Source organism: Streptomyces sp. NPDC046977 (assembly GCF_040644455.1).
Lineage (GTDB): Bacteria > Actinomycetota > Actinomycetes > Streptomycetales > Streptomycetaceae > Actinacidiphila.
This window is the reverse complement of sequence record NZ_JBEYWO010000005.1, coordinates 238,214-349,658: the sequence shown is the minus strand read 5'-3', so window position 1 is coordinate 349,658 and position 111,445 is coordinate 238,214. Positions and strand designations below refer to the sequence as shown.

At 73.3% G+C, this 111,445-nt stretch carries 106 protein-coding genes, 1 pseudogene and 1 riboswitch (2 of these 108 cut by a window edge); of the genes and pseudogenes, 46 read left to right on the top strand and 61 right to left on the bottom strand.

All coding sequences use genetic code 11. The features are described from left to right. Nucleotides 1–190: the final stretch of an Ig-like domain repeat protein gene (locus ABZ883_RS10870; protein ID WP_360904945.1), read on the top strand. The gene continues 1,790 nt to the left of window position 1, outside the view; only the last 190 of its 1,980 coding nucleotides appear in the window; the start codon falls outside the window, past its left edge; it ends in the stop codon at nt 188–190. A 388-nt stretch (nt 191–578) separates the two neighbouring features. Continuing rightward, complete coding sequence (locus ABZ883_RS10865; RefSeq protein ID WP_360904942.1) at nt 579–3,203, top strand: hypothetical protein; 2,625 nt, start codon at nt 579–581, stop codon at nt 3,201–3,203. A 74-nt stretch (nt 3,204–3,277) separates the two neighbouring features. Here ABZ883_RS10865 and ppk2 read toward each other — a convergent pair whose 3' ends face one another. From ppk2 to cobN, 6 genes are all read right to left on the bottom strand, one after another. Next, nucleotides 3,278–4,174 (bottom strand): polyphosphate kinase 2, encoded by an 897-nt coding sequence (gene ppk2 / locus ABZ883_RS10860; RefSeq protein WP_360904939.1) that lies wholly within the window; start codon nt 4,172–4,174, stop codon nt 3,278–3,280. Nucleotides 4,175–4,187: 13 nt separating this feature from the next. Continuing rightward, the gene (locus tag ABZ883_RS10855) at nt 4,188–4,412 is read right to left on the bottom strand and encodes a hypothetical protein (protein WP_360904936.1); all 225 of its coding nucleotides are present in this window, start codon (nt 4,410–4,412) and stop codon (nt 4,188–4,190) included. Nucleotides 4,413–4,446: 34 nt separating this feature from the next. Next, nucleotides 4,447–5,598, bottom strand: coding sequence for an inorganic phosphate transporter (locus ABZ883_RS10850; RefSeq protein WP_360904933.1), 1,152 nt, complete (start codon nt 5,596–5,598; stop codon nt 4,447–4,449). A gap of 90 nt (nt 5,599–5,688) precedes the next feature. Further along, nucleotides 5,689–7,233: a substrate-binding domain-containing protein gene (locus ABZ883_RS10845; protein WP_360904930.1), complete on the bottom strand. Its 1,545-nt coding sequence runs from the start codon at nt 7,231–7,233 to the stop codon at nt 5,689–5,691. A 170-nt stretch (nt 7,234–7,403) separates the two neighbouring features. Next, entirely contained in the window at nt 7,404–7,871 is a 468-nt protein-coding gene (locus ABZ883_RS10840; RefSeq protein ID WP_360904927.1) for a DUF4442 domain-containing protein, read from the bottom strand. Between the two features lie 78 nt (nt 7,872–7,949). Continuing rightward, nucleotides 7,950–11,552, bottom strand: a complete 3,603-nt coding sequence (cobN, locus tag ABZ883_RS10835) for a cobaltochelatase subunit CobN (RefSeq protein ID WP_360904924.1) — start codon at nt 11,550–11,552, stop codon at nt 7,950–7,952. A gap of 52 nt (nt 11,553–11,604) precedes the next feature. Beyond that, nucleotides 11,605–11,688, bottom strand: a riboswitch (cobalamin riboswitch). A gap of 117 nt (nt 11,689–11,805) precedes the next feature. On the opposite strand from cobN, the gene cobG reads away from it, so the two are divergent. Genes cobG through ABZ883_RS10820 form a run of 3 tightly spaced genes read left to right on the top strand, consistent with a single transcriptional unit; the run spans nt 11,806 to nt 15,256 of the window. Further along, nucleotides 11,806–13,140 carry a precorrin-3B synthase gene (gene cobG / locus ABZ883_RS10830; protein WP_360904921.1) on the top strand — a complete coding sequence of 445 codons (1,335 nt, stop codon included), beginning with the start codon at nt 11,806–11,808 and terminating at the stop codon, nt 13,138–13,140. Further along, on the top strand, nt 13,137–13,769 hold the full coding sequence (locus ABZ883_RS10825) for a precorrin-8X methylmutase (protein ID WP_360904918.1): 633 nt from the start codon (nt 13,137–13,139) through the stop codon (nt 13,767–13,769). The genes cobG and ABZ883_RS10825 overlap by 4 nt, the downstream gene beginning before the upstream one ends. Further along, nucleotides 13,766–15,256, top strand: coding sequence for a precorrin-2 C(20)-methyltransferase (locus tag ABZ883_RS10820; protein WP_360904915.1), 1,491 nt, complete (start codon nt 13,766–13,768; stop codon nt 15,254–15,256). The genes ABZ883_RS10825 and ABZ883_RS10820 overlap by 4 nt, the downstream gene beginning before the upstream one ends. On the opposite strand, the gene ABZ883_RS10815 is transcribed toward ABZ883_RS10820, so the two are convergent. Further along, complete coding sequence (locus ABZ883_RS10815) at nt 15,244–16,008, bottom strand: cobalt-precorrin-6A reductase (RefSeq protein WP_360904912.1); 765 nt, start codon at nt 16,006–16,008, stop codon at nt 15,244–15,246. The genes ABZ883_RS10820 and ABZ883_RS10815 overlap by 13 nt on opposite strands. 317 nt (nt 16,009–16,325) lie before the next feature. Here ABZ883_RS10815 and ABZ883_RS10810 point away from each other — a divergent pair, with 317 nt between their 5' ends. Further along, the gene (locus tag ABZ883_RS10810; protein WP_360904909.1) at nt 16,326–16,736 is read left to right on the top strand and encodes a DUF3224 domain-containing protein; all 411 of its coding nucleotides are present in this window, start codon (nt 16,326–16,328) and stop codon (nt 16,734–16,736) included. On the opposite strand, the gene cobM is transcribed toward ABZ883_RS10810, so the two are convergent. Beyond that, entirely contained in the window at nt 16,718–17,497 is a 780-nt protein-coding gene (gene cobM, locus ABZ883_RS10805; protein ID WP_360904906.1) for a precorrin-4 C(11)-methyltransferase, read from the bottom strand. The genes ABZ883_RS10810 and cobM overlap by 19 nt on opposite strands. Next, nucleotides 17,494–18,732, bottom strand: a complete 1,239-nt coding sequence (gene cbiE, locus ABZ883_RS10800) for a precorrin-6y C5,15-methyltransferase (decarboxylating) subunit CbiE (RefSeq protein ID WP_360904903.1) — start codon at nt 18,730–18,732, stop codon at nt 17,494–17,496. The genes cobM and cbiE overlap by 4 nt, the downstream gene beginning before the upstream one ends. A gap of 286 nt (nt 18,733–19,018) precedes the next feature. Here cbiE and ABZ883_RS10795 point away from each other — a divergent pair, with 286 nt between their 5' ends. Beyond that, the gene (locus tag ABZ883_RS10795; RefSeq protein ID WP_360904900.1) at nt 19,019–19,963 is read left to right on the top strand and encodes a ribose-phosphate pyrophosphokinase; all 945 of its coding nucleotides are present in this window, start codon (nt 19,019–19,021) and stop codon (nt 19,961–19,963) included. On the opposite strand, the gene ABZ883_RS10790 is transcribed toward ABZ883_RS10795, so the two are convergent. The 6 genes from ABZ883_RS10790 to ABZ883_RS10765 form a co-directional block, all read right to left on the bottom strand. Then, nucleotides 19,964–20,176 carry a hypothetical protein gene (locus tag ABZ883_RS10790; RefSeq protein ID WP_360904897.1) on the bottom strand — a complete coding sequence of 71 codons (213 nt, stop codon included), beginning with the start codon at nt 20,174–20,176 and terminating at the stop codon, nt 19,964–19,966. After that, nucleotides 20,173–20,556, bottom strand: coding sequence for a hypothetical protein (locus tag ABZ883_RS10785; protein WP_360904894.1), 384 nt, complete (start codon nt 20,554–20,556; stop codon nt 20,173–20,175). The genes ABZ883_RS10790 and ABZ883_RS10785 overlap by 4 nt, the downstream gene beginning before the upstream one ends. Before the next feature lie 53 nt (nt 20,557–20,609). Beyond that, the gene (locus tag ABZ883_RS10780; RefSeq protein ID WP_360904891.1) at nt 20,610–22,109 is read right to left on the bottom strand and encodes a HAMP domain-containing sensor histidine kinase; all 1,500 of its coding nucleotides are present in this window, start codon (nt 22,107–22,109) and stop codon (nt 20,610–20,612) included. Then, a complete protein-coding gene (locus ABZ883_RS10775) occupies nt 22,106–22,819 on the bottom strand; it encodes a response regulator transcription factor (protein WP_360904888.1) in 714 nt (237 codons plus the stop codon). The genes ABZ883_RS10780 and ABZ883_RS10775 overlap by 4 nt, the downstream gene beginning before the upstream one ends. 241 nt (nt 22,820–23,060) lie before the next feature. Then, nucleotides 23,061–24,875: an APC family permease gene (locus ABZ883_RS10770; RefSeq protein WP_360904885.1), complete on the bottom strand. Its 1,815-nt coding sequence runs from the start codon at nt 24,873–24,875 to the stop codon at nt 23,061–23,063. Further along, the gene (locus ABZ883_RS10765; protein WP_360904883.1) at nt 24,872–26,152 is read right to left on the bottom strand and encodes a hypothetical protein; all 1,281 of its coding nucleotides are present in this window, start codon (nt 26,150–26,152) and stop codon (nt 24,872–24,874) included. The genes ABZ883_RS10770 and ABZ883_RS10765 overlap by 4 nt, the downstream gene beginning before the upstream one ends. Nucleotides 26,153–26,250: 98 nt before the next feature. Here ABZ883_RS10765 and ABZ883_RS10760 point away from each other — a divergent pair, with 98 nt between their 5' ends. Next, entirely contained in the window at nt 26,251–26,742 is a 492-nt protein-coding gene (locus ABZ883_RS10760; RefSeq protein ID WP_360904880.1) for a hypothetical protein, read from the top strand. Here ABZ883_RS10760 and ABZ883_RS10755 read toward each other — a convergent pair. After that, a complete protein-coding gene (locus ABZ883_RS10755; protein WP_360904877.1) occupies nt 26,708–27,601 on the bottom strand; it encodes a YhjD/YihY/BrkB family envelope integrity protein in 894 nt (297 codons plus the stop codon). The genes ABZ883_RS10760 and ABZ883_RS10755 overlap by 35 nt on opposite strands. Nucleotides 27,602–28,660: 1,059 nt before the next feature. Between ABZ883_RS10755 and ABZ883_RS10750 the strand changes: the two genes are divergently transcribed. Continuing rightward, entirely contained in the window at nt 28,661–29,098 is a 438-nt protein-coding gene (locus ABZ883_RS10750; protein WP_360904874.1) for a glyoxalase superfamily protein, read from the top strand. Nucleotides 29,099–29,104: 6 nt separating this feature from the next. On the opposite strand, the gene ABZ883_RS10745 is transcribed toward ABZ883_RS10750, so the two are convergent. The 4 genes from ABZ883_RS10745 to ABZ883_RS10730 all read right to left on the bottom strand — a co-directional run bounded on the left by ABZ883_RS10745 (nt 29,105) and on the right by ABZ883_RS10730 (nt 31,373). After that, a complete protein-coding gene (locus ABZ883_RS10745) occupies nt 29,105–29,506 on the bottom strand; it encodes a DUF1992 domain-containing protein (RefSeq protein ID WP_360904871.1) in 402 nt (133 codons plus the stop codon). Between the two features lie 26 nt (nt 29,507–29,532). After that, entirely contained in the window at nt 29,533–30,333 is an 801-nt protein-coding gene (locus ABZ883_RS10740) for a VOC family protein (RefSeq protein WP_360904868.1), read from the bottom strand. A gap of 103 nt (nt 30,334–30,436) precedes the next feature. Continuing rightward, entirely contained in the window at nt 30,437–30,868 is a 432-nt protein-coding gene (locus tag ABZ883_RS10735; protein ID WP_360904865.1) for a MazG nucleotide pyrophosphohydrolase domain-containing protein, read from the bottom strand. A gap of 19 nt (nt 30,869–30,887) precedes the next feature. Further along, nucleotides 30,888–31,373 (bottom strand): molybdopterin-dependent oxidoreductase, encoded by a 486-nt coding sequence (locus ABZ883_RS10730; protein WP_360904862.1) that lies wholly within the window; start codon nt 31,371–31,373, stop codon nt 30,888–30,890. A gap of 168 nt (nt 31,374–31,541) precedes the next feature. Between ABZ883_RS10730 and modA the strand changes: the two genes are divergently transcribed. From modA to ABZ883_RS10715, 3 genes are read left to right on the top strand one after another with little or no spacing between them, the layout of a single operon-like run. Further along, nucleotides 31,542–32,402 (top strand): molybdate ABC transporter substrate-binding protein, encoded by an 861-nt coding sequence (gene modA, locus ABZ883_RS10725; RefSeq protein WP_360904859.1) that lies wholly within the window; start codon nt 31,542–31,544, stop codon nt 32,400–32,402. Nucleotides 32,403–32,451: 49 nt separating this feature from the next. Then, nucleotides 32,452–33,255, top strand: a complete 804-nt coding sequence (locus tag ABZ883_RS10720; RefSeq protein WP_360905143.1) for an ABC transporter permease — start codon at nt 32,452–32,454, stop codon at nt 33,253–33,255. Beyond that, the gene (locus ABZ883_RS10715; protein WP_360904856.1) at nt 33,252–34,301 is read left to right on the top strand and encodes an ABC transporter ATP-binding protein; all 1,050 of its coding nucleotides are present in this window, start codon (nt 33,252–33,254) and stop codon (nt 34,299–34,301) included. The genes ABZ883_RS10720 and ABZ883_RS10715 overlap by 4 nt, the downstream gene beginning before the upstream one ends. 56 nt (nt 34,302–34,357) lie before the next feature. Here ABZ883_RS10715 and lysA read toward each other — a convergent pair whose 3' ends face one another. Together lysA and ABZ883_RS10705 are read right to left on the bottom strand one after the other, a co-directional pair. Next, nucleotides 34,358–35,716, bottom strand: a complete 1,359-nt coding sequence (lysA, locus tag ABZ883_RS10710) for a diaminopimelate decarboxylase (protein ID WP_360904853.1) — start codon at nt 35,714–35,716, stop codon at nt 34,358–34,360. A 13-nt stretch (nt 35,717–35,729) separates the two neighbouring features. Next, nucleotides 35,730–36,101, bottom strand: coding sequence for an SAV_915 family protein (locus ABZ883_RS10705; protein WP_360904850.1), 372 nt, complete (start codon nt 36,099–36,101; stop codon nt 35,730–35,732). A gap of 247 nt (nt 36,102–36,348) precedes the next feature. Here ABZ883_RS10705 and ABZ883_RS10700 point away from each other — a divergent pair, with 247 nt between their 5' ends. The 8 genes and pseudogenes from ABZ883_RS10700 (at nt 36,349) to ABZ883_RS10665 (ending at nt 45,019) form a co-directional block, all read left to right on the top strand. Beyond that, nucleotides 36,349–36,873 (top strand): universal stress protein, encoded by a 525-nt coding sequence (locus ABZ883_RS10700; protein WP_360904847.1) that lies wholly within the window; start codon nt 36,349–36,351, stop codon nt 36,871–36,873. 63 nt (nt 36,874–36,936) lie between these two features. Further along, complete coding sequence (locus ABZ883_RS10695; RefSeq protein ID WP_360904843.1) at nt 36,937–37,707, top strand: DUF4118 domain-containing protein; 771 nt, start codon at nt 36,937–36,939, stop codon at nt 37,705–37,707. Nucleotides 37,708–37,783: 76 nt separating this feature from the next. After that, nucleotides 37,784–39,934: a SpoIIE family protein phosphatase gene (locus ABZ883_RS10690; protein WP_360904840.1), complete on the top strand. Its 2,151-nt coding sequence runs from the start codon at nt 37,784–37,786 to the stop codon at nt 39,932–39,934. A gap of 40 nt (nt 39,935–39,974) precedes the next feature. Then, nucleotides 39,975–41,222, top strand: a complete 1,248-nt coding sequence (locus ABZ883_RS10685; RefSeq protein WP_360904837.1) for a Tm-1-like ATP-binding domain-containing protein — start codon at nt 39,975–39,977, stop codon at nt 41,220–41,222. A gap of 554 nt (nt 41,223–41,776) precedes the next feature. Beyond that, nucleotides 41,777–42,340: a histidine phosphatase family protein gene (locus tag ABZ883_RS10680; RefSeq protein ID WP_360904834.1), complete on the top strand. Its 564-nt coding sequence runs from the start codon at nt 41,777–41,779 to the stop codon at nt 42,338–42,340. 149 nt (nt 42,341–42,489) lie between these two features. After that, a pseudogene (locus tag ABZ883_RS10675) lies at nt 42,490–43,505 on the top strand (energy-coupling factor ABC transporter permease). A 3-nt stretch (nt 43,506–43,508) separates the two neighbouring features. Continuing rightward, nucleotides 43,509–44,270, top strand: coding sequence for a cobalt ECF transporter T component CbiQ (cbiQ, locus tag ABZ883_RS10670; protein WP_360904831.1), 762 nt, complete (start codon nt 43,509–43,511; stop codon nt 44,268–44,270). Beyond that, the gene (locus ABZ883_RS10665) at nt 44,258–45,019 is read left to right on the top strand and encodes an ABC transporter ATP-binding protein (protein WP_360904828.1); all 762 of its coding nucleotides are present in this window, start codon (nt 44,258–44,260) and stop codon (nt 45,017–45,019) included. The genes cbiQ and ABZ883_RS10665 overlap by 13 nt, the downstream gene beginning before the upstream one ends. Before the next feature lie 10 nt (nt 45,020–45,029). On the opposite strand, the gene ABZ883_RS10660 is transcribed toward ABZ883_RS10665, so the two are convergent. Next, nucleotides 45,030–45,542, bottom strand: a complete 513-nt coding sequence (locus ABZ883_RS10660; protein WP_360904825.1) for a MarR family transcriptional regulator — start codon at nt 45,540–45,542, stop codon at nt 45,030–45,032. A 79-nt stretch (nt 45,543–45,621) separates the two neighbouring features. On the opposite strand from ABZ883_RS10660, the gene ABZ883_RS10655 reads away from it, so the two are divergent. Then, nucleotides 45,622–46,152: a YceI family protein gene (locus tag ABZ883_RS10655; protein ID WP_360904822.1), complete on the top strand. Its 531-nt coding sequence runs from the start codon at nt 45,622–45,624 to the stop codon at nt 46,150–46,152. A 9-nt stretch (nt 46,153–46,161) separates the two neighbouring features. Here the strand turns inward: ABZ883_RS10655 and ABZ883_RS10650 are convergent, their stop codons facing one another. After that, the gene (locus tag ABZ883_RS10650) at nt 46,162–46,926 is read right to left on the bottom strand and encodes a hypothetical protein (protein ID WP_360904819.1); all 765 of its coding nucleotides are present in this window, start codon (nt 46,924–46,926) and stop codon (nt 46,162–46,164) included. A gap of 145 nt (nt 46,927–47,071) precedes the next feature. On the opposite strand from ABZ883_RS10650, the gene ABZ883_RS10645 reads away from it, so the two are divergent. From ABZ883_RS10645 to ABZ883_RS10635, 3 genes are all read left to right on the top strand, one after another. Next, nucleotides 47,072–48,319: an MFS transporter gene (locus tag ABZ883_RS10645; protein ID WP_360904816.1), complete on the top strand. Its 1,248-nt coding sequence runs from the start codon at nt 47,072–47,074 to the stop codon at nt 48,317–48,319. Nucleotides 48,320–48,338: 19 nt separating this feature from the next. After that, nucleotides 48,339–49,445: a hypothetical protein gene (locus ABZ883_RS10640; RefSeq protein ID WP_360905141.1), complete on the top strand. Its 1,107-nt coding sequence runs from the start codon at nt 48,339–48,341 to the stop codon at nt 49,443–49,445. Between the two features lie 212 nt (nt 49,446–49,657). Further along, nucleotides 49,658–51,148 (top strand): cellulose binding domain-containing protein, encoded by a 1,491-nt coding sequence (locus tag ABZ883_RS10635; protein ID WP_360904813.1) that lies wholly within the window; start codon nt 49,658–49,660, stop codon nt 51,146–51,148. Nucleotides 51,149–51,204: 56 nt separating this feature from the next. On the opposite strand, the gene ABZ883_RS10630 is transcribed toward ABZ883_RS10635, so the two are convergent. The 3 genes from ABZ883_RS10630 to ABZ883_RS10620 all read right to left on the bottom strand — a co-directional run bounded on the left by ABZ883_RS10630 (nt 51,205) and on the right by ABZ883_RS10620 (nt 56,155). Further along, nucleotides 51,205–52,842 carry a glycosyl hydrolase family 18 protein gene (locus tag ABZ883_RS10630; protein WP_360904810.1) on the bottom strand — a complete coding sequence of 546 codons (1,638 nt, stop codon included), beginning with the start codon at nt 52,840–52,842 and terminating at the stop codon, nt 51,205–51,207. Between the two features lie 150 nt (nt 52,843–52,992). Beyond that, nucleotides 52,993–55,515, bottom strand: coding sequence for a SpoIIE family protein phosphatase (locus ABZ883_RS10625; RefSeq protein WP_360904807.1), 2,523 nt, complete (start codon nt 55,513–55,515; stop codon nt 52,993–52,995). A 376-nt stretch (nt 55,516–55,891) separates the two neighbouring features. Continuing rightward, entirely contained in the window at nt 55,892–56,155 is a 264-nt protein-coding gene (locus tag ABZ883_RS10620) for a chaplin (protein ID WP_360904804.1), read from the bottom strand. A 205-nt stretch (nt 56,156–56,360) separates the two neighbouring features. Here ABZ883_RS10620 and ABZ883_RS10615 point away from each other — a divergent pair, with 205 nt between their 5' ends. After that, nucleotides 56,361–57,551: a magnesium and cobalt transport protein CorA gene (locus ABZ883_RS10615; protein WP_360904801.1), complete on the top strand. Its 1,191-nt coding sequence runs from the start codon at nt 56,361–56,363 to the stop codon at nt 57,549–57,551. Nucleotides 57,552–57,593: 42 nt separating this feature from the next. On the opposite strand, the gene ABZ883_RS10610 is transcribed toward ABZ883_RS10615, so the two are convergent. Then, entirely contained in the window at nt 57,594–57,863 is a 270-nt protein-coding gene (locus tag ABZ883_RS10610; protein ID WP_360904798.1) for a DUF1876 domain-containing protein, read from the bottom strand. A gap of 121 nt (nt 57,864–57,984) precedes the next feature. Between ABZ883_RS10610 and ABZ883_RS10605 the strand changes: the two genes are divergently transcribed. Then, nucleotides 57,985–58,407: a CBS domain-containing protein gene (locus ABZ883_RS10605; RefSeq protein WP_360904795.1), complete on the top strand. Its 423-nt coding sequence runs from the start codon at nt 57,985–57,987 to the stop codon at nt 58,405–58,407. Here ABZ883_RS10605 and ABZ883_RS10600 read toward each other — a convergent pair. Continuing rightward, nucleotides 58,404–58,790, bottom strand: coding sequence for an STAS domain-containing protein (locus tag ABZ883_RS10600; protein ID WP_360904791.1), 387 nt, complete (start codon nt 58,788–58,790; stop codon nt 58,404–58,406). The two genes, ABZ883_RS10605 and ABZ883_RS10600, sit on opposite strands and share 4 nt — an antisense overlap. 121 nt (nt 58,791–58,911) lie before the next feature. Next, entirely contained in the window at nt 58,912–59,781 is an 870-nt protein-coding gene (locus ABZ883_RS10595; protein WP_360904788.1) for a helix-turn-helix transcriptional regulator, read from the bottom strand. A 193-nt stretch (nt 59,782–59,974) separates the two neighbouring features. Here ABZ883_RS10595 and ABZ883_RS10590 point away from each other — a divergent pair, with 193 nt between their 5' ends. Further along, nucleotides 59,975–60,466: an ATP-binding protein gene (locus ABZ883_RS10590; RefSeq protein WP_360904785.1), complete on the top strand. Its 492-nt coding sequence runs from the start codon at nt 59,975–59,977 to the stop codon at nt 60,464–60,466. A 13-nt stretch (nt 60,467–60,479) separates the two neighbouring features. On the opposite strand, the gene ABZ883_RS10585 is transcribed toward ABZ883_RS10590, so the two are convergent. The 4 genes from ABZ883_RS10585 to ABZ883_RS10570 form a co-directional block, all read right to left on the bottom strand. Then, nucleotides 60,480–60,719 (bottom strand): DUF397 domain-containing protein, encoded by a 240-nt coding sequence (locus ABZ883_RS10585; RefSeq protein ID WP_360904782.1) that lies wholly within the window; start codon nt 60,717–60,719, stop codon nt 60,480–60,482. A 235-nt stretch (nt 60,720–60,954) separates the two neighbouring features. After that, a complete protein-coding gene (locus ABZ883_RS10580; RefSeq protein ID WP_360904779.1) occupies nt 60,955–61,908 on the bottom strand; it encodes a pirin family protein in 954 nt (317 codons plus the stop codon). A gap of 146 nt (nt 61,909–62,054) precedes the next feature. Continuing rightward, a complete protein-coding gene (locus tag ABZ883_RS10575; RefSeq protein WP_360905139.1) occupies nt 62,055–62,468 on the bottom strand; it encodes an SseB family protein in 414 nt (137 codons plus the stop codon). A gap of 66 nt (nt 62,469–62,534) precedes the next feature. After that, nucleotides 62,535–64,637 carry a SpoIIE family protein phosphatase gene (locus tag ABZ883_RS10570; RefSeq protein ID WP_360905137.1) on the bottom strand — a complete coding sequence of 701 codons (2,103 nt, stop codon included), beginning with the start codon at nt 64,635–64,637 and terminating at the stop codon, nt 62,535–62,537. Nucleotides 64,638–64,754: 117 nt separating this feature from the next. On the opposite strand from ABZ883_RS10570, the gene aspS reads away from it, so the two are divergent. Then, entirely contained in the window at nt 64,755–66,533 is a 1,779-nt protein-coding gene (aspS, locus tag ABZ883_RS10565; protein WP_360904776.1) for an aspartate--tRNA ligase, read from the top strand. A 91-nt stretch (nt 66,534–66,624) separates the two neighbouring features. On the opposite strand, the gene ABZ883_RS10560 is transcribed toward aspS, so the two are convergent. The 4 genes from ABZ883_RS10560 to metG all read right to left on the bottom strand — a co-directional run bounded on the left by ABZ883_RS10560 (nt 66,625) and on the right by metG (nt 69,639). Beyond that, nucleotides 66,625–67,020 carry a type II toxin-antitoxin system VapC family toxin gene (locus ABZ883_RS10560; protein WP_360904773.1) on the bottom strand — a complete coding sequence of 132 codons (396 nt, stop codon included), beginning with the start codon at nt 67,018–67,020 and terminating at the stop codon, nt 66,625–66,627. After that, nucleotides 67,017–67,283 (bottom strand): hypothetical protein, encoded by a 267-nt coding sequence (locus ABZ883_RS10555; RefSeq protein ID WP_360904770.1) that lies wholly within the window; start codon nt 67,281–67,283, stop codon nt 67,017–67,019. The genes ABZ883_RS10560 and ABZ883_RS10555 overlap by 4 nt, the downstream gene beginning before the upstream one ends. 68 nt (nt 67,284–67,351) lie before the next feature. After that, nucleotides 67,352–67,912 (bottom strand): hypothetical protein, encoded by a 561-nt coding sequence (locus ABZ883_RS10550; protein WP_360904767.1) that lies wholly within the window; start codon nt 67,910–67,912, stop codon nt 67,352–67,354. Continuing rightward, entirely contained in the window at nt 67,912–69,639 is a 1,728-nt protein-coding gene (gene metG / locus ABZ883_RS10545; RefSeq protein WP_360904764.1) for a methionine--tRNA ligase, read from the bottom strand. The genes ABZ883_RS10550 and metG overlap by 1 nt, the downstream gene beginning before the upstream one ends. A 135-nt stretch (nt 69,640–69,774) precedes the next feature. Here metG and ABZ883_RS10540 point away from each other — a divergent pair, with 135 nt between their 5' ends. The 4 genes from ABZ883_RS10540 (at nt 69,775) to ABZ883_RS10525 (ending at nt 74,484) form a co-directional block, all read left to right on the top strand. Further along, nucleotides 69,775–70,851: an AI-2E family transporter gene (locus tag ABZ883_RS10540; RefSeq protein WP_360904759.1), complete on the top strand. Its 1,077-nt coding sequence runs from the start codon at nt 69,775–69,777 to the stop codon at nt 70,849–70,851. Nucleotides 70,852–70,960: 109 nt separating this feature from the next. Beyond that, nucleotides 70,961–72,790: an acyl-CoA dehydrogenase gene (locus tag ABZ883_RS10535; protein WP_360904756.1), complete on the top strand. Its 1,830-nt coding sequence runs from the start codon at nt 70,961–70,963 to the stop codon at nt 72,788–72,790. 96 nt (nt 72,791–72,886) lie between these two features. After that, a complete protein-coding gene (locus ABZ883_RS10530) occupies nt 72,887–74,176 on the top strand; it encodes a M18 family aminopeptidase (protein WP_360904753.1) in 1,290 nt (429 codons plus the stop codon). A gap of 86 nt (nt 74,177–74,262) precedes the next feature. Further along, a complete protein-coding gene (locus tag ABZ883_RS10525; RefSeq protein ID WP_360904750.1) occupies nt 74,263–74,484 on the top strand; it encodes a hypothetical protein in 222 nt (73 codons plus the stop codon). Between the two features lie 16 nt (nt 74,485–74,500). Here the strand turns inward: ABZ883_RS10525 and ABZ883_RS10520 are convergent, their stop codons facing one another. From ABZ883_RS10520 to pdhA (ABZ883_RS10495), 6 genes are all read right to left on the bottom strand, one after another. Continuing rightward, nucleotides 74,501–76,318 carry an NHL domain-containing thioredoxin family protein gene (locus tag ABZ883_RS10520; RefSeq protein WP_360904747.1) on the bottom strand — a complete coding sequence of 606 codons (1,818 nt, stop codon included), beginning with the start codon at nt 76,316–76,318 and terminating at the stop codon, nt 74,501–74,503. Between the two features lie 29 nt (nt 76,319–76,347). Then, entirely contained in the window at nt 76,348–76,878 is a 531-nt protein-coding gene (locus tag ABZ883_RS10515; RefSeq protein WP_360904744.1) for a DUF4240 domain-containing protein, read from the bottom strand. Between the two features lie 40 nt (nt 76,879–76,918). Beyond that, on the bottom strand, nt 76,919–77,113 hold the full coding sequence (locus ABZ883_RS10510) for a hypothetical protein (protein WP_360904741.1): 195 nt from the start codon (nt 77,111–77,113) through the stop codon (nt 76,919–76,921). Nucleotides 77,114–77,217: 104 nt separating this feature from the next. Further along, nucleotides 77,218–78,666: a dihydrolipoamide acetyltransferase family protein gene (locus tag ABZ883_RS10505; RefSeq protein ID WP_360905135.1), complete on the bottom strand. Its 1,449-nt coding sequence runs from the start codon at nt 78,664–78,666 to the stop codon at nt 77,218–77,220. A 52-nt stretch (nt 78,667–78,718) separates the two neighbouring features. Next, nucleotides 78,719–79,693 (bottom strand): alpha-ketoacid dehydrogenase subunit beta, encoded by a 975-nt coding sequence (locus tag ABZ883_RS10500; protein ID WP_360904738.1) that lies wholly within the window; start codon nt 79,691–79,693, stop codon nt 78,719–78,721. A 1-nt stretch (nt 79,694) separates the two neighbouring features. Continuing rightward, nucleotides 79,695–80,837 (bottom strand): pyruvate dehydrogenase (acetyl-transferring) E1 component subunit alpha, encoded by a 1,143-nt coding sequence (gene pdhA, locus ABZ883_RS10495; protein ID WP_360904735.1) that lies wholly within the window; start codon nt 80,835–80,837, stop codon nt 79,695–79,697. A 310-nt stretch (nt 80,838–81,147) separates the two neighbouring features. Here pdhA (ABZ883_RS10495) and ABZ883_RS10490 point away from each other — a divergent pair, with 310 nt between their 5' ends. The 3 genes from ABZ883_RS10490 to ABZ883_RS10480 all read left to right on the top strand — a co-directional run bounded on the left by ABZ883_RS10490 (nt 81,148) and on the right by ABZ883_RS10480 (nt 83,927). Then, the gene (locus ABZ883_RS10490; protein ID WP_360904732.1) at nt 81,148–81,867 is read left to right on the top strand and encodes a response regulator transcription factor; all 720 of its coding nucleotides are present in this window, start codon (nt 81,148–81,150) and stop codon (nt 81,865–81,867) included. A 78-nt stretch (nt 81,868–81,945) separates the two neighbouring features. Beyond that, a complete protein-coding gene (locus tag ABZ883_RS10485; RefSeq protein ID WP_360904729.1) occupies nt 81,946–82,623 on the top strand; it encodes a GntR family transcriptional regulator in 678 nt (225 codons plus the stop codon). Continuing rightward, nucleotides 82,623–83,927 carry an MFS transporter gene (locus tag ABZ883_RS10480; protein ID WP_360904726.1) on the top strand — a complete coding sequence of 435 codons (1,305 nt, stop codon included), beginning with the start codon at nt 82,623–82,625 and terminating at the stop codon, nt 83,925–83,927. Before ABZ883_RS10485 ends, ABZ883_RS10480 begins: the two co-directional genes overlap by 1 nt. Before the next feature lie 15 nt (nt 83,928–83,942). Here ABZ883_RS10480 and ABZ883_RS10475 read toward each other — a convergent pair whose 3' ends face one another. Then, nucleotides 83,943–84,737, bottom strand: a complete 795-nt coding sequence (locus ABZ883_RS10475; protein WP_360905133.1) for a maleylpyruvate isomerase family mycothiol-dependent enzyme — start codon at nt 84,735–84,737, stop codon at nt 83,943–83,945. Between ABZ883_RS10475 and ABZ883_RS10470 the strand changes: the two genes are divergently transcribed. The 4 genes from ABZ883_RS10470 (at nt 84,706) to ABZ883_RS10455 (ending at nt 87,223) form a co-directional block, all read left to right on the top strand. Further along, nucleotides 84,706–84,834 (top strand): hypothetical protein, encoded by a 129-nt coding sequence (locus ABZ883_RS10470; protein ID WP_360905154.1) that lies wholly within the window; start codon nt 84,706–84,708, stop codon nt 84,832–84,834. The genes ABZ883_RS10475 and ABZ883_RS10470 overlap by 32 nt on opposite strands. A gap of 70 nt (nt 84,835–84,904) precedes the next feature. Next, nucleotides 84,905–85,732 carry a carbon-nitrogen family hydrolase gene (locus ABZ883_RS10465; RefSeq protein WP_360905131.1) on the top strand — a complete coding sequence of 276 codons (828 nt, stop codon included), beginning with the start codon at nt 84,905–84,907 and terminating at the stop codon, nt 85,730–85,732. 73 nt (nt 85,733–85,805) lie between these two features. Then, nucleotides 85,806–86,174 (top strand): pyridoxamine 5'-phosphate oxidase family protein, encoded by a 369-nt coding sequence (locus ABZ883_RS10460; protein ID WP_360904723.1) that lies wholly within the window; start codon nt 85,806–85,808, stop codon nt 86,172–86,174. Next, nucleotides 86,171–87,223 (top strand): phosphotransferase, encoded by a 1,053-nt coding sequence (locus ABZ883_RS10455; RefSeq protein ID WP_360904719.1) that lies wholly within the window; start codon nt 86,171–86,173, stop codon nt 87,221–87,223. The genes ABZ883_RS10460 and ABZ883_RS10455 overlap by 4 nt, the downstream gene beginning before the upstream one ends. On the opposite strand, the gene ABZ883_RS10450 is transcribed toward ABZ883_RS10455, so the two are convergent. Beyond that, nucleotides 87,213–88,850, bottom strand: coding sequence for a protein kinase (locus tag ABZ883_RS10450; RefSeq protein ID WP_360904716.1), 1,638 nt, complete (start codon nt 88,848–88,850; stop codon nt 87,213–87,215). The two genes, ABZ883_RS10455 and ABZ883_RS10450, sit on opposite strands and share 11 nt — an antisense overlap. Before the next feature lie 233 nt (nt 88,851–89,083). On the opposite strand from ABZ883_RS10450, the gene ABZ883_RS10445 reads away from it, so the two are divergent. Continuing rightward, the gene (locus ABZ883_RS10445; protein ID WP_360904713.1) at nt 89,084–90,868 is read left to right on the top strand and encodes a protein kinase; all 1,785 of its coding nucleotides are present in this window, start codon (nt 89,084–89,086) and stop codon (nt 90,866–90,868) included. Between the two features lie 106 nt (nt 90,869–90,974). Here the strand turns inward: ABZ883_RS10445 and ABZ883_RS10440 are convergent, their stop codons facing one another. The 9 genes from ABZ883_RS10440 to pdhA (ABZ883_RS10400) form a co-directional block, all read right to left on the bottom strand. Continuing rightward, nucleotides 90,975–91,535: a bacterial proteasome activator family protein gene (locus ABZ883_RS10440; protein ID WP_319660067.1), complete on the bottom strand. Its 561-nt coding sequence runs from the start codon at nt 91,533–91,535 to the stop codon at nt 90,975–90,977. A gap of 114 nt (nt 91,536–91,649) precedes the next feature. Then, entirely contained in the window at nt 91,650–92,006 is a 357-nt protein-coding gene (locus ABZ883_RS10435; protein ID WP_360904710.1) for a hypothetical protein, read from the bottom strand. A 51-nt stretch (nt 92,007–92,057) separates the two neighbouring features. Next, the gene (locus ABZ883_RS10430; RefSeq protein ID WP_360904707.1) at nt 92,058–93,029 is read right to left on the bottom strand and encodes an NAD(P)H-quinone oxidoreductase; all 972 of its coding nucleotides are present in this window, start codon (nt 93,027–93,029) and stop codon (nt 92,058–92,060) included. Nucleotides 93,030–93,039: 10 nt separating this feature from the next. Beyond that, complete coding sequence (locus tag ABZ883_RS10425; RefSeq protein WP_360905130.1) at nt 93,040–94,059, bottom strand: potassium channel family protein; 1,020 nt, start codon at nt 94,057–94,059, stop codon at nt 93,040–93,042. 35 nt (nt 94,060–94,094) lie between these two features. Then, nucleotides 94,095–95,549 (bottom strand): molybdopterin molybdotransferase MoeA, encoded by a 1,455-nt coding sequence (locus tag ABZ883_RS10420; protein ID WP_360904704.1) that lies wholly within the window; start codon nt 95,547–95,549, stop codon nt 94,095–94,097. Then, entirely contained in the window at nt 95,546–96,457 is a 912-nt protein-coding gene (locus ABZ883_RS10415; protein WP_360904701.1) for an NTP transferase domain-containing protein, read from the bottom strand. Before ABZ883_RS10415 ends, ABZ883_RS10420 begins: the two co-directional genes overlap by 4 nt. A 28-nt stretch (nt 96,458–96,485) precedes the next feature. Continuing rightward, nucleotides 96,486–97,808 carry a dihydrolipoamide acetyltransferase family protein gene (locus ABZ883_RS10410; protein ID WP_360904698.1) on the bottom strand — a complete coding sequence of 441 codons (1,323 nt, stop codon included), beginning with the start codon at nt 97,806–97,808 and terminating at the stop codon, nt 96,486–96,488. Further along, nucleotides 97,808–98,830, bottom strand: coding sequence for an alpha-ketoacid dehydrogenase subunit beta (locus ABZ883_RS10405; protein ID WP_360904695.1), 1,023 nt, complete (start codon nt 98,828–98,830; stop codon nt 97,808–97,810). The genes ABZ883_RS10410 and ABZ883_RS10405 overlap by 1 nt, the downstream gene beginning before the upstream one ends. Further along, nucleotides 98,827–99,927: a pyruvate dehydrogenase (acetyl-transferring) E1 component subunit alpha gene (pdhA, locus tag ABZ883_RS10400; RefSeq protein WP_360904692.1), complete on the bottom strand. Its 1,101-nt coding sequence runs from the start codon at nt 99,925–99,927 to the stop codon at nt 98,827–98,829. Before pdhA (ABZ883_RS10400) ends, ABZ883_RS10405 begins: the two co-directional genes overlap by 4 nt. Nucleotides 99,928–100,078: 151 nt before the next feature. Here pdhA (ABZ883_RS10400) and ABZ883_RS10395 point away from each other — a divergent pair, with 151 nt between their 5' ends. Beyond that, a complete protein-coding gene (locus ABZ883_RS10395) occupies nt 100,079–100,621 on the top strand; it encodes an Lrp/AsnC family transcriptional regulator (RefSeq protein WP_360904689.1) in 543 nt (180 codons plus the stop codon). Here the strand turns inward: ABZ883_RS10395 and ABZ883_RS10390 are convergent. From ABZ883_RS10390 to ABZ883_RS10380, 3 genes are read right to left on the bottom strand one after another with little or no spacing between them, the layout of a single operon-like run. After that, entirely contained in the window at nt 100,618–101,379 is a 762-nt protein-coding gene (locus tag ABZ883_RS10390; RefSeq protein ID WP_360904686.1) for a hypothetical protein, read from the bottom strand. The genes ABZ883_RS10395 and ABZ883_RS10390 overlap by 4 nt on opposite strands. 32 nt (nt 101,380–101,411) lie before the next feature. Continuing rightward, complete coding sequence (locus tag ABZ883_RS10385) at nt 101,412–102,056, bottom strand: TetR/AcrR family transcriptional regulator (RefSeq protein WP_360904683.1); 645 nt, start codon at nt 102,054–102,056, stop codon at nt 101,412–101,414. Between the two features lie 2 nt (nt 102,057–102,058). Further along, on the bottom strand, nt 102,059–103,594 hold the full coding sequence (locus ABZ883_RS10380) for a 3-hydroxyacyl-CoA dehydrogenase (RefSeq protein WP_360904680.1): 1,536 nt from the start codon (nt 103,592–103,594) through the stop codon (nt 102,059–102,061). 135 nt (nt 103,595–103,729) lie between these two features. On the opposite strand from ABZ883_RS10380, the gene paaN reads away from it, so the two are divergent. Beyond that, nucleotides 103,730–105,406 carry a phenylacetic acid degradation protein PaaN gene (gene paaN, locus ABZ883_RS10375; RefSeq protein ID WP_360904677.1) on the top strand — a complete coding sequence of 559 codons (1,677 nt, stop codon included), beginning with the start codon at nt 103,730–103,732 and terminating at the stop codon, nt 105,404–105,406. A 42-nt stretch (nt 105,407–105,448) separates the two neighbouring features. On the opposite strand, the gene ABZ883_RS10370 is transcribed toward paaN, so the two are convergent. Beyond that, nucleotides 105,449–106,015 (bottom strand): CGNR zinc finger domain-containing protein, encoded by a 567-nt coding sequence (locus ABZ883_RS10370; protein WP_360904674.1) that lies wholly within the window; start codon nt 106,013–106,015, stop codon nt 105,449–105,451. Between the two features lie 125 nt (nt 106,016–106,140). On the opposite strand from ABZ883_RS10370, the gene ABZ883_RS10365 reads away from it, so the two are divergent. Genes ABZ883_RS10365 through ABZ883_RS10355 form a run of 3 tightly spaced genes read left to right on the top strand, consistent with a single transcriptional unit; the run spans nt 106,141 to nt 108,383 of the window. Beyond that, nucleotides 106,141–106,602, top strand: a complete 462-nt coding sequence (locus tag ABZ883_RS10365; RefSeq protein ID WP_360904672.1) for a VOC family protein — start codon at nt 106,141–106,143, stop codon at nt 106,600–106,602. 55 nt (nt 106,603–106,657) lie between these two features. Further along, nucleotides 106,658–107,575, top strand: a complete 918-nt coding sequence (locus ABZ883_RS10360) for a pyridoxamine 5'-phosphate oxidase family protein (RefSeq protein ID WP_360904669.1) — start codon at nt 106,658–106,660, stop codon at nt 107,573–107,575. Nucleotides 107,576–107,597: 22 nt separating this feature from the next. After that, nucleotides 107,598–108,383 (top strand): TrmH family RNA methyltransferase, encoded by a 786-nt coding sequence (locus tag ABZ883_RS10355; protein ID WP_360904667.1) that lies wholly within the window; start codon nt 107,598–107,600, stop codon nt 108,381–108,383. On the opposite strand, the gene ABZ883_RS10350 is transcribed toward ABZ883_RS10355, so the two are convergent. Together ABZ883_RS10350 and ABZ883_RS10345 are read right to left on the bottom strand one after the other, a co-directional pair. Next, the gene (locus tag ABZ883_RS10350) at nt 108,364–109,593 is read right to left on the bottom strand and encodes an HTTM domain-containing protein (protein ID WP_360905128.1); all 1,230 of its coding nucleotides are present in this window, start codon (nt 109,591–109,593) and stop codon (nt 108,364–108,366) included. The two genes, ABZ883_RS10355 and ABZ883_RS10350, sit on opposite strands and share 20 nt — an antisense overlap. A gap of 95 nt (nt 109,594–109,688) precedes the next feature. Next, complete coding sequence (locus tag ABZ883_RS10345; protein ID WP_360904664.1) at nt 109,689–110,369, bottom strand: DUF5819 family protein; 681 nt, start codon at nt 110,367–110,369, stop codon at nt 109,689–109,691. A gap of 297 nt (nt 110,370–110,666) precedes the next feature. Here ABZ883_RS10345 and paaA point away from each other — a divergent pair, with 297 nt between their 5' ends. After that, nucleotides 110,667–111,445, top strand: partial view of a 1,2-phenylacetyl-CoA epoxidase subunit PaaA gene (paaA, locus tag ABZ883_RS10340; RefSeq protein ID WP_360904661.1) — the 5' portion only. 226 nt of this gene lie beyond the right edge of the window; the window shows 779 of its 1,005 coding nt (coding positions 1–779); the start codon lies at nt 110,667–110,669; its stop codon lies beyond the right edge, outside the window.

Below are 111,445 nucleotides of genomic sequence, written 5' to 3'. Positions count from 1 at the left end.
CACGTGGCACGCGCTCGACTCGGAGTACTTCCGGATCGGGACCGCCGGCAAGGCCCAGGTCACGCTGCCGGGGCCGGGCGAGGCCGGCATCCAGGCCCGGGTGCGCATCTCGTACGTCAAGGGCGGTTCGGGCGACATCCTGAACTCCACGACGTACGGCGACTGGAAGTACCTGTACTTCACCAACTGAGGCCCTCCCGAGAGGCACAGGTTCGAGGCCGTCCCGACCAGTTCGGGGCGGCCTCGTCCGCTTGGCTGCAGGCTCCGGGCCGGACGCCCGGAGCGTGGGGGCGGGCCGCCACCGTGCGGCTCCCAGGGCCGAACACACCGGCCCCGCAAAATGGTTGTACGTATCCCTGCATCGAATCGGGCACAGTACTGCCAGCAGCGATGAAAACCTCGGTGACGGATCGGCAGGGGCCGACAATGCGGTGGTCCACTGTCATAGGCATGTCGTAGCGTTCCTCTTTGCGGCCGAGGAAGGCGCGCCGGGCACGTCCATGGACGCCCGCGCCCTGCGGCGCACCCATAGCCCGGACCGTTTCCCGGTCCATCACGCCTGCCTGGGGGGAACCAGCTTGCGCACCCGTCACCTCGCGGGCGGGACGGCCCTGTCCGTCCTGCTCGCCACCGCTTCCCTGCTCGGCGTCACGGCCACGCCCGCCGCCGCCGACAGCGTGACCGCTCTGCCCGTCGCCTCGTACTCGGACATGGTCGTCGACGGACTCCACCAGCGGGTCTTCATCAGTAGCAGCAGCAACAGCAAGATCGTCGTGACCGACTACGACGGCAAGGTGGTCGGCCAGATCGTGTCGGAGCCCGGCGCGGCCGGGCTCGTGCTGTCGCCGGACTCCACGACGCTCTTCGTTGCCGTCCCCAACGCCGACGCGATCTCCGCGATCGACACGGCCACGCTCCGCGAGACCGCCCGGTACTCGATCGGCGCGGGCAGCGCCCCCCGGTACCTCGCCATGAACGGGGACACGGTCTGGTTCGGGTACGGGGGCGCCACGCAGGGCAACATCGGTTCCCTGGACCTCGACCCCGCCGGAGACCCGCCCCCGACCGGCACCGTGACCACCGGCGGCGCCGTGCTCACGCTCAACCAGGCCGAGCGGAGCACGTGGTACTCCGCCCCGATGGTCGCCTCGTCCCCCGGGGCTCCCGACATGCTGGCGGTCGGGGCACCGGGTCAGAGCCCGACCGAACTCGCGGTCTACGACGTCTCCTCGGGACACGCCGAGTCCAAGGCGTACCGCTTCGACCCCAACGGCGCCTCGAACCTGCAGGACCTGACCGTCACCCCGGACGGAAAGCAGATCCTCGCCGCCAGCGGCGCCCCGTACTTCCACCAGGTCTACCGCACCTCCGACCTGTCCAGTGACGGCCGCTACACGACCGACGCGTACCCGAACGCGGTGGCCGTGGCCGCCGACGGCACCGTCGCCGCGGGCATCGACGGCGCGTACGAGCCGGACGTGTACATCTTCGCGTCGCAGGTGGACGAGCCGGTCCGCACCTACGACCTCCCCAGCACCGGCCACAGCAGCGGCTCCGACCTCCTGGCCTCGGGCGGTCTGGCCTGGACACCGGACGGCAGCCGGCTGTTCGCCGTGTCCTCGAACGACGCCGACGTGTACTCCCTGCGCGTGCTGCAGGACCCGACCAAGGCCGCCACCACGCTCACGGTGAACGCCCCGGCCACCGCGCTGCCCGGCCGCGACGTCACGGTCACCGGCACCCTCGGCTCCGCCGTGCCCTTCGCGGACGGCACCACGGTCACCGTGACCCGCAGCGATTCCGCCACGACCGACGCGCCGCTGGGCACCGCGACCGTCGCCGCCGACGGCACGTTCTCGCTCAAGGACACCCCGTCCACCCTGGGCACCACCACCTACACGGTCAGCTACGCCGGCGACGCCAAGCACGGTGCGGCCACCACCAAGCGCAACATCACCATCGCCCGGGCCACCACCAGCCTCACGGTGAACGCCCCGGCCACCGCGCTGCCCGGCCGCGACGTCACCGTCACCGGCACCCTCGGCTCGACCCTGCCCCTGCCCGCCGGCACCCAGGTCACCGTGACCCGCACCGACAGCGCCCACCAGAACGGCACCCCCCTGGGCACCGCGGCCGTCGCCGCCGACGGCACCTTCACCCTCAAGGACACCCCGTCCACCCTGGGCACCGCCACCTACACGGTCAGCTACGCCGGCGACGCCGACCACGCCCCCGCCACCACCAAGCGCAACATCACCATCGCCCGGGCCACCACCACCCTCACCGTGAACGCCCCGGCCACGGCGAAGCGGGCGGCGAAGATCACGGTCACCGGAAAGCTCACCTCGGGCACGGCCCTCCCCGCCGGTGCGAAGGTCACGGTGACGCGCACCGACCTCACCGACCCGAAGGGCAAGTCGCTCGGCACCAAGACCGTCGCCTCCAACGGCACGTTCAGCTTCACCGACGTCCCGTACACCGGCGGCAACGTCACCTACACCGCCACCTACGCGGGCGACGCCACACACAACTCCGGCACCGGCAAGGACACCGTCGCGGTCTCCCGCGCGGCCACGTCGGTCGGCATCAAGACCAACCTCTCGGTCTACTCCTACGGGGCCACGGCCACCGTCACCGGCCACCTCGGCAAGACGGGCAAGAGCCGCGTGGTGTCGATCTGGGCGCAGCCGGCGGGCGGCACGAAGCAGCTGGTCAAGACCGGCACGGTCAACTCCGCGGGCGACCTGAAGGTGACCTACAAGGTCAGCCGCAACACCAACTTCTGGGCGACGTTCGACGGTGACTTCTACTCGGCGCCGAAGTCGGTGTCGCGCTACGCCGGTACGCAGGTCAACGTCTCCACCTCCGTCTCCCGGTACTACAAGACGGGCAAGGTCGGATCGGGCAACTACTACTGGTTCCACAAGAACACCAGCCCGCTGTTCACCACGACCATGACCTTCCAGCCGGGCCGGGCCCAGCGGTTCGAGGTCGAGGTCTACATCCGGGGCCGCTGGATCCCGGCCGGCGACCCGGAGTTCTTCGGGATCGCGTCCAACGGCAAGTCCCTGGTCGAGCTGGGGGCGCCGGGCGAGTCCGGCATCCAGGCCCGTGTCCGCTCGTCGTACATCAGGGGCGCCTCGGGCGACACCCTGAACACCGGCACCTACGGTCCCTGGAAGTACGTCTACTTCACCAAGTAACCCCCGCGCACGACGCGACGAGGCCGCCCCGGATTCCCGGGGCGGCCTCGGCCGTGTTCGGTGCGGGCGGGAGGTCAGGCCTCGCCCGCCTCCAGCAGGTTGGCGGCGGCACCGACGATCCGCGGATCGGGGACGCCGACGACCTCCTCGTCCTTGTCCGGGTAGTCGAAGCGGGCGAGCACGCTGCGCATGGCCTCGACGCGGGCGCGCTTCTTGTCGTTGCTCTTCACGACCGTCCAGGGCGCCTGCTCGGTGTCCGTCTCGCGGAACATCGCGACCTTGGCCTCGGTGTAGTCGTCCCAGCGGTCCAGGGACGCCAGGTCCATGGGGCTGAGCTTCCACTGCCGCACCGGGTCGACCTGGCGGATGGTGAAGCGGGTGCGCTGCTCCTCGCGGGACACCGAGAACCAGAACTTCACCAGGTCGATGCCGTCGTCCACGAGCATCCGCTCGAAGGCGGGCGCCTGGCGCATGAAGCGCTGGTACTCGTCGTCCGTGCAGAAGCCCATGACCCGCTCGACACCGGCCCGGTTGTACCAGGAGCGGTCGAACATGACGATCTCGCCGGCCGTCGGCAGGTGGTCGACGTACCGCTGGAAGTACCACTGGCCGCGCTCGCGCTCGGTCGGCTTGACCAGGGCGACGACCCGGGCGCCACGCGGGTTCAGGTGCTCGGTGAACCGCTTGATGGTGCCGCCCTTGCCGGCCGCGTCACGTCCCTCGAAGACGATCACCAGCCGGCGCCCGGTCTCCTTGATCCAGCTCTGCAGTTTCAGCAACTCGATCTGCTGGAGCCGCTTGTGCCACTCGTACTCCTTGCGCTCCATGCGCTGGTCGTACGGGTAGTTCTCGCGCCAGGTCTCGACGGGGGTGCCGTCGGGACGGATGAGCACGGGCTCGTCCTGGTCGGTGTAGTCGACCTGCATACCGGCCAGCAGGTCCGGATCGGCGGGGTGCGGGAGCGTCGTCATGTCGCCTCGCCTCTCAGGAGTGGAACTGGGGAACGATCAGATAGATGCCGTACGCCACCACCGCGGCACAGGCCAGGAAGCACAGGCCCGCGGTCGCGTACGACAGGGTCGCGCCGTCGCGGGAGGCCTCGGCCCGGGAGAGGCCGAGGACACCGAGTGCGAAGACGACAACCACACCCACCGTAACGCCAGTGCTGACGGCGGCCACTTCGCCGAGGGCACTCCAGTCCAGGTGCATCGCATTTCTCCTTGTCTGACGCGGTCGGACGCGCTCAGGCGGCCGACGGGGCGGAGGTCGCGGAGGGGCGCAGCGCCACGGTATGCGTGTCGTTCACATTGTGGGCGTGCACCGGGTTGCGGCGCGAGAGCACGACGATGAACGCCGCCACGGCGACCGCCACCACGGCGATCACCACGGTGCCCGCGGTACCGCCGTGCTGTACGACGCTCGCCGAGATCCCGCCGACCAGCGCGGCCGCGGGAAGCGTCACCAGCCAGGCGATCACCATGCGGCCCGCGGTCCCCCAGCGGACCTCGGCCAGCCGGCGGCCCAGCCCCGCGCCCAGGATGCCGCCCGAGCACACCTGCGTCGTGGACAGCGCGAAGCCCAGGTGCGCGGAGGTCAGGATGACGGTGGTGGAGGCCGCCTCCGCCGCGAAGCCCTGCGGCGACTGGATGTCGGTGAGGCCCTTGCCCATGGTGCGGATGATCCGCCAGCCGCCCAGGTACGTGCCGAGCCCGATGGCCAGGCCCGCCGCCGCGATCACCCACACCGGCGGCCCCGCGTCGTGCCCGAGGGCACCGGCGGAGATCAGCGTGAGGGTGATCACGCCCATCGTCTTCTGGGCGTCGTTCGTACCGTGCGCCAGCGACACCAGCGACGCCGACGCGATCTGCCCGAGCCGGAAGCCGCGGGTCACCGACTGCTGCCGTGCCCGCGCGGTGATCCGGTACGCCAGGTACGTCGCGAGCAGTGCCGCGATCCCCGCCACCAGGGGGGACGCCACCGCGGGGATCAGTACCTTCTCGACCACCTTGTCGAAGTGCACGCCCTTGCTGCCGGCGCCCACCCACACGGCGCCGATCAGGCCGCCGAACAGGGCGTGCGAGCTGCTCGACGGCAGTCCCAGCAGCCAGGTCATGAGGTTCCACAGCACCGCGCCGACCAGCCCCGCGAAGATCATGCCGGGGGTGACCAGGGTGTCGTCGACGATCCCGCCGGAGATCGTCTTCGCGACCTCCGTCGACAGGAAGGCGCCGACGATGTTCAGCACGCCGCTGATGAGGACCGCGGTGCGCGGTCGCAGGGCTCCCGTGGCGATGGACGTCGCCATCGCATTCGCGGTGTCGTGGAAGCCGTTGGTGAAGTCGAAGGCCAGCGCGGTCACGATCACGACCGCCACGAGAAACGTGATGTGGTCCATGCCCCTTGAGGAAAAGGGCTCCACGCGTACGCCGGGCGACAACCGTGTGACGCCGGTCCGCACTTCTTGTCATGGGCAGGCAAAGGGCGGTCAGCGGGCGCAGCGCAGGAAGCCCGCGGGGGTGTCGCAGGGCAGGTGCCCGTGGGAGGCGACGATGGCCTGGCCCGGCCCGAGGCGCAGGTAGTGGAGGAAGCTGGCGGTGAGGGAGTCGGCGTCGGGGGTGCCGTAGGTGTAGGCGTACTCGATCTCGTTGAAGGGGTAGCGGGTGTCGCCGTCGGCGCCGGTCGAGGGGGCCCGGCCGTTGATCGCCAGGATGTGCACGTGCGGGGAGGCCTTGGCGGCGCCCAGTTCGGCGTAGCCGATGGCGCCGGGGACCTGGCCGACCTCGGACAGGACGTCCTCGGTGCTGTCGAGTTCGCAGCGGATCACCGGGTCGGCGCCGAAGTTCTTGGTCACGCAGTCCCGCGAGGTGAACCCGGGCTCGCTCGCGCCGCCGAGGACCCGTCTGCGGAAGATGTCGCGGGTGCCGGACTCGGAGTTGCGGCTGACCAGCGAGATCGGGCGGTCCGGGCCCCCGACGTCCTTCCAGTTGACGACGGAGCCGCGGAAGATGTCACGGATCTGATCGACCGTCAGATCGCGGACCGGTATGGCCTCGTTCACGACGAGCGCGAAGGCCGACACCGCGATCCGGTTCTCCCGGAGCTTCGACGGGCCCGACTCGGGCCGCGGGCCGTCGGACATCGCCACCACCGCGGAGCCGTGGCCCGCCTCGCCGGCCTTCGCCAGGTCGCGGACGCCCCGGTCGCTGGAGTCCGCCTCGACCTTGATCTCGGAACCGGAGCAGTCCGCGGCGTAGTGGCGGGCGATCTCCTTCATGACCGGCGCGAAGGCCGTGGACCCGGTGACGGTCAGCCGGCCGGTGGCGCAGTCGAGGGGCGGGGGCGCGTCCTCGCGGACGACGATGATGGTGGCGAGCACCGTGACGCAGACGGTCAGCAGGATCGTGATCCACCGGGTCGCCCGGCTGAACAGCGGGGGCGCCGCGTCGACGGGCATCGCCTTGTTGGGGACGACCACGCCGTCGCGGATGCCGCCCGTGATCCGGACGCCGCCCCCGACGTGGCCGCCGGTGAGCAGCACCAGCAGCTTGTAGTGCTGGCCCCGGTTGAGCGGCACGCGGGGCAGGTGGATGACATTGCCCTCGTGGCGGACCCCGCCCTCGCCGCCGACCGGGGCGAAGTGGTCCATCAGCGAGCCGGTGTCGGCCTGGGTGACGGCCACGCCCCGGACCAGGCGGCCGGCGAAGACCACGTTCAGGGCCCGGTGCGGGTCGCGGTTGGTGTAGTCGCTGTCGGCGATGCTCTCGCCGCCGTCGTTCTCGATGCGCAGCAGGACGAGGGTGGCGTCCACCATGTCCGGCAGGTCGTTGAAGAGACCGAGCCGCACATTGGTCGTGCCGGTCTCGCCGTCCGGGTCGTCGCTGCCGATCGGCGTGTCCATCTGGACGCGGTAGCCGATGCGCTTGCGGCGCAGTACCCGGCGCTCGTACCAGACCACCCCGACGGAAACCACCAGACCGACGATGGCGGTCAGCACCGCCACGATGTTGTCGGCACTCAGCCAGTCGTCCATGCGCGTTCTCGCATCCCCCGTGCAGCAGCCGTGTCCGTGGTGCTCGTAGTGCCCGGTCAGGTCCGATCAGGTCCGGTCACCGTACGAGCGGGAACGGGCCCGGGCGGCCCATGTCCTGTCCCGCCGTCGGATGTTCGCCGGGCGTTTCCCCGGTGCGCGCGGAACCCGCGCTACCGGGCACCGGGCAGCCGGCGCACGCTCCAGTCGAAACCGCCCCGGCACACCACCTCGCCCGCCGCGTCCCTGACCTCGGCGACCGTGGCGATCCGCGTGCGATCGCTCTCCCCCGCCAGCAGGGGCCGCAGCGCGGCGCGTTCGTCCGCCCCGAGCACGCACGACGCCACCAGCCGCCCCCGGGCCGGCGCCAGGAACTCCATCGTGGCCGCCGCGCCCAGCGGCACGACGCCCTCGAACTGGGCGGGCTCCTCGCAGGCCGCGACGAGCGCGGCGAGCCCTGCGGCGTCGATCAGCGTGACAAGCCCGCTGGCGTGCAGGCTCCCGATGACGTTCCGCAGCGCGTCCGGCGTCTCCAGTGCCACTTCCGCGGCACCGTCCTCGGCGCGGACCACCTCGATCCCCGCGGTCCTGTTGGCCGGTACGGGTTCCAGCAACGTACGTGCGAGCGCGGTGGCGTCCATACCGTCAGGATGGCAGCGCCGTCCGACGGGGGCGTTACGCCCAGTCGACCACCGCGCCACAAGCCGGCGTGCGCCCCCCTACTCGCCGCCCTCCAGGTCGCCCTCGGTCTCCAGGAACGCCTCCCGCAGGGCCGCCACGACCTCCGGGTCGGGCTCCGCCCACATCCCCCGGGACTCGGCCTCCAGCAGCCGCTCCGCCATGCCGTGCAGGGCCCACGGGTTGGCCTCCTGGAGGAAGGCGCGGTTCTCCGGATCCATGACATAGGTGCGGGCCAGCTTGTCGTACATCCAGTCGGCGACGACACCGGTGGTCGCGTCGTAGCCGAAGAGGTAGTCGACGGTCGCGGCCAGTTCGAACGCGCCCTTGTAGCCGTGCCGCCGCATCGCCTCGATCCAGCGGGGGTTGACCACGCGGGCGCGGAACACCCGGGAGGTCTCCTCCACCAGGGAGCGGGTGCGGACGGTCTCGGGGCGGGTGGAGTCACCGATGTAGGCCTCCGGCGAACGGCCGGTCAGCGCGCGGACAGTGGCGACCATGCCGCCGTGGTACTGGTAGTAGTCGTCGGAGTCGGCGATGTCGTGCTCGCGGGTGTCGGTGTTCTTCGCCGCCACCGCGATCCGCCGGTAGGCCGTCTCCATCTCCTCGCGCGCCGGGCGCCCGTCGAGGCCGCGGCCGTACGCGTAGCCGCCCCAGACGGTGTACACCTCGGCGAGGTCGGCGTCGCTGCGCCAGTCGCGGCTGTCGATGAGCTGGAGCAGGCCCGCGCCGTAGGTGCCGGGACGGGAGCCGAAGATCCGCGTGGTGGCGCGGCGTTCGTCGCCGTGCGCGGCGAGGTCCGCGCGGGTGTGGGCGCGCACGAAGTTGGCCCCGTCCGGCTCGTCCAGGCCCGCGACCAGCCGCACGGCGTCGTCCAGCAGGCCCACCACGTGCGGGAAGGCGTCGCGGAAGAAGCCGCTGATGCGCAGCGTGACATCGACCCGCGGACGGCCCAGCTCCGCGGCGGGCACCGCCTCCACGCCGGTGACGCGGCGGGACGCGTCGTCCCACACCGGGCGCACGCCCAGCAGCGCCAGCGCCTCGGCAACGTCGTCGCCGGAGGTGCGCATCGCGCTGGTCCCCCACAGCGACAGCCCCACCGACTGCGGCCAGGTGCCGTCGTTGTCCTCGCGGTAACGGGTGAGCAGCGAGTCCGCCAGCGCCTGCCCGGTCTCCCAGGCGAGCCGACTGGGCACGGCCTTGGGGTCGACGGAGTAGAAGTTGCGACCGGTCGGCAGGACGTTGACCAGACCGCGCAGCGGGGATCCCGAGGGTCCGGCCGGCACGAAGCCGCCGTCCAGCGCGTGCACCACGGCGTCGATCTCGTCCGTCGTCCGGGCCAGCCGCGGCACGACCTGCCGGGCCGCGAAGTCCAGCACCCGGGCGACGTCGCCGGGCAGTCCCTCGGCGACCCCGGCGACGGCCTCCGGCACCCAGCCGGCGTCCTCCATCGCCTGCACCAGCGCGCGGGCCTGCTCCTCGGCGGCGTCGGCCGACAGGCGCGTGGCCTTCGACTCGTCCAGGCCCAGGGCCTCGCGCAGCCCCGGCAGGGCGGCGGTGCCGCCCCAGATCTGCCGGGCGCGCAGGATCGCCAGCACCAGGTTGACCCGCTCGGCGCCGGCGGGCGCCTGGCCGAGCACATGCAGGCCGTCGCGGATCTGGGCGTCCTTGATCTCGCAGAGCCAGCCGTCGACATGGAGCAGGAAGTCGTCGAACTCGGCGTCGTGCGGCCGGTCCTCCAGACCCAGGTCGTGGTCGAGCTTGGCCGCCTGGATCAGCGTCCAGATCTGGGCGCGGACGGCGGGCAGCTTCGCCGGGTCCATGGACGCGATCGCCGCGTGCTCGTCCAGCAGCTGCTCCAGGCGCGCGATGTCGCCGTAGGAGTCGGCGCGGGCCATCGGCGGCACCAGGTGGTCCACGAGCGTGGCGTGGGCGCGGCGCTTGGCCTGGGTGCCCTCGCCCGGGTCGTTGACGAGGAACGGGTAGATCAGCGGCAGGTCGCCGAGGGCGGCGTCGGGGCCGCAGGCGGCGGACAGGGCCGCGTTCTTGCCGGGCAGCCACTCCAGGTTGCCGTGCTTGCCCAGGTGGATCATCGCGTCGGCGCCGAAGCCGCCGTCGGCCCGCGCCGTGGCGATCCAGCGGTAGGCGGCGAGGTAGTGGTGGGAGGGCGGCAGATCCGGGTCGTGGTAGATCGCGATCGGGTTCTCGCCGAAGCCGCGCGGCGGCTGGATGACGACCAGCAGATTGCCGCGGCGCAGCGCGGCCAGCACGATGTCGCCCTCGGGATTGGCGCTGGTGTCCACGAACATCGAGCCGGGCGGCGGCCCCCAGTGCTCCGTCACCGCGTCCCGCAGCTCCCGCGGCAGCTCGGCGAACCAGCGCCGGTAGTCCGCGGCCGGGACCCGCACCGGGTTCCGGGCCAGCTGCTCCTCGGTCAGCCAGTCCTGGTCGTGGCCGCCCGCCTCGATCAGGGCGCGGATCAGTTCGTCGCCGTCGCCCGAGGACAGGCCCGGGATCTCCTCGGCGGGCCCGAAGTCGTAGCCCTCCGCGCGCAGTCGGCGCAGCAGCGCGACCGCGCTGGCCGGGGTGTCCAGGCCCACCGCGTTGCCGATGCGGGCGTGTTTGGTCGGGTACGCGGACAGCACCAGCGCGAGCCGGCGCTCCGCGGGCGGTATGTGCCGCAGCCGCGCGTGGCGCACGGCGATCCCGGCGACGCGGGCGGCCCGCTCGGGGTCGGGGGTGTAGACCGGCAGGCCGTCCTCGTCGACCTCCTTGAAGGAGAACGGGACGGTGATCAGCCGGCCGTCGAACTCGGGCACGGCGACCTGCGTCGCGGCGTCCATCGGGGACAGCCCCTCGTCGCTCTCCTCCCACACCGCCCGCGACGAGGTCAGGCACAGCGCCTGGAGCACCGGCACGTCGAGCGAGGTCAGCGCGCCCGCGTCCCAGGCCTCCTCGTCGCCGCCCGCGGAAGCCTCGGCGGGGCGGGTGCCTCCCGCGGCCAGCACGGTGGTGACGATCGCGTCCACACCGGTCAGCGCGGCCAGCAACTCCGGCTCGGGGGCGCGCAGCGAGGCCACGTACAGCGGCAGCGCCCGGCCCCCGGCCCCCTCGATCGCGGCGCACAGCGCCTCCACGAAGGCGGTGTTGCCGCTCATGTGGTGGGCGCGGTAGTAGAGGACGGCGACCAGCGGGCCCTCGGTGACGGCTTCGGCACGCTCCAGGCGGCCCCAGGACGGGGCGGGGGCCGGGGGCTCGAAGCCGTGGCCGGACAGCAGCACGGTGTCGGAGAGGAAGCGGGCCAGCTGGGCGAGGTTGGCGGGACCGCCGTGCGCGAGGTAGGCGTGGGCCTCGGCGGCGATGCCGACCGGGACGGTGGACAGCTCCATCAGCTGGGCGTCGGGGGCCTGTTCACCGGTGAGCACGACCACGGGGCGCGGCCCGGCGAGCAGCGCGTCCAGGCCCTCCTCCCAGGCCCGGCGCCCGCCGAGCAGACGGACCACGACCAGGTCGGTGCCGTCGAGGAGCGCGGGCAGTTCCGCCGCGGTGAGCCGGGCCGGGTTGGCGAGGCGGTAGGGGACCGGGCCCTGCGCCGCGCGGGCGCTGAGCAGATCGGTGTCGGACGTCGAGAGCAGCAGGATCACGTCGGGCGTGCCTTCCTCGGGGTCCGCGCCCCGGGCCGGTGGGTGACGGCGGGAGTTCCTGGCTCCCGCGGCCCGGCATTACCCGTGGGCCGCGATGACAGTGGCGGGACCGCACCGGATTCGCACCGGTTTCCTCCCCTGGCGCCGTCGATGGCGTGGGCGCGGCCTGACGGCCGTCCCACCGGCATAGTAAGGGCTGGTGACGTTGCATGGGCCGTACACCTCCCGGGAGCCCACAGGTATGCTCGCGGCCATGCCCGCAGCCCCGGAATCCCCCGTGAACGGCGCCTTCGCCGTACCCGCGGCAGGGCGCACGGCCCGCGACGACGCGTGCCCGGGAGCGCTGCGGCTGCACACCGCCGACGACGGCCCGCTCGCCCGGATCCGCATACCCGGCGGAATACTGACGGTCCGTCAGGCACAGGCGCTGGCGGACGCCGCCGACGACCTCGGCGACGGCAACCTCGACCTCACCTCCCGGGGCAATCTCCAACTGCGCGGCCTGCGCGCCCCCGACGCCGCCACCGCCCTCGCGGACCGGCTGTCCGCCGCCGGACTGCTCCCCTCGTACGCCCACGAACGGGCCCGCAATGTCGTCGCCTCCCCCCTGGGCGGGCTCGACGGCACCGGCCACGCCGACGTGGCCCGCTGGGTACGGGAACTGGACGCCCTGCTCTGCGCGAGCCCCGCGGCCGCCGGGCTGTCCGGACGCTTCCTCTTCGCCCTCGACGACGGCCGCGGCGACGTCGCCGCGCTCGGCGCCGATGTGACGGTGATCGCACAGCCCGACCGAGCCACCGCCGAACTCCGCCTCGCGGGCACACCCGTCGCCCACGTCCCCGCCGCCGACGCCCCCCGCTGGGCGCTGCTCGCCGCCGAGGCCTTCCTCACCCTCGCCGCCGGCCACACCGCCCGCGCCTGGCGCCTCGCCGACGTCGACCCCACGGGCGCCCGCGTCGCGGGCCTGCTGCCCGGAACGAATGCCCTCCCGGCTCCGCAGGAGCCGCACGGCGGACCGGCCGGGCCGCGACTCGGTGCCGTCCCCCAACCCGGCGGCGCGGCATGGGCGCTGTCGGCCGGGGTGCGGCTGGGCCGCGCGACCAGCGGAGCCTGGCGGGTCCTGACGCGGGCCGCCGCCGCGGCCGGCGGGCAGGTACGGGTGACACCGTGGCGCGGCGTGGTCGTCCCCGGCGTCCCGGCGGCAGAGGCGCCCGAGGTGCTGCGGCGCCTGGCGGACGCGGGCTTCCTGACCGGCGAGGACTCGCCGTGGCACGGGGTCACCGCGTGCGCGGGACGGCCCGGCTGCGCCAAGTCGCTGGCGGACGTGCGGACGGACGCCGCCGCCGCGGTGCGCGAGGCGGCCGACGGCCCCGGACTGCCCCTGCTGCCCGTCCACTTCTCGGGCTGCGACCGGCACTGCGGCCGGCCCGACGGCGCCCGGGTCGACGTCACGGCCACCGCCGGCGACCGCTACCGCGTCACCGTGCCCGGCACCCCCGCAGCCACCACCGCTACCGCCCGGGACCTGCCCGCCGCCGTCGCCGCCGCCCGCCGTACGACCCCACCACCACCGAGGACCACGACGTGACCGAGTACGAGAAGGACGGCCCGGAGATCTACCGCCGGTCCTTTGCCATCATCCGCGCCGAGGCGGAACTCGACGCCCTGCCGCCGGACATGGCACAGGTCGCCGTCCGCATGATCCACGCGTGCGGCATGACCGACCTCGTCCGCGACCTGGCCTTCAGCCCGTCCGTCGTCGCGGACGCGCGCGCCGCGCTGCGCGCCGGGGCGCCGATCCTCTGCGACGTGCAGATGGTCGCCAGTGGCGTCACCCGCAAGCGGCTGCCCGCGGACAACGAGGTCGTCTGCACCCTGTCCGACCCCGCCGTCCCGGCGCTCGCGGCCGAGCTCGGCACCACCCGCAGCGCCGCCGCGATGGAGCTGTGGCGGGACCGCCTGGAGGGCGCCGTCGTCGCCGTCGGCAACGCCCCCACCTCGCTCTTCCGGCTGCTGGAGATGATCGAGGCCGGCGCCCCGCGCCCGGCCGCCGTCATCGGTGTGCCGGTCGGTTTCGTCGGCGCCGCCGAGTCCAAGGACGCCCTCGCCGCACACCCCTCCGGCCTGGAGCACCTGATCGTGCGCGGCCGGCGCGGCGGCAGCGCGATCGCGGCCGCCGCCCTCAACGCCCTCGCCACGGAAAGCGACATCGTATGACCACCGGCCGTCTGTACGGAGTGGGCCTCGGCCCCGGCGACCCCTCCCTGATGACCGTGCGGGCCGTGGACGTCATCCGCTCCGCCGACGTCATCGCGTACCACTGCGCCCGGCACGGCCGCAGCATCGCCCGCTCGATCGCCGCGGCGCACATCCGCCCCGAGCAGATCGAGGAGCGGCTGATGTACCCCGTGACGACGGAGACCACCGACCACCCCGGCGGCTACCGCGGCGCCCTCGACGACTTCTACGCCGAGTCCGCAGAACTGCTCGCCGCGCACCTCGACGCGGGCCGCACCGTCGCCGTGCTCGCCGAGGGCGATCCGCTCTTCTACGGCTCGTACATGCACATGCACAAGCGGCTCGCCGACCGCTACCCGGCCGAGGTGATCCCCGGCGTCACCTCCGTGAGCGCCGCCGCCGCACGCATCGGGCGGCCGCTGGTGGAGGGCGAGGAGGTGCTGACCATCCTGCCCGGCACGCTCCCTGAGGAAGAGCTCGCGGCCCGGCTCGCGGCCACCGACGCGGCGGCCGTGATGAAGCTCGGCCGCACCTTCCCCGCCGTGCGCCGGGCGCTCGGGACAGCGGGGCGGCTGGCGGACGCGCACTACGTCGAGCGCGCCACGATGGACGCCGAACGCCTCGGGATGCTGGCCGACGTCGACCCGGGGACGGTGCCGTACTTCGCCGTCGCGGTGCTGCCCAGCCGGATCGACGAGCGCCCCGCCCCGCAGGCGCCGTCCGGCGAGGTCGTGGTCGTCGGCCTCGGCCCGGCCGGCCCGATGTGGCTGACCGCAGAGGCGCGCTCCGCGCTCGCCGAGGCCGACGAACTCGTCGGCTACACCACGTACATGGACCGCGTCCCGGTCCGCCCCGGGCAGCTCCGGCACGCCTCCGACAACCGCGTCGAGGCCGAACGCGCCGAGTTCGCCCTCGATCTCGCCCGGCGCGGGCGGCGGGTGGCCGTCGTGTCCTCCGGCGACCCCGGCGTCTTCGCGATGGCAACCGCCGTGCTGGAGGCCGCCTCCGCCGAGCCCTACCTCGACGTGCCGGTGCGCGTCGTACCCGGCATCACCGCCGCCCAGTCCGCGGCGGCACTCGCGGGCGCGCCCCTGGGACACGACTACGCGGTGGTGTCGCTGTCCGACCGGCTCAAGCCCTGGACGGTCATCGAGGAGCGGCTGCGCGCCACGACCGCCGCCGATCTGGTGCTCGCGCTCTACAACCCGGCGTCCCGCAGCCGCCGGGAGCAACTGGAACAGGCGCTGAAGGTGCTGCGGGAAGGCCGCGCGCCCGGCACCCCGGTGGTCGTCGCGCGCGACGTCGGCGGCCCGGAGCAGGCCGTGCGGATCACCACGCTGGAGGACCTGGACCCGGCGACCGTGGACATGCGCTGCATCCTGCTCGTCGGCTCCTCGCAGACCCGCGCCGTGCGCCGCGGCGACGGCACCACGGTGGTCTGGACGCCGCGCCGCTACCCGGCCTGATCCCCGCCGCGCAGCCACTCCAAGGCGCCCGCCACGTCCGGGACGGCCGGGACGCCCGGCGGGGCGGGAGGACGGCGCACGACCACCACGGGCAGCCCGAGGTCGCGGGCGACGGCGAGCTTCGGGGCCGTCGCCGCGCCCCCGCTGTCCTTGGTCACCAGGACGTCGACGCGGTGGCGGGTCATCAGCGCCCGCTCCCCGTCGTAGGTGAACGGCCCCCGGTCCAGGACGACTTCCGTACGCGGCGGGTACGGCGGTTCCGGGGGGTCGACGGACCGCACCAGGAACCAGCGGGCGGCGTCCCCGGCGAAGGCCGCCAGGTCCGTGCGGCCCGTGGTCAGGAACACCCGCCCGCCGAGCGCGGGCAGCAGGGCCGCGGCCCCGGCCGCCGAGTCCACCGGGTGCCAGCGGTCGCCCGGCACGGGCGTCCAGCCGGGGCGGCGCAGCCCCAGCAGCGGAACGCCGGCCGCCGCGGCGGCCGCGGCGGCGTGGGCACTCATCGTGCCGGCGAAGGGATGCGTGGCGTCGACCAGCGCGTCGACGGCGTGCTCCCGCAGCCACCGCGCCAGCCCCTCGGTGCCGCCGAACCCCCCCGTCCGCACGTCGCCCGGCGGCAGCCGGGGCGCCGCCACCCGCCCCGCGAGCGAACTGGTCACCCGCCAGGCCGCGGGGTCGCCAGCCAGCGCCTCCGCGAGGCCGCGGCCCTCCGTGGTGCCGCCGAGGATCAGGACGTGCTGCCGTGTGCCGTTCACGGGCGCACTGTACGGGGCACGCCCAGCGGGTCGTGACGCCCGGCCGCGGCGAGCGACCCGCGCAAGGGTGCGGCGGCGTGGGCACTCATCGTGCCGGCGAAAGGCTCCCGCAGCCACCGCGCCAGGCCGCGGGATCGCCGGGCGGCGCTCCGCGGGGCCGCCGCGCCCGCACGCGGGCGCGGCGGCGCGGAGGTGTCCCCGGGCTGCGTTGCCGCATCGTCCGGGCGGCCGGACCACGCCGGCCGCGGGACGACTCCCCGCCATGCGATGCACCGCGCCGGCGGTGCCCCCGTGGCGACACGCCCTACGCTCGGGCCATGAGAGCCGAGGGAACGTTCACCGTCAAAGCCTTCGTGCCGGCCGCGCTCGTGCCGGAGCCCGCCGTCACGACCGGGACGCCCGTCGGCGTCGCCACCATCGAGAAGACCTTCGAGGGCGAGGTCGCCGGCCGCTCGGCGACCCTGTTCACCGCCGCGTACGACCAGGGCACCGGCATCGGCACCTACGTCGCGATGGAATCCTTCGAGGGCGCGCTGAACGGCCGCGAGGGCACCTTCAACTTCGCGCACTCGGCGACCACATCGGGCGAGGACCGCACGGCGGAGTTCTTCACCGTCGTGCCGGGCAGCGGCACCGGCGCGCTGGCCGGGATCACCGGCAGTGGCGGGCTGGCCGTCGACAGCGACGGCACGCACCGCATCTGGTTCGACTACGCGCTCGGCGGCTGAGCCGCGCACTCCGCCGCGTGCCGGTGGACGCGCTCCGCCGAGTACAGATGGCTGTCGCGGAACTGCTCCGCGCCCAGGGTGCGCCCGACGATGATCACGGCCGTACGGACCACGCCCGCCTCCTCCACCCGCTCCGCGATGTCGCCGAGCGTCCCGCGCAGCACCAGCTCGTCGGGGCGCGAGGCCATCGCGACGACGGCCGCCGGGCAGTCGGCGCCGTAGTTCGGGGTGAGTTCGGCGACCACCCGGTCGATGTGGCGGGCGGCCAGGTGCAGCACGATCAGCGCGCCCCCGCGGCCGAGCGTCGCCAGGTCCTCGCCCTCCGGCATGGGCGTGGCCTGCTGGGCGATCCGCGTGAGGATCACCGTCTGGCCGACGGTCGGCACCGTCAGCTCCCGCTTGAGCGCGGCGGCGGCCGCCGCGAACGCGGGGACGCCGGGCACGACGTCGTAGGGGATGCCTGCCGCGTCCAGGCGACGCATCTGCTCGGCGACGGCACTGAAGACCGACGGGTCGCCGGAGTGCAGGCGGGCGACGTCGTGGCCCCGCTCGTGGGCGCGGACGAACTCCTCGGTGATCTGGTCGAGGGTGAGCTGCGCGGTGTCCACCAGGCGGGCGTCCGGCGGGCAGTCGGCGAGCAGTTCGGGCGGCACGAGGCTGCCGGCGTACAGGCACACCTGGCTGCGGGCCAGCACCCGCAGGCCGCGCACGGTGATGAGGTCGGCGGCGCCCGGTCCGGCACCGATGAAATGGACGGTCATGGCTTCTGCTCCCCTGCGGGCTTGACGGCGGACCACTGGGTGACGGGCATGGCCTGCCGCCAGCCCGTGAAACCGCCGACCGGCACGGCGTGGGCGACGGCGAGGCGGACGAGGTCGCCGCCGTGCCGGGCGTACCACCGCGCGAGCAGGGCCTCGGACTCCAGCGTGACGGTGTTGGCGACCAGCCGGCCGCCCGGCCGCAGCGCCGCCCAGCAGGCTTCCAGCAGGCCGGGGGCGGTGAGTCCGCCGCCGACGAACACCGCGTCGGGGGCGGGGAGTCCGGCCAGCGCCTCCGGCGCGCCGCCGGTCACCACGCGCAGCGCGGGCACGCCGAGCGCGGCGGCGTTGCGGGTGATGCGCTCCGCGCGGACGGGGTCGCGCTCCACCGTGACCGCCCGGCAGGAGCGGTGGGCCCGCATCCACTCGACGGCGATCGAGCCCGAGCCGCCGCCGACGTCCCACAGCAACTCACCGGGCGCGGGAGCGAGGGCGGCCAGGGTGGCCGCCCGTATATGACGCTTCGTCAACTGACCGTCGTGCTCGTACGCGTCGTCCGGCAGCCCGGGCACCGCGCCCAGCCGGAGCGCACCGGGATCGGCGGCGCACTCCACGGCGACGACGTTCAGCGGATCGCCCGGGGCGTGCGACCACCGGTCGGCGGTGCCCTCCAGGACGCGTTCGCGGTCCGAGCCCAGCTGCTCCAGCACCCGCATCCGGCTGGCGGCGAAGCCGCGTTCCCTCAGCAGACCCGCGACCTCGGCGGGCGTCCCCGCGCCCGCGCTGAGCGCCAGCACGCGGCGCCCGTCGTGCAGGACCGCGGACAGCGCCGCGAGGGGGCGCCCGACCAGGCTCACGACCTCGGTGTCCTCCACGGCCCAGCCCAGCCGGGCGCACGCGTACGCCACCGACGAGGGATGCGGCAGCACCTGGAGCCGCCCGGCCCCCAGCACCTCGGTGAGCGTGCGCCCGATCCCGTGGAACATGGGGTCACCGCTGGCCAGCACCGCGATCCGGCGTCCCGCGTGCGCGGCCATCAGCCCCGGCACGGCCGGCCGCAACGGCGACGGCCACGCGACCCGCTCGCCCACGACGTCCGCCGGCAGCAGGGCGAGTTGACGCGGCCCCCCGATCACGACCTCGGCCGCGGCCAGCACCGCCCGCGAGGCCTCGGGCAGCCCGTCCCAGCCGTCCGCCCCGACCCCGACGACGGCCACGGGAACGGACGCGTCGTCCATCACGGGGAACACCTCGCAACTCGGCGGATTCGGGCGGGCACAGCAGCCGCAGCCTACGCGAATCCCCAGGTGACCCCCGGGGCGGGGGCGCCGGGGTGCCCCCTCCTCCGACCGGCCCGGCAGCCGTGGCCCCGGGCGAAATCCACATGACGGAGGCGCCCGTCCCGCACGATGCTGTGCCCGTGACGACCGCCCGGCGCGCAGCCGGCCCTCGCGCCCCCGATTCACCCCTGGCGGGCGGCCGTCAGGCGCCGGTTCCGCAAGGACCGCCCGTAGGATGCGCAGCGTGCGCGACATCGCGGTCTTCAGCGGCAGTGCCCATCCTCAACTCGCCTCCGAACTCTGCGCCCACCTGGGGGTGAAGCTCAGCCCGGCGCGGGTCAGCCGGTTCGCCAACGACTGCCTGGAGGTGCAGTTGCAGGCCAACTGCCGCGAGCGGGACGTCTTCCTGATCCAGCCGCTGGTGGCGCCCGTCCAGGAGCACCTGGTGGAGCTGCTGTTGATGTGCGACGCCGCGCGGGGCGCGTCCGCGGCCCGGATCACCGTGGTGATGCCGCACTACTCCTACGCGCGGTCCGACAAGAAGGACGCCCCCCGCATCTCCATCGGGGGGCGTCTGGTCGCCGATCTGCTGGTCGCGGCGGGCGCGAGCCGCGTGCTCGCCATGACGCTGCACTCCCCGCAGGTGCACGGCTTCTTCAGCGTGCCCGTCGACCATCTGCACGCGCTGCGCGAACTGGCCGCGCACTTCCGCGGGTACGACCTGTCCCGTGCCACGGTCGTCTCACCGGACCTGGGCAACGCCAAGGAGGCGGCCGCGTTCGCCCGGATGCTGGGTGTGCCGGTCGCGGCCGGGGCCAAGCAGCGCTTCGCCGACGACCGGGTGAGCATCAGCGCGGTGATCGGCGACATCGCCGGGCGGGACGTGATCGTCCTGGACGACGAGATCGCCAAGGGCAGCACGGTGCTGGAACTGCTGGAACGGCTGCGGGAACTGGGCGCCCGCTCGATTCGCGTCGCCTGCACGCACGGCCTGTTCGCGGCGGGCGCCCTCAAGCGCCTGTCGGACGAGCCGGACGTGCTGGAGATCGTGTGCACCGACACCGTGCCCGTGCCCGAGGCGCAGCGCACGGCGAAGCTGACGGTGCTGTCCGTGGCGCCGGCGCTGGCCGAGGCCGTGCGCCGGATCCACGACGGCGAATCGGTGAGCGCCCTGTTCGACCCGGCCTGATCAGCCGTCCCCGCGGGCCGCGTCGGCGTCCGCGCGGGCGGCCGCGCTCTCGGCGTCGTCCACGATCCGGCTGAGGTCGGAGGGGACCGGGGCGACGGAGACGGGGCCGCCGGCCGGGGCGGGCGCGGCGCTGCCGGACGGCCCGCAGGCCGTCAGCAGGGCGGCGCAGGCCGCGGCGGCGACGGCCAGGGCGGCGGCGCGGCGGCGGGTCACGAGGCGGCGCCGTCGTGGTGCGCGGCGCACCAGTCCTGGACCTTGGCCAGGTCCGTGCGCCGCTGCTGCAGCGTCGGCACCAGGGAGGTGCGGAAGGTGAGCCGGTCGTTGAGGTAGGTCTCGATCTCCGTGTGGCCGGCCGCCTTGGCGTTGTCGACGCGCTGCTGGAGGCGCTTGACCGAACCGCGCTGCGTGACCGGCCCGTTCAGCCGCTTCAGCGCCCGGTCGATGCGGGCGTCGATCCGGTCGGCGCGCTTGCACAGCGCCTTGGCCCCGTCGCCCTTCGGGCCCGGCGCGGCGGTGGCGGCGCCGGCCGGGGCGGCGAGTCCCAGCACGGTGACGACGGTGGCGAGGGCCACGGCGGTGGTACGGCGTCGCATGACGTCCTCCTTCGGGTCGCGGGGACGCGGAGCACGCCCCTCGGACCGGAAAGCTAGGGAGCGTCTTTGTGGAAACCTTGTGGCTCCTCGGGCCGTCGGGCCGACAGCCAGTCGCGGCGCAGCAGCGGCAGCGTCGGCTCGCCGCCCCGGACCCCGCTGAGCGGCAGCCGTATCTCGAAGCGCGCGCCGGGTCGGCCGTCGGGGCGGTCCGCGATGGCGACCGTGCCGCGGTGGAGGGCGATCTGCTGGGCGACCAGGGTCAGTCCGAGTCCGGAACCGGGGCTGCCGGGGCGGTGGTGGAAGCGTTCGAAGACCGCCGCGCGGGCCCCGGGCGGGACGCCGGGGCCGTGGTCGTCGACGGTGAGGACGACCGCCGGGGCCCGCTTGTCGCGGCTGCGCCGCAGGACGACCTCGACGGCGGGCGGGCCGCTCGCCGGGCGGCCGTGGACGAGCGCGTTGGTCAGCAGGTTGTCGGTGAGGGAGCGCAGCCCCTGTTCCCAGCCGTGCACGAGCAGCCCCGGGGCGGTGGTGACGCTCACCCGGGCCTCGGGGTGGTGGCGGCGCAGTCCGGCGACCGCGGCGTCCACGAGTTCGCCCGCGTCGACCGGCACGAAGGTGTCCTCCTCGACCAGGTCGCCCTGGGCGAGGGCGCGCAGCATCACCAGCAGGCCGAGCACGCGGGCGTGTTCGGCGCGCAGGTCGGCCAGCACCTCGGCGCGGTCGCCGCCGGGCAGGTCGGGGTACCGGGTCAGGATGTCGAGGTTGGTGCCGATGCTCATCAGCGGGTTGCGCAGTTCGTGGGAGGCGGTGGCCGCGAACGAGCGGGCGGTGGCGAGGGCTTCGCCGGTCCGGGCGGCCTGCTCGTCGTAGCGGGACAGCACCGTCTGCAGGGTGCGCGCCAGGTCGTCGACCTCGGTGAGCCGGGTCGGGGTGTGCTCCAGGCGGGCCGCGCTGACCCGCGGGTCGAGTCCGCCCGCGCGCTGCTGGAGCCGGCGCAGCGGTCGTACGGCCCGGCCGGCGGCGGCCCAGGCCAGCAGTCCGGACAGGGGCGCGGCGAGCAGGGCGACGGTCAGCACACGCAGGCGGACCCGCCGCAGTTGGGCCTCGGTCGCCGCGTCGGGCGAGAAGACCCACAGCGTGCCGGCGGCCGCCTTGCGCGAGCCGGCCACCGGCCGCGACAGCACGCGCCAGCGCACGCCCCCGGCGCCGACCGTGACGGGGCGGGACGCGGCGGCGGGCAGCGCGACCGACGCGGCGGGCAGCGGGCCGCCCTCGACGGTGCCGTCCGGGCCGGTGAGCCGGATGCCGACGTCGAGCGCCGAGGCGAACAGCCGTCGGCTGCGGGCCTGTTCGGCGGCGGGGCGGTCGGCCGCGGCGACCCGCAGCAGGGCCCGGGCGTCCGGTGCGACCGCCGCGGCCCGCTCCCGCAGGTGCGCGTCCTGCTGGGCGTGCAGGTCCGAGGCGACGAGCCGGATGAGCAGCGCGCCGGAGGCCAGCACGAGCAGCGGCACCACCGCGCCCACGGCGAGGGCGACCCGTGTCGACAGCCTCATGGCCGGCCGCCCTCGCGGTCGTCACGCAGGACGAAGCCGACGCCCCGCACCGTGTGGAGGATGCGCGGGCGGCCGCCGGCCTCGAGCTTGCGCCGCAGGTAGCTGACGAAGGTGTCGACGGCGTCGGTGCGCACGTCGAAGTCGTAGCCCCAGACGCGGTCGAGCAGCTGGTCGCGGGTCATCACCAGTCCCGCGTTGCGGGCCAGGACCTCCAGCAGTTCGAACTCGCGCCGGGTGAGCGCCAGCGGCTGCCCGTCCAGGCGGGCCTGCCGGGTCGCCGGGTCGACGAGCAGGCCGCCGGCCCGCACCGTGCCGGAGGGCGCGGGCGGGCGGCGGCGCAGCAGGGCGTGCAGCCGCAGTACCAGCTCCTCCAGGGCGAACGGCTTGACCAGGTAGTCGTCGCCGCCCGCCTGGAGTCCGGCGACCCGGTCGGCGAGCTCGTCGAGGGCGGAGAGCATCAGCACGGGGACCTCATTGTGCTCCGCCCGCAGCGTCCGGCAGACCTCGATCCCGCTGAGGTCCGGCATGGAGATGTCGAGCACGACCACGTCGGGCGCGCCTTCGCGGACGGCGCCGAGCGCGGCGTGCCCGCCGTCGGCCAGGGCCACCGAGAAGCCGCCGAGCCGCAGCCCCCGCTCCAGGGACCTGCGTATGGCGGCGTCGTCGTCGGCGACCAGGACGCGGCCGCCGGTGTGCGCATCGGTTCTCACGGCGGTGATGGTAGGCGCAGGGGCCCGGCGGGAAGGATGCGGCGCCCGCCCTCGGGCCCGGAGCACCGCCAGGTCGTCGCGCCGGGAGGGCTGCGGCACGGCGGGGCCCGACAGGCGTGTGCTGCAGCGCGGTCCGCGGCAGCGTCGGCGCCGCGCCGAAGGCCGCGCCCCCCAGCACCTCGGGCACGCCGCCGTACCCCGGCACGGTACGGATGCCGGGCGGCGGGGCCACCCGCCGCCGTCAGATGTCGAGGCGGTACGGCACCAGGCAGACCACCACGTCGGTGCGGGCCCGCAGGACGGTGGCGAGCAGGATGCCGCGCTGGTTCTGCAGGATGCGGTAGCGGCGGTGCCGGGGCTCGACCTCCGGGATGAGCACGGCGACCTGCCGCCCACCGGCGGCGGCCCGCTTGACGTACGCGAGGATCGGCTGCACCAGGGATCGGTGCGGGCTCTCGATGACGTCCAGGCGCACCCCGGGGTGCCAGCGCTCCCAGGTCTCCAGCAGGGCGCGGCTCTTCTCGGGGTCGCAGTGCACGGCGACGACCACCACCTCGTCGCCGAGCGCCATGGCCGCGGTCAGCGCGTGCCGGGCGAGCCGGCTGACCTCGCCCAGCGGCACGATGACCAGGCTGTCGGTGCGCCGCGGGGCGTCGGGGATCTGCCCGGGCCTGAGCTCCTCACGGACCCGGGCGTAGTACCGCTCGATGCGGGCGAACAGCAGCATCAGCAGCGGCACCGCGATGACGACCATCCAGGCGCCCTCCAGGAACTTGCTGGTCAGCAGGATCACCCCGGCGAGCGCGGTGAGCACCGCGCCCAGGCCGTTGAGCAGCACCCTGGGCAGCCAGCCGCGCGGCCGGGCCCCGGTCCAGTGCCGCACCAGGCCGGTCTGGCTGACGGTGAAGCCGATGAACACGCCGATCGCGTACAGCGGGATCAGCCGCTGCGTCTGGGCGTCCACGACGATCAGCAGCACCGCCGCCACCAGCCCGAGGACCACCACCCCGTAGCGGTAGACCGGCCGTTCGGCGCGCAGCCCGAAGACGTGCGGCAGCCGGTTGTCGCGGGCCAGCAGGCTCATCAGCACGGGCAGCCCGCCGAAGCTGGTGTTCGCGGCCAGGCCCAGCACGAACGTCACGATCAGGTTCGTCGCGTAGTAGGGCCAGCCGTCCCCGAAGGAACCGGCGGTGAGCTGCGCCAGGATCGTCACCCCGCCGCGCGGGGCCACCTCGTCGCGTCGGATCAGGAAACCGAGCCCGATCAGCATCAGCGCCAGCAGCACGCCGAGCATCAGCTCGGTCCGCTGGGCGCGCCGGACCTTGGGCGGCCGGAAGGCCGGCACGGCGTTGGCGATGGCCTCCACACCGGTGAGCGCGGAGCAGCCGGAGGAGAACGCCTTCAGGAGCAGCAGCACGCTCAGCGCCTCGGTGACGTGTACGGGCTGCGCGGTACCGACGACCGCCACCGGGTGCGAACGCAGCAGGCCCACGACGACGACCGCGCCGATGCTGAGGACGAACAGCACCGCGGGCAGCATCAGCACCCGGGCGCTGTCCGCGACACCCCGCAGGTTCACCAGGGTGATCAGGCCGAGGGCGCCCAGGCAGATCTCCAGCAGGTACGGCGTCAGCGCCGGGAAGGCGGACGCGAGACTGGCCGCGCCGGCGGCCAGGCTGACGGCGACGGTGAGTACGTAGTCCACGACCAGGCTGGCCGCCGCCAGCAGGCTGACGCCCCGGCCGAGGTCCTTCTTGGCGACCGCGTAGGACCCGCCGCCGTCCGGGTGGACGGCGATGACCTGCCCGTAGGAGATCACCAGCACGACCAGCAGCGCTGCGATGACCAGCATGACCGGCAGCGTCGCGGACAGCGCCGCCGTGCCCGCCGCGATGAGGACGACGACGATCGACTCCGGGCCGTACGCCACCGAGCTGAGCGCGTCCAGCGACAGCGCCGCCAGCCCCTGGAGGCTGGTCAGCCGCGACTTGTCGCCCTCGCCGTGCAGCAGCGGGACCTTGGGCCGTACCTGACGGCGGGCCAGCCCGAATGTCATGACCGCACGGGACGGGCCAGGAACTCGACCGCGGCGAGGACGAGGACGACGGCCAGTGCGAGCCCGACGACGACCCAGCCCGTCGGGTACGACCAGAAGGCGAGCGCGAGCCCCGCCGCCGCGACGACGACCCAGGCGACCAGGACCTTGTGCCGGGCCAGCCACGGGCCGACGGGTCCGGTCCGCATCCCCGCCCCCTCCGCGGCGTCCCCCGCGGCGCCGAGCACGGACTCCCACACCCCGCGCACCCGGACGGCGTACCGTCCCGGGCCGCTGAGCCACGCCCCGAGCGCCACGACCACCCCGAGCACGATCACCGCGCGGACGGTTCCGCGCAGGAAGCGGATCAGGGTGTCGTAGACGGTCGCGGCCGCGGGCTGGGACACGCTCGCGGGCAGCGCGTCCAGGTACAGCGTCCGGAACACGGTCAGGGCCAGGCCGAGCACCAGGGCGGCCCCGGCGAAACCGAGCGCCGCGGCGACCAGGGAGCGGCGGCGGCGCGCGGCGAGCAGCACGCCCACCGCGGCCAGGACGACCGCGAGGATCGGCAGCCAGAAACCGACGAGTTGCAGCAGCCGGAAGCCGGTCCTGACCTTCCCGATCTTCTCCGAGCGGACCACGGTGAAGTCGGTGTGGACTTCCGGGATCTTCGCGGCGATCGTGACGCCCGCGTCGACCAGCCGCTGCTTGACCCGGTCGACGACCGGGGCCAGGTCGATCGCGACGGTGTCGTTGGTGAGCCGTACCGCGCCGCCGCCCTGGCCGGTGAGGGCCTTGTCGACGGTGGCGTGGACACGGCGGTTGGCGTCCACCCACAGCGTCCGGAAGGCCTCGCTGCGCACGACCCGTTCGGCGGTGCTGTGCACCAGGCTCTGCAGGCCGCTGGTCAGGGGGCCGGACAGCCGGTCCAGGAGGGTGTCGAGCCGCGGACGGTCGGCGGGGGCGACCTCGTCCAGCAGGGACTTGAGGTCGATGTGCTGCATGACGGCGTCGGTGATGCGGTTCGCCGCGGCGTCCTGGACGTCGCGGTCGGAGGCGAGCGGCGCCACGGTGGCAACGTAGCGGTCGGTGTCGCCGATCTGCGAGTTCACCCAGACGGCGAGTGCGCTGAGCGGGACGAGGACGCAGGCGAGGACGATCAGCAGCGCGGAGAAGAAGGCCCTGACCGGGTGGTGCCGGCGGCGGCCGGCGGGCGCCGGGGCCTCGCGCGCCTCCAGCGCGGCCAGCCGGGCGCGCAGTCCGGCGAGGTCGTCGCCCTCGGGGTCCGTGCCCGCCATCTCCTCGCCCCCTCTCCCTGACCACGCGCCACGGTCATTTAATCCGTATTGTGCAGTATGTGCCATACGAGGCGTCAGAAGCGGTACGGAGGCAGGCGATGACCCCAGCGAACCAGTGGCGCGCGATGTGCGCGGCGGCCGTACTGACCGTCACGGCAGGTGCCGTGAGCGGCTGCTCGGACGGCAGCCGCCTCCCCTCCGTCGACGGGTCCCGGGCCGCCTCCGCCGCGTCCTCCCTGGCCGCGCGCGGAGGGGAGGCCCTGGCGTCGGCGACCGCCGCGGCGGCCTCGGAACTCGCCCGCGTCAAGGGCGGCGTCGACGCCAAGGCCGACGTCCGCCTCGGCACCGTCGCCACGGCCCAGGGCAAGGGCCGGGCCACCGTCCCCGTCACCGCCACCAACAACGGTGCGAAGCCCGCCACTTACACGGTCCAGGTCTCCTTCCGCGACGCCGGCGGCAAGCTGCTCGACGCGGTCGTCGTCACCGTCCCCGGCGTCCCCGCCCACGGCAACTCCCACGCCACCGCCCGCAGCCACCGCGACCTCACCGGCACCGTCAGGGCGACCGTGGACGCCGCCCTCCGCCACTGACGCCCGCGGGCGGCTCGTCGGCGGAGAGGACGGCGCCGAAGGTGATGCAGACCGCGACGGCGACGCAGGCGGCGATGAGGCAGGACAACAGCGTGAAGACCGAGCCGAGCGAACCGTAGGCCTCCAGGCTGCGGTTGAGGGCCAGGGGAACGTAGAGCGGGGCGGCGAGGTACGCGACCTCCAGGACCGTCGCGGTGAGGACGGCACCGGGGAACAGCCGCCGCCAGCCGACCCGGCCCCCGAGCAGCAGGTGCTGCGTCCACCACCACACGGCGATGCCGCACGCCAGCGACAGGGGCACGCCCAGCCACTCGCCGGCACCGAAGGCGTCCCGCAGGGGACCCAGCAGGAAGACGACGACCAGCATCGTCACCACCCAGGCGAACCACCGCCACACCGCGATCCGGGCAGCGGACTTCGGCAACCGCCAGGCCCGTTCGCACACCCGCTGCATCGACCGGCTGCACGCGGTCGCGGACAGCAGCACCATGAGGCTGCCCACCGCGCCGACCGTCTCCCGCAGATTGCCCGCCTCGGCCTCCGCCAACTGGCTCAGCTGCTGTTGCGACGCGCCGTCCAGCCCCAGCAGCTCCTGCAGCGAGTCGAAGATCTCGCGGCGCAGGTCGTCGGGCGCGAGGGAGGTGACGACGAAGACCAGCGGCACGGCGGTGAGGAACACCTGCGCGGCCAACCGGGTCCCGGCGTCGAGGACATTCACGGTCAGCAGCCGCGCGGCCAGCCGGGTGATGACCGGGAACCGCCGCTCGGCACCCCCGCGCAGCTCCCGCGCCCGGCGCGGCAGACCGGCACGCACGGCACGAAGCCCGTCCCGGAACCCGCCCCGCGCCCGGTCTGTCATCCTCCGACTATTTTTCAGCCCACCCCGTCCCGCAACCGGGGGCCCTCCGGCCCCGCCCGAGCGGACGGCACACCGCCGCCACCGGCCCGCAACCCCCTGCACCGCCGCCCGGGACACCCCGCAAGCGCCCGAGGCCTCGGGCATGCCGACCCGACGGGCCACCCGGGGTTCCGGGCCGTCACCACTCGACCCGGGCGCAGGCGATGGCCGCCGGGGACTCCGGGGCCACACCACTCCTCCAGCGGGCAGACCCGCCCGCCCGGGATTTCGGGCCCGCGCGCGGGCGATGGCCGCCCGGGGTACGGGTCTGCGCACACCCGGGGCCTCCGGCACTTCCGGCGTAAAGCCGCCCGAAATCCCGGGACCACACCACTCCTCCGGCGCGCGGGCGATAGCCGACAGGGGCGTGGGACAGCGTGCCCTGCGGACGCCCGGGCCCGCCGGAACACCGGCCCGCCCAGCGGAAGGCGACCCGGAATTCCCCGGGCCTCACCACTCCTCAGGCGCGGGAGGATGCCCGGCACGGGCAGTACCGGACCGGCCCCACGGGTCCCCGGCCGTCAAGACCGTGCCGTCCGGGCACGGGTCCGCGACCTGCGAACGCCCGAAGCCGCCGCGCCCCGGAGGAAAGCCGCCAGGGACTCCGGGTCCACGCCTCCGGCGTGCAGGCGATGCCGGAACAGGCCGCCAGGACCGTCCCGTCCGGGGGTGCGAGGCAGCAGCCCGCGAAAGCCCGGGCCCACCGGAACACCGACCCGGCCCAAAGCCGCCAGGGACTCCGGGCCCACGCCTCCGGCGCGGAGGCGACGCCCGGAACAGGCCGTCGGCACCGGGCCGTCCAGGGGTACGGAGCAGCACCCAGCGGACGCCGGGGGCCCGCCGCAACGCCGCCCCGGCGGAAGCCACCCGGGCGCGGGCGGACGCCCGGAGCCACCGGCGGCGCCGGGGTCGCGGCGCCCCCGTTCCCCGGGACGGGCCGGCACGGACGTTGGGCGATGTGGCCGCGGGTCCCCCCGCGCGCGTGGCACGATCCGTAGCACCGACGGAAGGAGACGCCCCATGGATCTCAGGCTCGAACTCGTACTGCTGCCGGTCGCGGACGTCGACCGTGCCAAGGCCTTCTACAGCGAGCAGCTCGGCTTCGCCGTGCATGTCGACCACCGGGCGGGCGACGACTTCCGGGTCGTCCAGCTCGACCCGCCCGGGTCCGCGTGCTCGGTCGCGGTGGGCAAGGGCATCACCGACGCGGCGCCCGGCTCGGTGCGCGGACTGCACCTCGTCGTCGACGACATCGAGGCCGCGCACGCGGAGTTGACCGCCCGCGGCGTCACCGTGAGCGCCGTGCGGCACATGACGCCGGCCGGCTGGGTGGACGGCGCCGACCCGGACCGCACCCCGTACAACTCCTTCGCCGACTTCGCGGACCCCGACGGCAACACCTGGGTGCTGCAGGAAGTGCGCCGCGCGCGGGAGGACGGGGCCCGGTCCGCGGAATGACCCGGGTCAGCGCTGCTCCCGCTCCCGCCATTCGGCCACGACCTGGTCGACGTCGAACGGCCTCAGCCCGAGCGGCGGACCGGGCGGCGGCATGCGCAGCGCCGCGCGGATCTTGTCGTTGACGCCGTCGAGAATGGCCCGGACGAGGCGTTCCGACGGCGCTTCCCGCGCCTTGGCCAGGGCGTCCTCGGCCTCCTTGCGCAGGGCGAGCGCGGGCGGCAGCGGGCTCAGGCCCTCGCGGGCCATCTTCTGCCGGATCCACCACAGCTCGTCGTAGGGCTCGTCCAGCGAGGGCAGCGGCCTGCCCGCCCCGGGCAGGTCCTCGAACGCGCCGCGTTCGGCGGCGTCGCGGATCTGGTGGTCGACCCACGACTCGAACGGGACACCGGGTGGTTTGCGCTCCGTCATGCCCCCGATTCTCCCCCGGACGCCGCTCAGGCGGGAGGCGCCGGGGTCAGCAGGACGAAGTCCGCACCGGCCGGGTCGAGGCAGACCGCCAGCCGGCCGACGCCCTCGGCGTCCTCGGGGCCCATCTGGAGCGCACCGCCGTTGCCGGTGACGCGGGCGACGGCGTCGTCGCAGTTCTCGGCGGCGAAGACCGGGTGCCAGTAGGGACGCCCGTCGTTCAGCGTGAGGAACTCCGGGGCCATCTCCATCAGCCCGCCCTGCATGCGCTCCTGGCTCTCCCCGGCGGGCGTGATCACGGTGTACGTGGCCCCGCTGCCGCCGGGCAGCGGCATGTCGTCGGTCTTCCAGCCGAAGAGGGAGCCGTAGAACTCCTTCGCGGCCGCCGCGTCCGTCGTGTACAGCTCGGTCCAGCACAGGGAGCCCGGCAGGTCGGCGGTGCCGAAGCCCTGGGTCCCGCGCGGCTGCCACACGGCGAACTCGGCGCCCAGCGGGTCGGTGAGCTGCGCCAGCCTGCCGGCGTCCTGTACGTCGTGCGGCTCCCGCCGCACCGAGGCGCCCGCCCGCATCGCGGCCCAAGTGGTCACCTCGACGTCGAGGGCGCGGAAGTAGATCATCCACGCGGGGCGGGCGCCCTCCTCGGTGAGCCGGCCGACCGCGCCCACCGTCCGCCCGTGCAGCCGGAAGAGGCCGAAATCGGCGTCCTCCAGGGCGAACCGCTCGAAGTCCCAGCCGAAGACCGCGCCGTAGAAGGCGGCCGCGGCATCCACGTCCGGCGCCCCGAGGTCCACCCAGCACGGCGAACCGGGGACGAAGTCTGTGGTGATCATGGCGCTCCCTTCGGCGGGGTCCGACCCTGGTTATCCCAGCGTGACACCAGGGCCCGGCCGCGGCACGGGAGGCCGCGCCCGCCCCGCCGCCGCGGCCCGTGCGCTAGGCCCCGGGCGGCGTCCAGCCCTGGGCGCGCAGTACCCCGGCGACGTCCGGGGCGCGGTAGTGCTCGCCCTTGAGGACCTTGCCGTCGGCGCGCAGCGCCGGACGCCCGTCGGGGCCCAGTTTGGACATGTTGGCGCGGTGCACCTCGGCGATCACGGCGTCGAGGTCGATGCCGTGGACCAGCGCGGTGCCGTACGCGATGTAGACGACGTCGGCCAGCTCGTGCGCGAGGTGGGGCAGCGAGCCCTCGGCGGAGGCCTCCGCGACCTCGGCCACCTCCTCCGCCAGCAGGTCCTGGCGGTGCGCGGCGTGCGCGGGGGAGATCTCGGCGGGGGCGGAGCGGACGTCGAGGCCGAAGGCGGTGTGGAAGGCGCGGACGAGACCGGCGGGCGAGACGGGAGGGGCAGGGGATGCGTCAGGGGCGTGCATCCGGCCGATCGTACGGGGATCAGGCCGCCGCGGCGCCCGCGTACCCGCCGTCCACCCGGATACCGGTGATACCGCTGATGTGCCGTGCCCCGCACCGGTCCTGGGGGAGCACCAGTTGCGGGCCCGAGCCGTCCAGCGGTGTGCCGTCGATGCGGGTGGCCAGCAGCACGGCGGCCCGCCCGAAGTCGGGGTCGATCTCGCCCCAGGACAGCAGTGCGTGGTGGCCGTCGGCACCGGTGACGACGATGAGGAAGCGCAGCCGGTCCTTGCGCCGGGCCGGGTCGAAGGCGGGGCCCGCGGCGCACAGCACCTCGTGCAGCAGCGGCCCCTCGAACCGGTGGTGCTGCGTCCCGCTGGTGGCGCACTCGAAGCTGACCCGGGCCTCGTGCTGGGGCCAGGCGCGCAGATCGCGCACGGTGAGCGGGGCGGGGCGGGCGAGGTCGCCGCTCAGCAGGAATCCGGCGAGCTGCGGCTGTGGCGCGGGAACGGGCGCGGTCACGGGCATGCACCTCCCGCTCAACGGTACCCACGCGGACCACCCGCAGAAACGCAGGTACGGGATGAGTTGTCGAATCGTCTGGCTAATGCAATGCATCAGGGATCTCCGGAGCCGCACCTGCGGCATATGATCGGTCGCTGGCGCGACCACTTACCGAGGGGGAATGACCACGTGATGAACCGTTCCGTGCACCGCCGGACCCGGGCTGTGCAGCTGGCCGTCGGGGGCACCGCGGTGCTGCTGGCCCTGAGCGCCTGTTCCTCCGGCGACGACTCGTCGGACGCCTCCGCGTCCTCGTCGGCCTCCTCGCCCTCGGCGGCGTCCTCGGCCGACACCTCGGCCTCGCCCGCCGACAACCTCACGGGCACGGTCACGGTCTTCGCCGCGGCCTCGCTCAAGGAGACCTTCACCGAGCTGGGCAAGCAGTTCGAGGCCGCGCACCCCGGCGCGAAGGTGGCCTTCAACTTCGGCGGCAGCGACACGCTCGCCGCGAGCATCACCTCCGGCGCCCCGGCCGACGTCTTCGCGGCCGCCTCCCCGAAGACGATGAAGATCGTCACCGACGCGAAGGACGCCTCCGGGGAGCCGCAGACCTTCGTGCGCAACCAGCTGGAGATCGCGGTCGTCCCGGGCAACCCGAAGAAGGTCGACGCCCTCAAGGACCTCACCGCCTCCGGCCTCAAGGTCGCCCTGTGCGCCAAGGAGGTGCCCTGCGGCGCCGCCGCCCAGAAGGCGCTGGACGCGGGCGGCCTGAAGCTCACGCCGGTCTCCTACGAGCAGGACGTCAAGAGCGCGCTGACCAAGGTCGAGCTCAAGGAGGTCGACGCCTCGCTCGTCTACAAGACCGATGTGAAGGCCGCCGGTGGCAAGGTGGAGGGCGTGGAGTTCCCCGAGTCCGCCAAGGTCATCAACGACTACCCCATCGTCCTGCTCAAGGACGCCCCCAACGCCGAGGCCGCCAAGGCCTTCATCGCCCTGGTGGAATCCCCCGAGGGCGCCAAGGTGCTGAGCGCCGCGGGCTTCCTGAACCCGTGACGGACGACACCCTGTGACGGACGACGTCCTCGGCGGCGCGGCCGGCCCCGTGAAGGCCCGGCCGCGCCGTCACCGTTCCCCGGTGCCGCTGCCCCTGCTGCTGCCCGCGCTGGTCGGCCTCGCCTTCCTGGTGCTGCCGCTCGCCGGGCTGCTGGTGCGCACCCCGTGGAGCGAGCTCCCGCACCAGCTGACCAGCCCCGGGGTGTGGCAGGCACTGCGGCTGTCGCTGATCTGCGCGACGGCCGCGACCGCGGTGACGCTCGTGCTGGGCGTGCCCCTGGCCTGGCTGCTGGCGCGCACCGAGTTCCCGGGGCGCCGCGTGGTGCGGGCGCTGGTGACGCTGCCGCTGGTGCTGCCCCCGGTCGTCGGCGGTGTCGCCCTGCTGCTGGCGCTGGGCCGCAACGGCGTCGTGGGGCGGTACCTGGACCAGTGGTTCGGGCTCACGCTGCCGTTCACCACGACCGGGGTGATCGTCGCCGAGGCGTTCGTGGCCATGCCGTTCCTGGTGATCAGCGTGGAGGGCACCCTGCGCGCCGCCGACCCGCGCTACGAGGAGGCCGCCACCACGCTCGGCGCCTCCCGCTTCACCGCGTTCCGCCGCGTCACGCTGCCGCTGATCGCCCCGGGCATCGCCGCGGGCGCGGTCCTGGCGTGGGCGCGCGCGCTCGGCGAGTTCGGCGCCACCATCACCTTCGCCGGCAACTTCCCCGGCCGCACCCAGACGATGCCGCTGGCCGTCTACCTGGCCCTGCAGAGCGACCCGGCGGCGGCCATCGCGCTCAGCCTCGTCCTGCTCGCCGTCTCCGTCGCGGTCCTCGCCGGACTGCGCGACCGCTGGATGGCGGCCGCATGAGCGGCACCGATGGGCTGCTGGCCGAACTGCTCGTCGAGCGGGGAACGTTCCGCCTGGACGTCGCCCTGACCGCCGCCCCCGGCGAGGTCCTGGCGCTGCTCGGGCCCAACGGCGCGGGCAAGACCACCGCGCTGCGCGCCCTGGCCGGGCTGACGCCGCTGACCGGCGGACGGCTGCTGCTGGACGGGACGGAACTGGACGGGATGCCGCCCGAGACCCGCCCGGTCGGCGTGGTGTTCCAGGACTACCTGCTCTTCCCGCACCTGTCCGCGCTGGAGAACGTGGCCTTCGGCCCGCGCTGCCGGGGCGTGCCGAAGGCGCGGGCGCGCGCCGAGGCCGCCGCGTGGCTGGAGCGCATGGGGCTGGCCGAGCACGCCGCGGCCCGGCCGCGGCGGCTGTCCGGGGGGCAGGCGCAGCGCGTCGCCCTGGCCCGCGCGCTGGCGACCCGGCCGCGGCTGCTGCTGCTGGACGAGCCGCTGGCCGCGCTGGACGCCCGCACCCGGCTGGAGGTCCGCTCCCAACTGCGGCGCCATCTGGCGGAGTTCGAAGCGGTGGCCGTGCTGGTGACGCATGACCCGCTGGACGCGATGGTGCTGGCCGACCGGCTGGTCGTCATCGAGGACGGCCGCTCCGTGCAGGAAGGCACCCCGGCCGAGGTCGCCCGCCGCCCCCGCACGGACTACATCGCGCATCTGGTGGGTCTCAACCTCTACCGGGGCGAGGCCGCGGGCCTCGCCGTGTCGCTCCCCGGCGGGCCGGCGCTCACCACGGCCGACGCGTTGACGGGCCCGGCCTTCGCGGCGTTCCCGCCCGACGCGGTCACGCTGTACCGGGAGCGGCCCGAGGGTACGAGCGCACGCAATCTGTGGCACGGCAAGGTGGCCGGCCTGGAGTCCCGCGGCGACCGCATCCGTGTCGACGTCGAGGGCGAACTCCCGCTCGCCGCCGACCTGTCGACCGCCGCCACCGCGGAACTCGGCCTCCACCCGGGGGCCGAGGTCTGGGCCACCGTCAAGGCCGCCCAGGTGCACGCCTATCCGGCGTGACCCGGGCGGCCCCTCGGGGGTACCGGCCGGGCACCGCCGGGGCCGGCCGGAGTCGGTCACAGGCCGATGTCGCGCCTGCGGAAGTCCTCCATCGACTCGCGGCGCACCAGCAGCCGGGCCCGCCCGTTGTCCACGGCGACCACCGGCGGGCGGCCGACCATGTTGTACGTCGAGGCCATCGACAGGTGGTAGGCGCCGGCGACCGGCACGCCGAGCAGGTCGCCCGGCCGGATGTCGCCGGGCAGCGGGACCGCGGAGGCCAGCACGTCGCCGGCCTCGCAGTGCCGGCCCACGACGGTGACCAGCGCGGGCTCCTCCGTGGAGTGCCGGCCGATCAGCCGGGGCGCGTAGCGCACCCCGTACAGGGCGGGCCGCGGGTTGTCGCTCATGCCGCCGTCCACGGCGACGAAGACCTGGCCGCCGGTGCGCTTGACCGACAGCACCCGGTACAGCGCGACACCCGCGGGGCCCGCGATGGCGCGGCCCGGCTCGACCGTCAGCCGCGGGACCGGCAGCCCGGCCGCCGCGCAGCTCGCGGTGAGCTCGGCGCGGACCCGGGAGGCCAGCGAGGTGATGTCGAGCGCCGCCTCGCCGGGGCGGTACGCCACCGCGTGGCCGCCGCCGAGGTCCAGTTCGGGGAGCGTGACGCCGTGCTGGCGGCGGATCCCGGCGAGCAGCCCGACCAGTCGCCGTACGGCGGACAGGTACGGCTTGACGCTGGAGATCTGCGAGCCGAGGTGGCAGTGCAGGCCGGCCAGTTCGAGCCGCGGCTGGTCCAGGACCCGGGCCACCGCGTGCTGCGCGGAGCCGTCGGCGAGCGACAGCCCGAACTTCTGGTCGTCGGTGCCGGTGCGCACCGCGGCGTGACCGCCCGCGGCGATGCCGGGCACGATGCGCAGCAGCACCTTCTGCCGGGACCCGGCCGGCACCTGGGCGGCCAGCCGGGCGATCTCCCCGGTGCTGTCGATGACGATGCGGCCCACGCCCAGGCGCAGCGCGGTGGCCAGGTCCTCGGGGCTCTTGGCGTTGCCGTGCAGCACGATGCGCTCCGGCGGGAAGCCGGTGACGACGGCGAGTTCGAGTTCGCCGGCCGAGCAGACGTCCAGGCCCAGGCCCTCCTCCTCGACCCAGTGGGCCATCGCCCGGCACAGGAACGCCTTAGCGGCGTACAGCACGTCGGCGTCGGGGAAGGCGGCCCGGTAGGTGCGGCAGCGGGCCCGCACCTCACCCTCGTCGAGGACGTACGCCGGGGTGCCGAAGCGCTCGGCGAGCTCGGTGAGGGCGACGCCGCCCACCGACAGCTCGCCGTGCGGCGCGGTGCGGGTGGAGGCCGGCCAGACGGACAGCCCGGTGTCGACGCCCTCTGCGGCGGGAGCAGAGAACGAAGTGAACACAGTGGTCTCAGAGATGGTCATGGCAGGACGCTCCTCAGCCGATGCGCAGCGGCAGGTGGTCGGCGGTGTGCACGGCCCGCGGGTCCCAGTCCGCGGTGGCGCCCACGGCGGGCGCGGCGAACTGCGGGTCCACGGTGAGGGTGGTGACCCCCAGCGGTTCGGCGAGCGCCCGCAGCGCGGGCTCGCCGAGCCTGATCCACTCCTGGCCGGGGCCGAGCGTGGCGGCCAGGCGTTCCTCACTGGTGAAGGCGACGGCGGTACGGCCGCCCAGGGGCGTGCGGAACATCCGCGCGACGCACCCTGCGGGACCCGGCCGGACGGGGACGTAGAGCGTCTCCCTGTGGGGGTGTCCGGCCGGGACGGGTTCGGAAGGTTCCGGGTCGTCCCCGCACCTTGTCTCGCTCATGGCGATCCTCCTGTGAGGTTCGTTCGTGACGGTGGCCCGGGCCGGACGTGGTCCGCGGCCAGGCAATGACGCTATGCCCGGCACATCCGGGTACGGGCCCGTCCCTGACGCGACGTTGACGTCCGCGGGCCAAGCGTTGACGGTGCGCTGGCGGCACGGTCAGGGAAGCGTCAAGGGTCGCGGCGGCGGCGACAGGGCGGCGACAAGAGCCCCCGCGCGTGGAAGGGGGCGGGGCTTCCATGGAGGTATGGAAGTCGCCGGACACCGTCGTGTGGTCGTGGGGGTCAGCGGTTCGCTGGGCAGCCTCGCGGCACTGCACCGGGCGGCCGCCGAGGCCCGCCGCCGTGACGCGGCGCTGGTCGTGGTGCACGCCTGGGAGCCGGCGGGCGGCGAATTCTCCTACCGGCGGCAGCCGTGCCCGCCGCTGCTGCGTGCGGGGCAGGACCAGGCCCGGCTGCGGCTGCTGACCGCCATGGACAACGCCTTCGGGGGTGCGCCGCCCGGCCTCGGAGTCCAGGCGCTGATCGCCCGCGGCCCCGCGGCCCGCTGCCTGGTGCACATCGCCGACCGCGAGGACGACCTGCTGGTGGTCGGCGCCGGGCGCCCCGGCCTGCTGCGCCGGCTGCTGGCGTCGTCGGTGGCCCACCGCTGCGTACGGGACGCGGTCTGCCCGGTGCTGTCCGTGCCGCGCCCGTCGTTGCAGGAGCTCTTCGAGTCCGTGCGCCGCCGCAATGCCCGGCAGCTGTCGCTGCGTGCCGCCGGGCCCTTGTGACCTTCCTTCGGGGGGACCTCGCTCCACCGGAACTGTCCGGACCAGCCGAATCAGGTGAGGGTCGTGCTCCACCATCCGTCCCTGTCCCCGTTCCTGCGCAGGGCCGCCCTGCCGGCCGCGGTGCTGCTGCCGCTCGCCGCCGCCGCGGCCCTGCTGCCCTTCCGGGCGCACCTCTCCGCCCCGCTCGTCGCCCTGGTGCTGGTGGTCGCGGTGGTCGCGGTGGCCGTTCTCGGCAGCCGTGCCGCCGGGGCCGTCGCCGCGCTGTCGGCCGCGGCGTGGTTCGACTTCTTCTTCGCGCCGCCCTACGAGCGGTTCACCATCGCGGGACCGGGCGACGTCGCCACCGCCGTGCTGCTGCTCGTGGTCGGGCTGGCGGTCTCGCAGCTGGCCGCCCGGACGCTGCGGCTGGAGGCCGTCGCCGTCACGGACGCGGACCACCTGGCCCGCATCCACGAGACCGCCCGGCTCACCCAGTCCGCGCCGTCGCCGCACCGGGTCGTCCAGCACGTCGGCGACCAGCTGGTGAGCCTGCTCCAGCTGCGCGGCTGCCGCTTCGAGTACGGCACCCTGGTCGGCCACCCGCCGCGGCTCGAGTCCGACGGCACGATCTTCTGGGGCCGCAACGCCTGGGACGCCGACTGCCAGGGCCTGCCGGACACCGAGGTCGAACTGCGGGTCTTCCACAACGGCCGCTTCCACGGCCGCTTCATGCTCCGCCCCACGCCCGGCGCCGTGCCCTCCGCGCAGGCCCGGCTGGTCGCCGTCACCCTCGCCGACCAGGTCGGCACCGCCATCGACCTTGTCGCTCCCGGCCCGGCGGCGTACCCGTCGTAGCGGGGCGCCGGCCGGGCGGCCCGGCGGGGACGCGGGGTGGAATGAGGCGTATCGTCCCATTAGAGAGCCGATCGGCATGAACGGTGGGCCCGTCATGGTGGTCATCGCCCCCGTACGGGAGCAACTGGACGAGACGCTCGCCGAGGTCGTGCGCGCCACGAACGCGCACATCGGCGCGGTCTTCCTGCTGCTGCCCGAGGGGCGGGTGCTGGGCCTGGAGGTGCTGACCGGGGCGCCGCGGGAGCTGGTGACACCGTGGGCGCGGTTGACGGTGGACCGGTCGGGACCGGTGTCGGACGCGGTCCGCACCGGGCGCCTGGTCTGGCTGGCCACGCGGGAGGAGCTGGCCGAGCGCTATCCGCAGACCGCGCTGGTCCTGCCGTACGACCTGGCCATGGCCGCCGCCCCCGTACCGTCCGCCGAGCACGTCACGCGCGGCGCGCTGATGCTGACCTGGCCCGGTTCGCGTTCCCGGCGGCTGGCGGGGTCCGAGCACGCCGCCATCGGCCGCGCGTGCCGGCGCATGTGCGAGCAACTGCTGCGCGCGGAATCGGCCGGGGCGCCGGTCCACCCCGGACCGCTGCCGCGCGTGCTGGAGCGCCCCCGCACCAGAACGGCCGAGCCGGACGAGGCACAGGCCGCGGCCGACTTCGTGGGACGGCTGCCGGAGGGCGCCTGCGCCCTGGACCAGAGCGGCCGGATCGTCTACGTCAGCAGCCGTGCCGAGCCGCTGCTCGGCGAGCCCGCCCGGGTCCTGCTCGGTGCGCTGCCCTGGCAGGTGCTGCCCTGGCTGAACGACCCGGTGCACGAGGACCGCTACCGCGGCGCGGTGCTCTCCGGGCAGCCGACGTCGTTCATCGCCCGGCGCCCGCCGGACCACTGGATGCTCTTCCAGCTCTACCCGGACGCGACCGGGGTGAGCGTGCGGATCTCCCCCACCGAGCACCGTCCGGAAGCGCCGCCGGGGCTGCTCAAGAACTGCCGGCAGGACGGGGCCCGCGAGACCCCGGACCGGGTCACGGCGATCTACCACCTGATGCAGCTCGCCGGTGCGCTGGCCGAGGCGGTCGGGGTGCGCGACGTGGTCGAGCTGGTGGCCGACATGTTCCCGCCCGCCTTCGGTGCGGACGCCTTCGCGCTCTTCGTCGCGGAGGGCGGCCGGCTGCGGGTGATCGGCCACCGCGGCTACGACGAGGAGGCCATGGCGGCGCTCGACGGCACCCCGGTCGCCTCACGGCAGACCCCGGCGAGCTGCGCCCTGCGCACCGGGGTGCCCCGCTTCTACAGCGCCCCCGAGGAACTGCTGCGGGCCTATCCGGGACTGGCCGGCACCGTGCGGAAGTCGGCGTGGGCGTTCCTGCCGCTGATCGCCTCGGGCCGCCCGGTCGGCTGCTGCCTCCTCGGCTACGACCAGCCGCACCCGTTCCGCAGTGACGAGCGCAGCGTCATGGCCTCGCTGACCGCGCTCACCGCGCAGGCCCTGGACCGCGCCCGCATCTACGACGCCAAGCACCAGCTCGCCCACGGCCTGCAAGCCGGGCTGCTGCCCCACACGCTGCCCTCGCTGCCCGGCCTGGAGGTCGCCGCCCGCTATCTGCCGGCCACCAGCGGCATGGAGATCGGCGGCGACTTCTACGACCTGATCCGGCTCGGCGACACCTGCGCGGCCGCCGTCATCGGCGACGTGCAGGGCCACAACGTCCACGCCGCCGCGCTGATGGGCCAGGTCCGGACCGCCGTGCACGCGCACGCGACCGCGGGCGCCTCGCCCGACGAAGTGCTCACCCGCACCAACCGGCTGCTCGACGAGCTCGACACGGGGCTGTTCACCAGCTGCCTCTACGTCCATCTCGACCTCGACGAGGGCCTGGCGCGGCTGGCCACCGCCGGTCATCCGCCGCCGCTGCTGCGCCGGCCCGGAGGAGGTGCCGAGGTGCTCACCACCCCGCCGGGGCCACTGCTGGGCATCGACCCCCGGGCCGAGTACCCCACCGCCCAAGTGCCGCTGCCGCCGGGCGCGGTGCTCGCGCTCTACACCGACGGGCTGGTCGAGAGCCCCGGCACCGACCTGGACACCGCCATCGCGAGCCTCGCGCGGGCCCTCGCCGGCGCCGGGCGGCGTCCGCTGGACGAACTCGCCGAGACCCTCGTCCACTACGACGGCGCCTCGGCGCACCGGGCCGACGACACGGCGCTGCTGCTGCTCCACCGCCTGCCCCCGGCATGAGGCCTTGTCACATCCCCCGATCCCCCCAACACTGTGATCCATGCCGGTGGTTGCGCTGCTGGGAACGCTGGACACCAAGGGTGCGGAGTACGAATGGCTGCGCGAGCGCCTGCTGCGGCGCGCCGTCGACGTCGTCCTCATCGACACCGGGGTCGCCGGGGAGCCACGGGTGCCCGCCGACATCGCGCGCGCCGAGGTGGCCCGCGCGGCGGGCGCCGACATCGCACGGCTGCGCGCCCAGGGGGACCGGGGCAGCGCCGTGACCACGATGGCCGAGGGCGCCGCCGAGGTGGTGCGCCGGCTGCACGCGCGCGGGCGACTGCACGGTGTGCTGGCCATCGGGGGCAGCGGGGGCACGTCGATCGCGACCCGCGCGATGCGCGCCCTGCCGCTGGGTGTGCCGAAGCTGATGGTGTCCTCGATGGCGGCGGGCGACGTCTCGCCGTACGTCGGGGCTGCCGACATCGCGATGATGTACAGCGTCGTCGACATCGCGGGCGTCAACCGCGTCTCGGCGCCCATCCTGGCGAACGCGGCCGACGCGATCGCCGCCATGGCCACGGGCTTCGCCACGGACGCGCCGCCGCCGCCCGCGGACGACCGGCCGCTGGTGGCGGCCAGCATGGCGGGCGTGACCACCCCGGGCGTGGACGCCGCCCGGCAGCGGCTGACCGACCTGGGCTACGAGGTGCTGGTCTTCCACTCCGTCGGGTCCGGCGGCCGCTCCCTGGAGACCCTCGCCGCGCAGGGGATGTTCTCCGGTGTCCTGGACCTGACCCTCAGCGAGCTCGCCGACGACCTGGTCGGCGGCACCTTCGGCGCGGGCCCGGACCGGCTGCGGGCGGCGGGCCGGGCCGGGGTGCCGCAGGTGGTGAGCCCCGGGGCGCTGGACATGGTCAAGTTCGGTCCGCTCGCATCACTGCCGGACCGCTTCCGGTCCCGCCACGTCCATGTGCACAACCCCTCGGTCACCGTCATCCGCACCACCGCCGCCGAGTGCGCGGCGCTCGGCCGCCAGGTCGCCGAGAAACTGCGCGCCGCCACCGGTCCCGCGGCCCTGCTGCTCCCGCTGCGCGGCCTGTCCACGCTGGGCGCCCCGGGCGGCCCGTACCACGACCCGTCCGTCGACGAGGTGCTGTTCACGGCGCTGCGCGACGGCCTGCGCGGCAGCCGGGTGGAGTTGGCGGCGTACGACACGCACCTCAACGACCCGGAGTTCGGACGCGCCGCCGCCGACCGGCTGCACGCGCTGATCGCCGCGAACGACCCTGCCCGCGCACCGCGTTGAGCGTCACCGCGCGTGTGCGTGTCCGCCGGACATCGGCGACGTCGTGCCCGGCCCCCGAGAAGAAGAGGACGACGCGCATCAGGACGCCGGCGAACCCGCCCACGGCACGATCGCGGCGATCGGCGGCGGGCCGGACGGCAAACCCGGGGCAGTAGTGAGGAGTGCGGGGGGTCTCAGGTGCTCACGCCGGTGCCCGCTGCACCCGCACCGGCGTCACCCTCTCCGCGTTGTGCCGTCGAGGTGGCGCAGCCGCCGCAGGTCGAGTTCCATGGCCCGCTTGCGCGGCAGCGCCTCCCGTCGTGCGCCACGGCATGACCTCGTGCGGAAACACGCGTCCCGGTCGGTGGAACCGCCACAACGGCCGCGGGTCCGACGCCCGCCCGGCGCCGTACCCGGCTTACAGTGGCGCGACCGTGCCGCACCGCCACTGGACCCCGACACCGGACCGGCGGCCAACGGCGCCCGGACGGGAACCCCTTGGCCCGCACTGCGGAGGGCCCTTCGGGGCCGGGACCCCGCGGGGGCGAGGCCTCGCGCACAGCGAAGGAGAACACATGACCACCCGGGTGACCCTGATCTCGCCGGTCGTCACGGCCGCCCTGCGGGAGGCCCGTTTCGACGACGACGTGCCGCCGGACGGCAAGGCGCTGGCGGCCGCCCGCGCGGTGGCCGGGCACCTGCCCGCCGCCGGGCGGGTCCTGGTGTCGCCCTCGGCGCGCTGCCGGGCGACCGCCGGGGCACTGGGTCTCGTCCCCGACGGGGAGGCCCCCGACGGCTGGGCACTGGGCCGCTGGCGCGGCCGCACGCTGGCCGAAGTGAGCGCCGAGGAGCCCGACGCGGTCGCCGCCTGGCTGTCCGATCCCGACGCCGCGCCGCACGACGCCGAGTCGCTGCGCGACCTGTGCGCGCGGGTCGGCGGCTGGCTGGACGGGCTGGCGGCGACGCCCGGCCGGGTGGTCGCCGTCGTGGAGCCGGAGATCGTGCGGGCCTGCGCGGTCCGGGCCCTGGGCGCGCCGGAGCAGGCGTTCTGGCGGATCGACGTCCCCCCGCTCACGGCGACGGAGTTCAGCGGGCGGTCCGGGCGCTGGAACCTCACGGCGGGACGGCCGCCGGCCTGAACGACCGGCGCCGTGAAGGGGACTTGACCGCCAACGGCCGGTACACGCAAGAGGAATGTTTTCGCGCCTCTCAGGCTCTTGCAAGCGACTCGCAATAAGACCGTATGATGAGGCGTTGACCAGGCCGACTCCGAAGCGGAGCACTCCTCATGCATGTACCCGACGGATTCATCGACGCCCCGGTGTCGGTGGCGACCGGGGCCGTGGCGGCGGCGGCCGTCGCCGTGAGCCTGCGCGGTGCCCGGCGTGAACTCGACGAGCGCACCGCGCCCCTGGCCGGACTCGTCTCCGCCTTCATCTTCGCCGTGCAGATGCTCAACTTCCCCGTCGCGGCGGGCACCAGCGGCCACCTGCTGGGAGGCGCGCTCGCCGCGATCCTGGTGGGCCCGTACACCGGCGTGCTGTGCGTGTCGGTGGTGCTGCTCATCCAAGGGGTGCTCTTCGCCGACGGCGGACTCACCGCCCTCGGCGTGAACATCACCGACATGGCGATCGTGACGGTCGTCGTCGCCTACGCCGTCTTCCGCGGCCTGGTGAAGGTGCTGCCGCGCACACGCGGGGCGGTGACGGGCGCGGCCTTCGTGGCCGCCCTGCTCTCCGTACCGGCGGCCTCCGTCGCCTTCACCGCGATCTACGCGCTCGGCGGCACGACCGACGTCCCCCTCGGCAAGGTCTTCACCGCCATGGTCGGCGTCCATGTGCTCATCGGCATCGGCGAGGCGTTCATCACCGCCGCGACCGTCGGCGCCGTGATCGCCGTCCGCCCCGACCTCGTCCACGGCGCCCGTGACCTGCGCCGTCCGCTGGAGCTGAAGGAGGCGACCGTCTGATGGCGGCCGTGACACCCACCCCCAAGCGCGGCGGCGTGCGGCCGCTGTGGATCGCCGGGCTGATCGCGGCCCTGGTGCTCGCCGGGTTCGTCAGCTACTACGCGTCCTCCAGCCCCGACGGACTGGAGAAGGTCGCCGCCGACCACGGCATCGACAAGAAGACGGAAAACCACGCGGCGAAGGACTCCCCGCTGGCGGACTATCAGACGAAGGACGTCGGCAACGCCCGGCTGTCCGGCGGCCTCGCGGGAATCCTCGGCGTCGGCGCCACCCTCGCCCTCGGCAGCGGCGTCTTCTGGGTCGTCCGCCGCCGGCCGCGCACGGACGAGGCCTGACGGATGGGCGCGGGGCACGCACACCGGCTCTACCGGCACGGGCACTCGCCGGTGCACGCGCTGCCCCCGCAGTGCAAGATCGCCGCGGTCTTCTGCTTCGTCCTCGTCGTGGTCTCCACCCCGCGCACCGCGGTGTGGGCCTTCGGCCTGTACGCCGTGCTGCTGGCCACGGTGGCCGCGACGGCCCGGGTACCGGCGGGCTTCCTGCTGCGACGGCTGCTGATCGAGGTGCCGTTCGTCGCCTTCGCCGTCCTGATGCCGTTCGTCGCCGAGGGCCCGCACACCGAGGTGCTCGGGCTGTCGGTGAGCGTCAACGGCCTGTGGGGCGCCTGGAACATCCTCGCCAAGGGCACCCTCGGCGTCGCCGCCTCGGTGCTGCTGGCCTCCACCACGGAACTGCGCGAACTCCTGCTGGGCCTGCAGAGGTTGCGGCTGCCCGCGCTGCTGGTGCAGATCGCCTCCTTCATGATCCGCTACGGCGACGTCATCACCGACGAGATGCGCCGCATGCGCGTCGCCCGCGCCTCCCGCGGCTTCGAGGCCCGCGGCCCGCGCCACTGGGGTGTGCTCGCCAAGTCCGCGGGCGCCCTGTTCATCCGCTCCTACGAGCGCGGCGAGCGTGTCCATCTGGCCATGGTCAGCCGCGGCTACGCCGGCAGCATGCCGGTGATCGACGACGTCACGGCGTCCCGCGCACAGTGGTCGTACGCGGCCGTGCTCCCGGCCGCCGCACTGCTGGTCTGCCTGACGGGATGGTTCGCGTGACCCCTTCGCTCGAGGTCAAGGGCCTCGCCTACGCCTACCCCGACGGCCACCAGGCGCTGTTCGGTGTGGACCTGACCATCGGCCGCGGGGAGCGGGTCGCGCTGCTCGGCCCCAACGGCGCCGGCAAGACCACCCTCGTCCTGCACCTCAACGGCATCCTGGAGGCGGGCGCCGGCACCGTCACCGTCGCGGGCCTGCCCGTCGGCGACCGCAAGCACCTCGCCGAGATCCGCCGCCGGGTCGGCATCGTCTTCCAGGACCCGGACGACCAGCTGTTCATGCCGACCGTCCGCGAGGACGTCGCCTTCGGCCCGGCAGCGGCCGGGCTGCGCGGCCCCGAGCTGGAGGCCTGCGTCCGCAAGGCGCTGGAGCGGGTCGGCATGGCGGAGTTCGCCGACCGGCCGCCGCACCACCTGTCCTTCGGCCAGCGGCGCCGGGTCGCGGTGGCCACCGTGCTCGCCATGGAACCGGAGATCCTCGTCCTGGACGAGCCCTCCTCCAACCTGGACCCGGCCTCGCGCCGCGAACTCGCGGACATCCTGCGGTCGCTGGACGTCACGGTGCTGATGGTCACCCACGACCTGCCGTACGCCCTGGAACTCTGCTCCCGCGCGGTGGTCCTCAGCGGCGGTGTCATCGCGGCCGACGGCCGCACGCAGCAACTGCTCTCCGACGACGCCCTGATGCGCCGCCACCGCCTGGAACTCCCCTTCGGCTTCGACCCGCGCTCGGTCGCGGTCGACGTCTGACGTCCGGCGTTCAGGAACCGCACGGAGGGCGGCCGGCCGGCTCCGGGTCCACGGCGACGACCGCGTCCGCGAGCGCGGCGAAGCGCTCCGTGCCGCCGAGGGGGGCGACGACGCGCTCCCGCAGCGCGTCGGCGAGCGTGCGGGCGGCCGTCGCCGCCAGCTCCCACCCGCGTTCGGTGAGCGCCGCCAGCGTGACACGCCGGTCGCTCCGGCACGGACGGCGCTCGATGAGGCCGGCCTCCGTGAGCCGGTCGGCGACCTTGGTGGTGCCCGCCGTCGTGAAGCCGAGCGTGCCCGCGAGCTGGTACATCGGCGCGGAGCGCTCCGGCGCGGTCATGAGGAACCACAGCGCCTGGAACGAGGACGGGGCCAGCCCCGAGCGCGCCTCCACATCCGCCAGCAGTTGATCGGTCACGCGGCGGAAGCCCGACTGCACCTCGTCCCAGCGTGCGAGCAGTTCCAGGTCCGCGGCGCCGGGGCAGGCGGCCCCGCCGTCCGGCCCGGTGTGGATCTCCGTCGTCACATTGCCCAGGGTACCAACGCCAGCTATTGTCTAACCAGCTACTTAATATCTGGCTAGCAATCAAAGGATGCGGTTCCCCATGACCGACTCGTCCACCACCCCCGCCGGCCTGCGCACGGGCACGTGGATCCTCGACCCCGCGGGCTCCTCGGTCCGGCTCACCCACAAGACAATGTGGGGCGCGGCCACCGTTAAGGGCGCCTTCGCCACCGTCGGCGGAACCGGCGAACTCGCCCCCGACGGCAGCGCGCACGGCACGCTCACCGTCGAGGCCGCCTCCGTCGGCACCGGCAACTCCCAGCGCGACACCCACCTGAAGTCCGCCGAGTTCTTCGACGCCGCGGCCCACCCCGCAATCGTCTTCACCGCCCACCGGGTCATCGCCGGAGCGGACGGCGCCCTCACGGTCGACGGCGAACTGACCGTGCGCGGCACCACCCGCCCGCTCGCCCTGACCGGCCGGGCCGACACCGCCGCCCCCGACGCGGTCGTCCTCACCGTCGAAGCCGTCGTCGACCGGGCCGACTTCGGCCTCACCTGGAACCGGCTCGGCATGATCAAGGGCCCCGCAACGATCTCGGTGACGGGCCGCTTCACCCACGCCGGCTGAGGCCGCGGGTCACCGCCGCCCGGAGCCGCGCAGGTCCCGCAGTGTCCAGCCGCGCCCGTCCGGATCGAGGGGGCGCGTGGCGGTGGTGAACACCTCGGCCGCCCGGCGGTAGGACAGCCTGCCGCGGCCGGTACCGAACACCGGTCCGCCGACGCGGCCGAGCGTCAGCAGCGTGAGCAACCGGCCCGTCGCCCCGCCCCAGCGCAGCGGTGTCCCGCCGACGCGCTCACGGGTGCGGCGGCCCGGCAGGTCCAGGTCGTCGACGTCCAGGGCGAGGACCCGCTCGATGGACGCGCCGGTGTCGTACAGCAGGTGCCACAGGGCCTGTTCGCGCAGCGGGGCGGGCAGCCGGAGCACCACTGAGGCGCGGTCCTCCCCGGGCTGAGCGCCCTCCCCCTTTCGCGGCTCCGGCAGGGGCAGCGCCCGCAGGCCCTCGACAGGGTCGCCGGTCAGCCAGCCCTGCGCCCGCCACCAGGTCACCGCGGCGGCGAGGGCGGACAGTTCGCGGTTGGCGGTACGGGCGCCGACCGCGGCGGACCGCGCGGTGAACGCCTCGCGCAGCCGCGCCGCCGCCTGCGGGGTGTCCAGGAGCGCCAGCGGGACCGCGGGCGGCGCGGCGTTGCGGCGTCCGCGCCCCAGGGGAGCGGCGCGTCCGACGAGGCCCCACGCCCAGGTGACCAGGGCGATCCGGTAGACGCGGCGCGAGCCCGCGCCCAGCGCCGTGGCGGAGAGATAGCGGTCGACGGCGACGGCGTACTCCACCGGTCGGCTCATGCCCCACCCCCATCCCCATCCCGATTCAACCGCAGTAAATGACCTGCCGTCCGCAACGGTACCCATCCTAAGTTGATGCGACAGGACTCAATAATTACGGCCGCACGCCTGGCGTGTCGGAGAGCCGGCCCCGCACGCTGCGCCCATGCCCTTCGCCCTCCGCCCCGCCGTCCTGCGGGAACGCGACTTCCGCCGGTTCTTCACCGGCTACGCCACCTCCCTGCTCGGCTCGTCGATGGCGTCGGTCGCGCTGGCGTTCGCCGTCCTGGAACACGGCGGCGGCACCGAACTCGGCCTCGTCCTCACGGCCCGGATCCTGCCGCTGGTCCTGGTGCTCCTCGCCGGCGGCGTCCTCAGCGACCGCTGGGGCAGCCGGCGGGTGATGCTCACCGCCGACGTCATCCGCTGCCTCACCCAGGGCGGCCTGGCCCTGACCCTGCTGGGCGGCGCACCGCACCTGGGCACGCTCGTAGCGCTGGTCGTCGTCTGGGGCGCCGCCGAGGCCCTGTTCACCCCGGCGCTCGACGCGCTCGTGCCGCGCATCGTCCGCGGTGACGCGCTCTCGGACGGCAACGCGCTGCTGGGCGTGGCCCGTTCGGCCGCGTCGGTCGCGGGGCCCGCGCTCGCCGGCGTACTGACCGCGACCGCGGGCGCGGCGACCGTGTTCGCGGTGGACGCCGCCAGCTACGCCGTCAGCGTCGTCGCGCTGCTCCTGCTGCCCCGTACGGCCGGGGGCGCCGGGCCCGGAACGTCCTTCCTCACCGACCTGCGCGAGGGCTGGGCGGAGTTCCGCTCCCGGACCTGGCTGTGGGTCACCTCCCTCCACGTCTGCCTGTTCAACCTCCTGGTGTGGGCGCCGTTCCTGGTCCTCGGCCCCCTCGTCGCCCAGCGCCGCCTCGGCGGCGCCGCCTCGTGGGGCCTGGTCATGGCGGTGTACGGGGCGGGCGCGGTCGCCGGCGGCGCGGCCATGCTGGGCCGCCGGCCGCGCCGGCCGCTGTTCGTCGCCACGGCCGCCACCGTGGGGTGGGCGCTGCCCTCGGCCGCCCTCGCGAGCGGATGGCCGCTGCCGTGGGTCTGCGCCGGGGCACTGGCCGCGGGAGTCGGCTCGGCCGTCTGCGGCACCCTGTACGCGACCGTCACCCAGTCCCAGGTACCGCCCGGGACCGTCGCCCGGGTCAGCGCGTACGGCGCCTTCGGCGCCTTCGCCCTGGGCCCGGTCGGGCTCGCCGCCGCCGGCCCGCTGGCGGTGCTGCTGGGCACGACCGGCGTCCTCGGCTTCGGCGCCCTCTGGCAACTCGCCGCGGTGGCCGCGGTCCTCACCCTCCCGGTCATCCGCGCCGCCCCGACGGCGGACGCGACCGGTCCGGCATGGAGCTGCGAGGATGCCCCCTGAATTCTCCGGCGGAGGGCATGTGTTCGTTTTCGCGTGCGGGAGATGCGGTGCCGAGCTGACCACCCCGCTGTCCCAGGTCGCCCTGCCCGCACACGCTCATCAGAAGTACGGGAACGGGCTCCAGTTGCCGGTGCTCATGGAGGCAGGCACGTTCGCCGAGGACCCGGAGCCCTGGGGGCCGCCGTGGCGGAGATGGGAGGAGATCCCTCCGGGCGAGGCGGTGGCCCGCGGCATCCACGCGCCGGTCTTCGCCCTCTCCTACGGCGCCCCCGGCTCGATCGTCGTCGCACCCGGCGACGCCCGCGGCACCGTGCTGATCCCGGAGAGGGCGGGCGGCTACTGTTGCGGCCTCGACGGTGCGGACGGCCCCAACATGGCCTGCGAGGCGTGCGACCTGCCCGTGGCGAGCCGGATCGACGACTGCTCGCTCTGGCAGGCGGTGTGGTTCGCTCCCGACGCCGTACGGCGTCTGGCCGTCGACGGTGCCGACCCGGTACCACTGACCTGGGCGGCGCTGGTGGAGGAAGGGAAGTCCACGCCTCCGTTCGAGCCGATCGCCACATGGGGCGCGCGGCTCGGGCCGAACCACTTCTGGTCGTGGAGCCCACGGTGGGAGGCCGCGATCGGCCGGGCACTCGCCCACCTGCTGGCAGCCTCGCAGGACCGGCCGGTGACCGTCCCCGACGGTCTGGGCAAAGAAGTGTTCCAACGCGCCCTCGACGCCCTGCTGCCCGCTGGTCCGCCGTCACGGCGCGCCGTTCTGGCCGGACCAGGACAGCCCGCCGCCGACGCGGACGCGGACATCGTCCTCGTGCCGACGCATCCGCAGACCGGACAGATGTGGACCCCCGCCGACCCGGTCACGTCGGCCCACCCGGTGCCTCTGCCGTTCGGGGTGTGGCTGTGGCTGGCCTTCCCCGAGCCGCACCTGCCGCTTCCCGCGTCGGGCGGCATGCCCGACGGTGTCCTCCGGGACGACCCGCCCGCACCGCGCCCCCGGTACCTGTTCCGGGCCGATCCGGGCGCCTTCCAGCACACCCTGGTCCGGCTGCCGGCCGTCCGTAGTCCGTGGCTGCGCGAGATCGCCGACAACCTCACCCCGTACACACGCGCCCGGCTCTTCTAGCGGACTGGACTGCCCGACGGCGCCGGCACCGCCCCGCGCCGGACCCGTCCTCATCCGCTCACGAACGGGCACCGTGCATCCCGTCGAAGCACCGCCAACACCCCTTTCGGGCAAAGGACATCGCGTCTTGCTACTTGTGCAGGAAGCGTGAAAGGCTCCCCGCACCACAAAGGCGCAGCCTCCCCCGACGCCGAAGGGTGGTCCCCCGCTCCATGACTGCCGCAGCCCCGGTCCCCGAGGCCGTCCTGCTGTCCGAGTACTGGGGGGAAGTGCTCTGCTTCGCGCAGCTGTGCACCCTCACTCCCGAGGCCGGCGGCCGGCTGGCCGCCGACGCCTTCGACCGCGGGCTGGCGGCGGCCAAGGACCCGTACCCGTCCGGCTCCGGCGGCGCGGGACTGCCGTGCCTGCCGTTCCTGCTGACGGCCGTCCGGGACAGCACCGCGCACTGGGCGGCCGCGGGCGACGGCGACAGCCTGCAGCCGGAGTTGCGGATCTGGCTGAACGCCGAGCGCGCCGCCCGCAGGGCCCGCACGGGAGCGCGGCGCCCCGAGCCCCTGGCGCTGCGCGGCCTGCGGGCGATGCCGGAGCGGGCGGCGGAGGCGCTCTGGTACGCGGAGGTGGAGTGCCGTCCGGCGGCCGATCCCGACGGGATCCACCACGTGCGGGAGGTCTTCCGCGAGCACTGTCTGCGCGCTCACGTGGCGGAGCCCCCGACGCCCGAGTGCGCCGGCTACGCCGTCCTGCTGGACGCGGCCACGCGCACCGGGCAGGAGCCCGTACCGGTGGAGCTGCGCCGGCACCTCGACCGGTGCCCGGAGTGCGCGAAGGCGGTGGTCTGCCTGAGCCCGCACGGCGACGGCCTGGCGCAGGCGCTCGCGGAGGGCGTGCTCGGCTGGGCGGGACCGTCGTACCTGGAGGCCCGCCGCCAGGCGGTCGGCACCGGCGGGGCGCGACCGCCGTTCCCGTACGCCGGTCCCACGCCGCCGCGCCGGCTCCGGCGCCCGGCGGGACGAGGCCGAGGACCCCTCCACCGGGGCCTCCGCGGGCGCGTCCCCGGGGGCAGGGTGGCCGTCGTGGCCGCCGCCGGCCTGCTGGCCGCCGTGGTCGGGCTGACGGTCCTGGTGACCGCCGACGACTCCGCGCCGCGGGCAGCGTCCGCCGCGCCCACCGTGCAGGGCGGCACCGACCCGGACCTCTCGCCCCTGCCCGGCCCCGCCGCGCCGGACGACCCGTCGCCCACCGCGTCGCAGGACCCCGCGGACGACGGGTCCTTCCCGGGCGACACCGAACCGTCCGCGGCCGAGCACACGATCCCCGCCGCGCCGGACCGCACCCCTGAGCGCAGCGCCCCGCCCGCGCGGTCCCCGCACGCCTCGGCCTCCGCCCGGCCGGCGACCTGTTCCGTCTCGTACACGCTGGTCGACCGCTGGAGCAGCGGCTTCCAGGCGGCGGTGACCGTCACGACCCGTGTCCCGGTGTCGGACTGGCGGCTGGAGTGGACGTTCCCGGACGGGGAGCGCGTGACGCAGATGTGGGACGCGGACTTCACGCAGTACGGCACCTCGGTCGCGGTCCGCGGGAAGGGCTACAACGACTCGCTGGCCACGGGCGGTTCGGCCACCTTCGGCTTCATCGGCGCCCGGGACCGCGGCGACGGCGTGCCCGCGTCGTTCTCCCTCGGTGGCTCCCCCTGCACGGCCTGAGGACGGGAAAGGCCGGGAAGGCGGCGGTGCTGCCTTCCCGGCCTTCCGCAGCCTGACTAGCTCAGGCCGTTGTTGATCGCGGTGACCAGCTCACCGTTGCTGGTGTCGCCGCTGAACTCCCAGAAGAACGCGCCGCCGAGGCCCTGGTTCTTCACGTAGGTCATCTTGCCCGCGATGGTGGACGGGGTGTCGTAGCTCCACCAGTTGCTGCCGCAGTGGGCGTACGCGGTACCCGCGACGGTGCCGGTGACCGGGCAGCTGTTCTTGAGGACCTTGTAGTCCTCGTTGCCCGCCTCGTAGGTGCCCGGTGCGGCTCCGGTCGCCGAGCCGCCCGGGGCGTCCTGCGTGACACCGGTCCAGCCGCGGCCGTAGAAGCCGATGCCCAGGTTGAGCTTGTTCGACGGGATGCCCTTGCTCTTCAGCTTCTGGATCGCCGCGTCGGAGTAGAACCCGGCGATCGGGATGCCGCTGTAGGAGGTGAGCGGGGAGTGCGGGGCGGTCGGGCCGTCCGCGTCGAAGGCGCCGAAGTAGTCGTACGTCATCACGTTGTAGTAGTTCACGTACTGCGCGGCGCCCGCGTAGTCGGCGGCGTCGATCTTGCCGCCGTTGGTGCCGTCGGCCGTGATGGCCGCGGTGACCAGGTTGTTGGAGCCGAAGCGGGTGCGCAGCGCGGACATCAGGGTCTTGAACGACGAGGCCCCGCTGGTGTCGCAGCTCAGCCCGCAGGCGTTGGGGTACTCCCAGTCGATGTCGATGCCGTCGAAGACGTCGGCCCAGCGCGGGTCCTCGACCAGGCTGTAGCAGGAGTTGGCGAAGGCGGTCGGGTTGGCGGCCGCCTGGGCGAAGCCGCCGGACCAGGTCCAGCCGCCGAACGACCACAGGATCTTGATGTTCGGGTACTGCTTCTTCAGCTTGCGCAGCTGGTTGAAGCTGCCGCGCAGCGCGCCGGTGTCCCAGGTGTCGGCGACGCCGTCGACGCTCTGGTCCGCGGTGTAGGCCTTGTCGTAGTCGGCGTAGGAGTCGCCGATGGCGCACTGGCCGTTGGTGACGTTGCCGAAGGCGTAGTTGATGTGGGTCAGCTTGCTCGCCGAGCCGGAGGTCACCAGGTTCTTGACGTGGTAGTTGCGTCCGTAGACGCCCCATTCGGCAAAGTAGCCGAGCCGGATCTTGTTCCCCGCGGGGCCGGTGGGGGTCGGCGTCGGGGTGGGGGTCGGCGTGGGCGTCGGGGTGGGCGTCGGGGTCGGGGTCGGGTCGACGCCGCCGCCGGTGCAGGAGCCGCCGTTGAGCTTGCAGCCGCTGGGGCTGCCGCTGCCCGCCCCGTTGAAGCCGAAGCTGACGCTGGCGCCCGGGGCCAGGGTGCCGTTCCAGCTCTTGTTCCTGGCGGTCCAGTGGGTGCCGGAGCTGGTGACGTCGGCGTCCCACGCCGACGTCACCGAGGTGCCGGAGGGGTAGTCCCACTCGACGGTCCAGCTACTGATGCCGGTGGTGCCGCTGTTGGTGATGGTCCACTTGCCCTCGAACCCCGTTCCCCAGTCCTGGGTCTTGGTGTACGTGGCGGTGGTGCCCGCGGCGTGCGCCGGGGTGGCCAGACCGACCAGTGCCGCGACGGGCAGCAGCAGCGCGGTGAAGCCCGCGACCGCCGAGGCCCGCAGGCGTCTGGTCCGTGAGGTGCGTGGGGTGTCTCCAGTGCTCAAGGGGTGCTCCTCGAGTGGGGGGCCGACGGGGAAACCTTGCCGCCTGGCGGGCCGTTGACGCGATGTCATGCCCACCACAGTTCACTCGCAGAGCGTAGAAAGGTCTGGACCAGCCGGTCAAGAGGTCTGGACCATCGGAAACGGAGTCGGTCAGACCCGTTCGTGCAGCGGGATCCCGTCCGCGTCGCTGCCGGCACCGGCGCCCGGACCCTGGCCGTCCAGGAACTGCTCGGCCCAGATGATCTTCCCCTCGCCCGTGTAGCGGGTCCCCCAGCGCTGGGCGAACTGCGAGATCAGGAAGAGCCCCCGGCCGCCCTCGTCCAGGGTGCGGGGATGCCGCAGGTGCGGCGAGGTGCTGCTGGAGTCCGAGACCTCGCAGATCAGCGCCCGTTGCAGGATCAGCCGCAGCCGGATGGGACCGGAGGCGTGCCGGATGGCGTTGGTGACCAGTTCGCTCACCACCAGCTCGGTCGTGAACGCGAGACCGGGCAGCCCCCACTGGTCGAGCTGCCGGGTGGACATCTCGCGGGCCCGGCCGACCACGGCCGGGTCGCTGGCCAGCTCCCAGGAGGCGACGCGGCCCGCGTCGAGGCTGTGCGTCCTGGCGAGCAGCAGCGCCACGTCGTCCGTCGGCCGCGTCGGGGCGAGTTCGTCGACGACGCTGCGGCACAGGCCGTCCAGCGGGAGGTCGCCGCCCTCCAGTGCCGCGCGCAGCCGGTCGCGCCCGGTGTCCTGCAAGGTCATGGCGTTCGGATTGCCCGGGGAGGCGAGCAGGCCGTCGGTGTAGAGGGCCAGCACGCTGCCCTCCTCGAGCGTCAACTCCGTCGATTCGAAGGGCAGTCCGCCCAGGCCCAGCGAGGGCCCGATCGGCACGTCCGGAAAGAGCACCGCGTCACGTCCCGGCGACAGCACCGCGGGCGGCAGATGCCCGGCACTGGCCATGGCGCACTGCCGGCTCACCGGGTCGTACGTCACGTACAGGCAGCTCGACCCGAGCACGCCGGCGTCCCCGCCCGCCGGCAGGGCGTCGCGCTGCTCCCTGGCCACCTGCACCACCAGGTCGTCCAGGTGCGCCATCAGCTCCTCGGGCGGCAGGTCGAGATCGGCCAGCGTCCGCACCGCCGTGCGCAACTGCCCCATGGTGGCGGCCGCGTCGATCCCGTGGCCCACCACCTCGCCCACCACCAGGGCGACCCGCGCGCCGGACAGCGGGACGACGTCGAACCAGTCCCCGCCCACCCCCGACAGCTCGTCGGCCGGGCGGTAGTAGGTGGCCACCTCCACGGCGTCCTGCGGGGGGAAGACGTGCGGCAGCAGACTGCGCTGGAGCACCAGCGCGGCATCCCGCTCGCGTGTGTAGCGGCGGGCGTTGTCCACGCACACGGCGGCGCGCGCCATCACCTCCTCGGCCAGCCGCAGGTCCTCCGCGTCGAACGGCTCGGCCCTGCGGACCCGGAAGAACAGGGTCACGCCGAGAGTGACCCCCCGGGCGCGGATCGGCACCACCATGGCGGTGTGCAGGCCGAGTTCGCCGAACCGCCGGGCCCGGCCCCCGGGCACGCCCGCGGACCACTCCAGCCCCAGCGGGTCGAGCCGGGGCGTGAACCACGACCGGCCGTCGGTCAGCGCCCGGATCGGCGGTGAGTCCGCCAGGTAGGCGGCGACCGCCCCGAAGCCGAAGGCCGGTTCCGGCTCGCCCTGCCGGGCCGCCCGCATGCCCGCGCGGCGCAGCGTCGTGGTGAGCGGGTCGTCGATCGGGCCCGGCTGCGGCTCGGCGCCCTTGATGACCGACTCCAGCAGTTCCACGGTCACGTAGTCGGCCAGGTCCGGCACCACCACGTCCGCCAGGTCCTGCGCGGTGTGCATGACGTCCAGCGTGCGGCCGATCTGCTCGCTCGCGCGGTCCAGCAGCGACAGCCGCTGGCGCGCCCGCCAGCGCTCGCTGATGTCGATCACGGAATAGCAGACCCCGACCGGGACCCCGCGCTCGTCCTCCAGGCGCACGAAGGACATCGAGTGCGCCTGCTCCCGGCGCGGGGCGGTACGAAAGCGGCCCACGTGCTCGTAGTCGATCACCGGCACGCCGGTCTCCAGGACCTGGCGCATCTGCGCCTCCAGCACCGTGGCGTTCAGCCCGGGCTGGATCTCCGCGAGCCGCCGCCCGATCCGCTCCTGGGCGGGGCCGCCGCCGAACCGCTCCAGTGCCGCGTTCGACCACACGCAGCGCAGCTCGGTGTCGACCACGGCCAGTCCGATCGGCGTTTGGCCGACGATCCGCTCCAGCATCGTCGTGGTCAGCCCGGAGGCGTCCGAGCGCGCCGTGAGCGAGGAGTCGGCGGCCAGCACCAGCCAGCGGGCCCCGGAGCCGGTGGCCTCCTCGGGCAGGGCCGCCACGCGTACGCCCAGCGTCCGCACGGAGCCGTCGGCGTGCAGCAGCCGCAGCGCCCCGGTCCAGCCGCCCTCGGAACGGCAGCGCGAACGGATCTCCGGAAGCCGCGTCGTGTCCTGCGGGGCCAGCAGATCCTGCGCGGGCCGGCCCACGACCTCGTCGGCGGCGCGTCCGAGCAGCCGCCGCGCGGCCGGAGGCCAGGCCAGCACGAGGCCCCGGGCATCGAGCACCAGCGTGACGGCATCCGCCACGCCGGCGACCGCGTGTTCCTCGGGTGTCCCCATGGCCAGCCACTCCGTATCCGCCCGCAACGTTACGCTCCGTCCACCGTTCTTCCCACTCGGCGAGGGCCGCCCATGGGATCACGGACATCGGGAAGGACGGGAAGGACGATGAAGAGCAGGCCGGCGGCGAAGGCGCCGGAGCCGGGTCCGGCACACGCACACGGGTCCGTCGCGTCCCTGGTGATCGGCTGCCGCGGCCCCCGCGACTCAGGTTACTCGCGGGCCCCCGTCGCCGCCCGCCGCGTGCGGACCGCCGTTCGAACGACGGCCGGGGCGGGGCGGGGGCGGACATGCGAACGGCGGCCCGGAGGCCGCCGTGGGACCGCGGTGTCCACGACCGGGCCGGCGCCGGGTCCCCGGCGCCGGCCCGCCGGGTTCAGCGGTTGATGCAGACGTTGCCCAGGGTCGGGTTGACCAGGGACAGGATGAGGTTGACGGAGTTGCCGCACACGTTGACCGGGATGTTCACCGGCACCTGGATGACGTTGCCGCTGATGACACCGGGGGAGCCGATGGCCTTGCCCTGGGCGTGGGAGCCGCCGTGCCCGTGGCCGTCGAGAGCGAGGGCGCCACCGGCGCTGCCGACGACGGCGGCACTCGCAGCGGCGGTGAGAGCGGCGGCCTTGGCGATACGGTTCACGAGCGTGGTTCCAATCAGTGATCACGGATGGGCTCTGTTCAACGAGAGGCGCACGGGGGCCGATACGTCGCCGGGGCAGTCGTCACCCGTTCGGCCCTTCCCGGCGTGCGACCCGGTGCCCCGCGTGGCAGGCGCCCCGCACGCGGCGGATCGCGAAACTTCGCGGCTAGGCTGCGCAGGTGTCCCGTGAGAGGGGGTGTGGCCGGTGTCAGGACGTCGTCTGCGGACCCTGCGCGCGCTGAGGAACTCGGCGAAGGAGAGGGCGAGGGCGAGGACGGCCAAGCACGCCCGCCCCGCCCCGCAGCCCGCGCCGCCCTCCGGCGCGGAGCACGTGTCCCTGGAGCCCGAGTCGCCCGACGCCGGCGGGGTGGCGGTCAGCAGCGTCATGGACGCGGGTCTGTACCGCGGCGGCCGCCGTATCGCGACCCCGTCCTCCCTCGCCGAGGCGTACGCGCAACTGCGCGCCGAACCGGGCGCGATGGCGTGGATCGGGCTGTTCCGGCCGACCGAGGCCGAGCTGGTCTCGCTGGCCAAGGAGTTCGACCTGCACCCGCTCGCGCTGGAGGACGCCATCCAGGCCCACCAGCGTCCCAAGCTGGAGCGGTACGGGGACACCCTGTTCGTCGTGCTGCGCGCGGCGCGCTATCTGGACCTCCCCGAGGAGGTCGACTTCGCGGAGCTGCACATCTTCGTCGGCCCCGGCTTCGTGCTGACCGTCCGGCACGGCTCGGCCCCGGACCTGTCCGCGGTGCGCCGCCGCATGGAGAGCAATCCCGAGCTGCTCAAGCTCGGCCCCGAAGCGGTGCTCTACGCGATACTCGACACGGTCGTCGACGGTTACGCGCCGGTCGTGGCGGGCGTCGAGAAGGACATGGAGGAGAGCGAGATCCAGGTCTTCGGCGGGGACCCGCAGGTCTCCCGCCGGATCTACGAGCTCTCCCAGGAGGTGCTGGAGTTCCAGCGCGCCACCCGGCCGCTCACCCCGATGCTGGAGGGGCTCCAGGCGGGCTTCGAGAAGTACGGCACCGGTGAGGAGCTCCAGCGCTACCTGCGCGACGTCGCCGACCACGTCACCCACACCGTCGAGCGCGTCGACGGCTTCCGCCAGGCGCTCGGCGACCTGCTGACGCTCAACGCCACGCTCGTCGCGCAGCAGCAGAACGCCGAGATGCGGGCGCTGGCGGAGGCGGGCTTCGCGCAGAACGAGGAGATCAAGAGGATCTCCTCATGGGCCGCCATCCTGTTCGCGCCCACGCTCGTCGGCACGATCTACGGCATGAACTTCGACCACATGCCCGAGCTGCACTGGCTGCTCGGCTACCCCTTCGCGATCGTGCTGATGGGCGTGGTCTGCGTCAGCCTCTACCTGGTGTTCAAGCGGCGCGACTGGCTCTGACGGGCGGTGCCGGGCCGGTCGGCCGGGTCGCCGGGTCCGCGGTCAGATCCGCGGGTGCGCCGAGATGTGGGTGACCTCCTCGATCTCGTGCGCGGCCTTCCCCAGCAGCTGCCGGGCGAGGTCGTTCAGCGCCCGCGCGGCGGCGAGTTCCTCGCCGACCCGGTCCTGGGAGGGGTCGGCGGGGTGGCGGTTGGCGTGGCCGTGCGACCTGACCTCCGTGCCGTCCGGGAGGCGGAGCAGCGCCGCGGCCTTGGTCCTGGCCCCTTCCTCATGGAAGTCCATCTCGATGTGCCATCCGACGAGGGTCTGCATGACGTGCACCTCCTGCGGTCCCCGGTGTCCCTTCCAGGGTGCGCCCTCTCGCGGAACTGCTCCACCAGGGTGACGATGGACGCAAGGAAGAGGCGACTTACGCCATGGAGGAGGCGCCGTCATGACCACGGCCCTGGACATCATGCATCCCGGCGCCATGTGCATCGGTGAGCGCGAGAACCTGGCCGACGCGGCCCGGATCATGAGGGAGCAGGGGGTGGGGGCCCTGCCGATCTGCGGGGACGACGACGTCCTGGTCGGCATCGTCACCGACCGGGACATCGTGCTGAAGTGCGTCGCGGAGGGGCGCAACCCGTCCGAGGTGACCTGCGGCGAACTCGCCCAGGGACGGCCGGAGATCATCGAGGGCGACGAGGAGGTGGACCGGATCCTCGAAGTGATGGAGGAGGCCAGGGTCCGCCGGCTCCCGGTCATCGACCACCCCGCGCACCGGCTGATCGGCATGATCAGCGAGGCGGACATCGCCCGCCACCTGGAGAAGGAGCGCGTCGCCGAGTTCGTCACGGCGATCTGCGCCGACTAGACCGCGGGACCGGGGGCGCTCTCCGGCGGGCCCTGCGGGCCCACGCGGAGCCGTGCCAGCGCCGCGTCGAGGTCCGCGGCCGGCCGGAAAGCGCTCATGAGCCCGGTGGCGCGCAGGATGCGCAACGTCATGGGGCGGGCGCAGACGAGCTGGACGGCCCCGCCGTGGGACAGGACGCGCCGGCGGACCCGGCACAGCACCGAGAGCCCCGAGCAGTCGATGAAGCGGACCGGGCCGAGGTCGATCACCAGGGACGGGCCGGGGGACTGGGTGAGATCGTCGAGGAGCGGGGTGATCGCCACCGCCGCCTCGACGTCGATCTCCCCGCTGAGTTCCACCACGAGGCACCCGTTGCTTTCGTAGGTGCGCAGGTACCGGTCCACCGGAGCATGAGATCACCGGGCCGATGAACTGATCGGCATGTCAAGGATCACTTCACTCGATCGGGTGAAGTGCAAGAAAACCCGTGAAATACGCGCCCGTTCGGGGAATCCGCGGGGGCGGTCACATCGCGTGGAGGATGTCGTTCAGCCGGTCCCGGGTGGCCTCGGGCGAGAGGCTGTCCGAGCACAGCTTCTCCATCACGACGTGGTACTGGTCCACTTCGTCCCGCTTGTCGATGTACATGGCACCGGTCAATTGCTCGACATAGACGACATCGGAGACATCGGATTCCGGGAAACTCAGCTGCGTGAAGGTGCCGCTCGCACCCGCCGAATAGCCGGTGAACTCCAGCGGCAGCAGCTGCACCGTGACGTTCGGCTGATGGGACACCTCCACGAGATGCCGCACCTGGGCGCGCATGACCTCGGCGCCCCCGAAACTGCGCCGCACCACCGCCTCGTCCATCACCGCGACGACCTCTGGGGCGCTCTCGCTGGTGAGCAGCTTCTGCCGCTTGTGCCGCAGGTCCAGCCGGCGCTCGATCTCCTCGGCCGGTGCCCCCGGGCGGCCCAGCTCTATGACGGCGCGGCTGTACTCGTCGGCCTGGAGCAGTCCGTGGACGAACTGGCTCTCGAAGCTGCGGATGCGCGAGGCCGACTCCTCCAGGCCCACATAGGTCTGGAACCAGGAGGGCAGCACGTCGCCGAAGCCGTGCCACCAGCCGGCGACATTGGCCTCGCGGACCAGCCCGAGCAGCGTGGAGCGTTCGGAGTCGTCGGAGATCCCGTAGAGGGTGAGCAGATCGGCCACGTCGCGCTCCTTGAAGCTCACGCGCCCGAGCTCCATCCGGCTGATCTTCGACTCGGACGCGCGGATGGACCAGCCGGCGGCCTCACGGGTGATGCCCTTGGATTCGCGCAGCCTGCGCAGCTGCGAGCCCAGGAGGATGCGGCGCACCATGGATCCGCTTCCCGACTGAACTGTGGTCATCTCCGCCTACCTTCTCCCCGTGGCATCCAGCAGTGTGCCACCTTTGCACTGCGTTGAGTACGCGATCGGTCACTCTCGATCGCCACTTCCGCCCCACCTGTATCGCAGCATGCAAATGCACGTGCATCCGCCCCTTGCATCGTCCAGCGGCCGTACGGGACGATGACGTACGTGCCGATACCGGGTGGTGCGCATGTGGACCGATAGCTCGACGGGACTGCAGCCGTTATGGAATGGGCTGGCCCCCGAGCGGCTTTCGTCGTCGAGCGCCACCTCATGCCCGCTTCCGCCGCGCTATGAAGCGGTCGGCGACGCGCGCCGGTTCACCCGGTCCACCCTGCGCTCATGGAACCTGGACGCACTTCAGGACGGCGTGGAACTCGTCGCCTCGGAACTGGTCACCAACGCCCTGCGCTACGCGCTGCCCGAGGAGCCCACGGAGGGGTGCGTCCGGCTCAGCCTGGTGCGGTGGTCAACGCGCGTAGTCTGCGCGGTCCGCGATCCCAGCAGCCACGGGCCCGTCACCAAGGCGCCGGACTTCGTCGCGGAATCCGGCCGGGGGCTCCATCTGGTGGAGTCCTTCAGCGAGACCTGGGGCTGGCACCCGCTCAGCGGGGCCGGCAAGGTCGTCTGGGCGCTGTTCACATTGCCGGAGCCGGAGGATGCCGACGCGGCGTCACTTTAAGTGACGCCTGCGGTCAGTTCGCCACAAAGTGATCGAACTCCCCGTTCTTCATCCCGAGAATGAGGGATTCGATCTCTTCCTTTGTGTATATCAGCGCCGGTCCGTCCGGAAAACGTGAATTGCGGACGGCCACGCCTCCGCCCGGCAGCGCCGCCAGTTCCACGCACTGTCCGTTGGCATTGCTGTGCCGGCTCTTCTGCCACACCACCCCGGAGAGATCGGACGCGGCCATGCCGTTGTACGTGTGGCGCATGCTTCTCTCCAGATTAAGTACCGTGCAGGACAGGGGAGATGATAGCCAGAGATCGAAGTCACGTGCATCTGCACGTGCAAGTGCACGTGCAGTCACTCAGGGTGAATGCACCAGCCAACGAAGACCGCAACGACCCGCCGCGCGGAACTGTCCCCACCGTATGCGACGGCCCCGGACGGGAATCGGATTCCCGGCCGGGGCCGCGTTATGCGCATGCCGCCGGAGCGGCGCCGGATCACTCCTGACCGGCGGGGATCCTGCCGAGCCGGCCCGCCTGGAAGTCCTCGAAGGCCTGGGCGAGTTCGGCGTGGGTGTTCATCACGAACGGGCCGTACTGCATCATCGGCTCGCGGATCGGCAGGCCGCCGAGAAGCACGACCTCGAAGTTGGGGCTGCGCGATTCCTGGGTCTCGTCGGCGGCGATGGTGAGCGAGTCACCGCGTCCGAAGACCACGGCCTGCCCCATCCGGAACGGCCGGTTCTCCGGGCCCGCGGTGCCCCGGCCGGCCAGGCCGTACGCCAGGGCGTTGAAGTCCGCGCGCCAGGGCAGCGTCACCCGGGCGCCGGGGTTCACCGACACGTGCAGCATGGTGATCGGGGTGTGCGTGGCGCCCGGGCCCTGGTGGCCGTCGATGTCGCCCGCGATGATCCGGATGAGGGCGCCGCCGTCCTCGGAGGCCAGCAGCTTGACGTTGCCGCCGCGGATGTCCTGGTACTTCGGCGCGAGCATCTTGTCCTTGGCCGGCAGGTTCACCCACAGCTGCAGACCGTGGAAGAGGCCGCCGCTCATGACCAGCGACTCCGGCGGGGTCTCGATGTGCAGCAGGCCGCTGCCCGCCGTCATCCACTGGGTGTCGCCGTCGCTGATGGTGCCGCCGCCGCCGTGCGAGTCCTGGTGGATGAAGGCGCCGTCCATGATGTAGGTGACGGTCTCGAAGCCGCGGTGCGGGTGCCAGGGCGTGCCCTTGGGCTCGCCCGGCGCGTACTCCACCTCGCCCATCTGGTCCATCATGATGAACGGGTCGAGGTTCTTGTAGTCGATCCCGGCGAAGGCCCGGCGGACCGGGAACCCCTCGCCCTCGAAGCCGCTCGGGGCGGTCGCCACCTGCAGCGCACGACGCGCGTTCGCGCCCGCCGGAGCGGTGACACGCGGCAGGGTCAACGGGTTCTCGACGGTCACTGCGGGCATGGTCCGGATCCTCCTCGGTTAGTTCAACGTTCAACATAGTTGAACCCACAACATCCCGCAAGCATTCCCAGGGTGTTTGTCCGGTTACCGCCCCCGCGGGGCCGCCGCCGGTCGCCGTGCGGGGTGCCCGGCGGGTGTCACGGCTGTCAGCCGTACATCCGGCGCATCGTGAACTCCACCATCTGCTCCACGGCCTTGGCGTCGAACACCATCCGGTGCTCGCCCTCCATGTCCAGCACGAAGCCGTAGCCGGTCGGCAGCAGGTCCAGCACCTCGGCACCGGTGATGACGAAGTACTTGGACTCCTTGCCCGCGTACCGGCGCAGCTGCTTGAGCGAGGAGAACATCGGGATCACCGGCTGCTGCGTGTCGTGCAGCGCCAGGAAGCCCGGGTTGTCACCGCGCGGGCAGTACACCTTGGAGGTGGCGAAGACCGCCTGGAAGTCCTCGGCCGACATCGAGCCGGTCGTGAACGCGCGCACCGCGTCCGCGAGCGACGGCGGCGACGGTTCGGGGTACCCCCCGCCCATCGGCGCACCACCCATGGGCGCCCCGCCCATCGGGGGCGCGGCACCCGCCATCGCGTTCTGGTCGTAGCCGTACACGGGGGCAAGCGTATCGGGCCGCTAGCCCGCTGTGGGCGCCGTGGGCGCCTCGTACAGCTCGAACCAGATCGACTTCCCGTCACCCAGCGGATCCACGCCCCAGGCGTCCGCCAGGCCCTGGACGAGCAGCAGACCGCGCCCGGACGAGGCCGTCTCCCCGGGCGTGCGCAGGTGCGGCATCTCGTCGCAGCGGTCCCGTACGTCCACCCGCAGCCGCCGCCGGCCGCCCGGCATCCCCCGCAGCTGGGCGGACAGGGCCGCGTCCTCGTCCGTGTGCAGCAGCACGTTGGAGGTCAGCTCCGAGACCAGCAGCACGGCCGCGTCGACCTGCTCGGCACACGTCCAGTCGTGCAGGAGCGCGCGGACCTCCTCGCGGGCCGCCGCGACCTCCCGGGGGTCGGTCTGGGAGACGGTGAGCACACTGCGGCGCAGCGGCACCTCGCAGACCGGCGCACCGGCGGTGCGGCGCAGGAGCAGCAGCGCGATGTCGTCCTGGCGGCGGTCGGCGAGCGGGCCGGTCGTGTGGTGGGACGCGGGCCCGTGGACCGCGCCGACCATCGCGTCGGCCAGCGCCTCCAGATCGTCGGCGGGGCCGGACTCCAGCACCGGGCGCAGCCGCTCCCAGCCGCTGTCCAGGTCGTGCCCGCCGGTCTCGATCAGCCCGTCGGTGCAGATCAGCAGGGTCTCGCCGGGCTCCAGGGTGAACCGGGTGGTCGGGTAGTCGGAGTCCGGGGCGATGCCCAGCGGCAGACCGCCGGCCGTCCGGCGCGTCAGCACGGTGCCGTCCCGCAGCCGGACCGCCGGGTCCAGGTGCCCGGCCCGCACCACGTCCAGGGTGCCGTGCACCGGGTCGACCTCCATGTAGACGCACGTCGCGAAGCGGTCGTCCTCGGTGCGCGAGCAGCCGGTCAGCCCGGCCAGGAAACGCGAGGTGCGCGACACCACCGCGTCGGGGCCGTGCCCCTCCGCCGCGTACGCCCGCAGGGCGATCCGCAGCTGGCCCATCAGCCCGGCCGCCCGGACGTCGTGGCCCTGCACGTCGCCGATGACCAGGGCGGTGCGCCCGGAGGGCAGGTCGATAACGTCGTACCAGTCGCCGCCGACCTGCAGTCCGCCGCCGGTGGGCACATAGCGCGTGGTCACGGTCATGCCGTCGATGTGCGGGCGGCGCGTGGGCAGCATCGTGTGCCGCAGGCCGTCGGAGAGCTCGCGCTCCGACTCGTGCACCTGCGCCCGCGACAGCGCCTGGGCGAGCATCCGCGCGACGGTGGTCAGCACCGAGCGCTCGTCGGGGGTGAAGGCGACGGGCTCGCGGAAGGCCGCCATCCACGCGCCGATCGACCGCCCGGCGACGACCAGCGGCAGATAGGCCCAGGAACGCCGGCCGAAACCCCGCACCAGCGGCCAGGTCGCCGGGAAGTCCTCCTCGTACGCCTCGGGGCTCGGCAGGTAGACCGCCTGGCCGGTGCGGGCGGCCACCGCCGCCGGGTAGTCGGTGGTCAGCGGCATCTCCACGAAGGGCGTCTCGGTGCCGGGCTGCTGCCCGTGGTGCCCGATGACCGACAGATGGTCGCCCCGTACGCAGAAGACCGCCAGGCCGTCCGGCGAGAAGCCGGGCATCGACAGGTGGGCGGCGACCCGCAGCACCTCCTGCGTGCTGTCGGCCTCGGCCAGCGCGCGGCCCGCGTCCAGGAGGAAGGCCTCGCGGGCCCGCCGCCGGTCGGCGGGCGCCCGCACCGCGGTGCTCACTCCGCCCGGGGGCGCGCCGGGGACCGCGGGCACCTCGTGCAGGGTCCCGACCATCTCGGCCGGCTCACCGCCGCCGGTGCGCGTGCCGCGGGTCCGCATCGCGACCGTGCGCACGACGCTCCCGTCCGGGCCGACCACCCGCAGCAGGGACTCGGACGGCGTGCCCTCGGCCGTCGCCAGGGCCACCGCCGCCGACATGTCCACGTAGTCGCAGGCGTCGTAGCAGGCGCGGACCGTCCCCGAGCGCACCTTCTGCGGCCGGGGTGCCAGCCCGATCAGTCCCGCGACGACCGCGTCGAGCTCGACCAGATCGGTGGCGCGGTCCCAGCGCCATACGCCGATGCCGAGCGCGGACAGCACGTCCTCGATGCACATAGGCAGCATTGTCATATTTTAAGTTTGTTCGCACCCTTGATACGAATGGGGTGGCGGGTGCACGGGCCCGTAGACTGGGGGCGCCTCATCCCCGCACTCAGACGACTTGGACGAACGATGCATCGGTACCGGTCCCACACCTGCGGTGAGCTGCGAGCCACCGACGTAGACGCGGAAGTGCGCCTCAGCGGATGGCTGCACAATCGCCGGGATCTGGGCGGCATCCTCTTCGTCGATCTCCGTGACCACTACGGCGTGGTCCAGCTCGTCGCCCGACCGGGCTCGCCCGCGTACGAGGCCCTGAGCCACCAGTCGAAGGAGTCCGTGCTCCGCGTCGACGGCCGCGTGCTCGCCCGTACCGCGGAGAACGTCAACCCCGACCTGCCCACCGGCGAGGTCGAGGTCGAGGTCACCGAGCTGGAGGTGCTCGGCGCCGCCGACCAGCTGCCGTTCCCGGTCTTCCCCGAGGACAACGCCAACGAGGAGATGCGGCTCACCAACCGCTTCCTCGACCTGCGCCGCGCCCGCATGCACCGCAACATCATGCTGCGCACCCAGGTCATCAGCTTCCTGCGCCGCGAGATGACCGCGCTCGGCTTCAACGAGCTGGCCACCCCGATCCTGTCGGCGACCTCCCCCGAGGGCGCGCGCGACTTCCTGGTGCCCTCCCGCGTGCACGCCGGCAAGTTCTACGCGCTCCCGCAGGCCCCGCAGCAGTTCAAGCAGCTGCTGATGATCGCGGGCTTCGACCGCTACTTCCAGATCGCGCCCTGCTTCCGCGACGAGGACAGCCGCGCCGACCGCTCGCCCGGCGAGTTCTACCAGCTCGACGTCGAGATGAGCTTCGTCGAGCAGGAGGACGTCTTCGGCGTCATCGAGAAGGTCATGACCGACCTCTTCGAGGAGTTCGGCGGCGGCCGCCACGTCACCTCGCCGTTCCCGCGGATCCCGTTCCGCGAGTCGATGGTGAAGTACGGCAACGACAAGCCCGACCTGCGCGCCAAGCTCGAACTGGTCGACGTCTCCGACCTGTTCGCCGACTCCGGCTTCAAGGCCTTCGCCGGCAAGCACGTCCGCGCCCTCCCGGTGCCGGACACCGCCGACCAGCCGCGCAAGTTCTTCGACGGCCTCGGCGACTACGCCGTCGAGCAGGGCGCCAAGGGCTTGGCCTGGGTGCGGGTCGGCGACGACCTCTCCCTCACCGGCCCGATCGCCAAGTTCCTCACCGAGGACGACGTCAAGGCACTGCTCGCCGCCGTCGACGCCAAGCCGGGCCACGCGGTCTTCTTCGGCGCCGGCGAGTTCGACGAGGTCTCCAAGATCATGAGCGCGGTCCGCGTCGAGGCCGCCAAGCGGGCCGGGCAGTTCGAGGAGGACGTGTTCCGCTTCTGCTGGATCGTCGACTTCCCGATGTTCGAGAAGAACGAGGACACCGGCCAGGTCGAGTTCTCCCACAACCCGTTCTCCATGCCGCAGGGCGGCCTGGAGGCGCTGCAGACCAAGGACCCGCTGGACATCCTCGCGTGGCAGTACGACATCGTCTGCAACGGTGTCGAGCTCTCCTCCGGCGCCATCCGTAACCACGAACCGGACGTCATGTACAAGGCGTTCGAGATCGCCGGCTACACCCGTGAAACCGTCGAGCACGAGTTCGGCGGCATGCTCCGCGCTTTCCACTTCGGCGCCCCGCCGCACGGCGGCATCGCCCCGGGCGTCGACCGCATGGTCATGCTGCTCGCGGACGAGCCCAACATCCGCGAGACCATCGCCTTCCCGCTCAACCAGAACGCCCAGGACCTGCTCATGGGCGCCCCGAGCGAGGTCGACGAGGCGCGGCTGCGCGAGCTGCATCTCGCGCTGCGGCTACCCCCCGTGAAGCCCGAGAAGAAGGCCTGACGGCCGGCGGACCGGACACGCGGAGGGGCCCGGAACCTGTTGGTTCCGGGCCCCTCCGCGTTCCGGGCGTCCGACGGCACGCACCACACCGTCAGCCCACGACCTCGACCGCGCAGCGGATCCCGGCGGCCCGGGCCATCCGTCCGTCGGTGGTGAGGAGCGGGCAGCCGTACAGCTCCGCGGCGGCCACGTACGCCGCGTCGTACGCGGTGAGGTGGGACCGGAGTTCCCAGACACGGGGCAGCAGAACCCGGGTCAACGGGACCACGGGGTCGAGCTCGCGGAGTGCTTCCACCGCGTCCGCGGCGTGGTCGGCCGTGATCTTGCCGCCGAGCAGATTGCCGCGGATCACGGACATGACCTCGATCGTCCAGTGCTGCGGCACGATCCAGCGGTCGTCCGCCACCAGGGCGCCCCGGCAACGCCCACCGGTCGCACCGTCGTCGAGGAGGGAGAAGGCGAAGACGGACGCATCGACGACGATCACTCGTCGCCGCCCGGCACGCCGAGCACCGCGTCCCGTTCCGCCCGCGCCGTACGCAACGCGTCCGTGACGTCGCTTCCGGAAAGCCGCGCGCCGTACGTGGACCTCGAGAACCGCTCGAGGACGGCCAGGTTGTCCCTGCGCCGCACCTCGTCCCGGACGAGGTCGAGCAGGTATGCCTGAAGCGACTGCCCGCGTTCCTCCGCTATGGCCGCAAGTCGGTCACGCAGGTCCTCGGGCACATCACGGATCTGGAGAGCAACCATGGGGACAATGTCGCACGGGTGCATGCATGTGTGCATGCACGGCCACATGAGACGACGGCCCCAAGCGGTCAGGTGTCCATGGCGATGAGGGCGACGACCGGGCGGGCGCGGTCGGAGTCGTCGACGGCGACGCCGCGCACGTAGGCACCGTGGGCCGCGTCGCCCGCGACCTGGTCGCCGGCGTAGCGGGCGTGCGGCAGGCCCTCGGAGTCCTGGCGGCAGGGGTCGGCCTCGGGCTGTCCGGTGCGCAGGATGTCCACGTTGCCGCCGAGCCCGGGGAGGCCGGAGCCGGTCAGGAAGTGCTGGAGGCCTGCCGCGGAGGTGCGGAAGCGCATCTCCAGGTCGTACTCACCGGACAGGCCGCCGGAGTGCGCCAGGTAGTGCACGTCCTTCGCGTCGCCGGGGAGCTTCAGCCCGAAGCGCCGGGCGGCCGTGTCGAGGGCGACGTTGCTGCCGCGGCAGGCGCCGCCCGCGTCCGGGGCGGCGCCGGTGCGGGCGTCGTGCCCGCCGGTCAGCGAGACGCCGACGATGACGGCCGCGACCACCAGCGCCAGTGTCAGGCCGACGGACAGCAGCAGCAGGAACGGGGACTTGGGGGCCTTCGCCGGGGCGGGCGCCTGCGCACTCATCAGGCGGCTTCCGGCTGGCCGCCGAAGCGCTCGCGGTACGCGTCGAGGTCCTCGTCGGTGATCTTGGCGAAGAGCACCGGCGGGACGGTGAAGGCGGTGCCCGCCGGGACCGCGGACAGTGCACGGGCCTCGTCGGCGGTGACCCAGACCGCGGTGTCGTCCGCCAGCGCGAACGCGCCGCGCATCGCGGCGGCGGAGGCCGGGATGAAGGGCTCGGAGACCACCGCGTACAGGTGGATCAGGTTCATCGCGGTGCGCAGGGTGAGTGCGGCGCCGTCCGGATCGGTCTTGATCTCCAGCCAGGGCGCCTTCTCCTCCAGGTAGGAGTTGCCGGCGCTCCACAGGGCGCGCAGCGCCTGCGCGGCCTTGCGGAACTGCAGGTCCTCCATGTGGCGCTCGTACTCGGCGAGGAGTTCGGCGATCTGCGCGCCGAGCCGCTGCTCGGCCTCGCCCGCCGCGGAGCCCGCGGGCACCTCGTCGCCGAAGCGCTTGCGCGAGAAGGACAGCACGCGGTTGACGAAGTTGCCGAGGGTGTCGGCGAGGTCCTTGTTGACGGAGGCCGCGAAGTGCTCCCAGGTGAAGGAGGTGTCGTCGGACTCCGGCGCGTTGGCGATGAGGAAGTACCGCCAGTAGTCGGCGGGCAGGATCTCCAGGGCGGCGTCGGTGAAGATGCCGCGACGCTGCGAGGTGGAGAACTTGCCGCCGTAGTAGGTCAGCCAGTTGAAGGCCTTGACGTAGTCGACCTTCTTCCACTTGTCGCGGGTGCCCAGCAGCGTCGCCGGGAACATCACGGTGTGGAAGGGGACGTTGTCCTTGGCCATGAACTCGGTGTAGCGGACGTCGGTGTCGACGTCGTACCACCAGGAGCGCCAGTCGCGATTCTCGCCCTCGCCCGCGGCGTCCGACCACTCCTTGGTGGCGCCGATGTACTCGATCGGCGCGTCGAACCAGACGTAGAAGACCTTGCCCTCGGCCGCCAGGTCCGGCCAGGTGTCGGCCGGGACCGGCACGCCCCAGTCCAGGTCGCGGGTGATCGCGCGGTCCTGGAGGCCCTCGGTCAGCCACTTGCGGGCGATGGAGGAGGCGAGCGTCGGCCAGTCCTTGCCGTGCTCGTCGACCCAGGCCTCGACCTCGTGGGAGAGCGTGGACTGGAGCAGGAACAGGTGCTTGGTCTCGCGGACCTCCAGCCGGCTGCTGCCGCTGATCGCGGAGCGCGGCTCGATGAGGTCGGTCGGGTCCAGGACGCGGGTGCAGTTCTCGCACTGGTCGCCGCGCGCCTTGTCGTAGCCGCAGTGCGGGCAGGTGCCGACGATGTAGCGGTCGGGCAGGAAGCGCTCGTCGTCCAGGGAGTAGACCTGGCGGATGGCGCGCTCCTCGATGAAGCCGTTCTCCTTGAGCTCCCGGGCGATGGCCTGGGTGATCTCCCGGTTCTGCTGCGAGGAACTGCGGCCGAAGTAGTCGAAGGAGAGCGCGAAGCCGTCGTAGACCGCCTTCTGCGCGTCGTGCTGCTGGGCGCAGAACTCGGCGACCGGCAGGCCGGCCTCCTGCGCGGCGAGCTCGGCCGGCGTGCCGTGCTCGTCGGTGGCGCAGATGTAGAGGACCTCGTGGCCGCGCTGGCGCAGATAACGGGAGTAGACATCGGCCGGGAGCATGGACCCCACCATGTTGCCCAGGTGCTTGATCCCGTTGATGTACGGAAGGGCGCTGGTGATGAGGTGTCGAGCCATTGCCGGCTGCTCCCAAGTCGCTACTGTGGGTGAGGATTTCCTCTACGGACCGTCAATAGCGTATCCGACCGCGTGGTGCCACCCGTTCGCCGTGCCCGGCATGCGGACATCGCGGGGCCGTGATCCGGTGGGCGGGTGGACGCGCCCCTCCTGCCGGCCGCCGCGCGACGGACGGGCGCGTGGTGCGCCGTCGTGCTGCTGCTCGCCGGTGTGGGCGCCCTGGTGGTCTGGCTCGTCGTCACCTTCGCGGCGGTCGTGACGCCCGTCCTGCTGGCCCTGCTGGGCAGCGCCCTGCTGGGTCCGCTGTACCGGTGGCTGCGGGCGGCGCGGGTGCAGCGGTCGCTGGCCGCGGCGCTGACGTGCGCGGCCCTGCTGGTGTTCGGCGCGGGCGCGGCGTTCATCGTGGTGCAGAGCCTCATGCACTCCGGCGACCAGATCGTGGCCGCGCTGAAGGACGTCGCGCACAAGGTGATGCCGGAGCTGGGCCTGTCGGGGCCCACCCTGGACGACACCGTCGACAGCCTGAAGTCCTTCGTCACCAAGTACGGCGCCCGGGCCGCCTCCGGGGTCGTGTCGGGCATCAGCATCGTGGGCCAGATCATCGCGACCGCGGTGCTGGCGCTGCTGCTGACCTTCTTCTTCCTGCGCGACGGCGGCCGCTTCCCGGTCCTGCTGCGCGAGCTGGCCCCGCACGGCGTCGGCCCGCTGCTGGAGCGGATCGCGCACCGCGCGTTCGCCGCGGTGCAGGGCTTCATGCGGGGGACGACGCTGATCGCGCTGATCGACGCCGTGTGCATCACCGTCGGGCTGCTGATCCTGCGGGTTCCCGGGGCGGTGGGACTGGGCGCGCTCGTCTTCGTCGGGGCGTACATTCCCTACTTGGGCGCGTTCATCTCCGGCGCGGTGGCGGTCCTGGTGGCACTGGCGGACCGGGGGTGGCTGGTGGCGCTGTGGGCGCTGGGCGTCGTACTCGCCGTGCAGGTGCTGGAGGGGCACGTACTCCAGCCGACGATCCAGAGCCGCACCGTCCACATGCACCCGGCGGTGGTACTGCTCGCGATCACCGCGGGGGCGAGCCTGGCCGGCATCCTCGGGATGCTGCTGGCGGTGCCGATCGCGGCCGCGGCCTTCGGGGCCGTGGACGAACTGAGGCGCCGCGGCGGGGGTGTTCCTCCAGAAGTCGAAGGGCCCGCGTCACATCCGGCCGGATAGGGGTTGTTTTTATTACCGACGGGTAGCATCATTACCGACTGGTAAGTGATAAAGCTGCGAGGACTGCGAGCACCCCGCCGTCCGACCGATCCCCGACGGAGCCGTCGCCATGGGCCACTACAAGTCAAACCTTCGCGACATCGAGTTCAACCTCTTCGAGGTCCTCGGGCGCGACACGATCTACGGCACCGGCCCGTTCGCCGAGATGGACGTCGAGACCGCCAGGGACATCCTCGGTGAGATCACGCGCCTCGCGGAGAACGAGCTCGCCGACTCCTTCGCCGACGCCGACCGCACCCCGCCGGTCTTCGACCCCAAGACCAACACGGCGCCGGTCCCGGACACCTTCAAGAAGAGCTACAAGGCCTTCATGGCCGCCGAGTACTGGCGCCTGGGCCTGCCCGAGGAGATCGGCGGCACCACCGCCCCGCCGTCCCTGATCTGGTCGTACGCGGAGCTGGTCCTCGGCGCGAACCCGGCCCTGTGGATGTACTCCTCCGGCCCCGCCTTCGCCCGCATCCTCTTCGAGGAGGGCAACGAGGTCCAGAAGAAGATCGCCGCGATCGCCGTCGAGAAGACCTGGGGCTCCACCATGGTCCTCACCGAGCCGGACGCCGGCTCGGACGTCGGCGCCGGCCGCGCCAAGGCCGTCCCCCAGGAGGACGGCACCTGGCACATCGAGGGCGTCAAGCGCTTCATCACTTCCGGTGAGCACGACATGGAGGAGAACATCCTCCACTACGTCCTCGCCCGCCCCGAGGGCGCCGGCGCCGGCACCAAGGGCCTGTCCCTCTTCCTCGTCCCGAAGTACCTCTTCGACTTCGAGACCGGCGAACTGGGCGAGCGCAACGGCGTCTACGCCACCAACGTCGAGCACAAGATGGGCCTCAAGGCGTCCAACACCTGCGAGATGACCTTCGGCGACAAGCACCCCGCCAAGGGCTGGCTGATCGGCGACAAGCACGACGGCATCCGCCAGATGTTCCGCATCATCGAGTTCGCCCGCATGATGGTCGGCACGAAGGCGATCTCCACGCTCTCCACCGGCTACCTGAACGCGCTGGAGTACGCCAAGGAGCGCGTGCAGGGCCCCGACCTGGCGCAGTTCATGGACAAGGCCGCCCCCAAGGTCACCATCACCCACCACCCCGACGTGCGCCGCTCCCTGCTGACGCAGAAGGCCTACGCCGAGGGCATGCGCGCCCTGGTGCTGTTCACCGCCTCCATCCAGGACGCGATCGCCGCGGCCGAGGTCACCGGCGAGGACACCGCGGAGCTGGAGGCGTTCAACGACCTGCTGCTGCCCATCGTCAAGGGCTACGGCTCCGAGAAGGGCTACGAGCAGCTGGCGCAGTCCCTGCAGATCTTCGGCGGCTCCGGCTTCCTGCAGGAGTACCCGATCGAGCAGTACATCCGCGACGCCAAGATCGACACCCTCTACGAGGGCACCACCGCGATCCAGGGCCAGGACTACTTCTTCCGGAAGATCGTCCGCAACCAGGGCGCGGCCCTGACCACACTCTCCGAGGAGATCAAGAAGTTCCTCGCCGAGGGCACCGGCGGCCAGGAACTGGCGGCCGCCCGCGAGCACCTCGCCAAGGCCGCCGTGGACCTGGAGGCGATCGTCGGCCAGATGCTGACCGACCTCGCCGCCACCGAGAAGGACGTCAAGTCCATCTACAAGGTCGGCCTCAACACCACCCGCCTGCTGCTCGCCTCGGGCGACGTCGTCGTCGGCTACCTGCTGCTCAAGGGCGCCGCCGTGGCGGCCGGAAAGCTCGCCGCCGGCGCCTCCGCCAAGGACGTCCCCTTCTACACCGGCAAGATCGCCGCGGCCCGGCACTTCGCCGCCGAGGTCCTGCCGCAGGTCTCCGTGGCGCGCTCCGCCGCCGAGAGCGTCACCCTCGATGTGATGGACCTGCCCGAAGAGGCCTTCTGATCACGGTTTGACCGGTTCCGGCCGGGACCGACAGCGGCTACGGCGGCCCGCTCCTGCGACGAGGAGCGGGCCGCCCTGCGTCCCTATCCTTGAACCATGAACCCTCAGCCCCACTTCGACCGCAGCCACACCGATGACCTCGCCGCCTTCATCGCGGCCAGCCCGTCGCCGTACCACGCGGTCGCCAGTGCCGCCGAGCGCCTGGAGAAGGCGGGCTTCCGCCAGGTCTCCGAGACCGAGGCCTGGAACGCCGAAGCGGGCGGCCGGTACGTGCTGAGGGGCGGGGCCATCGTCGCCTGGTACGTGCCCGAGGGCGCCGACCCCGCGACCCCCTTCCGGATCGTCGGGGCGCACACCGACTCCACCAACCTGCGCGTCAAGCCCCGGCCCGACTCCGGCGCCCTGGGCTGGCGCCAGATCGCCGTGGAGATCTACGGCGGCGCGCTGCTCAACACCTGGCTCGACCGCGACCTCGGGCTGTCCGGCCGCCTGGTGCTCCGCGACGGCAGCACGCCCCTGGTCCACATCGACCGGGCACTGCTGAGGGTGCCGCAGCTCGCCGTCCACCTGGACCGCGGCGTCAACGAGAACGGGCTCAAGCTCGACAAGCAGCGGCACATGCAGCCGGTCTGGGGCCTCGGCGAGCCCGACGAGGGCGCGCTGATGGCCTTCCTCGCGGAGGAGACCGGCGTCGCCGCCGCCGACATCGTCGGCTGGGACCTGATGACCCACGACGTCCAACCGCCCGCCTACCTCGGCCGCGACCGCGAGTTCCTGGCCGCCGGCCGGCTGGACAACCTGCTCTCCGTGCACGCCGGCACCGCCGCCCTGGCCGCGGCCGCCGGGCCCGGCCTGCCGTACATCCCGGTGCTGGCCGCCTTCGACCACGAGGAGACCGGCAGCGAGTCCGACACCGGCGCCGGCGGACCGCTGCTCGGCACCGTCCTGGAACGGTCCGTCTTCACCCGCGGCGGCGGCTACGAGGACCGGGCGCGCGCCTTCGCCGGCACCGTGTGCGTCTCCGCCGACACCGGCCACGCCGTCCACCCCAACTACACCGAGAAGCACGACCCGACGCACCGGCCGATGCCCAACGGCGGCCCCATCCTCAAGGTCAACGTCAACCAGCGCTACGCCACCGACGGCACCGGCCGCGGCGTCTTCGCCGCCGCCTGCGACCGCGCGGGCGTGCCCTGGCAGTTCTTCGTGTCCAACAACGCCCTGCCCTGCGGCACCACCATCGGCCCCATCACCGCGGCCCGGCACGGCATCGCGACCGTGGACATCGGCGTGCCGATCCTGTCGATGCACTCCGCGCGCGAACTCTGCGGCGCCGACGACCCGTTCCTGCTCGCGAGCGCGCTCAAGTCCTTCCTCGGGGACTGACCGCCCGCCGCGGTCATGAGATGTCCGCCCCCGGGTAGGCGAAGCTCTACAGCCCCTAGGGCCAGACCAGTTCGGAGGCGGACATCATGGGCATCGGCGGTTGCATCGGCCTGATCGCGGTGGGGGCCATCCTCACCTTCGCGACCGACTGGCACATGGCCGGGGTCAACCTGGACCTGGTCGGCCTCATCATGATGGCGGTCGGCATCATCGGCGTCGCCGCGTACGTCAGCATCTTCAGGCGGCGCCGGGTCGTCGAGCCGATGCCGGTCATCGAGGAGCGGGACCGCCACTACCCGCACATCTGACCGGCATGACGGCGCCTCAGGCGTCCATGCCCGCCAGCACCAGGGCCAGACGGGTGTCCCCGTCGCCGCTCAGCCGCACGGGGACACCCCAGTCCTGCTGGTGCACATGGCAGGCCGGGAACTCGTTGTCCGGGTCGTCGTCGCACGAGGCGGCCATCGCCGACACGTGCAACACCCCCTCCGGCACCTCCGCGTTGAGCACGAGATCCCGGAACAGGTCCGTTCCCTTCCCCTCGCCCTCCAGCAGCAGCCCGGGCGGCGTCGAGCTCACCAGCAGCCGGGTCGACGGCCCGTAGCGCTCGTCCAGCTTCTGGCCGGCCGGCGCGGAGAACACCACGTCCAGCCGCAGCGCCCCCGGCGCCACCTCCGTGGCGGGACGCTGCGTGCGGTGCGCCGCGGCCTCCACGCGCACGGCCTCCTCCGGCAGCCGCAGCCGCGTCAGGCGGTGCCGCGCCGACTCCACGACCACCACCTCGTCGCCGTCCAGCACCGCCCCGGAGGGCTCGCGCAGATCGGTCGCGAGCGTGGTCACCTCGCCCGAGGCCGGGTCGAACCGGCGCAGGGCGTGGTTGTACGTGTCGCTGACCGCGACCGAGCCGTCCGGCAGCGCCGTCACGCCCAGCGGGTGCTGGAGCAGCGCCTGCTCCGCGGGGCCGTCGCGGTGGCCGAAGTCGAACAGTCCCGTGCCGACGGCCGTGCGCACCACGTAGCCGGCGCCGGCGCCGTCGATGCTCTCCGCCCGCTCCACCCAGCGCAGCGCGCTGGTCTCGGAGTCGGCGACCCACAGCCGGTCCCCGGCCGCCGCCAATCCGGACGGCTGCGCGAACCACGCCTCGTCCGCCGCGCCGTCCACCAGTCCCTCATTGGTCGTACCGGCCGCGACCCGCACCGTGCCGTCCTGCGGGTCGTACGTCCACAGCTGGTGGACGCCGGCCATCGCGATCCACACCTTGCCGTCCCACCAGGCCACGTCCCACGGCGAGGACAGGTCGACCTCCAGCGCCGCGCCCGACGTCGCCGAGCCCTGCCACCACTGCCTGCCCGTCCCGGCCACCGTCTCCAGGGCGCCACTGGCCGGGTCGAACGTGCGCAGCCGGTGGTTCACGGTGTCCGCGACGACCACCCTGCCGTCCGGCAGCAGCGCCAGGCCCTGCGGCTCGTTGAAGTCGCCCGGCTCCCCGATCCGCCGCACCACGGTCTCGGTGTCCGGCGCGAGCTCCACCAGCTGGTGCCGCGTGGTGTCCGACACCAGCAGATTCCCCGACGGCAGCCGCAGCGCCTTCCCAGGGAACCGCAGATGCGTCGCCACGGGCTCCGGCGGCACGTACGGCCCGTCCCCGCGCCGCAGCGTGCCCTTCGCCGCGTGCTCCTCCTCCAGCTCCGTGACCAGCGCCTCCAGCGCGTGCGCGTGGCCCTCCCCGGAGTGCTGGGCGACGATGTAGCCCTCGGGGTCGATCACGGTGAGCGTGGGCCAGGCCCGCACGGCGTACTGCTTCCACGTCGCCAGCTCTGGGTCGTCCAGCACGGGGTGGTGCACCCCGTAGCGCTCCACGGCGTCCACGACCGCCTGGTGCTCCGCCTCGTGCACGAACTTCGGCGAGTGCACGCCGACGATCACCACGGTGTCGCGGTGCTTCTCCTCCAGCTCGCGCAGCTCGTCCAGGACGTGCAGGCAGTTAATGCAGCAGAACGTCCAAAAATCGAGAAGAACAATGGATCCGCGCAGGTCGGAGAGGTTCAGCTGCTTCCCGCCGGTGTTCAGCCAGCCGCCCTTGCCGATCAGCTCGGGGGCACGGACACGGGCACGGCGGGGGGCGGGAGCGGCATCGTTCATGCTGCAAGGATGCCACCCGCGCGAGGTGCTCAGAGCGCGGCCAGGGCGGGCAGGTGGCGGGCCACCCGGGCCGTGTCGCCGAAGTCGAAGCGCCAGGCGGGGTCGAGATCCGGGTAGCGGATGGTGAACGTGTCGCCTCGGAGGTCCTCACCGGTCGCCGCACGGTACGCGTCCCAGGCGATGCCGAGGGTCGCCTCGCCCTCGAGGTCCGGGCCGGTGGCGGCACACGCGGCGCGGACGGCGGGGAGGCCGGCGAGGGAATCGGGGTCGGCGACGGCACGGTCGAAGACCTCGCGGCCCTGGGTGATCAGCCAGCCTCGGAAGTAGTCGAAGCCGTCGTCGGAGCAGCCGCCGTTGATCAGGTAGGCGGCAGCCCACAGGGGCGCCCGGTAGGAGGCCGCCATGAGGTCCCACAGGACCTGCTGGGCGGCGGCGATGCGCTCCGGGGGCTGCTCCGCGAGCAGGCCGGAAGCGCGGGCGGCGACCGCCTCGGGGTCCGCGGGGTCGGGGACTTGGGCGCGGGCGTCGTCGATGAGCCGCCAGAACTGTCGGGTGTCCACACCGGCGCAGTGTGCCGGAGAGGTCGGACAGCGCGGCGGCTCAGGGGCGTAGGTCGCCCACGACGTCGGTGGTGGCGATGAGGCCGGAGTGGATGGTGGGGGCCAGGCTGGAGCTCGCGAGGCAGAAGCCGAGGAGCATGCAGAGCAGGGCGTGGGAGATCTTCAGCGACTTGGCGCGCAGGAGCACCAGCGTGAGGACTGCCAGCAGCAGGATCATCGAGATGGATACCGCCATGGCCGTATGACGTCACAGATACGGCCCGCGTGGGGGGCGACACGCGGAAGAAGGGCCCGGACGCACACACGTCCGGGCCCTTCTCGATGGTGTGACGGGGGTGATCAGGCCCAGGTCATCAGGCGCTTGGGGTACTCCAGGACCGCCGCGACGTCGGCGAGGACCTTGGAGCCGAGCTCGCCGTCGACCAGGCGGTGGTCGAAGGAGAGCGCGAGCGTGGTGACTTGGCGGGGCTTGACCTTGCCCTTGTGGACCCAGGGCATGTCCTTGACCGCGCCGAAGGCGAGGATCGCGGACTCCCCGGGGTTCAGGATGGGCGTACCGGTGTCGATGCCGAAGACACCGACGTTGGTGATGGTGACCGTGCCGCCCTGCATGTCGGCCGGCGAGGTCTTGCCCTCGCGCGCCGTGGCGACCAGGTCGCCGAGGGAGGCGGCCAGTTCGGGCAGCGTCTTGGCCTGGGCGTCCTTGATGTTGGGGACGATCAGGCCGCGCGGGGTGGCCGCGGCGATGCCGAGGTTGACGTATCCCTTGTGGACGATCTCCTGGTTCGCCTCGTCCCAGGCGGCGTTGATCTCCGGGTTGCGCCGGATCGCCACGAGCAGGGCCTTGGCGACGAGCAGGAGCGGGCCGACCTTGAGGCCGGTGAAGGCCGGGTCGGTCTTGAGCTCCTGCACCAGCCGCATGGTGCGGGTGATGTCGAAGGTGACGAACTCCGTCACGTGCGGCGCGGTGAAGGCGCTGGCCACCATCGCGGCGGCCGTGGCCTTGCGGACGCCCTTGATCGGGACGCGGGTCTCCAGCGGCGCCGTCGACGTCGCTGCCGCCGCGGGAGCGGTCCGGACGGCCGCCGGGGCGACCGGGGCCGCCGGTACCGCGGGAGCGGCCGGTGCGGCCGGTGCGACCGCGTTCTGGACGTCCTCGCGGGTGATGGTGCCCTGGGGACCGGTCGGCGTGATCCCCGCGAGGTCCACCCCGAGGTTCTTGGCGAGCTTGCGCACCGGCGGCTTGGCCAGCGGACGCGCCTCGGTCGGCGCGAACCCCGCGGCAGAGGCGGTGAGCGCCGCCGGAGCCACGGGCTCGGCCGGGACGGCGGCCGGGACGGCGGCCGGGGCGTGCCCGTTGAGCTCGGCCTGGATCGCGCCGGCGGCACCCTGCGCCGGTACGGCGGCCTGCTTGCGCGGACGGCGCTTGGTCGAGGAGACGGCCACGCCGTAACCGACCAGCACGGGCTGGCGCTTCTGCTCGGGCTCGGCGGCGACGTCCTGAACAGGGGCGTCGGCGGCCTGCGCGGGGGCGGCGGCGGCGGCCGGGGCCTCCTCCGCCTCGCCCTGGCCGGTGTCCACGGAGATGATCACCGTGCCGACGTCGACCGTCTCGCCCTCGGGGAAGCGCAGTTCGTGCACGATCCCGTCGAAGGGGATCGGAAGTTCGACGGCGGCCTTGGCGGTCTCGACCTCGCAGACCACCTGGCCGTCGGTGACGGTGTCACCGGGCTTGACGTACCACTTGAGGATCTCCGCCTCCGTGAGTCCCTCGCCGACGTCCGGCATCTTGAACTCGCGGAAGCGCTGCGGTGCTGCCACTGTCGTCACAACCCTCTCCTCAGTACGCCAGTGCGCGGTCGACCGCGTCGAGTACACGGTCCAGGCCCGGCAGGTACTCCTCCTCGACCCGGGCCGGCGGGTACGGCGCGTGGAAGCCGCCGACCCGCAGCACGGGTGCCTCGAGGTGGTAGAAGCACCGCTCGGTGATCCTGGCCGCGATCTCCGCGCCGGTGCCCAGCTGGACGGGGGCCTCGTGCACGACGACCAGGCGGCGGGTCTTCTCGACCGAGGCCTGGATCGCGTCGAAGTCCATCGGCGACAGGGACCGCAGGTCCACCACCTCCAGGCTACGGCCCTCCTCGGCGGCCGCGGCGGCGGCCTCCAGGCAGACCTTCACCATGGGGCCGTAGGCGACCAGCGTGAGGTCGGTGCCCTCCAGGACGGTACGGGCCTTGTGCAGCGGCGCGGGGATGGACTCGGTGTCGACCTCGCCCTTGTCCCAGTAGCGGCGCTTGGGCTCCTGGAAGATCACCGGGTCGTCGGACTCGATCGCCTGCTGGAGCATCCAGTAGGCGTCCTGCGGGGTCGAGGGGGTGACGACCTTGAGTCCGGCGGTGTGCGCGAAGTACGCCTCGGGCGACTCGCTGTGGTGCTCCACGGCGCCGATGCCGCCGCCGAAGGGGATGCGGACGACGACCGGCAGCTTGATCTTGCCCAGGGCGCGCGCGTGCATCTTGGCGAGCTGGGTGACGATCTGGTCGTACGCGGGGTACACGAAACCGTCGAACTGGATCTCCACGACCGGGCGGTAGCCGCGCAGGGCCAGGCCGATCGCGGTGCCGACGATGCCGGACTCGGCGAGCGGGGTGTCGATGACCCGCTCCTCGCCGAAGTCCTTCTGCAGGCCGTCGGTGATCCGGAAGACACCGCCGAGCTTGCCGATGTCCTCGCCCATGAGGACAACCTTGGGGTCGGTGTCCAGGGCCTTGCGCAGCGCCTCGTTGAGGGCCTTGGCGATGGTCATCGTTGCCATGTCAGTGGCCCTCCTCGAAGGCGGCGAGGTACCCGGCGAACTGGGCGCGCTCCTCGTCGACCAGCGCGTGTCCGTCGGCGTAGACGTTCTCGAAGATCGACATCGGGTCGGGGTCGGGCATGGCGCGCACGGCCTCGCGGACCCGCTTGCCCAGCGCCAGGCTCTCCTCCTCGATCGCGGCGAGGAAGGCCTCGTCGGCGATGCCCTGCTTCTCCAGGTAGGCCCGCAGCCGCAGGATCGGGTCCTTGCTCTCCCACTGCTCGCGCTCCTCGTCGAGGCGGTAGCGGGTGGGGTCGTCGGAGGTGGTGTGGGCGCCCATGCGGTACGTGAAGGCCTCGACCAGCATCGGGCCCTGGCCGGAGCGGGCGTGCTCGAGGGCGGCGCGGGTGACCGCGAGCACCGCGAGGACGTCGTTGCCGTCGACCCGCACGCCGGGGAAGCCGTAGCCGGCGGCGCGCTGGTAGATCGGCACGCGGCTCTGCTTCTCGGTGGGCTCGGAGATCGCCCACTGGTTGTTCTGGCAGAAGAACACCACGGGGGCGTTGTAGACGGCGGCGAAGGTGAAGGCCTCCGCGACGTCGCCCTGGCTGGAGGCACCGTCGCCGAAGTAGGCGATGACGGCGGAGTCGGCGCCGTCCTTGGCGACGCCCATCGCGTAGCCGGTGGCGTGCAGCGTCTGGGAGCCGATGACGATCGTGTACAGGTGGAAGTTGTTCTCGTTGGGGTCCCAACCGCCGTGGTTGACCCCGCGGAACATGCCCAGCAGATTGACCGGGTCCACCCCGCGGCACCAGGCGACGCCGTGCTCGCGGTAGGTGGGGAAGACGTAGTCGTCCTGCCGGGTCGCCCGGCCCGAGCCGATCTGCGCGGCCTCCTGGCCGAGCAGCGAGGCCCACAGACCGAGCTCGCCCTGCCGCTGCAGGGCCGTGGCCTCCGCGTCGAACCGGCGGGTCAGGACCATGTCCCGGTACAGACCGCGCAGCTCTTCGGGGCTCAGGTCGATGGAGTACTCACTGTGCTCGACGCGATCGCCCTCGGGAGTCAGGAGCTGTACCAGCTCCGGCTCGGCCTCACGGCGCTTCGCGCCACCGCGGGTGCCCGTACGGGGCGTACGGGGCTTCGCGGCAGTGCTTTTCACGCTCACGCTTGCTCCTCCGTCTGTCCGGCCCCCGGGATCCGCCGGCGGCCAGTGCGGCTCCTACCGTCTCGTCGCGGCGCACGGGGTGTGTGCGGCACGGCCGAGCCGGAAGTGTTGATGGACCCCGGCAGGCAGCCCTGCGAAGTGAACGTTACCCACACCTCCCGCTTTCGCGCGAAGAGGGTTCTACCTGCGGTTTTGGTTGGATTTCCTAGTAAATGAACGTTCTCGCAGGCCACCGGGACAACGGCACGGTATCCCGCGGATCGAATCTGCGTAAGAGGTCGGCTGTGGTCGGGTGTGCAACGCTGAAGTTGTGCCCGAAAAGTCGACAATCGCGGTATTCCTGCTCGACGATCACGAAGTCGTCCGGCGGGGAGTGCACGAATTGCTCTCCGCGGAGCCCGGCATCGAGGTCGTCGGCGAGGCCGGCACGGCCGCCGAGGCACTGGCGCGGCTGCCCGCGGTCCGGCCCGACGTGGCACTGCTGGACGTCCGGCTGCCCGACGGCAGCGGCGTCGAGGTGTGCCGGGAGGTCCGCTCCCGGCAGCCGGAGACCAAGTGCCTGATGCTCACCTCGTACGCGGACGACGAGGCACTCTTCGACGCGATCATGGCGGGCGCGGCCGGCTACGTGCTCAAGGACATCCGCGCCAGCGACCTGGTGGGCGCCGTGCGGGACGTCGCGGCCGGGAGGTCGCTGCTGGACCCGGCGGCGACCGCCCGGGTGATGGAGCGGCTGCGCGGGGGCGGGGCCGAGCGCGCGGAGGACCGGCTGGCCGACCTCACCGACCAGGAGAAGCGCATCCTCGACCTGATCGGCGAGGGGCTCACCAACCGGCAGATAGGCGAGCGGCTGCACCTGGCCGAGAAGACGGTCAAGAACTACGTCTCCTCGCTGCTGGCCAAGCTGGGCATGCAGCGCCGCACCCAGGCCGCGGCCTATGTCGCCCGGCTGCACCCCGAGCGGCCCGAGCGGCCTCAGGACCCCGGCCCGGCGGGAACGGCCGGACCGGCCGGACCGGCCGGAAACTGACGGGTCACCCCGCGTGTCCGTCCGTATCGCGGACGTGAGCTACTGCCGCATACCTGTTGTATCTATGATGTGCGCATCATGAGCAACAGCCCTGCCGCAACCGCCGCACCCGCCGAGCCCGCTCCCAAGCAGCCACCCGCCGCCGAGCGGGTCTACACCCACGTCAAGCGGGCCGTCCTGGACCGCAGCTACGAGGGCGGCACCCTCCTCAGCGAGGGCGAGCTCGCCGAGGCCGTCGGCGTGTCGCGGACCCCCGTGCGGGAGGCGCTGCTGCGCCTGGAGGCCGAGGGGCTGCTGAAGCTGTACCCGAAGAAGGGCGCGCTGGTGCTGCCGGTCTCCGCGCAGGAGATCGCCGACGTCGTGGAGACCCGGCTGCTGGTGGAGCGGCACGCGGTGCTGAAACTGGAACCCGTCCCCGCGCCGCTGCTGTCCCGGCTGGAGGAGCTGCTGGACGAGCAGCGCGGCCACGCGGCCACCGGGGACCTCGCCGCCTTCGCCATGGCGGACCGCAGCTTTCACGCCGAAATCGTGCGCGCCGCCGGCAACCGCATCATGTCCCACCTGTACGACCAGTTGAGGGACCGTCAGCTACGGATGGGGGTGGCGACCATGCACGCCGACCCCGGCCGCATCGCCAAGAACATCACCGAACACACCGAGATCCTCGACGCGTTGCGCGCCGGGGACGCCGGCGCGGCGGCCGCTCTGGTCGAACGCCACGTCAGCTGGGTGAACCACTTGGCCCGGGGGGAGTAATGGGATCGACAGTCACCACCACCGGTGAACCGCCCGGTGGCGCCAGGGCGGTCGGGGTCTGGGGCATCGGCACCCTCGTCTACATGGTCGCGGTGGTGCACCGCACCAGCCTCGGCGTCGCGGGCATCGACGCCGCCGACCGCTTCCACATAGGCGCGTCCGCGCTGTCCACGTTCTCGATCCTGCAGGTGCTGGTCTACGCCGGCATGCAGATACCCGTCGGCCTGATGGTCGACCGGCTCGGCACCAAGCGGGTGCTGACCATCGGCGTCGTGCTCTTCACCGTGGGCCAGCTCGGCTTCGCCCTGTCGCACTCGTACGGCATGGCGCTCGCCGCCCGCGCGGTGCTGGGCTGCGGCGACGCGATGACGTTTGTCAGCGTGCTGCGGCTGGGCTCGCGGTGGTTCCCGGCCCGCAGGGGGCCGATGATCGCGCAGGGCGCGGCGCTGTTCGGCGTCGCGGGCAACCTGCTGAGCACCGTGCTGCTGGCACGGCTGCTGCACTCCGCCGGCTGGACGCCGACCTTCGTCGGCACGGCCTTGGGCGGCGCGCTCGTCCTCGTCCTCGTCCTGCTGTTCATGAAGGACCATCCCGAGGGCTTCGAGCCCGCCCCCGCCGAGCACCACGGGCGCGGCTACGTGAAGCGGCAGATCGCCGCCGCCTGGCGGGAGCCGGGCACCCGGCTCGGGATGTGGACGCACTTCACCACGCAGTTCTCCGGCATGGTGTTCCTGCTGCTGTGGGGGCTGCCCTACCTCGTCGAGGCGCAGGGGCTGTCCCGCGAGGCGGCCGGCACCCTGCTGACGGTGGTCGTCGTCGCCAACATGGTCTTCGGCATGCTCTTCGGCCAGATCATCGGCCGCCACCACGGCGCCCGGATGCCGCTCACCCTGGGCGTCGTCGGGGCCACCGCCGTGATGTGGGCGGCGGTCCTGGCGTGGCCGTCCGAGCACGCCCCGCTGTGGCTGCTGGTGCTGCTCTGCGTCGTCCTGGGGACCTGCGGGCCGGCGTCGATGATCGGCTTCGACTTCGCCCGCCCGGCCAACCCCCCGGAGCGTCTCGGCACGGCCTCCGGCATCGTCAACATCGGGGGCTTCACCGCCTCGATGGCCGCACTGCTGGCCATCGGCGTCCTGCTGGACGCGAGCGGCGGCGACTACCGGATCGCCTGGAGCAGCGTCTTCGTCCTCCAGGCGGCCGGCACCGTCCAGATCCTGCGGTTGCGCGGCCGCGCGGCGCGGCTGGAACGCCAGCGGATCGCGGTCAGCCGCGTCGAGAGCGTCCACGTCCCGGCCGGGACATGAACGCCCCCTCCCGGCTCACTGCGTGATCGCGATATGGGCCAGGATCGCCTCGGCCAGCGTCTGGTCGCCCTCGATCTTCATCCGGTCCTCGACCGCCTTGGCCCGGGTGCGGCCGCAGGTCAGCCGGACGAAGGTCTCCCAGTCCATGGTCATCGTCACCGCGGGCCCCAGGGAGACGCTGCCGTCGATCGAGCCCTTGCCGTCGGCGCCGACCCGGACGGTGCGCATGAACTCCTGCTCCCCGTGGACGTCGAAGACGACCGCGGAGCCGGCCGGCGCGCCCGCCCGCTCGGCGACGGCCTTCGGCAGTTCGGCCAGGATCCAGTCGCGGGCGAGGACCGCGGCGGGGGAGTCGAGGTTGCCCGGCTCGCCCAGCGCGCGACGCAGGTCCTGCTCATGCACCCAGACGTCGAAGACCCGCCACTTCAGCAGCTCTTCGAGGGTCATCTCCTTGCCCATCGGGCCGCGGACGGTGTCCTGCGGGGCGCGGGTCTCGTTCCGCAGCTGGCGGGCCCGGCGGATGATCGTGTAGTCGAGCTCGCCGAACACCTCGGGCGGGGTGTGGTGGCGCCGCTTGTCGACCGGTACCTCCACATAGCGGGCGTACTCCGACGTCATGTGACGCAGATCGCTCGGAAGTGTGTGGATCGGGCGCGGATCGCCGAGCAGTTCGCATTCAAAACCGATCACGTGTGACACAACGTCACGGACGGACCAGTAAGGGCACTCGGTCGGCCGGTTCCAAGCGCCCGCCGGAACGGGGCGGACCAACTCGGCTATGGATTCTATGGAGTGGGTCCAGGCGTCGATGTACGGCTGGAGCTGGCTGTGGACGGTGCCGGTCACGGGACCCCTCGACGGTCGGTGCGCGGTCGTGGTGTGCGCCTTAAATTACGCTGCGCAGTGACACCACGGGAGTGCTTTCGTGTGACGATCGTAGGCCCGGCAGGATGTCCCGACTCATGGGCGGTGGTACGGTGCGCGTTTCCCTGATCCAGATGGACGTCGACCCGGCGGAACCGGTGCACGCCCGGCGCGAACGCGCCGCCGCGCTCGTACGGGACCGGGCCGGGTCCGACCTCGTCGTGCTGCCCGAGCTCTGGCCGGTCGGCGCCTTCGCCGCCGACCTCTTCGAGGCCGAGGCCGAACCCCTCGACGGACCCACCGCCGAGGTCATGAGCGCCGCCGCGCTCGACGCGGGCGTCTGGCTGCACGCGGGCTCCGTCGTCGAACGGGCGGCCGACGGCTCCCTGTACAACACCTCGCTGCTCTTCTCCCCGGACGGCGAACTGCGGGCGAGCTACCGCAAGATCCACCGCTTCGGCTTCGACCGCGGCGAGGCCGTCCTCATGAGCGGCGGCGACCGGATCGTGACCACCCGGGTCCAGGGCGTCGGCGTGGGCCTCGCCACCTGCTACGACCTGCGCTTCCCGGAGCAGTTCCGGCTGTTGGTCGACGCGGGCGCGGAACTCGTCGTCCTCCCCGCCGGCTGGCCCGCGCGCCGCCGCGAGCACTGGACCCTGCTCGCCCGCGCCCGGGCCGTGGAGTCCCAGGCCTTTGTCCTGGCCTGCGGGACCGCCGGGACGCACGCCGGCGTCGAGCTCGCCGGGCACAGCCTGGTCGTCGACCCCTGGGGCGCGGTCCTCGCAGAGGCGGGCCCCGCCGAGGAGGTGCTCACCGTCGACCTCGACCCCGGCCTCGTCGCGAAGACCCGCGCCGACTTCCCGGTGCTGCGGGATCGCGTGCTCGGCATTCCCGGTGTTCCCGGCATGACGGTCACGACCTCGCCCGATTCCGACCGGTAAGGGACCATCGGCCCCGAGGGCTGGGGGCGGAGTGCTCTGCAACCACGTCCCGCCGCCCCGGCAAGGTGGAGCCATGGAGTTCGAGGGGCACGCCGCGCTGGCCTTGCTGGGAAAGGCCCGGTACGGCCGGTTGGCGCTGACCCGCCGGGCACTGCCGTACATCGCCGTCGCACGGCACGTCGTCCACGACGGCGCCGTGCTGATCCGCACCCGCCGCGCCTGGGGCGTCGACGGCACCGTCGTCGCCTACCAGGCCGACGACGTCGAGGCCGGATGGGCGGTGCAGTTCCTCGGGACGGCCCGGGCCTTCGAGCCCTCGGACGAGCAGCGGGCGCTTTTCGGCACAGAACCCCGAAACGATACAACCCCGTCACCGGGCTATGTGTACGTACGCCTCGACCCGCGAGTCCACCACCGAAATGATCTAGCATCTGCCTGGTGATCGGGAGTACGGCGACGGCGCCGCCCTCCGGCGGGACCCTGCACGCCCTGCTGCGCCGATACGCCGACGCCGGCGATCCGCTGTCCTGCGAACCCGTGGCCCAGGGCCTGCTCAACAAGGGATTCCGGCTGGCGACCACCCGCGGCAGCTTCTTCCTCAAGCTGTACGTCGAGCCCGCCACCGCCGACTCCGCGGTCATCGCCCGCCAGCACCGCGCCACCCAGCGCCTCGGCGCGCTCGGCCTGCCCGTCGCCCCGCCGCTGCCCGACTCCGACGGCCGCACTGTCGCCGAACTCGACGGCCGCCGCTTCGCGCTCTACCCCTGGGTCGAGGGCCGGCACCGCGAGGGCAGCGAACTGACCACCGCTGAGTCCCGGCGCCTCGGTGCCCTGCTCGGCCTCGTCCACACCCTGCTCGCCCAGGTGCAGCCCGCCCCCGGCGAGGAGCCCGGCCGCCCGGCGGGGGGCCACGCGGGCGCCGACCCGCGGGACACCTACGCCCTCATCGGGACACTGCTGCGGCGGGTGCGCGACCAGGCACCGCGCGAGGCCTTCGACGAACTCGCCGAGTACCGGCTGGTGGAGCGACGCGCGATGCTCGACCGGCACGCCCACCGGCGCCCCCCGGAACCCGACGCGGCGGAACCCGTCACCGGCTGGGTGCACGGCGACTTCCATCCGTTGAACCTGCTCTACCGCGAGGACGAACCCGTCGCCATCGTCGACTGGGACCGGCTCGGCGTGCAGCCGCGCGCCGAGGAGGCCGTACGGGCCGCCGCCATCTTCTTCGTGACGCCCGGCGGCACCCTGGAACTGGACAAGATCCGCGCCTACGCGCGCGCCTACCGCCGCGCCGCCGCCGTCCCGGAGGCCGAACTCGCCGCCGCCGTGCACCGCGTGTGGTGGGAACGGCTCAACGACTTCTGGATGCTGAGCTGGCGCTACCTGCGCGACGACCGGCGCGCCGATCCGCTCTTCCCGGCCTCGTCCGCCCTGGTCGTCTGGTGGACCGGGGCGTACGAGGCCGTCATGGACGCGTTCACGGAGTGACGCCCCCGGCGTCGGCGCCCGCGGCCGTGTTGCCGCCGTCGCCGCCCGGGCCGCCGGCTCCGGCACTGCCGCCGTTGCCGGACGTCTCGCCGCTGCCGCCCTCGGTGGTCCCGGTGTCCGGGGGCGACGCGCTGGGCGGCGCGGAGGTGGCCGGGGTGGTCGGCACGCTCGTGGTCGGCTTGGTCGTGGTCGGCTGGCTCGCCGAGGGCGACCACGAGGGCGTCGAAGAGAATGACGGGGTCGAACTCTCCGACGGACGGCCGGAGATGGTGCCCGTCGTCTCCTCGGTGCTGCCCGGCGTCGGCTCCTCCTCGGTCGGCCCCGAGGTCCGCTGCGTGGTCTGCGTCTGCGTCGGCGTCACCTCGTCGGCCGGCGGCTTGGCGCCGCCCCCCGTGTGGTTGACCGCGAAATAGATGCCGAGCGCGACCGCGAGCACGGCCGCCACCACGAACAGGGCGGGCTTCACCCACCGGTTGCCGTCGCCCCCGCCCGGCGGGCGCGGGTCGCCGTAGGCGTGGTCGCCGTGGTCGCCGCCGTCGCCCCCGGGCGGACCGAGCAGCAGCGGGGGCTGGAACTCGGCGGTGGTGTGCTCCGGGTGCGGCTGGGCGTACTGGCCCGGCATGCCCATCGCCGGCGTGGCACCCCCGTTGTGCGCCGGCACGAAACCGGTGTCCCAGGTGCCCGTGTGACCGCCGCGCTCGTTCATCATGCCCAGCGCGTACTGGACGACGCCGCGCATCTCCTCAGCGGTCTGGAAACGGTCGTCGGGGTGCTTGGCCAGCGCGTGCAGCACCAGGCCGTCCAGCTCCGGCGGCACCCGGTCGCTGGCCTGCGACGGCGGACGCGCCTCGTCCTGCACGTGCTGGTAGACCACCGACAGCGGGGTCTCACCGGTGAACGGCGGGCGCAGCGCGAGGAGTTCGTACAGCAGGCAGCCCGTCGCGTACAGGTCGGAGCGCGCGTCGACGGTCTTGCCGAGCGCCTGCTCCGGCGACAGGTACTGCGGGGTGCCCATGACCATGCCGGTCTGGGTCATCGTGGTGGAGGCGCCGTGCAGCGCCCGCGCGATGCCGAAGTCCATCACCTTCACCGCGCCGGTGTTGGTGATGATGACGTTCGCGGGCTTGATGTCCCGGTGCACGATGCCGTGCGCGTGGCTGTAGGCCAGCGCCTCCAGCACGCCCGAGACGATGATCAGCGCCTGGTCCACCGGCGGCGGTTCGTCCGAGCCGACCAGCAGGTCGCGGATGGTCTTGCCCTCGACCAGCTCCATGACGATGTACGGGACGGTGCCGCCCGGCGTGACGTCCTCTCCCGTGTCGTAGACCGCCACCACCGCATGGTGGTTGAGCCCCGCGACGGACTGCGCCTCGCGCGTGAAACGGGCCTTGGAGACCGGGTCCTCCGCCAGGTCCGGACGCAGCAGCTTCACCGCCACCGTCCGCCCCAGCCGCACGTCCTCGGCGGCGAAGACCTCCGCCATGCCACCGCGGCCCAGCCGCCGGGTCAGCCGGTAACGGCCGTCACCCACCAGCCCCGAGCTGCCCCACTGGTCCGGTGCGTCGGGCACACCCGCACCACCGGCAGAGGGCTCGTCAGTGCCGCCGGCGGCTGTCGTCTGTGCCATCAGTCCTCGCCGTCGATCGTCGCCGTACAGGGTCCTCCGACGGACCACGCTACCGCGTTCGGCGGCGGTCGTGTGGCTGAGCCACTTGTGAAGGGATTCATACGCATCCGGTGACGAACGGGTCAACGAACTTGACCTGAGTAGGGGGTCGGGCAGACTGGGCGCTCAGGGTCGGGACAAGATTCTTGTGCGCCTGGTGCGCTCAGGGGGAACGTTCAAGGGGACGGGTACGTATGGGCGGGGACGGCGCGCAGGGCACTCATGCGGGGCGTTCGGTCGGCGGCGGCCGCTACGTGCTGCGCGACCTGCTGGGGCAGGGCGGCATGGCCGCGGTGCACCTGGCCCATGACACCGTGCTCGACCGGCCCGTGGCCGTCAAGACCCTGCACACCGACCTCGGCCGCGAGCAGTCCTTCCGGGAGCGGTTCCGGCGCGAGGCCCAGGCCGTCGCGAAGCTCAACCACACCAACATCGTCTCGGTCTTCGACTCCGGCGAGGACGTCGTCGACGGCGCCGTGGTCCCGTACATCGTCATGGAGTACGTCGAGGGAAAGCCGCTGCGCACGGTGCTCGACGAGGACATCGCGCAGTACGGCGCGATGCCGACGGAGAAGGCCCTGAAAATCGTCTCCGACGTGCTGGCGGCGCTCTCGGAGAGCCACGGCGTGGGCCTGGTGCACCGCGACATCAAGCCGGGCAACGTGATGCTGACCCGCCGCGGCGTCGTCAAGGTGATGGACTTCGGCATCGCCCGCGCGATGCAGTCCGGCGTCACGTCGATGACGCAGACCGGCATGGTCGTCGGCACCCCGCAGTACCTGTCCCCCGAGCAGGCGCTGGGCCGCGGCGTGGACGAGCGCTCCGACCTGTACTCGGTGGGCTGCATGCTCTTCGAGCTGCTCACCGGACGGCTGCCGTTCGACGGGGACTCCCCGCTGTCCGTCGCCTACCAGCACGTCCAGGAGCCGGCGCCGGCCCCCTCCGGGCTCAACCGGGCGGTACGGCCCGGCGTGGACGCGCTGGTCGCCCGCGCCCTGCGAAAGAACCCGGCCGAGCGCTTCCCGACCGCCGACGCCATGAAGGCCGAGACCGACCGCGTGGCCGCGCCCGAGCGGGGCGCCGGCACGACGCCGCTGATCATAGGCGAGGGCCCGCGGGCCCGCGGCCGCGGCGAGGCGGTCTCGCAGGCGGTCTTCCCGCCGGTCCAGAGCGATCCGCGGGCCCCGCAGCCCCCCGTGCAGCAGGGGTACCCGCCGCACTCCTCGACCCCGCCGAATCCGTACCAGCCGGCGCAGCCCGTCCAGCCCGTCCAGCAGCAGGGCGGCTGGGGCCAGGGCGCGCAGACCCCGCCGCCGGGCTCCCGGCCCGCGTACGGCTATCCGCACAACGGCGGGCAGCAGTACCCCGCCCAGCACTCCACCACCCCGTACACGCTGCAGAACGGGCCCTCCGGGGGCGGCCGGCGCGGCGGCGGGGTGTCGACGGCGGTGGTCGCCATCGGCGCCACGGTCGCGGTCATCGCGATCGTCGTGGTCGTGGTCATCGCCCTGTCGCTCAAGGACAACGGCAACGGGACCACCACCGGCGCCGACGGCCGCACCCCGACCGACCAATCCCGGACGAGCGCCCCCGCGACGAACGGCTCCCGCGGGCAGGACTCGTCCCGGTCCTCGGAGTCGTCCCGGTCCTCGGAGTCGTCGGAGTCGTCGGGCGACAACCAGCCCGCGCCGGGCGTCAGCCAGGCCGACCAGAGCCGGACCATCGACGCCGCGCGGTGCACCGACGCCACCAAGGACTACCAGGACGACAACTCGGTGATCATGCCGGACTTCTTCACCAAGTACGTGGACTCGGTGAAGTCCTGCATGACGGAGGCGGGCTGGAAGTACGAGATCAAGTACCGCAACGAGCAGGTCTACGGAAAGGGCGCGGTCATCGACCAGCAGCCCAAGCGCTACGACCCGCTCCGGCCGGGGGACACCGTCACCATCTGGGTCTCCACCGGCGAGAGCGGCTGACCCGCCGGCCGCGCGCGCACCCGCAGACCGGGCCGGCGCGGGGAGGGCCGCCGCCGGCCCCCGCCGCCCTGTACCTACCGGTACGGAGGTGGTCCCGCAGGTAGTCCTACAGATACGGACCCGAGCGGGCGCCGCCGGGCAGGTGCCCGTCCTCGTCGCCCTCGTGGACGGCGCCGGGCGGCAGCGCGCGGCGCATCTGCTCCAGCTGCGCGCGGGCCGCCATCTGCTGCGCGAACAGCGCCGTCTGGATGCCGTGGAAGAGGCCTTCCAGCCAGCCCACCAGCTGCGCCTGCGCGATCCGCAGCTCCGCGTCGCTCGGCACGCCGTCCTCGGCGAAGGGCAGCGACAGCCGCTCCAGCTCCTCGACCAGCTCGGGGGCCAGCCCCGCCTCCAGCTCCTTGACGGAGCTGTGGTGGATCTCCTTCAGGCGGGCCCGGCTGGCCTCGTCCAGCGGCGCCGCCTTGACCTCCTCCAGAAGCTGCTTGATCATGCTGCCGATCCGCATGACCTTCGCGGGCTGTTCGACCATCTCCGTCACGGGGACCTCGCGCTGCTCGTCGCCTTCTCCGGCGCGTCCGGCGTGTCCGCCGCCGAGGGCCATTCCGTCCGGGCCGACGACCAGGACCTGCGGGCTCTCCTGCGACCGTTCGTTCATCGGCATCTCCATGCCGCCATTGTCGCGCACCGGCGCTTGCGAAGGTTTTCTGCCCCCTGAAACCGGGAGTTACCCCAGCGCGACGCCACGAACCCGCCGGGACGCCCCCGGGCCCGGCGGCGTCCCTCAGCCGCCGCGGCGCAGCCGCCACCCGAGGAAGCCCAGGCCCAGGCCGATCAGGAGCAGCCCGGCACCCAGCGGCAGCACCTCCAGCACCCGCCCCGAAGGGCTCGGCACGGCCTCGGGCCCCGAGGACTCGCTGTCGTCGAAGACCTGCCGCGGACCCTGCGACACCGGCTGCCCGGACGGCGACGACGGCGGCCCCTCCGGGCGGCCGGGATGCCGCCGCCCCTCGCCGGGCACGCTCCCGGCCAGCCCGGCCGTGGGCGAGGAGCCCGGCCCGGGCCCCGGCGCCGCCGCCCCGGCGACGCCGAACCCGGCCACGAGCGCGGAGGCGGCCGCCACCGCACGTCGCCAGTCCATGCGCCCAGCGTCACACGGGCCACGGGGCGGGGCACCCCGTGGCCCGGACACCTAGACCGTCAGAAGGACCTTGCCCACGTGGGAGCTCTCCTCGACCACGCGATGTGCCTGCGGGGCCTGCTCCATGGGGTAGGCGCGGTCCACCACCGGAACCACCGTGCCCGCCTCCAGCAGCGGCCACACGTGCTCGCGGACGGCGGCGACGATCGCCGTCTTCTCCTCCAGCGGGCGCCCGCGCAGCGAGGTCGCCGTGATCGCGGCCCGCTTGGAAAGCAGCTTGCCGAGGTTGAGCTCGGCCTTGACACCGCCCTGCATGCCGATGACGGCCAGCCGGCCGTTCACGGCGAGGGCGTCGATGTTCCGGTCCAGGTACTTGGCGCCGATGATGTCGAGGATGACGTCCGCGCCGCCGAACACGTCCCGTACCGCCGCCGCGAAGTCCTGGTCGTGGTAGTCGATCCCGAGGTCCGCCCCGAGCTCGCGGCAGCGCTCCAGCTTCTGCGCGCTGCCGGCGGTGACGGCGACCTTCGCACCCACGGCCTTGGCCAGCTGGATCGCCATGGTGCCGATACCGCTGGAACCGCCGTGCACCAGCAGCGTCTCGCCCGGGCGCAGGTGCGCCACCATGAAGACGTTCGACCACACCGTGCACACGACCTCCGGCAGGGCCGCCGCGTCCACGAGCGACACTCCCTTGGGGACGGGCAGCAACTGCCCGACCGGCACGGCGACCTTCTCCGCGTAACCGCCGCCGGCCAGCAGCGCGCAGACCTCGTCGCCCACGGCCCAGCCGGTGACGCCGGGGCCGAGCGCGGCGACCCGGCCGGAGCACTCCAGACCGGGGTACGGGGACGCGCCGGGCGGCGGGTCGTAGAAGCCCTGGCGTTGCAGCAGGTCCGCGCGGTTGACGGCGCCGGCGGCCACCTCGACCAGCACCTCGCCCTCGACGGGTACGGGATCGGGGACCTCGGCCCATACGAGCGCTTCCGGACCGCCGGGTTCGGGGATCGTGATCGCATGCATGAAGCCGACGCTACCGCTGCGCGGGCGGAATCGGGTCCCGTCGGTCCACCCTGTGGATAACGATGACCCGGTCGGTCAGCAGGAGCACGGCCGCCTCGGCGTCGTCGTGGTCGAGGAGGCGGTGGCCGCGCTTGACGGCTACCACGAGGTCGCCGATCTCCCGCGGGGAGCGCCCGGCCTCGGCCTTGGTGACAGGACGCTCGATGAGGTCCAGGCCGCTGCCGTAGGTGATCAGCTCCTCCATCACCTCGCCCGCGCTGGGGCTGAGCATGGACATCCCGAGCAGCCGCCCCGCCGCACCGGAACTCGTGACGACGGCGTCCGCACCCGACTGCCGCAGCAACGGGGCGTTCTCCTCCTCGCGGACCGAGGCGACGATGGTGATCCGCGGATTGAGCTGACGCGCCGTCAAGGCCACCAGGACGGCGGTGTCGTCGCGCTGCGCGGCAATGATGAGCTCCTTGGCGCGCTGGATCTCCGCCCGCATCAGGACGCCGTTGCGGGTGCCGTCGCCCGTCACGCCGACGAAACCGGCGGCCACCGCGGCGTCCACCGCCTTGTGTTCGGGATCGACGACCACGATGTTCTTGGCGGGCACGCCGTGACCGGTCAATGTCCTGGCGGCGGACCGGCCCTTGGTGCCGTATCCGACGATCACGGTGTGGTCGCGCACCGAGGACCTCCAGCGCTGTTGGCGGTACTGCTCACGGGTGCGTTCGGTGAGCACTTCGAGGGTGGTGCCGACCAGGATGATCAGGAAGAGCACGCGCAGCGGCGTCACCAGCAGCACATTGGTCAGCCGGGCGCCCGCGCTGTAGGGGACGATGTCGCCGTAGCCGGTGGTCGAGAGGGTCACGGTGGCGTAGTAGAGGCAGTCCAGGAACGACATCGGGCCGCCCGCGTTGTCGTGGTAGCCGCCCCGGTCGGCATAGACGATGCCCACGGTGGCGAACAGGCAGGCCAGCGCGTACGCCAAGCGCGTGGCGACCTGCCGCAACGGACTGCGGGGGGCGCTGTGCGGCAGCCGCAAGTACTGCGCCCCGTCGTGGCCGCCCCGGCCCGGCGTCACAGGCGGCCCCAACCGGTCTCCAGCACGGCGGCGGTGTCGCCCTTGGCGGCCCCGCCCGGCGGGATCACGGCCATCCCGTCGGCGGTGGCGATGCCGCGCAGCATCGCCGGCCCGCTGAAGCGCAGCGGCACGGCCCGCAACTCCTCGTCCAGGACCACCGGAACCAGGCGGGTGTCGGTGGGATGGCCGGGGACGTCGCCGGTGAGGCGGACCGCGGAGGGCACCGGCGCGGGCCGGCCGGCGAGCGCGCGCATCAGGGGCACGGCCAGCGTGAGCACCCCGGAGACGGCCGCCAGCGGATTGCCGGGAAGGCCCACCAAGTGGCCTCCCCCGCCGGGAAGTCCGGCGAGCACCATGGGGTGGCCCGGCCGGACGGCGACACCGTCCACGAGGAGGCGCGCACCGATGCCTTCGAGCACCGGGTGCAGGAAGTCGACCGGGCCGCCCGCCGTGCCGCCGGTGGTGACCACCAGATCGGCGCCGGAGGCGGTGACGGCCTCCCGCAGCAGGCCGGCGTCGTCCTTCAGGCGGCGGTACGCGACGACATCGGCGCCCAGCGCGGTGAGCCAGGCGGGCAGGAACGGGCCGAGCGCGTCCCGCACCCGGCCGGAACCGGGCAGGCCGCGGTCCAGCAACTCGTCGCCGATGACCAGGATCTCGACCGCCGGGCGGACCGTCACCGGCAGCTCGTCGTAACCCGCCGCGGCGGCCAGGCCCAGCACCGCGGGCGTGACGAGGGCGCCGGTGGCCAGCAACTCGTCGCCGCTGCGGCACTCCTGGCCACGCGGGCGCACGTCCTGCCCGGGTCCGGGGCCGCCCCGGGTGGCGTGCAGCAGGCCGTCCGCGCCGACGCGGCTGTACTCGCTGCGCAGCACGGCGGTCGTCCCGGCCGGGAGCAGCGCGCCGGTGGCGATACCGGTCGCGTGGCCGTCCGGCAGTGCGGCCAGGGCCCGTTCACCGGCCAGCACCCGGCCCTCGGGCCGCCAGGGACCCGGCCCCGCGACGGCCCAGCCGTCCATCGCGGAGGTGTCGAAGGACGGCAGGTCGGTCAGGGCCGTCAACGGCTCGGCGAGCGCGCAGCCGAGGGCCTGCGGCAGCGGCTTGAGGACCCGCCGCAGGGGCGAACCGGCCGCGGCGGCGATGCGGCGCGCCTCGGGCCAGGGGGTGTCGCGGTGCACGTGACCGGGGCGCGGCGGATACGGCGGATGCGGGATGTCGGTGTCCTGAGGGGCGTGGGGCACCGGGGCGGTGCCTTCCGGGCGCGGGGTCGCCGGGGCGTGCCGGTGGGGGCGGCCGCGACGCGCGTTGGCGAGAGCGAGTGCCTGGTCCAGCTCGTCGTCGACGGCCGCCTCGGCGGCGGCGAGGTCGACCGGCGGCGCGGTGTCCGGTCCGGCCGGAGTGTCCCGTATGCCCCGCCTGCGGGTCTCGTCGGGCGTGCCGGGAACGCTCATGCCTCCGCTTCCCCGGCGTCCGCCTCCTTCGCCCAGCGCTCGGCCAGTTCGGCCGCGCGCCGGGCGGCCTCGGCGACGGCCTGCTCGCCGCCGCCGGCCGCTGCGGCCGCGTAACCGACCAGGAAGGTGGTGAGCGGCGCCGCGGGGCGCGCCACTCCGTGCGCGGCGTCGCGCGCGAGATCCAGCAGCACTTTGGTGTCGACGTCGAGGTCGATGCCGAGTTCCGCCTTGACCGTGGCAATCCATTCGTCCAGCACGGTCCCATGCTCCCTGATCCGGGCCCTCGCTGTGGAGAGGTCGTCCCAGGTGTCGCAGTCGAAGGAGGCCCGGCCCGTGGGGTCGGCCAGCCGCCGCAGCCGCAGTTCCGCGGTGAGCAGGCGCAGCGGCAGACCGGACAGACCGCCGTGCTCCGAGGCGAGCAGCGCGATCTCACGGCGCAGCGACTCCGTGCGGTAGGCCGCCGCCAGCGGCTGGTCGCGGCCGTCCGGGTCGGTGAGGACGACGCCGTCGGGATCCCCGTGGTCGGGGCCGGACTCCGGCGTGGTCAGCGCTGCGAGCAGGGCCCGTACCGTCGCCGGGGACAGGAAGGGCAGGTCGGCGGCGAGCACGACGACGACGTCGGCGGTCACGCCCGCGCGCAGTCCCGCCGCGAGGGCGGGCAGCGGGCCGCCGCCGGGCGGTTCCTCACGGGCCCAGACGACCGGGCGGGCGGTGGCGCGGCGCGGGCCGACGACGATCGTCGTACCCGCGCCGGCGCACGCGTCCAGGACCCGGTCGATCAACGCCCGTCCCGCGACCGGCAGTCCGGGCTTGTCGGCCCCGCCGAGGCGCCGCGCGGCGCCACCGGCGAGGACGACGGCGTCGAAGGGCTCGTCTTGGGGCACGGCCGCGCCCGGCTGCGAAGTCATGCCCGGAGTATCGCCCAGTGAGCCGTGCTCACACCCCCCGCAGCAGGACCGCCGGCTGCTCCACGCAGTCGGCCACGTAGCGCAGGAAGCCGCCGGCGGTGCCGCCGTCGCAGACCCGGTGGTCGAAGGTGAAGGACAGCTGCACGACCTGACGCACCGCCAGCTCCCCCTGGTGCACCCATGGCTTGGGCGCTATGCGGCCGACTCCCAGCATCGCGGCCTCGGGGTGGTTGATGATCGGGGTGGAGCCGTCGACGCCGAAGACGCCGTAGTTGTTGAGCGTGAAGGTGCCGCCGGTCAGTTCGGCCGGGGTCAGGCGGCCGGCCCGCGCGGCCTCGGTGAGCCGGGCGATCTCCGCCGAGAGTTCGTCCGTGGTGCGGGTCTGCGCGCCCCGCACGACGGGGACGACCAGGCCCCGGTCGGTCTGGGCGGCGAAGCCCAGGTGCACGGCGGGCAGCCGGACGATCTCGCCGCGCTCGGTGTCCACCGTGGCGTTGAGGTCGGGGTGGCGGGCGAGCGCCGCGGTGCAGATGCGCGCGAGCAGGGCGAGCACGGACACCTTCGGACCGCCCGCCGCGTTCATCGCGGCCCGCGCAGCGAGCAGTTCGGTGGCGTCGGCGTCCACCCAGCACGTGGCGTCCGGGATCTCCCGGCGGCTGCGGCTGAGCTTCTCGGCGACGGCTCCGCGGATGCCCTTGAGCGGTACGCGGGTGCCCTCGGCGGCCGGCGCCGCGGGCGCGGTCTCCGCGGCGGGCGCCGCGACGGCGCGCTCGACGTCCGCGCGCAGGATCAGCCCGTCGGGGCCGGTCCCCTTCAGCGCGCGCAGGTCGAGCCCGTGCTCGCGGGCGATGCGCCGCACCAGCGGCGAGATGACCGCCACCGGTCCGGCCGACCGGTCGTCCGCCACGAGGCTCGGGACGGGAGCGGGAGCAGGCGCGGGCGCCGCGACCACCGCGGGGGCGGCCGCGGTCGCCAGGACCTGGACCCGCCGGCGCCGCGCCGCGGGACCGCTCGTCCCGTAGCCGACCAGGACGTTCCCGGAACCGGACTCCCCGTCGGGCGAGGCGGCGCCGGCGTCCGCCGGACCCGTGTCCTGCGGGGACCGGGACTCCACCGCGACCGTGATCAGCGGGCGCCCGACGTCGAGAGTCTGGCCCTCCTCGCCGAAGCGGGCGGTGACCACTCCCCCGTAGGGGCACGGCACTTCCACCACGGCCTTGGCCGTCTCGACCTCGACGACCGGCTGGTCGATGGCGACGACGTCACCGACCCGCACCATCCACCGCACGATCTCGGCCTCGGTCAGACCCTCTCCGAGATCGGGCAGCAGGAACTCGCGGACGACGGCCATCACGCCCCTTCCCACTGCAGCCGGCCGACGGTGTCGAGGATGCGGTCGACACCGGGCAGGTGGTGCCGCTCCAGCATCGGCGGCGGATACGGGATGTCGAACCCGGCGACCCGCAGGACCGGGGCCTCCAGGTAGTGGAAGCACCGCTCGGTGACCCGGGCGGCGATCTCCGCGCCGATGCCGCCGAAGCCGGAGGCCTCCTGGACGACGACCGCACGCCCGGTGCGCCGCACCGACGCCGCCACCGTCTCGTCGTCGAAAGGCACCAGACTGCGCAGGTCCACGACCTCCAGATCCCAGCCCTCGTGCACGGCGGCCTCCGCGGCCTCCATGCAGACCGGCACCGAGGGGCCGTAGGTGATCAGCGTCGCCGAGCGGCCGGGACGCCGGACCACCGCCGTGCCGATCGGCGCCACCTGCTCCGGTGCCTCCGCCGACCAGTCGGCCTTCGACCAGTACAGCCGCTTGGGCTCCAGGAAGATCACCGGGTCGTCGGAGGCTATCGACGCCCGCAGCAGGCCATAGGCGTCCGCGACGGTGGCCGGGGTGACGACATGCAGGCCCGGGGTGTGGGTGTAGTACGCCTCGGAGGAGTCGCTGTGGTGCTCCACGCCGCCGATGCCGCCGCCGAAGGGCACACGAATGGTGATCGGCAGCGGCATTGTGCCGCGCGTGCGGTTGCGCATCCGGGCGACATGGCTGACCAGCTGCTCGAACGCGGGGTAGGCGAACGCGTCGAACTGCATCTCGACGACGGGGCGCATGCCGTACATCGCCATACCGACGGCCGTGCCGAGGATGCCGGCCTCGGCGAGCGGGGTGTCGGTGCACCGGCTGTCGCCGAACTCCGCGGCAAGGCCGTCGGTGATACGGAAGACGCCGCCGAGGGTGCCGATGTCCTCGCCGAAGAGATGGACGGCCGGGTCGGCGGCGAGGGCGTCGCGCAGGGCCCGGTTGAGGGCCTGCGCCATGGTCGCGGGCTTGCGCGCGGCGGCGACCGGGGTCGTGGTTGCGGTGCTCATGACTGGGCCTCGGCCTCCAGCTCGGCCTGCAGCATCGCCGCCTGCTCCCGCAGCTGCGGGGTCGGCTCGGCGTAGACGTGGGCGAACAGATCCATCGGGTCCAGGACCGGGTCCTGGTTCATGCGCTCGCGCAGATCGGCCGCCATGGCCTCGGCGTCCTTCTCGGCCTGCGCGGTCAGCGCCTCGTCGAGCAGGTCGCGGGAGCGCAGCGCGCGCTCCATCACGGCGATCGGGTCGTGCTCGCGCCAGGCCTCGACCTCGGCGTCCTCGCGGTAGCGGGTGGCGTCGTCGGCGTTGGTGTGGGCGTCGATGCGGTAGGTGAGGGCCTCCACCAAGGTGGGTCCGCCGCCCTCGCGGGCGCGGGCGACGGCCTCGGCCAGTACCGAGTGCACGGCCGCGATGTCGTTTCCGTCCACAAGGCGGCCGGGCATGCCGTATCCGACGGCCTTGTGCGCCAGCGAGGGCGCGGCCGTCTGCTTGGCGAGGGGCACCGAGATGGCGAAGCCGTTGTTCTGCACGAGGAAGACCACGGGCGCGCGCCACACGGCGGCGAAGTTGAGAGCCTCGTGGAAGTCGCCCTCGCTCGTGCCGCCGTCGCCCACCATGGCGAGCGCCACGACGTCGTCGCCCTTGAGGCGGGCGGCGTGCGCGAGACCGACCGCGTGCGGGAGCTGGGTGGCGAGCGGGGTGCTGAGGGGGGCGACGCGGTGCTCGTGCGGGTCGTAGCCGGTGTGCCAGTCGCCGCGCAGCAACGTCAGCGCCTCGACGGGGTCGACGCCGCGGGCGACGGCGGCGAGGGTGTCGCGATAGCTGGGGAACAGCCAGTCCCGCGGCTCCAGGGCGAGCGCGGCGGCGATCTCGCAGGCCTCCTGGCCGGTGCTGGAGGGGTACACGGCGAGCCGGCCCTGCTTGGTCAGCGCGGTGGCCTGCCGGTTGTACCGGCGGCCGCGCACCAGCTGTCCGTACATCGAGATCAGGAGTCCGGCATCGAGGGCGCCGGCCGCGGGGGTGCCGAGCAGCCGGTACGGCTCGGCATCGGGCAGCAGCGGCGCCGGATCGGTGCGGGGGTGCCAGACAGGCTGGTCCAGGACGGTCATCGCGAGCACCTCCTCGTGGGCGTGTTCGAATCGAGGCAGCGGGTATCGCTCCCCCTACCGATTGTTCGGTCGTCGGAGGCAGTTTGGCTACAGGTGTGTTCCGCCTGTGGACAAACGGTTCTGCACAGCCTGAGATGGAGCCAGTACGTCCATGGTAGGGAGGCTCGGGGGCGTGACGGATTCCCAAATTTCTCGGGGGAGCTCCCCCGAGGCCCAGCCCGCGGCGGCGGCAGACCCCGCCGCGGCGGTCCGGCCGCTGGACGCGATCGACCGCACGATCCTGCGCTACCTCCAGGAGGACGGCCGGGCGTCGATACGGTCGGTCGCCGAGCGGGTCCACGTGTCACGGGCGAACGCGTACGCCCGTATCAACCGGCTCATCGAGGACGGCGTCATCCGCGGCTTCACCGCCCGCGTCGACCACGAACGGGCAGGTCAGGGCGCGTCCGCGTACATCACCTTGAAGATCGTGCAGAACTCCTGGCGGACCGTGCGCGAGAAGCTGCTGGAGCTGCCGGGAGTGGCGCACATCGCCCTGGTCAGCGGGGACTTCGACGTGCTGATGCTCGTGCACACCCCGGACAACCGCAGCCTGCGGGAACTGGTGCTCACCCGGATCCAGGCGGTGCCGGAGGTGCTCAGCAGCCGCACCCTGCTGGTCTTCGAGGAGACCGACCGGGTGCTGACGGACTAACCGGCGCCGCCCCCGCCGGAGCCGCCCGCGTACTTCGCCAGAAAGGCCGTGACGGTGGCCCAGTTGGCGTCGTCGGTGAGCATGCCCACCCCGTGCATGGGGCCGCCGACGATCTCCAGGCGCTTCTCCGGCGCCTTCGTCGTCGCCTTGTGCAGGGCCTTGCCGGCCTCGGCGAACTCGGTGTCACCGGCCGCGGCCATGTAGAGCACCGGCGCCGTCAGACGGGGGACCGCGGAAGCGGCGTCCGTCACCCCGTAGTACTCGGGGGCGGACAACGCCACCACGGCGTCGACCGGCGGGTTCACCTCCACCGCCCCGGCGAGGACGCCCGTGCCGCCCTTGGACGCGCCCATGAGCAGCACATGCCGGGCGCCCTTGGCGCGCAGCAGCGCCACCCCGGCGACCACCTCTGGCACCTCGCTGCCGTTGGAGTCGACGGCCAGCACGCGGTAGCCGTCCCCGGCCAGCAGGTCCGCCTGCGGCATCCACTGGCACAGGTCGCCGTCCGACTGGTGCATCAGCAGCACGGCCGCGTCGCCCTTGCCGCCGAGCCAGGCGTCCACCGGGTTGCCCTCGGTGTCGTCGTAGGAGGTGCTCCCGGCCTTCGCCTGCGCCTCGGTGAGACATCCGAAGTCCTCCGGCGGCGTTGCCTCGGCGGCGGCCGTGCCGTTTCCCGCGCCCCCGCAGCCCGCGAGGAGCAGCAGCACGGCGGTGGCCAGCGGGGCGCGGACACGGGCACGGACCGTCATGGGCAGCATGCGCCGAGCGTGAGGGTTGGACTAGACCAACGTCAAGATATCCGCAGCCCGTCGAACGCCAGGCGCACCACGGCGTCCACGACCGCCGCGTCCTCCTGCTCCGCCGCCTCCGCCACGGGCCCTGCGTTCCCGGCGCCCGGCACGGGCGGCCGGTACCACTCGACAAGGGAGTTGATCATCCCGAAGAGCAGCCTGGTGGCGAGCCTCGGCGCCACGTCCACCCGCAGATCGCCCTCCGACACCGCGGACTTCAGCAGATCGGCGACCCGGTGGTCGAACTCCCTGCGGCGCTCCATGGCCCAGCGCTCGGTCTTGGTGTTGCCGCGCACCCGCAGCAGCAGCGTGACGTAGGGCAACTCCGTCATCAGCACCTCGGTGGTGCGCCGCGTGACGTACTCCAGCCGCTCGACGGCGCGCCCGCGCCGCGCGGCCGGCTCCTCCAGGATGCCGAACAGGCCGTCCAGGGCGCGCCCGACGGCCCGCTGCAGCAGTTCCTCCTTGCCCCGCACATGGTGGTAGATGGAGGACTTGGAGATGCCCGCGGCCTGCGACAGATGCTCCATGGACGTGCCGTCGTAGCCGCGCTCGTTGAAGACCTGCACGGCGACGGCGAGCAGCGAGTCCGGGGTGTAGGTGTCCCGCTTCGGGGCGGAGGTGTCGCGCGGTGCCATGGTCATGATTAGAGCAGTCCCCCCTTGGCCGCCGCGCGGCGGTTCAGCAGGCGGGACGGCGCGTAACGGCCGGTGGGACAGGCCTCGTGCAGACCGCGCAGCACCTCGACGACCCACGCGGTGCCCAGCTCGTCGCCCCAGGCCAGCGGCCCGCGCGGATAGTTCACGCCCAGCCGCATCGCGGCGTCGATGTCCTGCGGCGAGGCGACGCCGCGGGCGACCGCGTCGGCGGCGAAGTCCACGAGCATCGCCACAGTGCGGCTGACGATCATGCCCGGTGCGTCGTCGATGACGCTGACCTCCTTGCCCAGCGCCTGGAACAACCCGATCGCGGCCCGTACCGTCTCCGGGCGCGCCGTGTCGGCGGGGGCGACGGCGATACGGGTGGCGGCACGGTAGTCCAGCGCCAGGTCGAACTGCACCCAGTCGCCGGCGTCGTCCGCCTCCAAGTGGTCCGGCGTGGCCTGGATGCCGTTGGCCAGGTAGAGCCGCCCGCCGCCGGGCAGCTCCAGGTAGGCGTCGGAGGCATTGGAGACATCGCCGACCACCACCTCGATGCCCGCCTCGGCGATCATCCCGGGCAGCCGGCCCGCCGGACCGGACGGGCTCACGTGCGCGGTCACCTTGGAGGGCGGGTCCTCGGGCCCGGCCGTGTGCGGCAGGGGCGGCGTCGCGCCCGGCGTGTGGTCGTACCAGCCGTGCCCCGCCTTGCGCCCCAGCCGCCCGGACTCCACCAGGCGGCGCTGCGCGAGGGACGGGGTGAACTTCGGGTCCTGGAAGAAGGAGTCCCACACCGACCGCGTGACCGCCTCGTTCACGTCCTGGCCGATCAGGTCGGTCAGTTCGAACGGCCCCATGCGGAAGCCGCCGCTCTCGCGCAGCACCGCGTCGATGGTGGCAGGGTCCGCGACCCGCTCCTCGTACAGGCGGAACGCCTCGGCGTAGAAGGGGCGCGCGACGCGGTTGACGATGAAACCGGGGGTGTCGGTGCAGCGCACCGGCGTCTTGCCCCAGGCGGCGGCCGTGTCGTACGCGGTCTGTGCGGCGGCCTCGTCGGTGGCGGCGCCGGACACCACCTCCACCAGGGGGAGCAGCGGGGCGGGGTTGAAGAAGTGCAGCCCCACCAGACGGCCCGGCCGCCGCAGGGCGCCGCCCACGGCGGTGACCGACAGGGAGGAGGTGTTGGTGGCCAGCAGGCAGTCCTCCGCGACCACGCTCTCCAGCGCGGTGAAGAGCTGCTGCTTGGCGCCGAGCTCCTCCAGGATCGCCTCGACGACCAGCGACACGCCCGCCAGGTCCTCGATCGCCGGCGCGGCGGCCAAACGGCCGCGGGCCGCGTCGCGCTCCCCGGGGGTCATCCGCCCCTTCTCGACCAGCCGGTCCAGCCGGTCCGCGACGGCCCGCTCGGCCTGCTCCGCGCGGCCAGGCCCTGCGTCGTGGAGCAGCACCGAGTGCCCCGCGACCAGCGCCACCTGCGCGATTCCCTGGCCCATGGTGCCCGTGCCGACAACGGCGATCGTGCTGGATCGGTCAAGAGCGCTCATCGTCGCCTCTGCTCCTCGCCACTTGTCCACAGGTTCGGCAGGCCCCCTTGTCCCGACCGAACATTCGGTTAATCTAGCCGTGTTGCCAGCACCCTGCCCACCCGTAGCACCAGCTCGACGAGGAGTTGGCCCCCCATGGCTGCCGTTCTCACCGCTGTCCCGCTGATCGAAAAGCATCGCGGGACGCTCGACAAGGCCCTCGAGGCAATCCGTACTCGCGAGTACTGGTCTCCGTACCCCGAGCACCCCAAGGCATACGCCGACGCGGAGACCGGGAAGGCCGCGTTCGACGCCCTCCACGGCACCCGCTTCGACCTGGGGCAGCCCGGCACCGACGGCTGGACCGGCGGTGAGCTCTCCCCGTACGGGATCGAGCTCGGCACGGAGTACCCGCACCCCGACGTGGACGTGCTGCTCCCCGCGATGCGGGCCGCCATGCCGGCCTGGCGCGAGGCGGGCCCCGAGACGCGCGCCCTGGTGTGCCTGGAGATCCTGGCGCGGATCAACGCGCGCACCACGGAGATGGCCCACGCGGTCATGCACACCTCCGGCCAGGCCTTCATGATGGCGTTCCAGGCCGGCGGCCCGCACGCCCAGGACCGCGGCCTGGAGGCCGTCGCGTACGCCTACGCGGAGCAGGTGCGCACCCCGGGCGCGGCCGAGTGGACCAAGCCGCAGGGCAAGCGGGACCCGCTGGTCCTGCGCAAGGCCTTCACGGCGGTGCCGCGCGGCGTCGCGCTGGTGATCGGCTGCAACACCTTCCCGACGTGGAACGGCTACCCGGGCCTGTTCGCCTCCCTGGCGACCGGCAACCCCGTGCTGGTCAAGCCGCACCCGCGGGCCGTGCTGCCGCTCGCGCTGACCGTGCGCATCGCGCGCGAGGTGCTCGCCGAGACCGGGTTCGACCCGAACCTGGTGTGCCTGGCGGCCGAGCGCCCCGGTGAGGGCCTGGCCAAGACCCTCGCCCTGCGGCCGGAGATCCGCATCATCGACTACACCGGCTCCACCGCCTTCGGCGACTGGCTGGAGGCCAACGCCCGCCAAGCGCAGGTCTACACCGAGAAGGCCGGCGTCAACACCGTCCTGATCGACTCCACGGACGACTACAAGGGCCTGCTGTCCAACCTGGCCTTCTCGCTGTCGCTCTACAGCGGCCAGATGTGCACCACCCCGCAGAATTTCCTCATCCCCCGCGACGGCGTGCCGACCGACGCCGGCCACAAGAGCTTCGACGAGGTGACGGCCGACCTCGCGGCGGCCGTGAGCGGTCTGCTCGGCGACGACGCCCGCGCCAACGCCCTGCTCGGCGCCCTGGTCAACCCCGATGTGAAGGCCCGGCTGGAGGCCGCCGCCTCTCTCGGCGAGGTCGCCCTGGCCTCGCGCGAGGTCGCCCACCCCGAGTTCCCCGGCGCCGTGGTCCGCACCCCGCTGATGGTCAAGCTGGACGGCGCCAAGCCGGACGACGAGGCCGCCTATATGTCGGAGTGCTTCGGGCCGGTGTCCTTCGCCGTGGCCATGGACTCCACGGACGACGCGCTGGAGCTCCTGCGGCGCACCGTCCGCGAGAAGGGCGCCATGACGGTCGGCGCGTACACGACCTCTCCCGATGTGGAGGGGAAGGTGGAGGAGGTCTGCCTGGAGGAGGCCGCCCAGCTCTCCCTCAACCTGACCGGCGGGGTGTACGTCAACCAGACCGCCGCGTTCTCCGACTTCCACGGCTCGGGCGGCAACCCCGCCGCCAACGCCGCGCTGTGCGACGGCGCCTTCGTCGCGAACCGCTTCCGGGTCATCGAGGTCCGCCGCCCCGCCTGATCCGCGAACGCCCTCACCACTGCCCCGTCCGGAGGAGCCCTGTCACTCCGGACGGGGCTCCTTTGTGCGTGCGTGGTGCCGCGACGCCTTGGCGCGGTTGCCGCACACCGCCATCGAGCACCAGCGGCGCCGGCCGTTCTGCGAGGTGTCGAAGAAGTGCAGGACGCAGCGGTCGTGGGCGCAGGCCCGGATCCGCCCCGGATCGGCGGCCAGCAGCTCCAGGTAGTCGTTGACGGCGATCCACGGTGCCCGCCAGGCCGGCAGGTCGGTCTCGACCTCCTCCGCCGGACGCCCGTCGGGCCCGACGAGACGCCGGACCCGCCCGTGGGCGAGCACCGCGTTCAGCCCGTCCAGCGCCTGCCGCGACGGTGCCCCGGGGTCGCGCACCGCCACCGCGAGTGCCTCCCGGGCCGCGAGCAGTGCCTCCCGTGCCCCCGCGTCCTGCGGGCAGTGCCCCGCGAGCTTGTTCGCCTCCAGCCAGACCGTCAGTCCGTCGGGCTCGGCCAGCAGGTCCCGCGGCCCGTCACCGGTCATCCACCGCGTGTTGAGCAGGTCCAGCGAAACGGGTTCCCCGGGCAGCGGGCGCGGATCGATCACGGGCGACGACATGACCCCCACCCTAACCCCCTTAGGGGTTGATACCGGTTGACCGTCTTCAGGCTAACCCTTACGTTCGTAGAGAACGGTTAGCCCGGATCAGCCGGGCGACCACGACCGAGGGAGTCACCGCCCCCATGACCACAGCCGCCGCACCCACCTCCCTGCAGACGGGCCACGTCGGCCTCAACGTCACGGACCTCGACCGCTCGCTCGCCTTCTACCAGCGGGTCTTCGGCTTCGATGCCGCCGAGGGCGCCGACGGGGACCGCCGCTGGGCGTTCCTGTCGCTGGGCGGCGCCCTGGTCCTGACCCTGTGGCAGCAGAGCGAGGGCGACTTCGCCGCGTCCCGGCCGGGCCTGCACCACCTGTCCTTCCAGGTCGACTCGGTCGAGGAGGTTCGCACCGCCGAGGACGTGCTGCGCGAGCTCGGCGCCTCCTTCGCCCACGACGGTGTGGTCCCGCACGGCGAGGGCGCCCCGTCCGGCGGCATCTTCTTCGCCGACCCGGACGGCATCCGGCTGGAGATCTTCACCGCCTCCGGCGCCGACACCGCCCCCGCACCGCACGCGGAAGCCCCCACCTGCGGGTTCTTCTAACCGCGCGCAGCGCACTCGCGCACGTCCCGACCCGCTGCCCAGGAAGGACCACGGCATGACGACCGACACGGCGAGCACCTACCACCCCGGCGAGCGGGCCGTGCAGGCCCGCGCCGGCGTCCTGGTCCGCGCCGACCATGTGGGCCGCGGCATCCGTGACGACGTCCCGGCCGTCGCCGCAGCCTTCCTGGAACAGCGCCGGATGATCGTCGTCGGCGCCGCCGACGCGCGGGGACGGCTGTGGGCCTCGCTGCTCACCGGCCCGCCCGGCTTCGTGAGCTCCCCCGACGCGCACACGGTCGCCGTCGCCGCCCGGCCGCACCCCGACGACCCGCTGGCCGCGGCCCTCGCGGGCCCGGCCCGGGTCGGGATGATCGCCGTCGAACCGGAGACCCGGCGCCGCATGCGGGTCAACGGCACCGCCCGCCCGGACGGCGACGGCCTGCTGATCCGTACCGAGCAGGTGTACGCCAACTGCCCCAAGTACATCCAGCGACGGGAGCTGACCGCCGCGGGGCTGTCCCCGGTCACCGGCGGCCGGGCCACGCACGGCAGCGGACTGACCGCCGCCCAGCAGGAATGGATCCGCGCCGCGGACACCTTCTTCGTCGCGACGTCCGGCCCCGACGGCGCCGCCGACGCCTCCCATCGCGGTGGCAACCCCGGCTTTGTGACGGTGGCGGACGCCCACCGGCTGCGCTGGCCGGAGTACAGCGGCAACTCCATGTTCATGACGCTGGGCAACATCACCACCCGGCCCGCCACCGGGCTGCTCTTCCCCGACTGGCGGACCGGCGGCGTCCTGATGCTGACCGGTACGGCCCGCGTCGCATGGGACGACGACCCGGACGGCGAGGACGGACGCGGCGTGGACTTCACCGTCACCGAGGCCGTCGAGCTGCCCGGCCTCAGCACCCTGCGCTGGGGCGCCCCCGAGTTCTCCCCCGCCAATCCGCCGGTCCGGGAGGCCTGAGCGCTGCCCCTAGGCTGAGGCCATGAGCTCGGACGACACCCGGCGGATCACCCGGGAATGGCGGGAGGCCGCACCCGGGGCCGTTCTGCTGGACGGCTTCCACGCGCTGAAACACGCGCTGCGCTTCGGGGCCCGGATCCACACCGTGCTCACGTCCGACAAGGCCGCGGTCCTGGCCCTGGCGGCCGACCTGGCCGAGGACGTGGCCGACGACGTCGGCAGCCTGGCCGTCGAGGTCCCGGCGGACGTCCTGCGCGAACTCGTGCCCCGGATCCACCCCACGGGCATCGCGGCCCTCGCCGCGCGCCCCGGCCGGGAGGCGAATCTGCGCGTCCTGTCCGAGCAGCCGCGCAAGGCGCCCGTCGTCGTCCTCGACGGCCCGCGCAATCTCGGCAACGTCGGCGCCGTCATCCGCCTCGCGGCCGGCTTCGGTGCCACCGGAGTCGTCACGGTCGGCGGCCCCGACGACCTGGACCCCTGGCACCCGAACGTCGTACGGGCCGGGGCCGGGCTGCACTACGCGACCGCGGTGGAGCGGCTGACCCCCGACGCGCTGCCGCCGGGACCGCTCTACGTCCTGGACCCCGAGGGCGAGGACATCCGCCGCGTGGCCCTCCCCGACGACGCGCTGCTGGCCTTCGGCTCGGAGCGGCACGGGATCTCGCCCGGTCTGCGGGCCAGGGCCACCCGGCTGCTGGCCGTGCCGATGCGCCCCCAGGTCTCCAGCTTCAACCTCGCGACGACGGTCGGCATGGCCCTGTTCCACTGGCTGCCGGACACGGCCGCCGTCACACCGGCAGGTCCGTAGCCGCGGGCTCCGCGGAGCCGCGGCCGGGGGCCGGCACCACGGGGCGCCCGACGGCGTCGCCACCGCCCGCCCGTCCCCGGCGCACCAGCCGGCCGGCGCGGTCGCCGGCCCAGCGCAGGAAGCCCGTCGGGAGGAAAACCGCGTCGGCCGCGATCATCGCCAGGGAGAAGATCGGCAGGCCGAGGACGAAGGCGATCGAGGCGTGCTCGACGATCATCAGCGCGAGCAGCACGTTCTTCACACGGCGGTTGAAGAGGGTGAACGGGAAGGCGACCTGGACGATCACCGTCCCGTACGTGATCACCATGACCATCAGGCCGCTGCTCGCCAGCGCGTGCGACAGCTCCGGCCACGGGCTGAAGTCGTCCAGGTGGAGCGGGTAGTACAGCGCGGTGCCGTCCTGCCAGCGCGACCCCTGGATCTTGTACCAGCCGGCCGTGGCGTAGATCAGGCACACCTCGACGACGATGACCAGCATCGCCGCGTTGTGCGTGATGTTGGCGAACACGTCGAGGAGCGTGCGCGGCTCGCCGGGCGCGTAGCGGCGCACCGCCCACCACACCGCCTGGAGCAGCAGGACGCCCCACAGGAACGGGGTCCAGCCGAGCCACGGCAGCATCCCGTCGGCCCAGGTCAGGCCTGTGCTGCCGAGCAACTGCGCGATCAGGAGGAACAGGCCCAGGACGATCCACAGGGCGACCCCCGCGGCCTCGCCCTCCCGCTCGTCCCCGCTCCGCGCGCGGCGGCGGGCGTCGAGCGACCACACCTGCCCGCAGCGGGTGAAGACCAGGTAGATCGCCATCAGGTGGACGACGTTGTCGCCGCCGTCCCCCATGAAGACGCTGCGGTTCTGCAGCGACAGCACGCCGATCATGAACAGCAGCGAGGCGGTCCGGGTGCGCCAGCCCAGCAGCAGCATGACGCTCGCGGCGATGGCGGCGGCGTAGACGAACTCGAACCAGACCCGACCGTCGCTCCACATCAGGACGGTGAAGGCGTGGTTGTCCGCGATCAGCCGGCTCGCCTGCGTCCAGCCCCACACGCCGTCGGGCCCGTAGAGCTCGTCACGGTGCGGGAACTCGCGGAGCAGGAACAGCAGCCAGGTCAGCGCGATGCCGATCCGGACGACCGCGCTCTGGTACGGGCCGATGGCGGTCCCGGTGACACGGACGAGGGCGCGCGTCAGCCCGCGGTCGGCCGCGGTGGCCAGACCCGCGAAGGGCGAGGGCACCTCGGGCCGAGCGGGAACAGGCTCAGGGGCGGGAGCCGGGGCGGCGGAGTGGTCCGGAGTGTTCACGGGCTCGGTCACGACGCGTCCTCCTGCCCCGCGGCGGCGGACTGGCTCCGCGGGGTCACGAACCACCACGGGAGCACCTGGAAGGTGGTGCGCGTGTCGGTGTTCTCGGGGTTCCAGACCGGTGCGGCGACCGCCGTGGTGCCGGTGCGCACCTGGACGCGCTCCACGTCACCGCCGTTGAGCCGGGGGCCGAGGCGCCGCTCCACGATCCGTTGCAGGTACTCGCGGCTGAGGTCGCCGCGCAGGCCGATCGGCTTGTTCCGGTCGCCGTGCGTGGTGCTGTAGAAGGTCCAGGCCCGGCGCAGCTCGTTCTGCTGGGTGTGGCTCGGGGCGACGTTGTGCCGGATCGCGACGATGTCCATGGCCGTGAGGTCGACCCAGCCGGTGGTCTCCTCGGTGGCGTCCGCCTTGCGGACCTGGGCGCGCGCCCACACGTGGATGTTCTGCTGGAGCGGGTTGGGCGCGAAAAGCTTCCAGTTCTGCTCGAACTCGGGGTAGACGTAGTCGCCGACCAGGTCTCCGTGCTGCTTGGAGAGCGTGTTCTCCGGGGCGACGTGCAGGAACACCATGAGGAGGTGCACGGACACCCCGACCAGCGCCGCGGCCAGCGCGAACGCGACCGCGATCCGAGAGGGCCGCGACAGCGCGAATATCCCGGTCGCTCCCCCGGGCCCTTCGGGTGGCTCCATGGTGGCTCTCGCTCCTGTTCCCGTGCGTCCGGCGGGTCCGGCGCACCCGGCGGGTCGGGCGTCCCGCTCGGTTCACTCAGCACGGAACGGTACTCATGCCACACAGCGGCGGTACAGCCGTCCCGGTCTTCGGTACCGGCCGACGGGCTCCCCGGCGGCAGTCCCGGGAGCGCCACGAGGGGGAGCGGCGCCCCTGACTCGGGGTTTTCCACAGGTCCCGCCCGGCCTTGACACCCTCCCGGGCACCCCCGACCATTGAACCGAACGATCGGTCGGTCGGGAGGGAAGGGGCTTGGCATGACGACAGCGGCCGCGGCCGGGGAGACCACGGAGACCACGGAAACGGAATCCGGACTCCTCGCCGCATTCGACGCGGCGGTCGCCGCCGACGCGAGGATCGAGCCTCGCGACTGGATGCCGGACGCCTACCGGGCCACGCTGGTCCGGCAGATGGCACAGCACGCCCATTCAGAGATCATCGGCATGCAGCCGGAGGCCAACTGGATCACCCGCGCGCCCTCCCTGCGGCGCAAGGCCATCCTCATGGCCAAGGTCCAGGACGAGGCCGGCCACGGCCTGTACCTCTACAGCGCCACCGAGACCCTCGGCGTCAGCCGCGACGAGCTGCTCGACAAGCTCCACGCCGGCCGTCAGCGCTACTCCTCGATCTTCAACTACCCCACGCTGACCTGGGCCGACGTCGGCGCCATCGGCTGGCTCGTGGACGGTGCCGCGATCACCAACCAGGTGCCGCTGTGCCGCTGCTCCTACGGCCCGTACGCCCGCGCCATGATCCGCATCTGCAAGGAGGAGTCCTTCCACCAGCGCCAGGGGTACGAGCTGCTGCTCGCCCTCAGCAAGGGCACCGCCGAGCAGCACGCCATGGCCCAGGACGCCGTCGACCGCTGGTGGTGGCCGTCGCTGATGATGTTCGGCCCGCCGGACGGCGAGTCCGCCCACTCCGCCCAGTCCACGACCTGGAAGATCAAGCGGCACTCCAACGACGAGTTGCGCCAGCGCTTCGTGGACATCTGCGTCCCCCAGGCCGAGATCCTCGGCCTCACGCTCCCAGACCC

Coding starts and splice junctions, on each gene's coding strand:
- ABZ883_RS10810 (WP_360904909.1), top strand. CDS start 16,326: ATGAGAGCCGAGGGAACGTTCACCGTCAAAGCCTTCGTGCCGGCCGCG.
- ABZ883_RS10480 (WP_360904726.1), top strand. CDS start 82,623: ATGGGATCGACAGTCACCACCACCGGTGAACCGCCCGGTGGCGCCAGG.
- ABZ883_RS10395 (WP_360904689.1), top strand. CDS start 100,079: ATGGTAGGGAGGCTCGGGGGCGTGACGGATTCCCAAATTTCTCGGGGG.
- ABZ883_RS10650 (WP_360904819.1), bottom strand. CDS start 46,926: ATGAGCCGACCGGTGGAGTACGCCGTCGCCGTCGACCGCTATCTCTCC.
- ABZ883_RS10405 (WP_360904695.1), bottom strand. CDS start 98,830: ATGAGCACCGCAACCACGACCCCGGTCGCCGCCGCGCGCAAGCCCGCG.
- ABZ883_RS10665 (WP_360904828.1), top strand. CDS start 44,258: ATGGTTCGCGTGACCCCTTCGCTCGAGGTCAAGGGCCTCGCCTACGCC.
- ABZ883_RS10820 (WP_360904915.1), top strand. CDS start 13,766: ATGACCACCGGCCGTCTGTACGGAGTGGGCCTCGGCCCCGGCGACCCC.
- ABZ883_RS10370 (WP_360904674.1), bottom strand. CDS start 106,015: ATGTCGTCGCCCGTGATCGATCCGCGCCCGCTGCCCGGGGAACCCGTT.
- ABZ883_RS10610 (WP_360904798.1), bottom strand. CDS start 57,863: ATGCAGACCCTCGTCGGATGGCACATCGAGATGGACTTCCATGAGGAA.
- ABZ883_RS10415 (WP_360904701.1), bottom strand. CDS start 96,457: ATGACTTCGCAGCCGGGCGCGGCCGTGCCCCAAGACGAGCCCTTCGAC.
- pdhA (WP_360904692.1), bottom strand. CDS start 99,927: ATGACCGTCCTGGACCAGCCTGTCTGGCACCCCCGCACCGATCCGGCG.
- ABZ883_RS10445 (WP_360904713.1), top strand. CDS start 89,084: ATGGGCGGGGACGGCGCGCAGGGCACTCATGCGGGGCGTTCGGTCGGC.
- ABZ883_RS10430 (WP_360904707.1), bottom strand. CDS start 93,029: ATGCATGCGATCACGATCCCCGAACCCGGCGGTCCGGAAGCGCTCGTA.
- ABZ883_RS10585 (WP_360904782.1), bottom strand. CDS start 60,719: ATGCGCCACACGTACAACGGCATGGCCGCGTCCGATCTCTCCGGGGTG.
- ABZ883_RS10570 (WP_360905137.1), bottom strand. CDS start 64,637: ATGTGCATCGAGGACGTGCTGTCCGCGCTCGGCATCGGCGTATGGCGC.
- ABZ883_RS10525 (WP_360904750.1), top strand. CDS start 74,263: ATGGGCATCGGCGGTTGCATCGGCCTGATCGCGGTGGGGGCCATCCTC.
- ABZ883_RS10360 (WP_360904669.1), top strand. CDS start 106,658: ATGACGACCGACACGGCGAGCACCTACCACCCCGGCGAGCGGGCCGTG.
- cbiE (WP_360904903.1), bottom strand. CDS start 18,732: ATGGACGACGCGTCCGTTCCCGTGGCCGTCGTCGGGGTCGGGGCGGAC.
- ABZ883_RS10355 (WP_360904667.1), top strand. CDS start 107,598: ATGAGCTCGGACGACACCCGGCGGATCACCCGGGAATGGCGGGAGGCC.
- ABZ883_RS10550 (WP_360904767.1), bottom strand. CDS start 67,912: ATGAGTGCGCAGGCGCCCGCCCCGGCGAAGGCCCCCAAGTCCCCGTTC.
- ABZ883_RS10520 (WP_360904747.1), bottom strand. CDS start 76,318: ATGAACGATGCCGCTCCCGCCCCCCGCCGTGCCCGTGTCCGTGCCCCC.
- ABZ883_RS10750 (WP_360904874.1), top strand. CDS start 28,661: ATGGATCTCAGGCTCGAACTCGTACTGCTGCCGGTCGCGGACGTCGAC.
- ABZ883_RS10390 (WP_360904686.1), bottom strand. CDS start 101,379: ATGCTGCCCATGACGGTCCGTGCCCGTGTCCGCGCCCCGCTGGCCACC.
- aspS (WP_360904776.1), top strand. CDS start 64,755: ATGCATCGGTACCGGTCCCACACCTGCGGTGAGCTGCGAGCCACCGAC.
- metG (WP_360904764.1), bottom strand. CDS start 69,639: ATGGCTCGACACCTCATCACCAGCGCCCTTCCGTACATCAACGGGATC.
- ABZ883_RS10365 (WP_360904672.1), top strand. CDS start 106,141: ATGACCACAGCCGCCGCACCCACCTCCCTGCAGACGGGCCACGTCGGC.
- ABZ883_RS10855 (WP_360904936.1), bottom strand. CDS start 4,412: ATGCACCTGGACTGGAGTGCCCTCGGCGAAGTGGCCGCCGTCAGCACT.
- ABZ883_RS10605 (WP_360904795.1), top strand. CDS start 57,985: ATGACCACGGCCCTGGACATCATGCATCCCGGCGCCATGTGCATCGGT.
- ABZ883_RS10850 (WP_360904933.1), bottom strand. CDS start 5,598: ATGGACCACATCACGTTTCTCGTGGCGGTCGTGATCGTGACCGCGCTG.
- ABZ883_RS10460 (WP_360904723.1), top strand. CDS start 85,806: ATGGAGTTCGAGGGGCACGCCGCGCTGGCCTTGCTGGGAAAGGCCCGG.
- ABZ883_RS10435 (WP_360904710.1), bottom strand. CDS start 92,006: ATGGACTGGCGACGTGCGGTGGCGGCCGCCTCCGCGCTCGTGGCCGGG.
- ABZ883_RS10655 (WP_360904822.1), top strand. CDS start 45,622: ATGACCGACTCGTCCACCACCCCCGCCGGCCTGCGCACGGGCACGTGG.
- ABZ883_RS10680 (WP_360904834.1), top strand. CDS start 41,777: ATGACCACCCGGGTGACCCTGATCTCGCCGGTCGTCACGGCCGCCCTG.
- ABZ883_RS10535 (WP_360904756.1), top strand. CDS start 70,961: ATGGGCCACTACAAGTCAAACCTTCGCGACATCGAGTTCAACCTCTTC.
- ABZ883_RS10715 (WP_360904856.1), top strand. CDS start 33,252: ATGAGCGGCACCGATGGGCTGCTGGCCGAACTGCTCGTCGAGCGGGGA.
- ABZ883_RS10380 (WP_360904680.1), bottom strand. CDS start 103,594: ATGAGCGCTCTTGACCGATCCAGCACGATCGCCGTTGTCGGCACGGGC.
- cobM (WP_360904906.1), bottom strand. CDS start 17,497: ATGACCGTCCATTTCATCGGTGCCGGACCGGGCGCCGCCGACCTCATC.
- ABZ883_RS10685 (WP_360904837.1), top strand. CDS start 39,975: ATGCCGGTGGTTGCGCTGCTGGGAACGCTGGACACCAAGGGTGCGGAG.
- modA (WP_360904859.1), top strand. CDS start 31,542: ATGAACCGTTCCGTGCACCGCCGGACCCGGGCTGTGCAGCTGGCCGTC.
- ABZ883_RS10735 (WP_360904865.1), bottom strand. CDS start 30,868: ATGCACGCCCCTGACGCATCCCCTGCCCCTCCCGTCTCGCCCGCCGGT.
- cbiQ (WP_360904831.1), top strand. CDS start 43,509: ATGGGCGCGGGGCACGCACACCGGCTCTACCGGCACGGGCACTCGCCG.
- ABZ883_RS10785 (WP_360904894.1), bottom strand. CDS start 20,556: ATGCGACGCCGTACCACCGCCGTGGCCCTCGCCACCGTCGTCACCGTG.
- ABZ883_RS10740 (WP_360904868.1), bottom strand. CDS start 30,333: ATGATCACCACAGACTTCGTCCCCGGTTCGCCGTGCTGGGTGGACCTC.
- ABZ883_RS10580 (WP_360904779.1), bottom strand. CDS start 61,908: ATGCCCGCAGTGACCGTCGAGAACCCGTTGACCCTGCCGCGTGTCACC.
- ABZ883_RS10645 (WP_360904816.1), top strand. CDS start 47,072: ATGCCCTTCGCCCTCCGCCCCGCCGTCCTGCGGGAACGCGACTTCCGC.
- ppk2 (WP_360904939.1), bottom strand. CDS start 4,174: ATGACGACGCTCCCGCACCCCGCCGATCCGGACCTGCTGGCCGGTATG.
- ABZ883_RS10635 (WP_360904813.1), top strand. CDS start 49,658: ATGACTGCCGCAGCCCCGGTCCCCGAGGCCGTCCTGCTGTCCGAGTAC.
- ABZ883_RS10780 (WP_360904891.1), bottom strand. CDS start 22,109: ATGAGGCTGTCGACACGGGTCGCCCTCGCCGTGGGCGCGGTGGTGCCG.
- ABZ883_RS10765 (WP_360904883.1), bottom strand. CDS start 26,152: ATGGCGGGCACGGACCCCGAGGGCGACGACCTCGCCGGACTGCGCGCC.
- ABZ883_RS10450 (WP_360904716.1), bottom strand. CDS start 88,850: ATGGCACAGACGACAGCCGCCGGCGGCACTGACGAGCCCTCTGCCGGT.
- ABZ883_RS10745 (WP_360904871.1), bottom strand. CDS start 29,506: ATGACGGAGCGCAAACCACCCGGTGTCCCGTTCGAGTCGTGGGTCGAC.
- ABZ883_RS10700 (WP_360904847.1), top strand. CDS start 36,349: ATGGAAGTCGCCGGACACCGTCGTGTGGTCGTGGGGGTCAGCGGTTCG.
- ABZ883_RS10760 (WP_360904880.1), top strand. CDS start 26,251: ATGACCCCAGCGAACCAGTGGCGCGCGATGTGCGCGGCGGCCGTACTG.
- ABZ883_RS10845 (WP_360904930.1), bottom strand. CDS start 7,233: ATGGACGACTGGCTGAGTGCCGACAACATCGTGGCGGTGCTGACCGCC.
- ABZ883_RS10755 (WP_360904877.1), bottom strand. CDS start 27,601: ATGACAGACCGGGCGCGGGGCGGGTTCCGGGACGGGCTTCGTGCCGTG.
- ABZ883_RS10555 (WP_360904770.1), bottom strand. CDS start 67,283: ATGGTTGCTCTCCAGATCCGTGATGTGCCCGAGGACCTGCGTGACCGA.
- ABZ883_RS10840 (WP_360904927.1), bottom strand. CDS start 7,871: ATGGACGCCACCGCGCTCGCACGTACGTTGCTGGAACCCGTACCGGCC.
- ABZ883_RS10705 (WP_360904850.1), bottom strand. CDS start 36,101: ATGAGCGAGACAAGGTGCGGGGACGACCCGGAACCTTCCGAACCCGTC.
- ABZ883_RS10625 (WP_360904807.1), bottom strand. CDS start 55,515: ATGGGGACACCCGAGGAACACGCGGTCGCCGGCGTGGCGGATGCCGTC.
- ABZ883_RS10575 (WP_360905139.1), bottom strand. CDS start 62,468: ATGGGCGGGGCGCCCATGGGTGGTGCGCCGATGGGCGGGGGGTACCCC.
- ABZ883_RS10510 (WP_360904741.1), bottom strand. CDS start 77,113: ATGGCGGTATCCATCTCGATGATCCTGCTGCTGGCAGTCCTCACGCTG.
- ABZ883_RS10420 (WP_360904704.1), bottom strand. CDS start 95,549: ATGAGCGTTCCCGGCACGCCCGACGAGACCCGCAGGCGGGGCATACGG.
- ABZ883_RS10690 (WP_360904840.1), top strand. CDS start 37,784: ATGAACGGTGGGCCCGTCATGGTGGTCATCGCCCCCGTACGGGAGCAA.
- ABZ883_RS10485 (WP_360904729.1), top strand. CDS start 81,946: ATGAGCAACAGCCCTGCCGCAACCGCCGCACCCGCCGAGCCCGCTCCC.
- ABZ883_RS10410 (WP_360904698.1), bottom strand. CDS start 97,808: ATGGCCGTCGTCCGCGAGTTCCTGCTGCCCGATCTCGGAGAGGGTCTG.
- lysA (WP_360904853.1), bottom strand. CDS start 35,716: ATGACCATCTCTGAGACCACTGTGTTCACTTCGTTCTCTGCTCCCGCC.
- ABZ883_RS10530 (WP_360904753.1), top strand. CDS start 72,887: ATGAACCCTCAGCCCCACTTCGACCGCAGCCACACCGATGACCTCGCC.
- paaN (WP_360904677.1), top strand. CDS start 103,730: ATGGCTGCCGTTCTCACCGCTGTCCCGCTGATCGAAAAGCATCGCGGG.
- ABZ883_RS10500 (WP_360904738.1), bottom strand. CDS start 79,693: ATGGCAACGATGACCATCGCCAAGGCCCTCAACGAGGCGCTGCGCAAG.
- ABZ883_RS10470 (WP_360905154.1), top strand. CDS start 84,706: ATGGATTCTATGGAGTGGGTCCAGGCGTCGATGTACGGCTGGAGCTGG.
- ABZ883_RS10440 (WP_319660067.1), bottom strand. CDS start 91,535: ATGGAGATGCCGATGAACGAACGGTCGCAGGAGAGCCCGCAGGTCCTG.
- ABZ883_RS10730 (WP_360904862.1), bottom strand. CDS start 31,373: ATGCCCGTGACCGCGCCCGTTCCCGCGCCACAGCCGCAGCTCGCCGGA.
- ABZ883_RS10590 (WP_360904785.1), top strand. CDS start 59,975: ATGTGGACCGATAGCTCGACGGGACTGCAGCCGTTATGGAATGGGCTG.
- ABZ883_RS10505 (WP_360905135.1), bottom strand. CDS start 78,666: ATGCCGGACGTCGGCGAGGGACTCACGGAGGCGGAGATCCTCAAGTGG.
- ABZ883_RS10385 (WP_360904683.1), bottom strand. CDS start 102,056: ATGACCATGGCACCGCGCGACACCTCCGCCCCGAAGCGGGACACCTAC.
- ABZ883_RS10770 (WP_360904885.1), bottom strand. CDS start 24,875: ATGACATTCGGGCTGGCCCGCCGTCAGGTACGGCCCAAGGTCCCGCTG.
- cobG (WP_360904921.1), top strand. CDS start 11,806: ATGCCCGCAGCCCCGGAATCCCCCGTGAACGGCGCCTTCGCCGTACCC.
- ABZ883_RS10595 (WP_360904788.1), bottom strand. CDS start 59,781: ATGACCACAGTTCAGTCGGGAAGCGGATCCATGGTGCGCCGCATCCTC.
- ABZ883_RS10345 (WP_360904664.1), bottom strand. CDS start 110,369: ATGGAGCCACCCGAAGGGCCCGGGGGAGCGACCGGGATATTCGCGCTG.